Here is a 110,466-nt window from a genome sequence, read left to right as displayed (position 1 = left end):
AGTACTCAAATCATGTTGGGACATTCTTAATGCAAAAATTGGCAATAGATATATTTATCAATTTTTTGCAAAATCCACCTAATCATTTTTTGCTAGAAAAACTTAAAAAAGAAGAATTCTGGCAAAATTGGTTTTTAAAAAATAATAGCAAATTACAATGCACCGCTTTAAAGCTTTTATCATCTTCAAACGAAGATGATAAATTAATAGCAAGTGATTTTACATCTTTGTTTTTAAGTGATGTTGATTATGTAAAAGCACCGCCTTTTGCTTCTTTTTATCTTGATGAAAATAAAGAAATTTATTCAGATAATTCTGATAAAGTTAAGCAAATTTTTGCGCAAAATAACTTTTTTTCTTTTTTTAATGAAGAACCTGCAGATAGCTTGATAAATGAATTATTATTTATTAGTTTTTTAATCAAAAAACAAGATGATATAACTTTGCAAAAATTCTTAAAAGAAGAATTTTTTATTTGGTTTAACATGTGGAGTTTTGATGTTATCAATAAAGCTAAAACACATTTTTATAAAGCATTAACAATGTTAATGCAAGATTTTTTCAATCAACTAAATACAAAATTTTAACACAAGTCAATTTTTTTCTCCTTTTTAAGATATAAAATATCTCTTTTACAACAAAAAGGAGAAATTATGACAAAAGAACAAATTCAAATCATCAAAGATTGTGTGCCTATTTTGCAAAAAAATGGAGAGGATTTAACCAATGAGTTTTATAAAATAATGTTTAATGATTATCCTGAGGTAAAACCTATGTTTAATATGGAAAAACAAATTTCAGGAGAACAACCAAAAGCTTTAGCGATGGCGATTTTAATGGCAGCTAAAAATATAGAAAATTTGGAAAATATGAGAAGCTTTGTTGATAAAGTTGCCATAACTCATGTTAATTTAGGGGTTAAAGAAGAGCATTATCCTATAGTTGGAGCTTGCCTTTTAAAGGCTATTAAAAATCTTTTAAATCCTGATGAAGCCACTCTTAAAGCTTGGGAAGTTGCTTATGGAAAAATTGCTGAATTTTATATCGATATAGAAAAAAAGCTCTATGATAAATAATACAAGCCCATTTTGGGCTTTAATCAAATTTTTCTACTAAATTTTTAGCTAATTCCTTTATATTCTCACCCTTTAATTCGCTGATTTCACCATTTTGAGCCAAGAAAATTCTATCAGCACTATCAAAATATGCATCATCATGTGTGATAGCAAAGATTGTTTTACCTTGCTCTTTTAACAAAGGTAAAAGTTTTTTATAAAAAAATCTTCTAAAAACAGGATCTTGATCAGCCGCCCATTCATCAAGCACTAAAATATCCCTTTCTTCAAGCAAGGCTATAAGCATAGCTAAACGCTTTTTTTGCCCTGTAGAAAGTTTGGTTAAGGTCAGTTCATTATCTTTGACACTTGTTTTATCTTTAAGTTCTAAAAACTCCAACCAAAAAGCAATTTTTTCTTCGCTTGCAAAATTTTCTTTATTTAAGGTTTTAGTAAAAAGATGAAAATCGCTAAAAACAGCAGAAATAAGAGATCTATACTCATCTAAATTTTTATCATCTATAAGCGTATCATCAACATAAATTCCGCCTTTGCTTGGCTTAAAAAGTCCTGTCAAAAGCATACAAAAAGTGGATTTACCACTTCCATTTTTACCTATTAAAAATACCAATTCACCTTTTTTAAGTTCTATATTTACAGGATTTAAGTGAAAATTTTCTTCATAAGCAAATTGAGTATTTCTAAAAGAAATTTTTTTCCATTCACTAATATAATGTGTTTTTTTAAAACCTTCTATATAATCATCTAATTCCAATTTTGCGATCTTATCCAAAGCGATTTTTGCCAAAAGCAAAGTAGGAAAAGATCCTATCATAGATACTAAAGGGGTTCGTAAAAACAAAATAGAAAGAGCTATAGTTGTAGCATCTGCAACACTTGCCCATTCAAATTTTAAAGCTAAGTAAAACTCTACACCCACTAAAGCCAAAAGAGTTACATTTGTCCAGTTGTTTGAGAGATTGTTAAAAAGATTGCCTAAAGTACTATTTTTCTTTTTCAATCTTGCATTATTTTCAAATTCATCTTCATAGTAAAGCTTGGCTCTATCACGATTGATCAAAAGTTCTTTATGTCCATCTAGTATATTTTGGTAATTATTTTGCAAAGCATCGTCATTTTCCCTTGCCTTTCGAAAATACTGATATACTTTCATCATCAAAAAATTATTAGTAATAAAAATAACCATAATCCATACCACACACAAAGCAAAAATTTGTGGTGAAAGATAACATAAATAAACACTAGTGCATAAAATCAATATACTTGATTGTAAAAAATCAGGCAATCTTAAAAGCCCAAAAGATATATTTCTCACATCACTTCCCAAAGAAGCTAAAATTCTAGCCTTACCTACTTTAGCTACTCTTAATAAAGGGGTGTCTAAGATCTGCTTTACTACGCGTCTTTGCATTTTAAAAATAAAATTTTGTCCAAAAATACTAAGTCCAAGTTCAACTATGGTAGAACTTATAAAAAATATCAAAAGCAAAACAATAAAATAAAAAATAGGAATGTTTTGTGCATTTTTAAGCAAATAATCATTGATAAAAACAAGAGTTAAAACTCCAACAGCACTTGTAATAAAAGAAAAAAGCAAAAAAGAAATCAACTTTAATTTATTTTGCTTAAGTAATTCGATAATAAAAGGCATTTATAAACTCCAAAATATAATTTTAATTATAACATTTTAAGAGTGATTATCAAAATTTTATTTTATCTTTTACTATAAAAACAGCACAAATAGCCAATAATGCTAAAAAAATCATATATATACTCATACCATATAAAAATGGATTTTCATTTTTACTCGCGAGTGTATTAAGCCAAAAAACGAGTTGCGGAGTAATACCGCCTGAAATTGCATAAGCAATATTATAAGAAAAAGAAATTCCTGAAAATCTTATTTTAGCTCTAAAAACTTCACTCATTAAAATAGGTGCAAACACATTAATCCCACCTAAAAAACAAACAATCGAATACAAAATACACACCAAAACCAAATTTTTAAGCTCGTATAAAGCATAAAAATATAAAAAAGAAAAAAATACAAAAGTTAAAGAAAAGAAAATGCAAATTTTAAATAAACCAAATTTATCTACAAGATAACCCATAAAAGCCCCGCCTAAAGCTATTCCCAAAATTCCTAATACCTGTAAATAACTTCCTTCAACCCCACTTAAATTTAAAATACTAGGCATAAATTTAGGCATTAATAAAACAAGCACAATAACACAACCTGTTAAAACCCAAGTCATCATCATTGATGAAAATAAATTTTTTACAATATCCTTTTCTTTAAATAAATCTCTAAGTGGAAAAGAACTAAGTGATGATTCTTTTTTCATTTGTTTAAAAACAGGAGTTTCTTGCAAAAATCTACGCAAATAAATAGAAATAATCCCAAAAATTCCACCTACAAAAAAAGCAATACGCCATGCATAAGCAGCAATTTCTTCTATACTAAAAAAAGCATTAATGATTAAAAATACTATACTTCCTAACAAAATTCCTAAAGCCATAGCTGAATTTAAACAGCTTAAAAAGAAAGCTTTTTGTTTTTCTTGACAATGTTCTCTTACAAAAACCCAAGCTCCAGGCAATTCTCCACCTATAGCTATGCCTTGAAAAATTCTTATAAGTATCAATAAAACAGGAGCTAAAAACCCAAGAGTTTCATAACCTGGAATAAAAGCTAAGACAAAGGTAGGAAGAACCATTAGTAAAATACTTAGCATAAACATATTGTTACGCCCAAATTTATCTCCAAAATGTGCCATAACTATACCACCTAAAGGACGTGCTAAATATCCAGCTGCAAATGCTCCATAAGTATTTAATAAAGCCCAAAATTCACTCATATCTTTAGGAAAAAATACATTAGCTATATATTCAGCAAAAAAGACAAAAATAATAAAATCATAAAATTCTAAAGTTCCTCCTAGTGAAGAAAGTCCTAAGATCTTAATTTCCTTTGTTCCAAATTTTGATTTTCTCATTGATTAATTACCTTAAATTTTAAAAACATTGTTTTTATTATACTATAATCATTTCCAAAATATTATCTAAAAAATTTAAGGATAAATATGTTTAATTTTATAACCACTCTTTTAAAAACCAATCTTTATTTTTTAGAAGAAAAAACCACAAGCAAAAGTTCAAATCAAACCCATATAATCTCACTTAAACAATCTGATGATGAATTTTTAAATTTATTATTTTCTTTTTTAGTGCCACAAAGCGATGAAGATAAGAATTTTATAGGAAAAACTCGCACAAAAATCAAAAGAAATGAGCATAATATTGCTCTGATAAAAAATCCAAATTTTAATGCTTTAATAGGCACAGGGTTTTTAGATACTATTGATACATTAAAAGAAAAATTACATATCCACAAAACCGATTTTAAAGATATCACTCATATTATCTTAACACACGCGCATCCTGATCATATAGGAGCTTTAATGAGCGAAGAAAATCTTTTTCCAAAAGCTCAAATTTTAATCGATAAAAAAGAATATGATTTTTGGATCAAAAGCGATAGACAAGAAATTAAAAACACCTTGCTTAAACTTAAAAATATAGAATTTATTAACCACTCTAAAGATTTGATCTTTCAAAATTCAGGCATTAAAGCCATACCTGCTTATGGACATACCCCAGGTCAAAATGCTATCATAATTGATGATAAAATAGTCTTTTGGGGAGATTTACTTCATCTTTATGATATACAAATCCCAAAACCTAAAATCGCTATAAAATTTGATATAGATCAAAATGAGGCTATACAAACAAGGGAAAAACTACTTAAACAATTTAAAGAAAGAAAACTCAAAGTTATAGGGACTCATGTGCCTTTTATTGAGCCTAAATTTTTAGATTAATTACTTAAAAATTACTAAAAATTAAGTAAAAATTTTAATAATTTTTGCTAAAATTATAGCCTTTTTATTTCATGAAAGGAGAAAATTTTGGCAAAAGATGATGTAATCGAAATTGATGGCACCGTACTTGAAGCATTGCCTAATGCAAATTTCAAGGTTGAACTTGACAACAAACATGTAATTTTATGTCATATTGCAGGAAAAATGCGTATGCATTATATAAGAATAATGCCAGGTGATAAAGTAAAAGTAGAACTTACACCTTATAGCCTTGATAAAGGGCGTATAACTTTTAGATATAAATAATCTAAGTTATTTAAAAGCTAATTTTAGATAAAATTAGAGTTTTTGCGACAAATTACATCGAACTATATGAAGAAGTATTTTTAAAATCCACCACTTATTTTGAAAATAGTTGGTTATTCATAAAACCTGATGTAGTCGTAAATCAAGTGGAATTCATTCAAGGAGACGCTCATGAAAGTGAGACCATCGGTTAAAAAGATGTGCGACAAGTGCAAAGTAGTTCGCCGTAAAGGCGTGGTTCGCATTATTTGCGAAAATCCAAAACATAAACAAAGACAAGGATAAACATGGCTCGTATTGCAGGTGTGGATTTACCAAAGAAAAAAAGAATTGAGTATGGACTAACCTATATTTATGGTATAGGACTTTTCACTTCAAGAAAAATTCTAGATAAAGTAGGAATTTCTTATAATAAAAGAGTTCATGAGTTAAGTGAAGATGAAGCAGCAGCTATCCGTAAAGAAATTCAAGAAAACTATATGGTTGAAGGGGACTTGAGAAAACAAGTTGCTATGGATATTAAAGCACTTATGGATTTAGGAAGCTTTAGAGGCTTAAGACACAGAAAAGGCTTACCAGTTCGCGGACAAAAAACAAAGACAAACGCAAGAACTAGAAAAGGTAAGAGAAAAACTGTTGGTGCAAAATCATAAGGATAAATCATGGCAAAAAGAAAAATCGTAAAGAAAAAAGTAGTTAAAAAAAATATAGCAAAAGGTATTGTTTATATCAGTGCGACTTTTAACAATACTATGGTTACAGTGACTGATGAAATGGGAAATGCTATCGCTTGGAGTAGTGCAGGTGGTTTAGGATTTAAAGGTTCTAAAAAATCAACTCCTTATGCGGCACAACAAGCAGTAGAAGACGCTTTAAATAAAGCAAAAGAACACGGAATTAAAGAAGTAGGCATTAAAGTACAAGGACCAGGAAGCGGTAGAGAAACTGCTGTTAAGAGTGTAGGTGCTATGGAAGGAATCAAAGTAACTTTCTTAAAAGATATCACTCCATTAGCTCACAATGGTTGCAGACCGCCTAAGCGTCGTCGTGTCTAAGATATAAGAAAAATTTAGGAGAATATTATGGCAAGATATAGAGGACCAGTAGAAAAATTAGAAAGACGCTTTGGTGTTAGCTTAGCATTAAAAGGAGAAAGAAGACTAGCTGGCAAAAGTGCACTAGATAAACGCCCTTATGCACCAGGACAACACGGAGCAAGAAAAGGTAAAATTAGTGAGTATGGGCTTCAATTAAGAGAAAAACAAAAAGCTAAATTTATGTATGGAGTAAGCGAAAAGCAATTCCGTCGTTTATTTGCTGAAGCAGCAAGAAGAGAAGGAAATACAGGGGTATTACTTATCCAACTTTTAGAACAAAGATTAGACAATGTAGTATATAGAATGGGTTTTGCTACAACACGTCGTTTTGCAAGACAACTTGTAACACATGGACATGTTTTAGTAAATGGTAAAAGAGTGGATATTCCTAGCTTTAGAGTAGAAGCAGGTGCTAAAATCGAAATTATCGAAAAAAGCAAAAACAATCCACAAATAACAAGAGCTATCGAACTTACAGCACAAACTGGAATCGTTGCTTGGGTTGATGTTGAAAAAGATAAGAGATTTGGAATTTTCACAAGAAAACCTGAGAGAGAAGAAGTTGTCATTCCGGTTGAGGAAAGATTTATCGTTGAGCTTTACTCTAAGTAATAGGGGCTAAATATGAGAAATATTACAACATCTGCTTATACGCCAACAGAATTTACAATAGAAAACATTAGTGATACTGTGGCTAAAATCAGTGCTTGGCCTTTTGAGATCGGCTATGGAATCACCCTAGCCCATCCTTTACGCCGTTTGCTTTACACTAGCACCATAGGATATGCTCCAACTGCGATCCATATTGATGGCGTAGCTCATGAATTTGATAGCATGCGTGGTATGCTTGAAGATGTAGCACTTTTTATCATTAATCTAAAAAAACTACGCTTTAAAATTAAAGGCGAATCAAATAAAGAAATAGTAGAATTTAGCTTTAAAGGCTCAAAAGAAATTTACGGCAAAGATCTAAATAATGATCAAGTAGAAGTAGTAAATAAAGACGCCTATCTAGCAACTATCAACGAAGATGCTGAACTCAAATTCACATTGATCGTTGAAAAAGGTATTGGCTATGTACCAAGCGAAGAAATTAAAGAGCTTATAAATGATCCTAAATTTATAGCTTTAGATGCTTTCTTTACACCTGTAAGAGAAGCAACCTATGATATTGAAAAAGTTTTATTTGAAGATAATCCTGATTATGAAAAAGTGGTTTTAACCGTAACAACTGATGGACAAATCACTCCAAATGAAGCTTTTCAAAATGCTCTAGAAGCTATGTATAAACAATTATCAGTATTTGATAAAATCACCAATGTTAGAAGCGTAATTAAAAATCAAGCAACAAGCAATGAACTAGAAAATACTAAATTATTGCAAAACATTACAGATTTAAATTTAAGTGCTAGAAGTTATAATTGTCTTGAAAAAGCAGGAGTGGTTTACATAGGCGAGCTTGCTTTGATGAGTGTAAGTGAACTTGCAGGGCTTAAAAATTTAGGTAAAAAATCTCTTGATGAAATTAAAAACATCATGGAAAGCATAGGTTTTCCTGTGGGAACTTCTAAGCTTAGCGATAATAAAGAAATACTTAAAAATAAAATCGCAGAATTAAAAGCACAAAACGAAGGATAAAGAATGAGACATAAACATGGATATAGAAAACTTGGCAGAACTTCATCTCATCGTGCTGCCTTATTAAAAAATTTAACTATAGCTTTAGTAAATAGCGGAAAAATTGAAACTACTCTACCAAAAGCTAAAGAATTAAGAGGTTATGTAGAAAGATTGATTACTAGAGCAAGACTTGGAGATTTTAACGCTCATAGAGCAGTTTTTGCTTCATTACAAGATAAAAACGCTACTAATAAATTAGTGACTGAAATTGCTCCAAAATTCAAAGATCGCAATGGTGGATATACAAGAATCATCAAAACAAGAATTCGCCGTGGTGATGCTGCTGAAATGGCTTTCATCGAATTTGTAGCTTAATCAAATCCTAGCTTTTGCTAGGATTAATACTTCAATTAAATACCCTAAAAATAAAAAGTTTTAAATAATTATTTTAAATAAAATTAAATTTATTTATTTTTCAAAACCCTTGCTAAAAATTCAACTACTTATGCTAATATAAGTTTTTAATTTTTAATTTCAAGGATATGTTATGCAAGAAAACACTCGTTTACGCATTGCGATACAAAAATCAGGTAGACTTTCAAAAGAATCCATAGAGCTTCTTTCAGAATGTGGTGTTAAAATGCATATCCATGAACAAAGTTTGATCGCTTTTTCTACAAATTTACCTATAGATATTTTACGCGTTAGAGATGATGATATCCCTGGGCTTATTTTTGATGGTGTTGTAGATTTAGGTATTATAGGGGAAAATGTTTTAGAAGAAAATGAACTTGAACGCCAGTCTTTAGGAGAAAATCCAAGTTATAAGCTTTTAAAAAAGCTAGATTTTGGATATTGCCGTCTTTCTCTTGCCTTACCTCAAGAAAAAAAATTTCAAAATTTGAAAGATTTTGAAGGCTTAAGGATAGCTACTTCTTATCCACAACTTTTAAAGCGTTTTATGAAAGAAAATGGGATTAATTATAAAAATTGTATGCTTACAGGTTCTGTTGAAGTAGCCCCTAGGGCAAATTTAGCCGATGCAATTTGCGATCTTGTTTCAAGCGGGGCAACTTTACAAGCAAATAATCTTAAAGAAGTTAAAGTCATTTATGAATCTCGTGCTTGTTTAATTCAAAAAGAAAATGCTTTAAGTAAAGAAAAACAAACTTTAGTGGATAAAATTATGTTGCGTGTAGCAGGAGTAATGCAAGCAAGAGAATCTAAATACATTATGCTTCATGCTCCAAAAGAAAAGCTTGATAAAATTCAAGCCCTACTTCCAGGAGTTGAAAGACCGACTATCTTACCTTTAGCACACGATGAAAAAAATGTAGCTTTACATATGGTAAGTAAAGAAAATCTTTTTTGGGAAACTATGGAGGCTTTAAAAGAAGAAGGTGCGAGTTCGATTTTGGTTCTGCCTATAGAAAAAATGTTAAAGTGAGTAAAAAATGCAAATTTTAGTATATGATAATTTAGATGAAAAACAAAAAGAAGAAGCGTTAAAACGCCCTGCTATAAGTGCGAAAGATGAAATTTCAAAAATAGTAAGCTCCATCGTTAAAGAAGTGCAAGAAAAAGGTGATGAAGCTTTGATAGAACAAGCTTTAAAATTTGATAAGGCTGAAATTTCTAATATTAAAATCACTCAAGAAGAAATCACTCAAGCAAGCAATCGTTTGGATAAAGATTTACAAGATGCTATTTTAGTAGCTTATGAAAATATCAAAAAATTTCACGAAGCCCAAATCCCGCATGAAATCGCTCTTGAAACTACAAAAGGCGTTAAATGCGAGGTTTTAACACGCCCTATAGAAAAAGTAGGACTTTACATACCAGGGGGTTTAGCACCTTTGTTTTCAACGGTTTTAATGTTAGCTATCCCTGCAAAAATTGCAGGTTGTGAAAAAATCGTTTTAGCAAGTCCTGCAAAAATCAATGATGCTGTGCTTTTTTGTGCTAAGCTTTGCGGCGTGGATGAAATTTATCAAATGGGTGGTGCAGGAGCCATAGCGGCTTTGGCTTACGGTACGCAAAGTGTTTTAAAGGTGGATAAAATTTTTGGCCCAGGAAATGCCTTTGTAACCGAAGCAAAACGTCAAGTAAGTAGCGATATAAACGGAGCGACTATTGATATGCAAGCAGGACCTAGTGAAGTTTTAGTAATAGCTGATGATTTGGCTAATGAAAAATTTGTAGCTAGTGATTTGCTTTCACAAGCTGAACATGGTGCAGATTCTCAAGTGATTTTAGTGTGTTTAAGTCAAGATTTTGCTCAAAAAGCAAGTAATGAAGTCCAAAGTCAATTAGAACTTTTACCTCGTAAAAAACTTGCAAGCAAAAGCATTGCTAATTCACGCATTATCATAGCTAAAGATTTAAATCAAGCCTTGGAAATTTCAAATCTTTATGCCCCTGAACATTTGATCATACAAACTCAAAATCCACGAGAGCTTTTAAAAGGTGTAAAACACGCAGGATCGGTATTTTTAGGAGCTTATTCTCCGGAGTCTATGGGTGATTATGCAAGCGGGACAAATCATGTTTTACCTACTTATGGACTTACTAAAACGCATTCTAGTTTAGGTTTGGCAGATTTTAGTAAAAGAATGACCGTTCAAGAATTAAGTAAAGAAGGCTTTTTAGCTTTGGGTAAAAGTGTTGAAATTTTAGCGCAAAATGAGCATTTAGACGCACACAAAAATGCAGTAACTTTTCGTTTAGAGAGCTTAAAATGAGTCAAAAAATCCTTTTTATAGATAGAGATGGCACTTTAATAGAGGAGCCAAAAAGCGATTTTCAAATCGATACTCTTGAAAAATTGCGTTTTGAAAAAGATGCTATTCCTACTCTTTTAAAACTAAAAAATTTTGGATTTAAATTTGTCATGGTAAGCAATCAAGATGGTCTTGGAACGCCAAGTTTTCCAAAGGAAAATTTTGAAATTGCTCATGAAAAAATGCTTGATATTTTAAAAAGTTGCGGTATAGAATTTCAAGACATTTTTATTTGTCCGCATTTTGAAAATGAAAATTGTGCTTGTAGAAAACCTAAAACCGCTATGTTAGAAGAGTATATCAAACACGAACTTTATGATAAGGAGCAAAGTTTTGTTATAGGAGATCGTGAGAGTGATATGATCTTAGCTTCAAATTTAGGTGTGCGTGGTTTAAGATATGGCGAACTTTCTTGGAAAGAAATAGAAAATGAAATTTTAAGTTCTTTTAGAAGTGCGAGTTATCAAAGAACTACTAAAGAAACAGATATAAAAGTAAAAGTGTGCTTAAATGGGGGTAAGATTAGCATTAAAACAGGCATTGATTTTTTTGATCACATGTTAGAGCAAATCGCTGTACATGGAGGTATAGGGCTTGAAATTTCTTGCAAAGGGGATTTAGAAATCGATGAGCATCATAGCGTTGAAGATGTAGCCTTAGCACTTGGAGCTTGTATCAAAAAAGCCTTAGGGGATAAAATCGGCATTGCAAGATATGGTTTTGCTTTACCTATGGATGAGTGTTTGGCAAGTTGTGCGATGGATTTTTGCAATCGTCCTCATTTAGTCTATAAAGCCAAATTTAAAAAATCTCATTTAGGAGCTTTAAGCACAGAAATGATCGAACACTTTTTTTATTCTTTAAGTTATGCTATGGGTGTGAGTTTGCATTTAAAAGTTAAAGGCAAAAACGATCATCATAAAGCCGAAGGGCTTTTTAAAGCCTTTGCTAAAGCTTTGAAAATGGCAGTAAAAATAGAAAGTGAAAATTTAGCCAGCTCTAAAGGAGTGATATGAAAATCATCATCATCGATACAGCCTGTGCGAATTTGGCATCTTTGAAATTTTGTCTGGATAGATTAGGTTTTAATGCAACTATCAGTAGGGATTTAAAAGAACTTGAAAGTGCGGATAAACTTTTTTTACCTGGAGTGGGTACTGCAAAAGAAGCGATGAAAAATTTAGAACAATTTAATCTTATTGATTTTATTCAAAATACCAAAAAACCTTTGCTTGGTATTTGTTTAGGTATGCAAATTTTAGGAAATTTTTCTGAAGAATTAAATCAAGAAACTTTAAAACTCATAGATTTTACAACTCAAAAATTTAAAGCTAAAGAAGGCTTTACTTTTCCACATATGGGATGGAATCAAGTTCATAGCTCTCATGCTTTGTTTAAAGGCTTAGAAGGGGCTTATTTTTATTTTGTGCATAGTTATTGTGCAGGACTTGGGGAATACACTATAGCAGATTGTGAGTATTCGCAAAAATTTAGCGCAAGTGTAATGAAAGATAATTTTTACGGGGTGCAATTTCACCCTGAAAGAAGCAGTGAAGCGGGGGAAAATTTAATTTCAAATTTTATTAAGGATATAGGATGACTCAAATCATACCCGCACTCGATCTTATAGATGGCGAAGTGGTGCGTCTTGTAAAAGGGGATTACGAACAAAAAAAAGTATATAAATACAATCCCTTGGAAAAATTCAAAGAATACGAAAAAGCAGGAGCGAAAGAACTTCATCTTGTAGATCTTACAGGTGCAAAAGATCCTAGCAAAAGACAACTTGCTTTGATAGAAAAATTAGCTAAAGAAGTCAGTGTCAATTTACAAGTAGGTGGAGGCATACGCTCTAAAGAAGAAGTTAAAGCTTTGCTTGATTGTGGAGTAAAAAGAGTAGTTATAGGATCTATGGCGATTAAAAATGCGACTTTATGTCTTGAAATTTTAAAAGAATTTGGTAGTGAAGCTATAGTTTTAGCCTTAGATACGATTTTAAAAGAAGATTATGTTGTGGCTGTAAATGCTTGGCAAGAAGCAAGTGATAAAAAGCTTATGGAAGTTTTAGATTTTTATAGCAATAAAGGCTTAAAACACATACTTTGCACAGATATTTCAAAAGATGGCACCATGCAAGGAGTAAATGTAAGACTTTACAAACTTATCCATGAAATTTTTCCTAATATTTGCATTCAGGCAAGTGGTGGAGTAGCGAGCTTAAAAGACCTTGAAAACTTAAAAGGAATTTGTAGTGGGGTTATCGTAGGAAAAGCTTTATTAGACGGAGTTTTTAGCATAGAAGAAGGGATAAGATGTCTAGCAAATTAAGCTACAAAGAACTTACTTTAGAAATTTTAAAACAAAGTGACAGACCTTTAAGTGTTAATGAAATTTGGCAAAAAGCTCTTGAACAAGGCTTAGATAAAAAGCTTTCTAGCATACGACAAACTCCAATTGCTACTTTAGGGGCTAGGATATATGTTGATATAAAAGAATTGCAACACAATTCTTTATTTATCAAAGCTTCTCAAAAACCTACAACTTTTTGGCTAAAAGAAAGAGAAAATGAACTTTTAAAGCTTGATAATAAAAATGAAATTACTAACGAAAAACAAGAAAAAAATAAATTTCATGAAAGAGATTTACACCCCTTGCTTGTAAAATTTTTATATGAAAATTTAGATTTTAATTTAAATTGCAAAACAATTTATCACGAACAAAGCAAAAAGGGTAAAGGTGGGGAAGATAAGTGGAATTATCCTGATATTGTAGGGGTTTATTTTCCTTATGATGATTATGAAAAAGAAACCATAACACTTTTAGAAAATATCAAACAAAACAGCTATAAACTTTTTTCTTTTGAACTTAAAATTGCTTTAAATTTTTCAAATTTAAAAGAATGCTATTTTCAAGCTCTAAGTAATTCTAGCTGGGCAAATGAGGGCTATTTGGTTGTTTTACAAGAAATTGATAGCGAGGTTTTAAGTGAGTTAAGACGCTTAAATCAAAGTTTTGGCATAGGAGTGATAAAACTTGATATTCAAACACTAAATATGCTGATTAATAAAAATCCAAATTTTAAAGAATTTATTGATGATATAAACAAACAAATTAAAGTGGGCAAAGAAGCAAAAATTCAAGCTAATTTTGATGAAATTAAAAGCGATGAAGAAATGGAAAAATATCTTAAAGAAAAATGTATTTTGGAGAAATAAATGCTTACAAAACGCATAATTGCATGTTTAGATGTCAAAGATGGCAGAGTAGTAAAAGGAACACAATTTAAAAACCATAAAGATATGGGAGATATCATAGAGCTTGCTAGGTATTATTCTCAAAATGGTATTGATGAGCTTGTTTTTTATGATATTGCTGCAAGTGCTAGAAAAGAACGCATATCAAGAGAATGGGTAAGTGAAGTAGCAAAAAATATCAATATTCCTTTTTGTGTTGCAGGGGGTATTAAAAGCGAAGAAGATGCAGCTGAACTTTTAGCTAATGGGGCAGATAAAATTTCTATCAATTCTCCTGCTTTAAATGATCCAAGCCTAATCACACGCCTTGCTAAAAGCTTTGGCGTGCAATGCGTAGTAGTAGGGATTGATAGCTTCAAAGATGAAAATGGAAATTTAAAAGTATTTCAATACACAGGCGATGAAAAAACAAGCAAGTATAGTGGAAAAAGCACTTTAGAATGGGTTAAAGAAGTGCAAGATCTAGGTGCAGGCGAAATTGTTTTAAATATGATGAATCAAGATGGCGTTAAAAATGGCTATGATTTAGAACAATTAGAAGCTGTATATAAAATTTGTAAAGTACCTTTGATCGCAAGTGGGGGAGCGGGAAAAATGGAGCATTTTTTAGAAGCTTTTAAACTGGGTATAGATGGGGCTTTAGCTGCTTCTGTTTTTCATCAAAAACTTATAGACATTAAAGAATTAAAAATTTATCTTAAAAATCAAGGTTTAAGTATAAGGATATAATATGCAAAATTTCAAAGAACTTAATGAAAAAATTGCTTGGCAAAAAGTGGATCATCTTTTACCTGTCATCATCCAAGATGCAAAAACTTGTGAAGTTTTAATGCTAGGCTTTATGAATAATGAAGCCTTAGAAAAAAGCTTAGAAAGTGGCAAAGTAGTCTTTTTTTCACGCACAAAACAGCGTCTTTGGATGAAGGGTGAAGAAAGTGGAAATTTCTTAAATATCGTAGATTTAAGCTTAGATTGTGATAATGACACGCTTTTAATTTTAGCAAATCCTGTAGGACCTACTTGTCATACGGGCGATATTTCTTGTTTTGAAAAAATTTCTAAAAATGCGGATTTTGTTTTTCTAGCCAGACTTGAAAAGCTTATCAATGCACGCAAAAATGCCGATGAAAATACTTCTTATACAGCAAAACTTTTCAAAAGTGGCACAAAACGCATCGCACAAAAAGTTGGTGAAGAAGGCGTAGAAACAGCTTTAGCAGCGACAGTAAAAGATAAAGAAGAGCTTATTTGTGAAGCAGCGGATTTAATGTATCATTTAAGTGTTTTACTTGCAGATGCAAATCTTAGTTTCTCAGATGTGATTTCAAAGTTGAAAGAAAGGCATAAAGCTTAAAGCTTTATGTAAATGAATTTATATCAATGCAAGGCTTCGTTAAGTTTGACTGCTTTTTTATTTAAAGCTACTATCATAGCACCACTTATAGAATCTTGACGGAAATGTAGCCCATTTAAACCTTTAAGCTCTAAGCCTTTGTAAATTTCTTTATCAAAATTAAAATAAGGATTAAGTTTAGCAAGTTCTTCGGCATCTTTGAGTAAAAATTTCGTTCCTTCTAACACCGCAATACCTGCATCAACTATACAATTATCCCCTAAAGGAATTCCTGTAACTGAATTAGCTCCTAAAAGACAAGCCTTACCTACACTTATAGCATTGCCACTTGTTCCACTTAAAACACCTAAAATCGAAGCTCCACCACCTACATCAGAACCTTCTCCTACTATAGCACTTGAGCTAATACGCCCTTCAACCATACAAGCTCCTGTTGTGCCTGCATTAAAATTCACATAACTTGCCCCTGGCATGATGGTTGTTCCTGCTGCTAAAGATGCACCCATTCTTACTTTGGAACTTTCTAAAATTCTTGTATTATCCTCAGGGATAATATGCGATAAAAATCTTGGGAATTTATCAACAAAATCGATTTTTGGATATTGATTGCTCATTTTTAAACGCATTTCATTTGCTCTTAAATACTCAAGCTCGATAGGCTTATCATCACTCCAAGCTACATTGCTTAAAAGTCCAAAAGCTCCATTTAGATTGATACTTCTTAAAGGTACTTTTTTAGTAGAAAGCAAATAAAGTTTTAGATAAACACTTTCTACACTTAAAGGTTCTTTATCTTCAAAAAGACAAACAAAAGCAAACTCATCGTCTTTAAATTTATCTTTGATAATCTTTAATAAATCAATATTTTGATGCCCTTCTTCTTCTAAAAAAGGTTTAAAACAAGAAAGTGCAAAATCAATATCTTCTAATTTTAAAGTTTGCACAAACTCACTCGCATTAAAATCAATCTCCACGCCCCTTTGCATAAAAGCTTCAAGCATGATTGCTGCTGAGCCAAAATTTTGCTCGTAATTAATCAAAGCAAAACTTGCTTGCAAGATTTTATTTTTATTTAGCTGTCCTCTATCAAGCCTTGCTATACCAAAAGCTTTAGGTTTTTTATAACCACTTTTTTGCTCGATTTGTTTGATTAAAAGTAAAAAATCTTCTTTAGTATTAATCATTTTCTTTTCCTTATCCACTTAATTTTTAATGCGAACACGCACTTTTTCCATTCATCACAGGTTGTATAGCAGAATTATCCGCACCACCTTCATTGTTAATCTTTTCTATAAAACTCCAAATTTTTTCGGCCGCCATTAAATAACGCCTTGAACTCACACTTTCAGGGTGATAAAAACTCACAGGCTTGCCTTCATCTCCACCTTCTCTTACTATCATTTCTATAGGAATTTGTGCTAAAACTTCACTTTTATAGGCTTTTGCCATATCTTCAGCTGTTCCTTTACCAAAAATATCATACTCTTTACCATTATCAGGACATAAAAATCCACTCATATTTTCAATCACACCCGCTATAGGAATATGAAGTTTATTAAACATATCTAAAGCTCTTTTGCTATCGTCTAAAGATACGGTTTGAGGCGTGCTTACACAAACTCCTGCAGTAATAGGAATACTTTGCGCAGAAGTAATTTGTGCATCGCCTGTTCCTGGAGGCATATCTAAAAACAATACATCAAGTTCAGGCCAAATCACATCAGCTAAAAGTTGCTCGATTGCTTTCATAATCATAGCTCCACGCCACATAAGACCTTGACCCTCTTCGATCAAAACCCCCATACTCATCATATAAACACCATGAGTTAAAATAGGCTTTAATCTCTGCCCTACTACTTCAGGCTGAGTTTTGGTTTCTCCTAGCATTCTTGGAATATTTGGCCCATAAATATCCGCGTCTAAAATCCCTACTCTTTTTCCCATTTTAGCCATGGAAATTGCTAAATTTACTGTAGTTGTAGATTTACCCACACCACCTTTTCCACTTGAAACCATGATGAAATTTTTTACTTGTGGAGCGATATTTTTTCCACTTCTTGAATTACTTTTTTCTTCAGGAATTTTTGGAGTGATGATATTAAGTTCGATATTTTTTAAAGCCAAACTCGATAAAGCTTCAGTAGCATTTTTACGAATTTCATTAGCTACTTCAGGATTTGCTGAAACGATTTCTATATCAATGAATACACCATCATCTTGAATTTTAATATCTTTTACAAAGTTAAAACTCACTATATCCTTTTCAAAACCAGGATATTTTACAGTTTTTAATTTCTCTAAAATTTGTTCTTTCATATTTTTTCCTTGTCTTTTAAAAAAATCAATTTTACTAATAAAATGATAAAATTTAGCTTTTTATAAGTGTATAATATGGTAACATTATAAAAACCAACAATATTAAAAAGAGGAATAAAAAAATGAGTGAAATTAGCCTCATTATGTTAGCAGCTGGAAATTCTACTCGTTTTAACACAAAGGTAAAAAAACAATTTTTACGACTTGGAAATGACCCTCTTTGGCTTTATGCAACAAAAAATTTAAGCTCTTTTTATCCTTTTAAAAAAATAGTTGTTACCTCTAGTAATATTTCTTATATGAAAAAATTTACTAAAAACTATGAATTCATAGAAGGTGGTGATACCAGAGCAGAATCCTTAAAAAAAGCCTTAGAGCTCATAGATAGCGAATTTGTTATGGTAAGTGATGTAGCAAGGGTATTGGTGAGTAAAAATTTGTTTGATCGTTTGATTGAAAATTTAGATAAAGCAGATTGTATTACCCCTGCTTTAAAAGTTGCAGATACAACACTTTTTGACAATGAAGCCTTGCAAAGAGAAAAAATCAAACTCATTCAAACCCCGCAAATTTCTAAAACCAAATTGCTTAAAAAAGCCTTGGATCAAAACCTAGAATTTACAGATGATAGCACAGCTATAGCTGCAATGGGTGGAAAAATTTGGTTTGTTGAAGGTGAAGAAAATGCAAGAAAACTAACCTTTAAAGAAGATCTTAAAAAGCTTGATTTGCCTACACCTAGCTTTGAAATTTTTACTGGCAATGGTTTTGATGTGCATGAATTTGGAGAGAATCGCCCTTTGCTTTTAGCAGGAGTGCAAATTCATCCTACTATGGGGCTTAAAGCACACAGCGATGGAGATGTTTTAGCTCACTCTTTAACTGATGCGATTTTAGGTGCTGCAGGACTTGGAGATATAGGAGAGCTTTATCCTGATACTGATATGAAATTTAAAAATGCCAACTCCATGGAGCTTTTAAAACAGGCTTATGATAAAGTCAGAGAAGTAGGTTTTGAACTCATTAATATAGACATTTGCGTCATGGCACAAAGCCCTAAACTTAAAGACTTTAAACAAGCTATGCAAAGCAATATAGCTCATACTTTAGATTTAGATGAATTTAGAATCAATGTTAAAGCCACAACAACGGAAAAATTGGGTTTTATTGGAAGAAAAGAAGGTATGGCAGTGCTTAGTAGTGTAAATTTAAAATATTTTGATTGGACAAGATTATGAAAGTTTTAATTATTGAAAATGAAATTTATCTAGCGCAAAGCATTAGCATTAAACTAAGTGATGCTGGATATAGCTGTGAAATTATCAACTCGTTTAATGAATACAATGGTGAAAAATACTATGATATTGTACTGCTTTCTACAAATACTAATAATTTTTTAAAGGCCGTAGGTCAGTTTAAACATAGTATTATTATTTTGCTTATTTCTTATATAAGTACAGATACAGTCTCAAATCCTTTGAAATTAGGTGCTAGTGATTATATTCAAAAACCCTTTATGATAGAAGAGCTGATTAGAAAAATAAAGCATTATCAGGATTTTAGAAAACTTTCAATCCTTAATAAAGCTTATCAAAGCTATATCAAATCAAGATTAGAAACAATAAAAATTCCAGAGTATAATTATAAAAAATTAAAACTTCCATTGATATTAAAATCCAACAAGCAAAGCAGTGCTGATGCTTTTGTTTTTAATTATGCAAATGAATGTGACATTACTCTTTCTTTTATTGATTTAACATCTACAAATTCAGTTGAAAAAGTTATGAAACTTCCCGCAGAAAACAATCTCTTATTTTTGAGTAATTTTCAAGCATTAAAAGCAGCAGAAAAGGAAAAACTCCTAGATTTTATACAAAACAAAAATGTTATTTTGCATACCAATTCAAATACAGATGATTTAAAAATAAACTGCATTAATTTAAATGATAATGAAAAAAATATCGATAGCAATGAAATTTTAACCATAGATGAGTATGTAAAATATGTTATTATAAATTACCAAAATATATTTCCTGATACTGATCTTTCAAAAAAATTAGGCATTTCACGTAAATCTTTATGGGAAAAAAGGAAGAAATATGAAATCAGCAAGAAAAAATAAAAACATTACCATAGATCAAAATGAATTTGGCATCTTATCACTTATTAAAGAAGGTTTGCTAGGCACTTGCACTCATTTAATGAATGAAAAAGAAGTCAATGAAATCATTAAATCAGGAAAATTTAAAGGAGAAAGCTTTCCCTATCCCTTAAGCTTTGCACCAAAAAATGCCGAAGAAGCACTAAATGATATAAAATCTGGCGATAGAATCGATCTCATGCTAGATGAAAAAGTAGTAGGACATATAGATTTTAAAAGCCAATTTAAAAATAATAAAAATTTTTCTGATATTTTCAGTCCTAACACTTGCTCTTTAGAAGACATGGGAACAACTTGCATAAGTGGAAAAATAGAAATTTATAATTCTCAAATTGAAAAAATAAAAGAAAATTTTCAACAAATCAAAAACAATCTTAATGCACAAAAAATTACTGCTATAGTTTCAAGTTTTGATCCTTTGCATCGTGCCCATGAAAGAATGTTTCGTTGGACTATTGATAAAGCAGATTTAGTTGTAATTTTTCTTGTAGAATCTTTTGATGTAAATGGGTTTGAATTCGAACTTAAAGAAGCATATTTGAAAAAATTTATTCAAAACTATCTTCCACCGGATAGAATTTTCATTTTTCCATTAAAAAATATTAATATTTTTCACGCTCATTTAAATCCTGGCTTAGAAAGCATTATCGCAAAAAGTTTAGGTTGTACCAAACTAGTAGTAGGACAAAATCATACAGGACTTGGAATGTTTTATGATGATAATCAACCAAAAACCATACTTGATGATTTTTCCAAGGATTATGGCATAGAAGTGATTGTTTTGCCTGAATTTGTATTTTGCGATCAATGTCGCATGATTGTTAGCACAAGATCTTGCCCTCATGGTTGTCATCACCATTTGCACTATAATTCTCAGTCTTTAAAAGATTTACTAAGAGCGGGTATCATTCCTCCAGCAATTTTCATGCGCAAGGAAGTATCTAGTGTTATCTTAACTTCTCTTTTTCCAAATAGATTAAAAAATATGCAAAAAATTTATAATGAGCTTTTTCCAACTGATGGAATTTTAGAATACAAAAATGATGAAGAATTTTATCAAAAACTTTTAGAAATTTATCAAATGTCTTATATGGTGTAACAAAATGCAAAAATTATTTTTAACTTTTTTTTATTCAGGTTCTATAAAAAAGGCAAGTGGGACTTTTGGTACTATCGCTGCTTTAATACCTGCTTTTTTTATACTTAAATATCTTGGGATTAATACTTTGTTTTTACTAAGCATTTTAATTTTTGTTGCAAGTATTCGTGTTATAGATGATTATGAAAAAAAAACAGGAATTCACGATGACAAACACATAGTTATCGATGAAGTTGCTGGGGTTTTTCTTGCTTGTGCTATTGCAGCAAGTGTTGAAAACTCGATAGTCAATTTTGTTTTGGCTTTTGTTTTATTTAGATTCTTTGACATTACAAAACCTTCTATTATTGGCAAGATAGATAAAAAAGTCAAAGGCGGACTAGGTGTAATGCTTGATGATATGCTAGCAGGATTGTTTGCTGGACTTTTAAGTGCGGTAATTTATGGATTTTTACTTAAATTTAATTTAGTTTTTTGGGATATAAATTTAAAAGATTTATTTTGAAATTTTGCTTAAATTAATTAAATTTTAAATTTTATTCTTATATAATTTAGTCTTTAATTTCAAAAAAGGAAAATATAAATGGCAAACCATAAATCTGCTGAAAAAAGAGCAAGACAAACTATTAAAAAAACAGAAAGAAATAGATTCTATAGAACAAGACTTAAAAATATAACTAAAGCCGTAAGAGAAGCTGCAGCAAATGGAGATAAAAATGCTGCTAATGAAGCTTTAAAAGTAGCTAATAAAAGCATTCATGCTATGGTAAGTCGCGGTTTCATTAAAAAACAAACTGCTTCTCGCCGTGTAAGCCGCTTAGCCCTTTTAGTAAATAAAATCGCATAATTTTCTATATAGTTTTTAATGTTAGCTAGCAAACTAGATCCTTTTTTAAAACGCTTTGAAGAGTTAAATTCTCTTCTTAGCAGTTCTGATATAATCAACGATATCAGTAAAATGACTACACTCTCTAAAGAACAAAAAAATTTAGAACCTATCGTTTTAAAAGCTAAAGAGTATTTAAAAACTTTAGACAATATAGAAGAAAATAAAGCTTTGCTAAACGATCCAGAACTTGGGGAACTTGCGAAAGAAGAACTAAAAACTTTAGAAGAATTAAAACCAAAGCTTGAAGAAGAGATTAAAATTTTACTTCTTCCTAAGGATCCCAATGATGAAAGAAATATTTTTCTTGAAATTCGTGCAGGCACAGGTGGCGATGAGGCATCTTTATTTGTAGGAGATCTTGTAAAAGCTTATGCAAGATATGCTGAAAATCGTGGCTATAAACTTGAGATTGTAAGTTCTAGTGAAGGAAGTGTAGGTGGATTTAAAGAAATCATCATGCTTGTTAAAGGAACAGGAGCTTATTCAAGACTTAAATATGAAGGTGGAACGCACCGTGTTCAAAGAGTTCCTCAAACAGAATCCCAAGGACGCGTGCATACTTCTGCTATCACCGTGGCAGTAATGCCAGAAGTTGATGATATAGAAATCGAAATCAATCCAAACGATCTTAAAGTTGATGTTATGCGATCTTCAGGACATGGTGGACAAAGTGTAAATACTACTGATTCAGCTGTTCGTATCACTCATATCCCTACAGGTATAGTTGTAGTCAATCAAGATGGAAAAAGCCAACACAAAAATAAAGAAAGTGCGATGAAAGTCCTAAAAGCAAGGCTTTATGAAATGCAAGAGAGTGAAAGACTGGCAAAAGAAAGTGAAGCAAGAAAATCACAAGTAGGAAGCGGAGATAGAAGTGAACGCATTCGCACTTACAATTTTCCACAAAATCGTATCAGCGATCATAGAATAAATCTTACTTTATATCGCTTAGATGCCATTATGCAAGATGGGCTTTTTGATGAAATCATAGAACCTTTAATCACTCATCATCAAGCCCAAGCTTTACAAGAACAAAATTTATAAGATTTTATATAAATTAATGCTTATGTAGGAATTTATGTGGATTTCCACTAGCACCTACATGTGTAACATTTCCATTTTCTATATCATAAGCTTGACCAAAACCTTTTACAAAGCGTCCTTTTTTAAATTCAAGCTTTACTAGATGAAAATCAAGCATCTTGCGTATAGTTTTAATGCCTCCTTCTCCTCCGGTTTGTTTTTCAAACTCATCATAAATTTGATCAAATCTTTCACCTCTCTCTAAAAAGCTTGCATTTACTCTATAGCGCAATCTTTTGCGAAGTATCGCAGAAGCGGCTTTACTCTCATCCTCTAAAAACATTATTTCTATATTGTTTGGATTTACTTTGATGTTGTTAAAATGTTCGCTTACTTCACTTATATAAATATAATTTCCCCATTGTGTGCTTACAAAAGGTGCATACGAGCAAACAACTTCTCCATTTGCATTTAAAGTTGCCAAAGCTACAGAATTAAAACTTAGCATAAATTCATTTAATTCTTTTTCTACGCCACTAAAATTTTGCTCGCTCTTTGCACTCATGCAAAGGGATATTATAGCATCTTTAATCGTGTTTTCATCGGCTTTTTTAGGAAATTCCACTCGTAAATTTTCTTTATCATTGTAAACAAGATCTAAGCCATTAAAATCAACACTTTTTAGAAAAACATCTTGTACTTGCTCAATACCACCAAATTTTTTACAAAGATCGACTAAATTTGATTTATGATGATCATTCATATGAGAAATAATGCTTTCAAAATTCATTTTTATCCTTTCTTGATTTTAAAATAAAATATTAAAAAAAATGGTATCAATTATCAAATTAAAAAGCGCTTAAAATATATAAATTATCTATTTTAACAAAAATTTATACTAGATTAAGTTAATAAAGGATAAATTTATTTCTAAATTATTATGATATAAATTATCATTATTTATTTTATTTAAGGAGTAAAATTTGCACCCAAATAAAAAAGCTTTTAAATTATCTTTATTTGCATTATTGCTAATAACTAATTTAAATGCACAAGAATCAAATGAAGCTATCAATCTACAAAAAGTTGTTGTTAGTACAACAGGTTTTGAACAAGATGCGGATTCAAATTTACGCAATGTAATCAGCATAGAAGGCAAAGATCTACAAAATAAAGGTTATGTTTCCTTAGAGCAAGCCTTAGAAAGAATTTCAGGCATTAGTTTTGTAAATTTTGGACTTGGACGCAATATAGATATGCGTGGACAAGGAAATAAATCCAATATAGCTGTAAAAGTTATGATTGATGGGCATGCTATTAATGTTCTTGATAATTCCCATGGTGTAACCCCACTAGATAGTATCAATTTAGATAATGTAGAACGCATAGAAATCATACCTGGGGGTGGATCTGTGCTTTATGGAAGTGGTACTAGAGGTGGCGTGATTAATATCATTACAAAAAAACAAAAATCAGATGCTTTTGCTATAAATTTAAAAAGCAGTGCTTATGATCATGGTGGACTAGGTGGAAATTTAGGTATCAATGGTGCCAAACAAATAAATGAAAATTTAGCTTTTAGCTTTGATATACAAAGTTTTAACCTTGATGGATATCAAGAAGGTTATAATGAAAAAGGTTATTTTATCAACACAAAAACCTATATTGATATTAATGATAATAGCGATTTAACTTTGGGTTATAATTATTTTAAAAGCAAAAATACCAGCAGTGGCTATCTAACAAAAGCACAAGCTCAAAGCGATCCAACCCAAAAAGGCAATAGTGACAATATCACACAAATCAATCGCCCTGAAATTTCTTTGGATTATCATTACTATTTTGATGATATATGGGAATTTAACCTAGAAGCTTTTTGGCAAAATCAAAAGATCAATTATCTAAAAGATGAAATTTCTATGAAGGGAACTACAGCTTATCAAAATGGAAGTGGCTTTGAAGACACACTTACAGGGATAAGTTTAAAAAATAAGCTAAATTATGCAAATAATTCTTATTTTATTTTTGGTTATGAATTTGCAAACCATGATGCAAAAAGAAAGAGTTTGGTGTATTATAGTGCTGCACCTATTATAAACTATCATAGGATGACAACTTTAATGGATATGACTAAACAAAGCCATTCTATTTTCGCTCTTGATTCTCATGAATTTAATGATATTTTTAGTATTTCAGGTGGAGCAAGATATGAATTTAGCACTTATAATACCAATAGATCTTATAGAAATGAAATGAGTATGAACGGAAAACCGCCATCATCAAATCCTATGATCACAGACTCAACAACCCTTTTTGATACCGATAAAAACACCAATAATTTTGCTTTTGAAATCACCCCTAACTTTAAATACTCTGACACAGGAAAGCTTTATATCAAATACGAAAGAGGTTTTGTCTCTCCAAGTCCAGCACAATTTGTCAATAAGGATCAAAAAACTCAAAAGTATTATTCTGCAAATTTAAATCCTGAGATCTTTGATACCTTTGAACTAGGAATTGATGATTTTTGGTGGGATTTTTACGGCTTTAATCTAACTTTATTTTACACCCTAAGCAAAGATGAAATTTCTTATCTTGGAAACCCTCATTCTACTAGTGGATCTTGGTGGAAATATTATAATATAGATCAAACTCGCCGTTTAGGAGTAGAATTAAGCCTGAGTCAAAATTTTTTAGATGATGATTTAATCTTTAGAGAAAGTCTAACTTATCTTGATGCTAAAATTTCTAAAGGTGTTAATGACGGCATGAGAATTCCTTATGTTTCAAAAATCAAAGCCACAGCTGGGCTTGAATACGCTTGGAATAAAAATTTCTCAAATTTTATTGATTTAACCTATTTTTCTAGAGCAAAAGATGGTGGCACTATAGATGAAAATACAGGAAAAATGTCTAAAAATTCTTGGATAAGGGATTATTTTTTAACAGATATTGGCATGAAATATAATTATAAAAAATTACAAATTTTAGCAGGAATTCGCAATCTTTTCGATAAAAGATACTACACCTATCAAGACAGTATAAATGATCAATACCTAGTTGGGAATGGCAGAAACTACTATGTTGAATTTAAATACGCATTCTAAAATTTTAGTGATTATAGGGCTTTTGGTAGCTTATATAATCGCTTCTTTTACGGCACTTTGCTTAGGAGATGAGAATTTAAACCCAAAAGAGCTTTTTTCATATATCTTTAGCCAAGATGAAATTTTAAGACAAATAATCATAGATGGACGCTTACCACGGATTATAATGGCGATTTTAATCGGTATGCTTTTAGCTAGTAGTGGGGCTATCACTCAAAATGTATTTTCAAATCCTATAGCTGATCCTTATATCATAGGTATAGCTTCTGCGGCAACCTTTGGAGCGGTTTTGGCGTATTTGTTAAAATTAAATGATTATTATTATGGAATTTTAGGTTTTGTTTGCTCTGCCTTTTTTGCCCTAGGAGTTTTTAAAATTTCTTCTAAAGCTTCTATAGCAACTTTACTCATTATCGGCATAGCAGCTTCATCTTTTTTAGGAGCTTTTACTTCTTTTTTCACTTATCTTATAGGCGAGGATTCTTTTAAAATAGTCGCTTGGCTTATGGGAAATATAGGCAATGCTTCTTGGTTTCGTGTGGGAATTTTAATCTTGCCTTTAATTTTTTGTTTGTTTTATTTTTACGCTCATAAAAACGAATTAAACATACTTTTAAGCGGAGATGATGAAGCTAGAAATCTAGGGGTAAATGCTCAAAAATTAAAGATAAATTTACTCATTGTCTCATCCTTGGCTGTATCTTTTGCGGTTGCTTTTAGCGGACTTATAGGCTTTGTTGGACTCATCATTCCTCATACTATAAGACTTTTGCTTAAAAATTATAATAATGCCTTAGTTATCCCTTTATGTACAGCATTTGGAGGATTATTTTTACTTATTTGTGATACTTTAGCAAGAACTCTTTTAGCTCCTGTGCAAATTCCGATTGGAATTTTAACTGCATTTTTTGGAGCTCCTATTTTTTTATACTTGGCTTTAAGTGCTAGGAGATTTTTATAATGCTAAAAATACAAGATTTAAACTTTGCTTATCACCAAAAAGATTTACTAAAAAACATTCATTTAGAACTTAAAAATCAGGCTTTTATAGGAATTTTAGGGCCAAATGGCTCAGGTAAAAGCACTCTTTTAAAACTTATACTTAAAAATTTAAACCCAAATAAAGGAGAAATAAGTCTTTTTAACACAAATATCAAGGATTTTTCTCTTAAGGAATTTGCCAAAATTTGCGGCTTTGTGCCTCAAAAATCAGAATTAAACACCCCCTTAAAAGTCATCGATGTGCTTTTAATGAGTAAATATGCGAATTTAAAACACGCTTTTAGTTCTTATTCTAAAGAAGATATTTTAGAAATTAAAAAATTTGCTAAAGATTTAAGACTTGAAAATTTTCTAGAAAGAAGCATACTTTCTTTAAGCGGGGGTGAATTTCAAAGAATGCTTTTAGCAAGAGCTTTGCTTAAAAAGCCAAAAATTCTTTTTTTAGACGAACCCACTTCAGCCCTTGATTTAAACTATGCTATAGAGCTTTTAAGTCTTTGCGAAAAACTAGTTAAAGAAAAAAATATAGCCGTTGTTGCTATCTTGCATGATTTAAATTTAGCTTCTATGTTCTGCGATAAAATCCTTTTTTTAAAAGAAGGGGAAATAAAGTATTTTGGAACGAGCAAAGAGCTTTTTACTCAAGAAATTTTAAAAGAAATTTATGATTTAAACTGCGAGATTATTTATAAAAATTCTAAACCTTATATTTTAGCTTTAAAGGAGAAAAAATGAAAAAAATTTTAATTATTATGAGTTTGTTTTTAATCACACTAAATGCAAAAGAACGCCTTGTAGTGCTTGATCCTGCAAGCATAGAAACCCTTTTTATGCTTAAGGCTGAAGATCAAATCGTAGGCATTGCCACTTTACAACACTCAAATATCTATCCTAAAGATCAAACCTCAAAACTTACAAGTGTAGGCACTTTTTCAAATCCTTCACTTGAAAAAATAGTAGCATTAAAACCAAGTTTGGTGATTTTAAGCTCTTATTCTTTAAATTTAGAAGAAGGACTTAAAAATTTTGGTATCAAAAGTATCAATTTAAAAGCCGAGCGTTTAGAAGATATAACAAAAAATATCACAACCTTAGGCCAAATCACCAAAAAAGAAAAAGAAGCAGAGCTTTTAAAACAAGAATTTACCCAAAATTTAAAAAAATTAAGCGATAAACCCCTAAATAAAAGTGTGATTTATCTTTATTCTAGCAACCCTTTAATGGCCTTTAATGACAATTCTTTAATAGCTGATATTTTAAGACTTATAGGGATTAAAAATTTAAGTCCGCAAAGTCAAATTTCAAGACCTGTTATATCAGCAGAATATATACTGAAACAAAATCCAGACATACTCATTCTTGGAATTAATGCTAAAAACAACCTTTTAGATACAAATGCTTTATTGAAAAATACCAAAGCAGTTAAAACAGGAAGTATTTATTTTAACAAAGATACACCTATATTATTACGTCTTAGTCCTAAGATAATAGATAGAATTCAAGAATTTAAAACAAAGCTAGAAAATAACAATTTTTAATCACCCAATCTTGCTTTAAAAAATTCGCAAGTTTGACAAAGTTTTTCTATGCGTTTATCTTCTTCAAAAGCTTTTTTCATCATCTTTATACGCGGTGATTTAAAAAGCTTATCAAAGTTATTTTCAAAAACATTTCCTAAGTTAATATCTGCTTTAGTATCCAAACAGCAAGGCACCAAACTTCCATCACTTAAAATCCCAATTTGCTCTTTTAAAGCATGACATTTTCCTTTTTTATAAAGGGGTTCATCTTTTAAATTTGGCCATTTAAAAAGTTTATTTTGATGAAGCAAAATATGTCTTTGCAAGCGATTTTTACTTAAGTTTGTATCAATCTTAACTTCAAATTCTTTGGCTAAAAACTCATAAATTTTTAAATTTGACTTAGGTGCTTTAAAATTAGCATCTAAATTCCAAAGTCTTAGATTGATAAAAGAAAGGCTTTTTTGCTCTAAATGCTTTTTGCAAAGTTCTAAAATAGGCTTAAAATACTGTTCTAAAGAAATTTTGCTTTGACTTAAAAAAGACATTAAAGAAATATTGATTTGATGGATATTCTCATACCCTAACAATAAAGCTTGATTTTTAGAATTTAAATAAAAGCCACTTGTAGTGATTTCAAGCTTCATAGCTTCACTTTTTGCGATTTTTAGATAATTTTCCAAATTAGGTAAAAGCAAAGGATCGCCCAAAAGATGAAAGGTAAAAAGCTCAGCCTTATTAGAAATTTCATGAGCTAAGTTTTGAAATTTTTCTTCACTCATTACCCCGCGAATTCCTTTTCGAGAAGGACAAAAATCGCATTTTAAACCACAAATATCACTTAATTCTATATATATTTTTTTAAATTTCATTATATTTCCTAGAGTAAACATTTTACCAAAATTTATGAAATTTATTAAAATATGTAACATTTTTATCGATATTTTTATCTTTTTTATTTCTCTTCTTTATTTTTAAATATATTAAACAAAAATCACACTATACTTAAATAAAAATCTAAAATTAAGGAAGGGTTTATGCAAGAGCTTACTCGCACGAAAAAAATTCGCTCTATTATTGCTGCAAGTAGCGGAAATTTAGTAGAGTGGTTTGACTTTTATATCTACGCTTTTACAGCAACTTATTTTGCTCATACTTTTTCAACTTCAGATAATCCTGTTATCCAGCAAATCAATGCCTTTGGGGTTTTTGCAGCAGGGTTTTTTATGCGTCCTATAGGCTCTTGGCTTTTTGGCTCTTTAGCTGATAAAGTAGGTCGTAAAAAATCTATGGTTATATCAGTGGTTTTAATGGCTTTGGGCTCTTTTATGATAGCAGCCTTGCCAAGCAAAGATACAGTGGGAGATCTTGCTATTATCTTACTTTTAATAGCAAGACTCATTCAAGGTCTTAGTGTAGGCGGGGAGTATGGCATAGCAGCTACTTATCTTTCAGAACTTGCTACAGAAGGAAAACGCGGTTTTTACTCATCTTTTCAGTATGTAACCCTAATAGGTGGTCAACTTTTGGCCGTTGCAAGCATTAGTATAATGTTTTTATTTTTTAGCATTGATGATATGAAAGATTATGCTTGGAGAATACTTTTTGTAATAGGCGGAATTTTAGCACTAGGCTCGCTTTTTGTAAGAAAAATGATGAATGAAAGTGCTACAAAACTTCACCAGCATGAAGATCGTGGTACTTTAAAGGCATTATGCAAATCTTGGAAACCTTTTTTAATGGTACTTGGGGTTACCTCTGGAGGTTCTTTAGCTTTTTACACCATTACAACTTATACTAAAACTTTTATGGAAAATACGGGTATGGATAAAATGCTTGTTAATAATCTTTTCTTAGGTGCTTTATTTATACTAATGATCATTCAACCTCTTTTTGGATATATAGGAGATAAAATAGGTCACAAACGATCTTTAATTGTATTTTGTATTTTGGCATTGGTAGGAATTTATCCTATTTTTTCACTTATAGCCAATAACGCACAAAATAATCCTTCTTTGACATTTATGTTGGTGGTATTATTGTTTGTTATTTTAAGTTTTTATACTTCAGTTGCTGGGATTTTTAAAGCAAAACTTTTTCCTGAATATGTAAGAGCTTTAGGGACAGGTTTGGGTTATGCTATTTCAAATGCTGTTTTTGGAGGATCTGCTCCTTGGGTTGCTTTACAATTTAAAAATGCAGGTATAGAAAATGGCTTTTTTATATATATAGCTATTTTTACAATCATCATGCTTATAGCTACTTTATGTTTGCCTAAAAAATCAGAGCTTAATTAATTTTAACGCTTTTAAAGAAAGTGCCGAAAGTGCGGTACTTTCTAACTCTTTTAAGGTTTTAAATTCATAATTTTTATTTTCATTGTTTAAAATTTGATGATAAACCTTGATATTAAGTTTATACTTAGTATAGCTGTGCTTAAACTCCCCTACAAAACCCATATCTTTAGAAAGTTTATACTCTCCTTCTTTAAAAAAAGGAAAATTATACATACCCTTATAAAGCTTATCTTGGCTTTGCCCTATGGCAAATTTTTTATTAAATTCAAACAAAAAAAGATTTAAATTTACACTCTCATAAAGTATTTTTTTAGCTCTTGGATAAAGCTCTGTATGAAATTTGCCTTGACAAAAATCATACAAAGGACAAATCCCACACTTTGCATTTTTACTCACACAAACCAAAGCCCCTATATCAAGCAAGGCTTGGTTATGATCAAAAGCATGATTTAAATTTAAAAGCTCTTTAGCTCTTTTTTCAAGTTCTTTCATGCTAGGATTTTCTAAAGCAAAAAGACGAGAAAGCACACGGCGTATATTACCATCAACAAAAGAAACCTTTTGATCATAACCAAAACAAGCTATAGCACCTGCTGTATAAGCTCCTATACCGCTTAATTTTTTTAGATCCTCAACTTCTTTGGGTAATTTAGCTTCAAACTTATCCACACATTCTAAAGCTGCCTTTTTTAAATTTCTAGCACGAGTGTAATAACCAAGTCCTTGCCAAGCCTTTAAAAGCTCATCTTCATTAGCATTAGCCAAACTTTCTAAAGTAGGAAATTTTTGCAAAAAGGGGAAATAAAACCTTTCCAAAACTGATTTAACTTGAGTTTGCTGAAGCATAATTTCGCTGATATAAACTCCATAAGCTCTATCAATATGCTTTAAACTTTCATCACAATTTTGACTTTGTAAATTACGCCAAGGTAAAGTTTTGCGTCCATTTTTTTCATACCAAAGAAGTAAATTTTCTTGTAGTTTTTCAAGCTCTTTTTTTTGCATAAATGAGAGTATAACAAAAAATTTTAAAATTTTTTGCTAAAATTAGCTCAAATTAAATTATTAAGGATATCCATGTTAGCTTTTTTTAAAGGTTTAGGTATAGGTTTTTTATGTTTATTACTTTTTGTTGCAGGAGTAGTTTTTAATGTAGAATTTTTAGGCAAAAAAGACTCTAATCATGATTTATATTTTTCAAGAAATATAGAAGTAAGCAATACACTAAAACCCGATATTTTATATGCAAATATTAATTTTTGGGCAAATGAAAATTTAAGCTCAAAAATCACATTAGACAATAGTGAAAAAGCCGAAATCACAAATACTTTCAATCAAATTTTAGAACGCTCAAAAAAAGAAAATTTTTGTAGCGGAGGAAGTTTTTCTTTAGAACCTAATTTTTCCTATAAAGATGGTATACAAACTCCAAAAGGTCAAAGATTTGATGCGAATTTAGAATGTGAATTTAAAGAAAACCAACTTGCAGATTTTAACAAGCTTTTAAATGACATCAATTCTATCATAGCTAAAAATAATTTCATCAGCGTTTCAACACCAGCCATACAAACAAAATTTTCAAAAGATACACTAAACAACAACAAAGAAAATCTCTACAAAGAGCTTTTAAAAACATCATACGAATATGAAAAAACTTACTCTTTAGATCTTAATAAAACTTGTGTATTGAAAAATTTACAAGTAAATACAAATGCCAATATCACACCTAGAATGTTAAATGCAAAATCTGACAATATAGAACTTTCATCTCCAATTATCAGCGAAAAAGAACAAATTTTAAGCGCGAAAGCTTTATTTATTTGCAAATAACTTAAGGCAAAATAAACTCCTTTTAAGTTTATTTTGCTATACTTTTATCTTCAATTCTTTCAGAAATTTATGCGGGAATAGCTCAGGGGTAGAGCACAACCTTGCCAAGGTTGGGGTCGCGAGTTCGAATCTCGTTTCCCGCTCCATAATCACCCGCCCGGGTGGTGGAATTGGTAGACACAAGGGACTTAAAATCCCTCGGAATTTTTCTTCCGTGCCGGTTCAAGTCCGGCCTCGGGCACCACTTTTTCAACATTATCAGGGCGACATAGCCAAGCGGTAAGGCATGGGCCTGCAAAGCCTTGATCTCCGGTTCGAATCCGGATGTCGCCTCCAAAAGGCAAAACTTTACTTTATCGGGAGATGGCTGAGTGGTCGAAAGCGGCGGTCTTGAAAACCGTTGAGGGTCACACCTCCAGGGGTTCGAATCCCTTTCTCCCGGCCACCAAGACTTTCTAGTTTATCAATTATATCATTCCTGAAATTATAAAGGATACTACAAATGAAAAATAATACTTCAGTCTTACTATTTTTGTTATATCCTAAAAAACTTAGAAAAACTATAACTAATATAACTAAAAATAAGAAATACAAATGGAAAATTTAGAATTTATTATCTTAAAACAAAAATATAAAATTTTAAAAATATGTCAAATTTTAAAATACAAGGTAGGCAAATGAAAGAATTTTATATGAATTTAGCCTTAAATGAGGCTTGGAAATATCAGTTTTTAACCTATCCAAATCCGGCTGTAGGCTGTGTAATCTTAGATAAAAATGGAAAAATTTTAGCCATAAAAGCTCATGAAAAAGCTGGATTAGCTCATGCAGAACTTAATGCCATAACTCATGCTTTTAAAAGCTTAAGACCTGAAATTTCATTGCCTAAAGAAGCAAACGCCTTGCATGAGTTTATTTGCAAAAACCATCAAGGTGTATTTAAAGATAGCATAGCTTTTGTCACACTTGAGCCTTGCTCTCATCAAGGAAAAACGCCTCCTTGTGCAAAACTCTTTAGCGAGCTAGGTTTTAAAAAAATTTTCATCAGCGTTAAAGATGGAAATAAAATCGCAAGTGGTGGGGCTGAATTTTTAAAAAAACAAGGCATAGAGGTTGAATTTGACATACTTAAAGAAGAAGGAAAAAAACTTTTAAAACCTTTTTTAAAATGGCAAAAAGGGCAATTTAAACTTTTTAAATTAGCCCTTTCTATGAATGGCTCGCCTTTTGGCAAAATCGTAAGCAATGAGCTAAGTCGCACTTATGCACATAAAATTAGAGCGGTGATTGATTTGCTTGTAGTCGGTGGAGAAACCATAAGAAAAGATCATCCTATACTAGATGCTAGGCTTTGCAAAGCAAAAGCGCCTAATCTTTGTATCTTAAGCCGTCAAAATATAGATAATTTTGATAAAAATATCCCTTTATTTAAAGTTCCAAACCGCCAAATTTATACCCAAATTCCAAGTGAAGCAAAATTTTTAATGTATGAGGGTGGAGAAAATTTTCTCAAAACCTTTAAAGATGGAATAGATATGTTTTTGATTTTCCAAAGTTCAAGTTTAAATGATGAAAAAAATGTTACAATACCTTTAAATTTCAAGCCACTTTATAGGAATTTTTTAGGGAGTGATACTTATGGCATTTATGAACTTTAGTGGATTTTTTTATGCGAGAAATGATTTAAGATTATTTAAAATAGAAAAGAAAAATGAATTAAAATCCTTTTTTTACAAAGACTACACCTTATCAAGCTACAAAGATGCTTTAAATTTAAACAATGAAATCTTTTTTTATCAAAGTTTAAAAGAAGGCTTATTTAAAGAAAATGATGAAATTTTAGTTTCAAATTTGGGTAAAAAGATCATACTTTTTAGAAATTTCACTCAAAATTGTGATAATTTTAATGAGGCAAAATTAAAACAAATATTGCTTTTATTTTTTTTATTATTAGCGAGTGTATTTTTTGCAAGTTTGGCTATGATTAATGAATTTGGAGCCATAGATCTTGTTTTTTTAATGATTTGCTTATTGCTTTTAGTGATGGGAGCAATCAATCTTGGCTTGCTTTTTAAGCAAATTCGTATTCTTAAAAGTTTTTCCAAAGAAGAAATGAAAGAATTTTTAAGTCAAAGGATGAAAAAATACACTAAAGTGTAAAAACACTTTAGCATACTGTTTTTAAATTTGTAGCAAGACCACCTAAAGAAGTTTCTTTGTATTTATAATTCATATCTTTTCCTGTTTCATACATGGTTTCTATAACCTCATCAAGGCTTACCATAGGAGTAGATTTACGTGTCATTGCCATTCTAGCAGCACTTATAGCCTTAATAGCTCCAAAGGCATTTCTTTCTATGCAAGGAATTTGCACAAGTCCTGCAACTGGATCGCAAGTTAAACCTAGATGATGTTCCATTGCCATTTCAGCAGCGTTGCATGCTTTAAAAGCATTAGCCCCTAAAACTGTTGCCATAGCCGCAGCTGCCATCGAACTAGCACTACCAATTTCTGCTTGACAACCTGCTTCTGCTCCGCTAATACTTGCATTTTTCTTATAAAAAGAACCTATAAGCATTGCTGTTAATAAAAACTCTATAGCCTTTTCATCGCTAAAACCTATAGTATGATTTTTAAGATAAAGCATAACAGCAGGGATAACAGCACATGCTCCATTTGTTGGCGCGGTTACAACTTTTGCTCCGCTAGCATTTTCTTCAGCAATCGCAATAGCATATAAAGAAATAAAATCTATAATGCCCATAGGATCAGCTGTCATCGCCACTCTTTCTTTAAGTCCTTTGGCTCTACGCTTTAAATGAAGTTTTCCAGGCAAATAATCTTCATTTGGATGCGTACCATTATAATACACTTCTTGCATTACTTCCCAAATTTCAAGACAATAAGCACGAATTTCCTCTTTAGTGTGAAATTGCAATTCATAACGATAAGAAAGCTCTGCTAAATCCCAATCTCTTTTATCGCAAAGCTCTAAAGCTTCTTTTGCATTGTTAAGCTCTATATCTAGTTTTTTCTTTTTATTTTGATTGGAATTTTTACCTTTTTTTTCTAATTGTGCAGCTGTTAAAACAAAGCCTCCACCTACAGAATAATAAGTTTCTTCATCAACTAACCCACCTTTACAATCATAAGCTTTAATCTTCATACCATTCTCATGTAAAGGTAAAAAATCTTTGGAAAATATCAAATCTTTTTCATAATTAAAACAAAGTTTTTTCTCACCACAAAAATCAATTTGAGCATTTTCAATAGCATTTTTATTTACTTCATCTTGTATTGCTGCGCTTAAATTTTTAGCTTCTAGGCCATTTAACCCCCAAATTACAGCCTTATCACTCAAGTGTCCTTTACCTGTTAATGACAAAGAACCATAAAGAGTAACCTCAACTCTATCAATTTCATCAAGCTTTTTAGCGACTTTTTTACAAAATAAATTTCCAGCAAGCATAGGCCCTAAAGTATGAGAAGAAGAAGGACCAACACCTATTTTAAAAATGCTTAAATTACTCATTTTTTATCCTTAATTTATAAAAGATCATGAATTGCAGCAGAAATTGCAACTATCCCCATTACCAAAATAAAAAGATCTAAAAATTTATTACGAAATCTTGCCAAAATATCAAAACGATAAATACAATAAAGCGGCATTAAGAAAAGCAAAATAGCCAAAACAGGACCACCAATAGCCTCGATAATTCCTATAACACTTGGATTTTTATACGCAACAAGCCAAGCGATAGCAAAGGTAATGATCGCTGTTAAAGTTTGAGCGAATTTACCTTGAATTTTACCATTACTTGCTTTATATAAAATGCCATTTAAGCCTTCTTGAGAACCAAGATAATGTCCTAAGAAACTTTTACTAATAGCCACAAGTGCAACAATAGGCCCAACATAAGCTAGTAAAGAAACTTCAGGAAATTTATTTGCTATAAAAGTAAGAATATTGATATTTTGATCTTTTGCTGATGCAAAATCTTCTGGTGTAAAGGTTAAAGCACAAGAAAAAACAAAAAACATTACAACAAAAACCATAAGAATAATTGCCAAAGAAATAATTTTTCTAGCGCGAGGTTCAGCATAATCACCATATTCTTTTTTACAATAACAAGCAAGTGAAGAAATAATAGGAGAGTGATTAAAACTAAATACCATCACAGGAATAACAAGCCATAAAGTAACCCAAAAATTACTTGTTGAAATTACGGAAAAATCAACATTTGTAAATAATGATGAATTCCATTGTGGAATTAAAAGCAATGAAAAAATAAATAAAAATATAATAAAAGGAAAAACAAGAAAACTCATTGCTTTTGTTACAACATTTTCACCAAGAATAGAAATCAAAACCAAAACTCCAACAATCAAAAAACTCACCCACCAACGAGCAGCATGAGTAAGATCTGCATTGAAATTAAACTGATTGATTAAGAACTCAAGCAAAGTTGTTGTAAGATTAGCACTATAAACCAATAAAATAGGTAAAATAGCAAAAAAATACAAAAGTGTAATTAAAAATCCACCGCCCTTGCCAAAATAACTTTCTGCAACAAAAGTAATATCATCTTTTGGATTAGAACTTGAAAGCACAAAGCGACATAAATTTCTATGAGCTAAGTAAGTCATAGGAAAAGCTAAAACAAGTATAACTAACAAAGGTATCAATCCACCAAGCCCAGCACTAATAGGTAACAAAAGTACGCCGGCTCCAATAGCTGTTCCAAAAAGAGATAAAACCCACCTTGTATCGTGACTAGTCCATTTAGGAGTATTCATTATTCTTCCTTAAATTTAAGATTACATCTCTTTTATTTTAGCAAAATATTTATAAATAATTATTTTTTAAAAAAAATATTTTAAATCTTATGTAACATTTTGTAAATTTAATTTTATAAAAAAACAATCACTTGTATCAATAAAGTATTATTTTAAAACTAAATATATTTTGGGTTTTGCAATCAAAAAAGAAAAAATTTGGAAGACTATGCTTCCAAATTTTTGCATCAAATTTTCTAAGGGAGTTAAATTTTCAAAAATTAATCTAATTTTTGACCTAGGACATTTCCTTGCATATCCGTATAAACTTTCATGTTATTATTAAACTTAAATTTATAACCATTAATTTCTTTATCTATTTCAAGAATTTGAGCATTTGGTTGAGTTGCACTTACTTTTTTCATAACACTAGGTAAAATAGTATGTGGTAAAGCCTTGTATTTTCCATCAACTTCTTTCCAATCTCCATTGATCATAAAATCAATTTCAGTTCCATCATTTAAAATTACATCATAAGAATCTATATCTTTTTTCACCAAACCAATTTGAGCGGTTTTAAAATTTTTAGAAATAAATTCTTTGGCATTATTTGGAAGTTCGCTAGCAGGAACAACCATATCTTTAGCTAAAAGCACCGTAGCACCCAACAAAGCAAGTAAAGTTAATTTTGCTTTCATAGTTTCTCCTTTTTTGTCTTGGTTGGCGAAAGTTTAACTCAAAACTGTGAAGTGAATGTGAAACTTAAAAAATAATTTTCAAGCTTTCATTCTCAACACTTATACCTTGACTTTTTATAAATTTTATTTCTTTTCCATCTTCAAATTTTAAAATATCTTTATCTTTTAGATTAATATCATAAGTTAAAATATGCAAAACAATATCATAAATACAAAAGAAAAGTTCTTTTTCTTCTATGTTTAAATCACAAACTTCAAGTTCTAATTTATCAAAATTTCTAAGCCCATAAGTATAAGCATTAACTCCATTTTCACTAGGATAAACACTAACATATATCCAATTATATACCGGCAAGCGATTATCATCTAACATTTTTGCATTTTCTATATAAAAACTGGGCTCTAAAACAACTGCACCTGTATAAAAACCTAAAGCATGTTTATTATCCAAACATAAAGCTGCAATTTTCGTAAACATTTTAGCTTGTTCTAATTTGCTTTGATCTTGACTTAGCACCGCTATAAGAAGATGAGCTTTATGTTTTTTAGTTTGCTCTAAGGCATCTTTCCACATAAAATTAAAATTTGCATAGTATTCTGCTTCGTGATTAGGTATAGGATTTTTAATCAAATTTAGAGTAATCAACATATTTTCATATGAAAAAATCACTCCCTCTTTGGTAAAATTTTCATCAGTTATTTTTATATTAAATTTATCTTCTAAAATGCTTTTTAACTCCAAAAAATCAAAATCAACTTCGTCAAGAAGAACAAAAGAGGTAAAATTGTGATTTAAATCTATAGTCATGTTAAACCCTATTAAATTTTTATAAATTATAACCTAATAAAAATAAAAACTATAAACAAGAAATTCTTAAAAATTATGATAATTGATATTAATTATAAATTTATTTTTTATATAGTATAATCTTCTAAAATCTATAAGTATATTTTTGGAGAAAAATGTGGAATTTTTAAAAGATTACATCGACTTAATTATCTTTTTAATTCTAGGAATTATGGCATTTATAGCTTTTTGGTGTGTCATAGAAAGAATGCTATTTTTTAGAAAAATTAACTTTAAAAATTATGAGAATCAAGAGCAATTTGATGATGCAATTAGTGAAAATTTAACCACTATATATATCATTTATTCTAATGCCCCTTATATAGGACTTTTAGGCACTGTAATAGGCATAATGGTTACATTTTACGAAATGGGCTTGGCGGGCAATATAGATGTCAAATCTATAGTTGTAGGACTTTCTTTGGCTCTTAAAGCTACAGCTTTGGGACTTTTGGTTGCTATTCCTGCTTTAATGGCTTATAATGCCTTACTTAGAAAAGTTTCTCTATTAAGCAATGCTTATAAGGCAAATAAAAATGCTTAAACTACCAAAAAATGAAGGTTTAAATATAGTTCCATTTATAGACATTATGCTTGTTTTGCTTGCTATAGTACTTAGCATTTCAACCTTTATTGCGTATGGAAAAATTCAAATCTCACTTCCTTCAAGTGAAAATGCTACCAATATAAGCAATAATAAAAAAAAACTTCTTATAACCATAGACGAAAAAAATACTTTTTATTTAAATGATAAATTAGCTGATTTAAATGAAGTTAAAAATGCTATTTTTTCACTTGATAAAAAAACCATAGTAGAACTAAAAAGCGATAAAAATGCCAAATTTGAAAGCTTTGTAAAAATTATAGATTTTTTAAAAGCCAAAGAACATGAAAATTTTCAGATTCTTACTGAGAAAAACAAATGAAAACTTTATTTTTAAATCATAAATACCAAGCTTCTTATATAACTTTTATAGTCTTTATACCTTTGCTTTTTGTCATTTTTCACTCAAATGACTTTTTTAAAATGGAAATTAAAAATGAAGATTCTTTTTCTTTAGCAATAAAACAATTTACCCAAACTAATCCAACAAATGAGACTAAACCAACAGAATCCATTATAGAACCTATCAAACCAAAACCTCAGCCAAAAGTTATTAAAAAAACTCCTGAAAAAATTCAAAAAAAGGTAAAAAAAATACCTCCACACCCAATACCAAATAAAACCCCAATAGCACCAACTCAAGAAGTTAAAACTTTTGCAAAAACAACTGATACAAATGTCAAACCTAAGATCACTCAATTAACACAAGGAAAAGATAATCACCCTGTATTAAAAGAAATCCAAAAAGCTATACAACAAGCACAATTTTATCCAAGGCAAGCAAAAAAAATGCGTATGCAAGGAACTGTAAAAGTAGAATTTTTATGGAAAGAAAACAAAACTTTAGCAGATTTAAAAATCATCGAAAGCTCGGGATATGATTTGTTAGATAAAAGTGCTTTAGAAAGCATAAGAAAAGCTTCTTTAAATTTTCCACACTATAACGGAGATTTAAGAATTACACTACCTATTATATATGATTTTAAAATCTTAAGAGGATGAAATTATAATTTTATAAAAACTACACTCTCTTATCTACAATTTGCGCTTCTTGATTTTCAATTTTATCTTTAAAATCTTTACTTAAATTCTGACTTAATTCTTGCAAAGATTTTTGCTTCAGTTTTTCAAATTCTTCAGGATTACTAGCCTCAAGCTTTGCCTGCTCATCAGCACTTAAAGCACTTAAACCTTTTTCTTGAGCTTTTTGAAGCAAATCTTCGTCTTCTTTTTCTTTGATATTATTTTCCCTATCATCTTTTTTATTGATTTTTTGCGGATCTATGGTTTTCATAGCATTAGCTCCACCACCTGATGCTTCTTTAATGTCGCTTAAAATTTCTCTCATGGTAGGTTCTTTAACATCACTATCATCAACTTTACCATCTTTATTTACATCTTTATCAATAAAAAAATTTAATTTTTCTTCTATATTTGCATCATCAGATATTTTTTCATCGCTTGTTTTAAAGCCTAAATTTTGCATACTTTGTTGAAGAGTACTTGTATTAAAATTTAATTTTACACTTTGTTGTTTATTATTTAAATTTGAATTTAAAGAACCAAAATTATCTTTTACACTTTCAAACCAATTTGAAACAAATTGGTTTGCTTCGCCATTAAGCCTTATACTACCATCATTTCTAGCAACATAATTCGTATAAGAACTGAAATTTTTTTGTAAACTACTATAATTCTCATTGCTTAAATTTAAAGCTATAAGTTCACCTTGCTTATTTTCAAAAACAACCTTAACACTATCGCTATTTAAACTCGAAAGATCTTGCACGGGAATTTTATCTTGATCTTCTTTTTTTAATACGCTAAGCTCTTTTTTATCAACATTATTAGTTAAAGAATGAGTTAAACTAGTAGAAGTATCGATTTTCATTATTCATCCTTTTTTACATTTTGCAAATAAACCTAAACGACACATTTTTCTCTCATGTGAATTTTTTAAAGAATTACACTTTTTAAGTTCTTGCTCGTAGTTAGCACAAGAATTTGCAAAAGCAAAAGAACTCAAAATGCTTAAAACCAAAATTATTTTTAACACTTTCCAATCCTTATTTTAAAGATTTTTTAGTTAAAATTATACCTTTTATAATCGACAAAATCTTAAAAAACTTTATAATCTCAGAAAGGAATCAATGAAAGCATTAGCTCTTTTTAGCGGTGGGCTTGATAGTATGCTTGCAATGAAACTCATCACTGCACAAGGCATAGAAGTTAAAGCTCTAAATATCAACATAGGTTTTGGAAGCACAAGTGATAAAAGCGAAATCATGAAAAAGCGTGCGGCAATGGTAGGTGCGGATTTTGAAATGATAGATGTAAGAAATTCCTATCTTCAAGAAGTGCTTTTTAATCCACAATATGGCTATGGCAAACATTTTAATCCTTGTATAGATTGTCATGCTTTTATGTTTAAAACTGCTCTTGCTATGTTAAAAGAAGAAAATGCAAGTTTTATCATCACAGGAGAAGTTTTAGGACAACGCCCTATGAGTCAAAGAAGTGATGCGATGGCAAAGGTTAAAAAACTTGCTCTTGATGAAGAAGATTTAATCTTGCGTCCTATGTGCGCAAAAAACCTACCTCTAACCAAACCTGAAAGAGAAGGCTGGGTAGATAGAGAAAAACTCGAAGGTATTAGTGGAAGAAGTCGTAAAAGACAACTTGAACTTGCAGTTAAATTTGGCTTAGAAGACTTTGAAAGCCCAGGCGGTGGTTGTTTGCTAACTCTTGATAGTTTTGCTAAAAAAATTCGAGATTTCATAGAATTTGACAAAGATATGCAGGTTAATGACGCACAACTTTTAAAATATGGTCGTCATTTAAGATTACCCAATGGAGCTAAAATGATCATAGGTAGAAATGAACTTGAAAATACTCTTTTAAAAGGTTTAAAAACTCCTAAATATGAAGTAATAGAACTTGGGGATTTAATCGGAGCTTACTCTTTGGTAGATGAAAAAATTTCAGAAAAAGACTTAGAACTTGCCTTAAAAATAGCCCTTACCTATACTAAACACGAAGTAGGAAAAAGCTATGAACTTAAATTTAAAAATCAAGCTTATACAAGTATAGCTTTTGAAAATAAGGCTGATATTAATCAATTTTTTATTAGTTAAAGTATAAAGTATTTAGTAAAACAAGCGATATAGTATTTGAATCTTTTCAAAATATTGCAATCAAGCCCACGAAAATGGGCTTTTTTTTATTTTAATCCATAAGCATTTTTTAAATTGTTTAAATTCGCGCTCGCATTCAAAAGCAAACAATCAGCCAAAACTAAACGTACCATAGCATTAGCTACAACACTTCCTCTAACACCTACACAAGGATCATGCCTACCTTTGAGTTCAAATTCCAAATTATTGCCAAATTTATCTATACTTTCTTGCTTGGCAAAAATAGAAGGAGTAGGTTTAAAATAAGTTTTTAAAATAAGATTTTCTCCATTTGAAATTCCTCCTAAAATTCCTCCGCTATGATTGCTTAAAAACTTGCCATCTTTTAAAGCATCATTATTACACGATCCGCGCATTTTGCTTGCATTAATACCTTCGCCTATTTCAACTGCTTTAACGGCATTAACTCCCATTAAAGCATGAGCTAATTTAGAGTCTAACTTATCATAAAGAACTTCTCCAAGTCCCACAAGCATACCACTAACTTTTGTAAAAACAGCAGCGCCTACACTATCTTTCGAATTTCTAGCATTTAAAATTTCATTTTTAAAGTCACTTTCTAGTTTTGGATCAAGGCAAAAAATTTCACTTTTCTTAGCAAATTCAAAATCAAATTCTTCTTCTTTCAAATTTGATACAAAAGTTCCTATTCCAAAAACACCACTTTGAACACAAATGCCAAATTCACACAAAAGCATCGCTGCAACTGCACCACCAGCCACTCTAGCAACACTTTCCCTAGCACTTGATCTACCCCCACCCCTATGATCTCTTATGCCATATTTATAAAAATAAGTAAAATCCGCATGAGCAGGACGAAATAGATCTTTTAAATTATCATAATCTTTAGAATGAGCATTTTCATTAAAAACTACTATAGCTATGGGATGACCCGTTGTATATCCTTCAAAAACCCCACTTAAAACCTGAGCTTTATCGCTTTCTTTTCTTGGTGTTGCAAATTTACTTCCGCCTTTGCGTTTATCAAGCTCATTTTGTAAAAATTCTTCATCAAATTTAACTCCAGCAGGCATTCCATCAATAATACATCCAACAGCCACACCATGAGACTCACCAAAACTTGTAAATTTCAATCTCGTACCAAAGGTATTCACTATAAAGCTCCTAATTTCTCAAGTGCAATTTTTGCTGCCATTTGCTGTGCTTCTTTTTTGCTTCCCGCAATAGCTCTTGCAAGTTCTTTACCATCAAGCATTAAAGCGATTTCAAATTGCTTTAAATGATCAGGACCAAAAGCACGCACTGTTTCATACTGCGGAGTTTGTCCTATTTTTCCCTGTGTAATCTCTTGTAATTTTGTTTTATAATCTTTTATAAGAATTTTTGCATCAATTTGAGGGAAATTTTTTTCTATAAGTCTTAAAGCAATAGTTTTTGCAAACTCAAATCCAGCTTCTAAATGTATAGCACCTATAATGGCTTCTAACGCATCTGAAAGTATAGAAGGCTTTTCTTTTCCTCCATTGTTTTCCTCAGCAACACTCATAAAAATAAAATCGCCCAAATTTAAACTATTTGCAATTTTTGCAAAAGACTTTTCATTCACTAAAGCCGCTCTAAGCTTAGATAAATCTCCTTCGGCATCTTTAGCGAATTTATGAAAAAGGTATTCACCCACAACTAAATCAAGCACAGCATCACCTAAAAATTCCAAGCGTTCGTTGTTGTAAGATTTTTTAAAACTTTTATGGGTTAAAGCATGTATGAGAAGATTTTTATCTTTAAATTCATAAGTTAAACTCCGCTCTAGTTTTTCAATGTTTTTCATCATTTTCCCTTGCAATTTTCAAAGCAGCTTCACGCGCCAATGTATCACACCTTTCATTTTCCAAATGTCCATTATGTGCTTTTACCCAAAAAGCCTTAATCTTATGAGATTTTGCCACTTTAATATATTCCTTCCATAAATCTATATTTTTTTTACCTTTAAAATCCTTTTTTATCCATCCTTCTAGCCATTCATTAATACTTTGAACCATTAGGTTAGAATCTGTAAAAAGCGAAATTTCACAAGGCTCTTTTAAAGCCTTCAAAGATTCAATAATTGCCATTAGCTCCATTCTATTGTTAGTGGTATTAGCCTCAGCTCCAAAACCTTCCTTTTGATACTCCTTATAACGCAAAATATAAGCCCATCCGCCAAAACCTGGATTATTAAGACATGAACCATCTGTATAAATTTCAATGTGTTTCATTGTTTTTCACTTCATAAATAATTTTACAAGTATTAAACTCATAACAAACAGGACAGTGATAAAAAAACAAAGGCATAACATTTTTACACTCAGAACAACGGTATGAAAATTCCAACCCCGCATTAAAAGAATTATCTTTTAAAATTTTTAACATTTTAAAATTAGAATTTTTAAAAACAAACTGATGCGTATCATCATGCTTTGAAATTTTACCCAAAGCATAAAAGAATTCTAAAAAATCTTGATTTTCTAAATTAAACGCTTCATTTTCCCTATAAAGCAAATCACAAATATCAAAAAAATTTTGCCCTAAAAACATATGATATTTTTCAAAAACTAAACGCCCCAACATAGGATTATCTTCTATTTTAAATTCTAAAAGTTTTTTCTTTTTTTCTTCATCAGTGATATTAAAAGTACAAAGTTCTAAAGCTTTGATAAAATCATGCTCTTTTTGCACATCTTCATTAAGCTCAAAAAGACATTCTAAAAGTTCTAAATTTTCTTTATAAGAACGAAGTTTTAAATAAACAATTTTTAAAAGTTTTAAGGCTTGTATATTTCTTGGACGCAGTTTTAAAGCTTGTAATAAAACTTCTTTTGCACGCTCTAAAAATCCTGCTTTAAAATAAACTTTTGCCAAAGAAAGGAAAATAAATTCTCTTTCTTGTTTATCTTTACATTTTTCAAGAGCAATCAAATAAATTTGAGTTGCTTTTTCAAATTCCCCGCTTTTAGTAAAAATTTCAGCCAAAAAACTTAAATTTCCAAAACTCAAGCTACTATTTCTTAACAACTCTTTATGAGCATTATCCATTTCAAATTTTTTTATAAATTTTTCAAGCTTTTGTTCTTCATCTTTGCTAGCAAATATTTTCCAAATATAATTTGCAACAGCTACAACAAATACTAAAATGGTTAAAATTATAAGCCCTACTAAAGGGTCTCTGTATTCTACAAAGAAAAAATCCATAGTCTCGCTCTAAAAATTTTATGCCAAATTATAGCCAAATCTTTGTATAATTTTAACAAGGTTTGTAAAATGATAACTAAAGAAAGTATAGAAAATTTATCCCAAAGACTTAATATTGTTGATATTATAGAAAATTATATTGAAGTAAAAAAACAAGGCTCTAGTTTTGTATGTATCTGTCCTTTTCATGCAGATAAAAACCCGTCTATGCATATCAATCCTACCAAAGGTTTTTATCATTGTTTTGCTTGCAAAGCTGGTGGAGATGCTTTTAAATTTGTAATGGATTATGAAAAATTAAGTTTTGCTGATGCAGTTGAAAAAGTTGCAAGCCTTAGTAATTTTACTTTAAGTTATACAAAAGAAAAACAAGAAAATAAAAAAGAGCTAAAGTCTATACTACCAAGCTTAAATGCGTATTTTAAAGATAATCTCAAACACCACAAAGAAGTCTTAACCTATCTTTACCAAAGAGCTTTAAATGACAAAGATATAGCCAAATTCGAATTAGGTTTTGCAGGAGCAAGTGAAGATAGTATAAGATTATTGCGAAATCAAAAAATTCCTTTAGAAGATGCTATGAGTGTTGGAGCTTTAAAAAAAGATGAAAATAATGAATTTTACGCAAGTTTTATATGGCGTATCACCTTTCCAATCTACGATCATAAAGACTTATTAGTAGGGTTTGGAGGGCGTACTTTAAATCCTAATGTACCGGCAAAGTATGTAAATTCACCCCAAAATATACTTTTTGATAAAAGTAGAATTTTTTATGCTTTTAACATCGCTAAAGAAAATATAGCCAAAAAAAAAGAAATAATAGTATGTGAAGGCTACATGGATGCAATAGCTTTTCACAAAGCAGGGTTTAACAATGCTGTAGCAGTTCTTGGAACAGCATTAACCGAACATCATCTACCCTTAATCCGCCGTTATGATGCAAAAGTGATTTTATGTTTTGACAATGATGAAGCAGGATTAAAAGCTGCGACACGATCTGCATTTTTATTGAGCACAAACAAAATAGACGGTAAAGTGGCAATTTTGCAAGGCGGAAAAGATCCTGCTGAGCTCGTAGCAAAAAATGAAAGCACAAAACTTCATGATATACTCGATGAAGGAATAGAGCTTGGTGAATTTTATATCAGACGCTTAATATCCACTCATTCCATAATTTCTGCTCTTGATAAACAAAAAGCTTTAGAAACTATACAAAAATTCACCTTTAATCTTGAACCTTTAGTGGCAAATTCTTACACTAGTCTAGTTTCAAATTTATTAAAAGTGGATGAAAAATTTATTGTCTTATCGCAAAATTCAAAAAAAACCATACATACCCCTTTAATTTCTCAAAATAAATACAATTTTCCTAAAGAAAAAATTCACATTGCAGAATTAGAACTTATAGCTTTTTTAAAACAGCATCCAGATATATGTAACGATTTTAAGCAAATTAGTGATAGTGTTTGTTTTAAGCATAAGATTTTATTGGATAAAATTTTAGAAAAAAAAGGTTATGAAGATAGTGATATTAGAGAATTTGAAAATAAAAATATTCGAAAAAATTTAAACTATAGCGAATTCTTGTTAGGTATTTGCAAGGTTAATTTAGCTTTTTTAAACAATGTAAAAATTAAAAATTCTACACTCGCATTAAAAAAACAACTTTTTACGCTTATTGATAAAAATTTAAATCTTCTAATTAAAAATTTAAATACCGAAGAATTAAATAATTTTTTAAAAGAATATTTAAGCTTCTTAAAATATGAAAAAAACGAAGAAATTCTGCAACAATCATTTAGAAACTTAAATGGAATTTTTAGTAACAAAAACTTTACAGCTTATGATTTAGGATTTAGCACACAAGATAATGATGAACCTTTTTAATTTATTTAAATTTCAAGCCTTAATTTACCTTTTTTTAAACACAATCACGCTAAAGTATATAAAAATTTTTAAGGATAAATTATGATGCCTTTTAGCGATGAAGAGCTTATAAATCCTGTTAAAGCGAGTTTAGAAAAGAGCTTGCCTATGCTTGAACGTGATGGCGGAGGGCTTGAATTTTTAGGAATTAAAAATGGGATTGTTTATGTCCATTTAATAGGAGCTTGTAAAGGCTGTGCATCGAGTGGAACAACGCTAAAATATGGCCTTGAAAGGCAACTTAAGATTGATATTCATCCAGAAATCACTATAATCAATTTAAACGGCGGAGCAGACGAATTTGCAAAATTATAAAAAACTTGGAATTGAACATTTTTACAAGAAAGATTTTAAAACTGCAAAAATGTATTTTTCTATGGCTTATGAAAAACGCAAAAATAAACGCTTGCTAAATTTTATCTGCCTTTGTGATCTTGCTTTAAAATCTCCTAAAGAAGCTTCTTTACTTTTTGATTTTTATATAGAACATTACAAAATCTCTAGCATTGATAAAGACTTAGAAGAAATTTTAAGTACAATTGAATTTAAAAAACAAGAAAACAAACAGGAAAATGAATTTGAAGATGGGCATGCGTTAAATTATCAAGATTTTTTAAAAAGCGAAGAAGAACTTGGCTTTCAAAAAAGTTTTGAAAATATCATTAATAGCACTAAATTAGTTATTGATAATCGTGATGATTTTTTAGATTTTTTGGAAAAATTACTTGATAATGGCTATAAAGATATGACTTTAAATTATATAGAAAATGTTATGCCTCATTTTTGGGCAAATGATAGATTTATCAAACTCCAAGAAAAACTCATAGGATTTAAAAGTGAAATTAAAACTTGAAAATTCATTCATTACAGATAGTACCTTAGAGTGTGAAAAAGAATGCTTTTTTTTACAAACCACACAAAATGCTAAATTTCACGCTCGAGCCTTAGAAAAAGGTGCAAAAATCATTGATGTAAATGAGTGTAAAAAACTTTTAAAAATCGATGAAAAGATTCAAATCATAGGAATCACAGGAACCAATGGCAAAACCACAACCGCAGCAGCGATTTACTCTATCTTATTGGATTTAGGTTATAAATGCGGGCTTTGCGGGACAAGAGGAGCTTTTATCAACGATGAACAAATTGATGAAAAATCCTTAACCACCTCCCCTATTCTTAAAACCTTAGAGTACCTACAAATAGCTACTCAAAAAAAATGTGATTTTTTCATCATGGAAGTAAGCTCACACGCACTCGTTCAAAACCGTATCGAAGGCTTAAATTTTGTTGCTAAAATTTTTACCAATATCACTCAAGATCATTTAGATTTTCACGGTACTTTTGAAAATTACAAAAAAGCAAAAGAACTTTTTTTTACAGATGAGAGTTTAAAATTTATCAACAAAGATGCTTTGGCTATTAAATTTAATGTGCGTAATGCTTTTACTTATGGCATAGAAAATCCTGCCTTATATCAAATCAAAGCTTATTCTTTAGAAGAAGGCATTAGTGCTATTGTAACAAATAAAAATCAAACTTTTCACATAGACTCCCCCTTACTAGGACTTTTTAATCTTTATAATCTTTTAGTTGCTAGTGCTTGTGTGAATGAACTCATAAAGCCTGATTTAAAAGACTTGGAAAAAGCTATCAGTGGATTTGGCGGAGTTTGTGGTAGAGTAGAACAAGTAGCAAAAGGTGTGATTGTGGATTTTGCTCATACGCCTGATGGCATTGAAAAAGTACTTGACACTCTTAAAAATAAACAACTCATCGTTGTTTTTGGAGCAGGTGGAGATAGAGATAAAACCAAACGCCCTTTAATGGGAAAAATCGTCGAACATTTTGCAAAAATTGCTATCATTACAAGTGATAATCCACGTAGCGAAGAACCAAAAACCATCATGGAAGAAATTTTATCAGGCTTTGCTAAAAAAGAAAAAGTTTTAATGATAGAAGATAGAAAAGAAGCTATAAAAAAAGCTTTAGAACTAAAAGAAAATGACGATTTGGTCGTTATTTTAGGCAAAGGTGATGAAACTACTCAAGAAATTAAAGGGATAAAATATCCTTTTAGTGATAAAGTAGTTGTTAATGAAATTTTAAAAAATCAAGGATAATCAATGTTTGAAAATATGGATTTTTCTAAAATGGGTGAACTTTTAAATCAAGTTCAAGAAAAAGCAAAAAATATAGAACTAGAACTTGCAAATCGTGAATTTAGCGCCAAAAGTGGAGCAGGACTTGTTAAAGTAAGCGCTAATGGAAAAGGCGAGATTATCGATGTTAGCATTGATGATTCTTTACTTGAAGATAAAGAGTCCTTGCAAATTTTACTTATTTCTGCAATTAATGATGTTTTGGCTATGGTTGCGCAAAATCGCTCAAGTATGGCGAATGATGTTTTAGGCGGTTTTGGAGGTATGAAATTATGAAAAAAATTTTAATTATTTGCATGCTTTTTACTTTGTCTTTTGGTATAGAAAGACCTAAATTTGAAGATTTTTTAGCAGGTTATGAAAGAAATAAGGCAAGCATGCTTAACTATGAAGGAATGCCAGCTTTTGCACTCAGTGAAAATTTACTTGCTGTGTTAAAACAGCCTAATACTAAGCTTAACAAATATGTAAAATACGATCCATTTTTAAATTTATATCTTGTAAGAACTGACTTTAGCCTAATCCCTACTCCTATGGGCGATGAAGAAAAACTTACTCGCAATGATTGGGTTGGAATTTGGGATCCTAATAAACCTTATATAGGGCATATTAAGTATTTAGCTCAAAATATTGATGAAAAAGATCAACTTGATTTTAATTCTAAAATAGGACTTTTAGGGACTCCATGCTGTGAAATGATGGGGATTGCTTTAAATAATAGCTCTTTTATAGGCAATCGCTATTTAAAACATTTTATGAAATATAACGATGTTTATTGGGGGGATATTGGCGTTGATTTTGTTGTTCGAGAAAATAAAATTTATGTTAACAATGTAAGAAAAAATCCACAATTTTTAATCAACGATCAAGTTATAAGTGTTGATGGCTTACCCGCCAATGATTTAAGAAAACTCAATGAAAAAATTCTTTTTGCAGATCGCGGAAGCACTCTTTATTTTCAAGTGTTGCGTGATAATATGGATTTAAATATTTCTACTGAAGTTTTTGCAAAAGATTTGAGCAAATTTAATCTTCCTGATTCTAAACCAAAACCAAAAATTACAAATTTCACAAGCAATCTTGGTTTAACGGTTAATACTAGTCTTGTTGTAACCAAAATAGATCCAAAATCAAAAGCATCAAATGCAGGATTTATGGTAGGAGATAAAATTTTACGCGTTAATAATATTATTTTAAATAATTTTAAAGAATTACAAAATATTTTAAGCGCTGGTAATGACTTTAGCATCTTAATTGAACGCAAAAGTACTAAATTACCTTTATCAAATTTCAACAATGAACTAGGCGGAAATGCCAACTCAGGTGGCGACGGTAAATTTCAATTTTTCATAAGGCTTACTAAGTGAATTTAAAAGAACTTTTTATCCATCACTTAGAAAAAAATCTACCTAAAGTCGAAAGCTTTCATCCTTTTTTTAATGAAGCTTTAGCTCTTATGCTAAAAGCAGGAGGAAAGCATTTTCGTGCACAATTGCTTTTAAGCGTAGTACAAAGCAATAAACCTGAACTTTTAAATCAAGCTTTAGATGTGGCTTTAGCTTTGGAATTTATCCATACTTATTCACTCATACACGATGATTTACCCGCTATGGATAATGCGGATTTTAGACGAGGAATTCCAACCTTACACAAAAGCTACGATGAAACTACAGCCATCTTAGTGGGCGATGCTTTAAATACTGAAGCTTTTTTAGTTCTAAGCCATGCTCATTTAAAAGATGAAATCAAAATCAAACTCATCAAAACCCTTGCCTTTAATGCAGGACTTAATGGAATGGTCATAGGACAAGCTATTGATTGTTTTTTTGAAGACAAAAAACTGAGTTTAAATGAACTTGAGTTTTTACACACACATAAAACCGCAAGATTAATCGCTGCAGCTTTAAAAATGGGTTGTGAAATTTGCGAACTTAACAACGAAGAAAGCAATCAAATTTACAAACTTGGTTTGAAATTAGGACTGATTTTTCAAATCAATGATGATATTATCGATGTAACCACAAGTCAAGAACAAAGCGGAAAGCCTACTAATAACGATATTCATAAAAATTCTTTTGTCAATTTGCTTGGACTTGAACAAGCTATAAAAACAAAAGAAAATCTTCTTAGTGAATGCGAACAAGATTTAGAAAAACTCAATAAAAAACTCGCACAAATGATACAAAATTTAATAATTCAATACTTATAAAGGTAAAAAATGGACATTCAAATTTTACAAGAACAGGCAAATACTCTAAGATTTTTAAGTGCCGATATGGTGCAAAAAGCAAACTCAGGACACCCAGGTGCACCTTTGGGCTTAGCAGATATTTTAAGTGTTTTAAGTTATCATTTAAAACACAATCCTAAAAATCCCACTTGGCTAAACCGTGATAGACTTGTATTTTCAGGCGGACATGCAAGTGCTTTGCTTTATAGTTTTTTACATTTAAGTGGCTATGATTTAAGCTTAGAAGATCTTAAAAATTTCCGCCAACTTCATTCTAAAACCCCAGGACACCCTGAAATTTCAACTCTTGGAGTAGAAATCGCTACAGGTCCTTTAGGACAAGGCGTTGCCAATGCTGTAGGCTTTGCTATGGCGGCAAAAAAAGCGCAAAATTTGCTAGGTAGTGATTTAATCGATCATAAAATTTATTGTCTTTGCGGAGATGGGGATTTACAAGAAGGCATTTCTTATGAAGCTTGTTCTTTAGCAGGACTTCACAAACTTGATAATTTCATACTTATTTATGATAGCAACAATATCTCCATAGAAGGCGATGTAGGTTTAGCCTTTAACGAAAATGTAAAAATGCGTTTTGAAGCACAAGGATTTGAAGTTTTAAGTATAAATGGACACGATTATGAAGAAATTAATAAAGCCTTAGAACAAGCTAAAAAATCCACAAAACCTTGTCTTATCATCGCAAAAACAACTATAGCAAAGGGTGCAGGAGAGCTTGAAGGCAGTCATAAAAGCCATGGCGCACCTTTGGGCGAAGAAGTGATTAAAAAAGCCAAAGAACAAGCAGGTTTTGATCCAAATATCAGTTTTCATATCCCACAAGCAAGCAAAATCCGCTTTGAAAGCGCTGTAGAACTTGGGGATTTAGAAGAAGCAAAATGGAAAGATAAACTTGAAAAAAGTGGTAAAAAAGAACTTTTAGAAAGGCTATTAAACCCTGATTTTAGCAAGATAGCTTATCCTGATTTTAAAGGAAAAGATTTTGCTACAAGAGATAGTAATGGTGAAATTTTAAATGTTTTAGCTAAAAATTTAGAAGGATTTTTAGGTGGAAGTGCGGATTTAGGCCCTTCAAACAAAACAGAACTTCACGGCATGGGAGACTTTATAGAAGGTAAAAATATCCATTTTGGTATCAGAGAACACGCTATGGCAGCGATTAACAATGCTTTTGCAAGATATGGAATTTTCTTACCATTTTCGGCAACTTTTTTCATCTTTAGCGAGTACTTAAAACCTGCCGCAAGAATAGCAGCCCTAATGAAAATCAAACATTTTTTTATTTTCACGCATGATAGCATAGGCGTGGGCGAAGATGGCCCAACACACCAGCCTATAGAACAACTTAGCACTTTTAGAGCTATGCCAAATTTTTTAACCTTTAGGCCTGCTGATGGGGTAGAAAATGTCAAAGCTTGGCAAATAGCCCTAAATGCTGATATTCCAAGTACTTTTGTGCTTTCACGCCAAAAACTCAAAGCTCTAAATGAACCTATTTTTGGAGATGTAAAAAACGGAGCGTATTTACTCAAAGAAAGCAAAGACGCTAAATTTACACTTCTAGCAAGTGGAAGTGAAGTTTGGCTTTGTCTAGAAAGTGCAAACGAACTTGAAAAACAAGGTTTTGCTTGTAATGTTGTTTCTATGCCTTGTTTTGAACTTTTTGAAAAACAAGATAAAGCTTATCAAGAAAGATTGTTAAAAGGTGAAGTTATAGGCGTTGAAGCAGCGCATTCTAATGAACTTTATAAATTTTGCCACAAAGTGTATGGCGTCGAAAGTTTTGGAGAAAGTGGCAAAGACAAAGATGTGTTTGAACACTTTGGATTTAGCGTTTCAAAGCTTGTAAATTTTATCCTTAGCAAATAAAATGAATGCAAATTTCAAATTTCAAAATAACACTCTTTTTATCTTTGGAATTTGGGATAAAACAAGTATTTATAAGTTAAAAATAAAAGATTTTTTAGCTTTGATCCAAAGCAAGGAAGTGATTTTTGATTTTAAAGATCTAAAAGCAATCGATACCGCTGGAGTGAGATTTTTCCTTGCTTTGGAAAATGACCTTAAAGATAAAAATATTAAAATCACCAAAGAAGGCTTAAATTCAAGCTTTCAAACCCTTTTTGAACTTTGTGAAAAAAACTACCAAAGACTAAGCAAAACAAAAAAATCACATAAAAATTTCAGTGAATACTTTATCGATCTTGGAAAATTAAGTTTAGAACTTTTAAAAATTTTAAGAAAATTCATCAATTTCACAGGAGCTTTTTTCACAAGTCTTTTTTTATGCCTTAAAAATCCTAAAAATTTTCGCTTTATTGCTTTTTTATATCATATAGAAAATTCTGCTTTTAAAGCCTTGCCTATAGTTATTTTAACTGCTCTTTTAGTAGGAGTGGTTTTAGCCTATCAGGCTGCTTATCAACTCGCACAATTTGGAGCCAATATTTTCATAGTGGATTTGATGGGAATTTCAGCCACTAGAGAACTTGCACCTTTAATCGCTGCCATAGTGATCGCAGGAAGAAGTGCAAGCTCTTATACCGCACAAATTGGAGTGATGAAAATTACTGATGAAATTGCAGCTATGAATACTATGGGTTTTCGTTCTTTTGAATTTATTATTATTCCGCGTGTCATGGCTTTGGTAGTGGCTATGCCTTTAATCGTTGCCATTAGCGATGCGATCAGTATTATAGGTGGAATGATGGTTGCAAAATTAAATCTTGATATTTCTTTTGCCGAATTTTTAAGACGCTTTAGAGAAGCTGTAGATATAAAACATATCTTTATAGGACTTGCAAAAGCACCTATTTTTGGATTTTTAATAGGACTTATTGCTTGTTTTCGTGGTTTTGAGGTAAAAAACACTACACAAAGCATAGGAATTTATACAACAAAAAGCGTTGTAAATGCTATTTTTTGGGTGATAGCTTTTGATGCTTTATTCTCCGTTATTTTAACTTCTGCAGGAATTTAAATGGTTATTAAAGCACAAAATATCATTACAAAATTTGGAGAAAAAATCGTCCATGATGGCGTAAGTTTTGAAATCAAAAAAAACGAAATTTTTGGTATTTTAGGAGGTAGTGGAAGTGGAAAATCCGTCCTTTTAAAACAAATGCTTATGCTTGAACATTTTGATGGTGGAGAATATGAAATTTTAGGCTATAAACTTAAAAATATCAACGAAGAAGATGCACTTACTTTGCGTAAAAAATGGGGTGTGGTTTTTCAGTTTGCTGCACTTTTTAGCTTTTTTAATGTTTATGAAAATATCGCTATTCCTTTAAAAGAATACACTCATTTAGATGAAGATAGCATACAAGAACTGGTTTTAATGAAGCTAAAAATGGTAGGCTTAAACGAAAGTGTTTTAAAACAATTTCCAAGCGAACTTAGTGGCGGTATGCAAAAAAGAGTGGCAATTGCTAGAGCTTTAGCACTTGATAGTAAATTGCTTTTTTTAGATGAACCTACTTCAGGACTTGACCCTTATAGTAGTCGTGAATTTGACGATTTGGTTTTAGAGTTAAAAAAAAGTTTTGATCTAAATATCATTTTGGTTACACATGATAAAGAAAGTATGAAAAATTTACTCGATCATTTTATCATTTTAGAAAATAAAAAAGTTGGATTTTGCGGCACTTATGAAGAATTACGCTTGCAAAATGAACGACTTTTTAAAAGATTTATGGAGTAAAAGTGGAAAATAGAGCAAATTATTTTTTTGTAGGACTTTTTGTTTTTGGAGTATTTTTTGCAAGCCTTGGTTTCATACTTTGGCTTGGTGGATACTCTAAAGAAGAAAGTTTTAAGTATTATGAAATTCACACACAAGAATCCGTTGCAGGACTTGGCATAAAAGCGCCCGTAAGGCTTTTGGGCGTGGAAGTTGGTAGCGTAGAAGAAATCAGCATTTACAATCAAGATGAACTCGGCGTTAACATACGCATCAAGGTCAAAAACAATACCCCTATAAAAGAAGATACTTTTGCTACTTTGCAACTTCAAGGTATCACAGGACTTAAATTTGTCCAACTTCAAGGCGGAAGTAAAAATAGCAAAGATCTAGTATCTATACAGGGAAAACTTCCAGTCATTCCTTTTAAAGAAAGTTTTTTAGCAACCATAGACAGACAAAGTGAACATATTTTTTCTTTGGTTAAAACGGCCGATGATAAATCAAAAGAACTTTTAAGCGAAAAAAATCTTAAAAATCTAGAAATCCTTTTGCAAAATCTAGCAGAATTAAGTGCAAATTTAAACGCTAATTCTAAAAATTTAAGCCTTAATCTTTCAAACGCAAGTTTAAAAATAGGAAAAATGGCTAATAATATAAGCCTTAGTGCGCAAAATTTCAACTCCAGTCTTAAAGACATAAAAGAAAGTACGATGATTTTAAAAAAATTCATAAAAAAAGCTGATGAAAAATTAAACACTTATGATGATATTAAAGCATCTTTGATGCAAAATTTAGAGCTTTTTAAACGAGTTTTAATTGAAAGCAATATTCTAATAGAAAATTTACAAAACAGCCCTGCTGATTTGATTTTTAAAGAAACCAAACCTAAACTAGGACCAGGAGAAAAATAATGCTAAAGCAATTATTCTATATTTTGACTTTTATTTTTATGTTATGCGGATGCTCTTTAAGACACGAAACCATCAACAAAAATGAAAATATCATATTAAAAGATGAAGGAATAGACTCAAATATTTTTTTTAAAAAAACCGGTAAAATTCTTAAAATTCGCAATGCAAATGCACCTTTGTATTTAAACTCGCGAGCTATTGTTTATATAGATAATGGTTTTAGCAACAAATACGCACATTATTTCTGGGGAGATTTACCAAGCAATCTTTATTCTTTTTTAATTTTATCAAAATTTGAACAAAGCAATATTTTTACAACCCTACTTTCTTCAACAAGCTCTTTAAATGCGGATTATGCTCTTGAAAGCAGGATTAACTCTTTTGAGCAAATTCTTAATAACAATGAAAACTACGCTCAAATTTCTATAAGCGTAAATTTCATAAATCTTGAAAACAATCAAATAATAGCTCATAAAATTTTCAATACTAAAGAAAAAATAGAAAAAAAAGATATCCGCTCTACTTATAATGCTTTTCAAAAAGCCTTGAATAAAATTGGCAATGAGATTGTTTTTTGGGTAAATTCTAACTTATCCTAATTTAGGAACACTTTTTGCTTTTTAAATATTTAGCAATATTTTTGAAAGGTAAACAATGAAAAGTGATTTAGATATATTTAAAAAACACTTAGGTGAAATTCAGGGCGTGAATGAATTTAAAGCAAATCAAATTTGCTCTCAAATCAATGATGCAAATGATTTTATAGGAGCACTTCAAGTGCTTGATATGTCTTTAAAAAAAATAGAAAAAAGCATTCTAGAAAGAATAGATGAAAATTCAGATGATATGCAAAAAAGAACTCTTGATGCCACAGCATCACAACTTATACAAAACTGCTCTTTCATGGGAACAGCTCTTTTTGGAAATATTTTCAATGTTTATGTTGGTAAAAAACTTTTTGAATTTGAAATTGCTAATCCACTTTTAATTCTTCAAACAAGTAATTACGAAGGTGTATTGGCCTACATACAAGACAAAAGAGATGAAATAAAAATCATTCTATCAGAGTTAGCAACCGCAATTACCATGGGCGAAACTATGGATAATGCTGGAATTTATAACTCTACAATGGATTTTAAAAATTTATTTAAATAAGAATAGTAATCGTTTGTTCTCTTTAAGCAAATATAATATATTTTAGCTTAAAGAGATTTTCCAAACTCTTAAAAGAGAGTTAGGCTACGAATAAAAAGGGGGAGGGAAATAGCCTAACCCAAACGAGATCTTAAAAGATCTCTTTAAACTAAAATAAATATTTAGATAATTTAACAATTTTTATTAAATTATCTAAACCATATTTATGTTTTAGTTTAATACGATGTGACATTTTATTCTAAAAACACTTAATCTACTATAAAAATATCATTTAGTAACTTAAATTATTAAAGAATATTACTACAATATTATTTAAAAAATTTTAAATTTTTAGGATTTTAAGAAAAAAATATTATTTTTATAATTTAATATCATATCATAGAAAGAATTTCAGCACGCCCATTAATCACGGCAACACAATGTTCATAATGAGCCGCATTCAGCCCATCAATACTTCCAGCATCCCATTTTCCATTATAATGCTTTGGTGTTCCATCTTTTTGGCATATCATAGGCTCTATGCAAAACACCATTCCATTTTTAATTTTAGGGCCACTTTTTGCACTCGCACCTTTTTCTAAATAGTTTAAAATTTCAGGCTCTCCATGGGGCTTTCGTCCTATACCATGCCCGCAATATCCACGAAGCGGGACAAAACCTCTTGCATGGATAAATTCGCCTAAAGCAGCTGAAAGTTCCTTAAAACGCATTCCATCACGAATAATATCTATAGCATGATATAACGCGTCTTTAGCACAAGAGATTAAAGCTTTATCAGTGGGTGAAACTTCTCCTATAGCAATAGTTCTTGCTGCATCCCCATAATACCCATCAATCAAACTTCCCACATCAAGACCTAAAATATCACCCTCTTTGATAATTTTATCATCTGGAATTCCATGGATACAAACTTGATTTAAAGATGTGCAAATGGCACCTGGAAAACCATAAAGCCCCTTAAATGATGGCTTGGCGCCAAGGCTTAAAATATAATCTTCTGCCATTTTATCAATTTGTTTTAAGCTCATTCCTATTTTAATTTCATTCTCTAAAAAATTTAAAGTTTTTGCTACAATTTGATTTGCTATTCTTAATTTTTCTATTTCATCTGGTTTTTTCAATTCTATCATTTTATTTCCTTATAAATTTAGCCAAATTTTAGCAGTATTTTTTAAAGATTCAACATCGCTTGAAGCATAAAAATGTAATCTTGCTTTATGATTTTTCAAATCTATATTTTCTCTTTCTTTAAGAAATTCAACTATGGCATCTCCTGAATGAATTAATTTTGTTTTATCGCCAAAATACTTACTTAAAGAACAACCTAGTAAAGGGAAATGAGTGCAAGCGAGTATCAAAGCATCTGGAGTTGTGATATTTTTAAAATAATACTCCATAGCACTTTGCAAAAAATCTCCTTCAAAAATACCTTCTTCAACCATAGGCACAAAAAGCCCTGTAGCTAAAGCATTTATATTTGTATATCCTTGGGATAATAAACGCTTTTGGTATTCTTCTGATTTAATGGTTGCTTTTGTTGCAATGACTAAAATTTCTTTATTTTTATCATGCAAAGCTTTTATCGTTGCTTCAACCCCTGCATCAATTACACCATATACTGGAAAATGTGCTTTTGTCCTTAAAGCATCTAAAGCATAAGCACTAGCAGTATTACATGCAATGATAAGCATATCAATTTGAAATTGTTCAAAAAATTCCAATGCTTCAAGACAGAACTTTATAATAGTATCTTTATCTTTTACTCCATAAGGAACTCTTGCGGTATCTCCATAATAGATAATTTCATCAAAAAGTCTAGCTTCATAAAGAGATTTTAAAACGCTAAGCCCCCCTACCCCGCTATCAAATACACCTATTTTCACTTTAATACCTTCTTGCTCCTATATAACGAGCCTTCCAATAAGAACTATTTAGCTCGACTTCTTTTACTCCACCTTTAGTAGATAAATGTATAAATTTTCCCTTGCTCATATAAATACCAACATGCATACCATTTGGCCCTCTACCTGTCTTAAAAAATACCAAATCTCCTGTTTGCAATTTTGATTTAGAAACTTTTCTCCCAGAACCTAATTGAGTTTTTGTGGTGCGAGGTATGCGTATATTAAGCTGAGCTAATGCACTCTGTGTAAATCCTGAACAATCAGCACCTTTTTTAGTAGTTCCACCTAAAACATAAGGAGTTTTTTTCCATTCATTTGCAATAGTCTTAAGTTTTGTTTCTTTATTTGTATTATAAATCGGACGAGTATAGTTTAAATTCTGATAAAAACTACATCCGCTTATAAAGAATATAATCGCGATGATGAAAAAAATATGCCTCATCAATCCCCTTAAGATCGAGTAGCAAAGAATTTAAGATAAATAAAACCCCAAATCCCAGAACAAAATGAAGCTATGAGAATAGCTAAATTATCTGCATAATTAAAAATATCACTGACTTCATACGCCAAGCCATCGATAAACAAACTCATTGTAAAACCAATTCCTGTAAGTATACAAACCCCATAAAGTTGTTTCAAATTTGAACCTTGGGGCAAGGCTGCAAATTTAAAGCGGATTGCCAAATAAGAAAACAAAAATACACCCGCTTGTTTACCCACAAAAAGCCCCAAGAAAATACCTACACTTACACCTGAAAAAATTGCTCCTATATCGATATTGGATAAATTTACCCCAGCGTTAGCAAAAGCAAATAAAGGCAATATAACGAAAGCGAGCCAAAATTTTAGACTTTCATAGATTTCTTCTAAAAATGCTTCTCCATTTTTAGTTTGCATCGGTATAAAAAATGCTGTTATGATTCCAGCTAAAGTTGCATGCACACCACTTTTTAAAACACTAATCCAAAGAATAACTGAGCAAATAAAATAAAAAGACTTTCTTGTTATTCCTAAAATATTTAAAACAAGCATTGCCAAAATAGCAATTCCTGCAACGACAAAAGCAACTATTGATAATTTTGTCGTATAAAAAATAGCTATAATTAAAATAGCACCCACATCATCAAAAATAGCCAAAGAAAGTAAGAAAATTTTTAAACTTGATGGAATATGCTTGCCACACATCATTAAAATCGCTAAGGCAAACGCTGTATCTGTGGCTGTAGGTATAGCCCAACCTTTTAAAGTATAAGCATCTCCTATATTTACCAAAACAAACAACATCGCAGGTATAAGTATACCCCCTAAAGCAGCCATAAAAGGTAAAACAATATTTTTAGGATTTTTAAAATCCCCGTGCAAAAATTCCTTCTTAAGCTCAAGCCCTATAGCAAAGAAAAATATAGATATAAGCCCATCATTTATCCAAAGTAAAAAAGGCTTGTTAAGCTCAAATTCGCCTACGCTAAATCCGACTTTTAAATTTAGAAATTCTCGATAATGTTCGCTAAAAGACCCGTTTTGCACAAGCAAAGCAAGCAAAGTACAAACTATAAGTAAAACACCACCAAAAGCCTCGTTTAAAACTAAAGTTTTTAATTTATGTACTATATTATTCATTTAACAATCTTAAGATAAATAAAACCAACAATGGCACTTAAAAAACTTGCTATTAAAATAGCAAGTTTATCCGCATGTTCAAAAATATCACTATTTTTATAGGCCAAACCATCAATAAACAAACTCATCGTAAAACCAATGCCTGTTAAAATACATATACCATAAAATTTTCCATATTTAATATTTTCAGGTAGTTTTGCAAGCTTAAGTTTGATAGCAATAAAACAAAAAGTAAAAACACCTAGTTGCTTTCCTAAAAATAATCCTAGAATAATTCCAAGGCTTACAGGCGAAAATACCGAACCAAGATGCATATCTCTGATATCAATCCCAGCATTAGCAAAAGCAAATAAAGGCAAGATAAAATAAACCACCCAAGGATTTAAATCCTTAAGAACTTCATGCAAATAAGGTTTTTTATTTTTTGTATCAAGTGGTATAAATAAAGAAATAATCACACCAGCCAAAGTCGCATGTACTCCACTTTTAAGCATAGCTATCCACAATACAACACCTACTAACACATACAAAGAAAGATGGGTGATGTGATAATAATTTAACAAAAGCAGAGCAAATATACAAAACAAACAAATAATAATCGCCAAAGCTGAAAGCTGATCTGTATAAAATAAAGCAATAATAACAATAGCGCCCAAATCATCAAAAATAGCTAAAGAAAGTAAAAAAAGCTTTAAACTTGTAGGAATTTTATTTCCTAAAAGCATCAAAATACCCACTGCAAAAGCTATATCGGTTGCTGTAGGTATTGCCCAACCTTTCATAGCAAAATCATGGGAATAATTAATAGCAGCAAAAATTAAAGCAGGAGTAATCATACCCCCCAAAGCTCCAAATATAGGTAAAGATACAGCTCTTATATTTTTAAGCTGTCCGCGTAAAATTTCATATTTTAACTCAAGCCCTATACATAGAAAAAATATAGCTATCAAACCATCATTTATCCATAAATCCAACGACTTTGAAATTTGAAAATGATCAAATCCTACTGTAAAATTAGCATGAAAAAAATCTGTATAAATAACACTTAAAGAAGAATTTTTACATAATAAGGCTAAAAATGTAAAAAATATAAGCAAAATACCAGGGAAAGTTTCACTTAAAACCATCTTCTTTATCATTTGCATCCTTGCTCCTAAATAAATATTATAAAAATTTAATACGATAAATAAAATGGCAAAATTATAACGAAAAAATACTAAAGAAATAATTATTTAAAAAAACAGGCTCAAGATACCAACAAGTTCTTAAGCTTGTTCTTAAGATATTTAAGCGTAAATATCCAAACCACTAGAGCTAGAAACTTGTGGAGCGGAGGCTTGAGAGACACCTTCCATACCTTCGATGAGTTCATTCATCAATGCCTCGTTTGTGTCCATAGATTTTTTCAAAACTGAAGTATTAACAGCAGTCATTAAATTAGCATTACCCATAGAAACATCTGAAACCATATCGTCCTCCTTTTAGATTGAGTCTTAAGACTTTATTTAAATCGGATGATATTTTCAAAACTTAATATTTTTTACTAAAACTTTTTAAAATTTTTCAAGGGAACCAATATCTGAAATTAAAAATCATAAATTTTTTAAGAAAAATCCTATTTTAAAAATTTTTACACTATGAAACAATAAGCAAAATATAAATGGTTGATACTTTTAGAAGCAAATTAAATAGATAAAAATTTTACTTCAATAAATTTAAGTTTTATCTTATTTATACGATTTATAATATAATCAAAAATTACAACTTAAGAAAAAAATGAAAAAAATATCTTAAGTTTAGTAAACATTGTAAACTAAGAGGTTAATGAAATGATACTGGTAACACCTTGTGGCGTTATGGATACCACAAATTTTGGCAAAAGTGAAGTAAATAAGCGAACTATAGACTTTTCTTTAAAATTTCAAGAAAAAAAAGAAAAAGTAGAAGCTAAAGCTGAGAAAGAAGAAGCAAATAAAGACAATAGCAATTCTACAAATACAGATACCAACAAAAAAGATAAACTTTTGGATATATCTGCTTAATCTAAAATATGCTATAACCATCTCCTTGAAGAATACACAATAAATGATTTTTTGATTTTTATTAAGCTTTTAAAACATCAAAAAAGGAAAAATTAAAAATACAAAAACAATATCCCAAAGTGCATAGCTTAGAAGAAAACCTTGCGATACTTAAAAACAACCCATATTAAATCACAAAAATAAGATATATTTAAAAATTTATTAAAATATATCTTAAATATAATTAATAAAAAATATTATCGATACAAAAGCTTATTTTTTAGTTCTATTTAAGATTTTTAATATTATACTAGCCATTATTTATTTTGATAATAAATATTATTTTTATCAAAAACTAAGGATAATGATAATGAAAATTTTTAAAATTATATTTTTAATTATAAGTATTTTTTTATCAAGCTCAGCTTTTGCTAGAGTAGATGATTATATTAATGAGGCAAATCTTATCAAAGACATGCTAAAACAAAGCATAGAAACTTACAAAAAGGGCGATAATCTAGGTGCTAAAAAGCTTAGCGAAGATGCGTATTTTCAACATTTTGAAAATATGGAAGGCCCTATAGGAAGAAACATAGGAAGAAAAGCCATCACCATGGAGCGTAAATTTGTAAATTTGCGTCGCATGTATAAAGATGAAGCCCCTTTGACACAAATTAATGCTTTAATTGATAGTCTTTATTATGATCTTGATGAAGTAGCCCCTATTTTACAAAATGGATATCGTTTAAAAGCAGAAGCAAGCGATACAAACTATGATAAGGCTAAAGCTGAAAAATCAAGCCTAGAAGCCAATGCCAAACGCGAAGCTGATGCAGAAGCTTTAATCGCACAAATGATGGGCGTGGATAAAAAAGATTTAGCACAAAGTTCTTTAACCACCCAAGCTTCTACACCTGCAAACAACGACACAAGCAAACTTACAGATGATAATGCAGGCACTGATTTACAAGCTGCTGCTGCAATGGACGCAAGATTGCAATTTATACTAGATAATATCTCTACCAAATTTTCACAGGCAGCTAATGCTTTTAAAGAAAAAAACTACCAAGCTAGTAAAGATTTTTTAAATGATGCCTTATTTAGTGATTATCGCAATACCAAAGTAGAAATTTTAGTAAATAAATTTACCAAAGCAGGAAACGATCAAAAAATTCAACAAGCCATACGCACCCTTATACGCCAAATCAACGATGCAAAAATAGATGAAAAAGGCTTAAGAGATGGCTTAGATAACATAGAAGAACAAATTTTTGATGTTTTCTTACAAATTCCAAATTCAGAACTTTCAAGTTTGCAAATTTCAGGCTTTAATGATGAAACAAAAGGCAAAGATTACGCCAAAGTTTCTAATGATATCAAACTTGCTTTAGATGGAATTTTAAAAAATTATGATGGCTTTAGTGCTTCTATAGTAGATGATTTACAAGGAATTTATCTAGATATTTTTGAAGCAAGCGGTATGGAAAATAAAATCGGTGCTGTAGATAGCGGCTTAAAACTTAAAATAGAAAGTTTATTTTCCAAAGGTGTGGCACTGATTAAAGCAAGTGCAGATAAAAAAGAGCTTGAAGCTACTTTTAATGACTTAGAACAACTCATAGCAAGCAGTGTGGATAAAATTCAAGATTCTACTCCTTATTCGCTGTTTATATGGGCTTTAAGTATTATTTTGCGTGAAGGCTTGGAAGCTTTGATTATCGTTGTAGCCATTGTTTCTTATCTTGTACAAAGTGGCAACAAAAATCGTTTAAATATCGCCTATAGTGCTCTTTTTACAGGAGTGATTTTAAGTTTTGTTACCGCTTTTGGAGTTTCTTGGCTATTTAAAGAAAATGCAGGACAAAGTAGAGAGCTTATAGAGGGTATTGCCATGCTTATAGCCGTATTACTACTCTTTTATGTGGGCTTTTGGCTACTTTCAAACGCACAAAATAAAAAATGGACAAGCTTTATCAAACAAGGTGCTATAGATGCTATATCAAACAATAGTGCAAAAACCCTTTGGATCACCGTATTTTTAGCTGTTTATAGAGAAGGTGCAGAAACTGTGCTTTTTTATCAAGCCTTGCTTTTTGATGCTAAAACAAGCACTGATTTTGGTGCTGTTTTTGGCGGGCTTGGACTTGGAATTTTAATACTTATTGTTTTATATTTTCTTTTAAAAGCAGGAGCCATTCGCATACCTGTAAAACAATTTTTCTATATCACTTCTTACATTATTTTTTACATGGTTTTTGTTTTTACAGGCAAAGGCATAGCTGAACTCATAGAAGGAAAAGTCATTATTCCTAGTCTTATACCTATGAATTTTGAACCGATTTTATGGCTTGGAATTTATCCTTACTATGAAACTTTAATCCCCCAATTTATAGTTTTGACAATGCTAATTATTGGCATTTTGATAACAAAACAAATTTCAAAAAAAGGAGTAAAATCATGATAAAAAAAGTTTTATCAGTAGTTGCTGCAGCTGCGGTTATTAGTACAAATTTATTTGCAGGCGAAGTGCCAATTGGCGATCCAAAAGAACTTAATGGTATGGAAATAGCCGCTGTTTATTTACAACCTATTGAAATGGAGCCAAGAGGTATTGATCTAGCTGCGTCTTTAGCAGATATTCATCTAGAAGCTGACATTCACGCACTTAAAAACAATCCAAATGGTTTTCCAGAAGGTTTTTGGATGCCTTATTTAACTATAGCTTATGAACTTAAAAATACCGACACAGGTGCAATTAAACGCGGAACTTTGATGCCTATGGTGGCTGATGATGGTCCTCACTATGGTGCAAATATTGCTATGGAAAAAGATAAAAAAGGTGGCTTTGGCGTAGGAAATTATGAACTTACTTTTTATATCTCAAATCCAGAAAAACAAGGTTTTGGACGCCATGTTGATGAAGAAACAGGCGTGGGTAAGTGGTTTGAACCTTTTAAAGTAGATTATAAATTCAAATACACAGGCACGCCAAAATGATTTTACACTCGGATTTTCCGAGTGTTTAAATATTTTTATTTTTATTTGAAAAATTAAAATAACAATGTTTAAAGAGTAAATTATGAGTATATATTTTGTGCATTTTCTTATCAGTGTTTTACCACTAAGTATTTTAATGGCCTTTATCGCTTCTGATAAAAAATATATTTTTAAAAGTTTTTTAGTAGTTTTTTTAGGCTTTTTATTTGGATATTTTGCTTTTTTTATCGCAGCACAATTTTTAAAAACCGAAAATTTAATCTTTAATTTTGATTTTGTTTTTATAGGTTTATTGCTAGTAAGCTTTATATTTTATTTTTGGAAAAAAATTGAAATTTTAAATTTTATTTTATTGGGAATTTTAAGTTTTTGCACCGCTTTGCATTATTATTTTTTAAGTCAAGATTTCCCTATTTTTACTAGCTCTTTAATCGATAGCGAAGGTATAAGTTCTTTAGGTTTTATTGCTTTAGCCTTGCTTGTTTGTATTTTAATTTTCTTCTTTTTAAAATGGCAAAAAAATTTTAATCAAAAAACAAGCTTTATGCTGTTTTTACTGCTTATCCTTATAGAAAGCGATAAAGCTCTAGCCAATATCTTGCTTACTTTAATGCGAAATTCCATCATAGAAACTCATACTTTTTTGGTGAGTTTTGTAGGAAAAAGTAATTATTTTGGCGTTTTTGGAATTTATATTTATTTAATTTTCATCGCTTTTTTAGCATTCTTAAGCTTAAAAATTCGCAAAAAAAATATAAGCAAAAAACAAATTTTAGATATAAATTATCGCAAAAACGAAGCTAAAACAAGTCTTATTAATCGTTATTTTTCCAGCGTTTTTATCTCCTGTGTTATAAGTTTTTGCATTATTTTATACTTTTTTATGGTAAGCTCTAAGCCTTTAACCATAGATGAGCCTAAAGAAATTTTACCCGATAAGAATGGCAAATTTATCTTTGATATAGCTCTTTTAAGGGACAACAAACTCCACCGCTTTGCTTATATCAGTGCTGAAGGCAAAGTGATAAGGTTTTTTCTTATCAACAAAAGAGAAGATAGGGATTCCCCTGTAGCTGTTTTTGATGCTTGTATGATTTGTGGAGATATGGGCTATATCAAAAAAGATGGACAACTTATTTGCATTTCTTGCAATGTGCGTATTTTCTTGCCTAGTGTAGGCAAAAGCGGAGGTTGCAATCCTATCCCACTCAAATACGAATACGATGGTAAAAAAATCACCATAGATGTTAAAGATGTAATAGCAGGATCTAATTATTTTAGTCAAATCAAAGAAATTGAAGTGCAAGATCCTGTATCAAAAACAAAGGTTATAAACACCCAAGCTCCTTTTTCTTATAGCTATAAAGGGATTACTTATTATTTTTCAAATCAAAACAACTATGAAGAATTTAAAAAAGATCCTACAAAATATGTAGAAGAAAACGAAGCCCAATTTTTAATCCAAAGGAGAAATGATGTTGGCTAAAATGATTTTTAACTCTATATTTAAAAACAAAATTCAAAAATTTTTAGCCTTTCTTACTTGTTTTTTAGCCACGCTTTTGCTCTCTACTATGCTAAATATTACCCTAAGTATAGGCGATGAAGTAACTAAACAACTCAAAAGTTATGGCTCTAATATCCTTGTTTTACCCAAAGGCTCAAGTCTTAGTATAGAAATAGGTAATGAACTTTATGAACCCTTAAAAAACAAAAACTACCTAGAAGAAAAAAATTTATATATGATTAAAGACATTTATTGGCGTAACAACATCACCGCACTTGCTCCTTTTTTAGAAGGTAAAATCACAATTGAAAACTCCCAGCAAAAAGCACTTATTTATGGCACTTATTTTCAAAAAGCCATAAAAATTAAAGATGATGATGATTTTATCACAGGTATAAAAAGTCTTTATCCTTATTTAGCAGTCCAAGGAGAATGGGCAAAAGATGATAGCAATGAAATCATGCTAGGCGAAGACTTTGCTAAAAACAATAAATTAAAATTAGGAGATACTATCAAACTCATAGGAGAAAACAATCAAAGCAAAGAAGCAAAAATCGTAGGTATTTTGCTTCATGCCAATCCTAAAATGTCAAATAAAATCATCGCTCCTTTAAATTTAGCTCAAGATTTACTCAACAAACAAGGACTTTACTCAAGTGCAGAAGTAAGAGCTTTTACCATACCTGAATCAGCCCTTTCTGAAAAAGTGCGTCGCATGGGCGAAGAAAAATTAGATCAATTAGAATATGACAAATGGTATTGCTCAGCCTATGTAGGCTCAATCGCTAGTCAAATTAGCGATGGCTTACCAGGTGCTGATGCAAAAGCTCTAAATGCTATAAGTGATGCTCAAAGCTTGGTGGTTAAAAAGATCCAATCCTTAATGGGCATTACTTGCATTATTTGTCTTATTGTTGCAAGTATTGCGATTTCAAGTCTAATGAGTTCTGAAATTCATCGTAGAAAAAAAGAAATAGGACTTTTAAAAGTACTTGGTGCTAATACTTTTCAAATTTATCTCATCTTTGCTGGTGAAAATTTAATCGTAGCTTTATTTGCTGCTTTATTTGGATTTATTTTTGGCACAGCATTTTCTCAAATCATCAGCCTTAGTATTTTTGGATATTTTATTGATATAGCCTTTATAGCTTTACCTTTAAGCTTTATTTTTGCAGGACTTATTGCCTTACTAGGTTGCTTGCTTCCTATAAAAAATATCACACAACTTTCAGCTGCAGGAGTGCTTTATGGTAGATAAGTTTTTCCTTAATGAACTTTTTAAAAGCATTAGCTTTTCTTATCAAAGACTTTTTATTATAGTTTTAAGTGTTTTTATAGGAGCACTTACTTGCTCAGCTTTTTTAAATATTTATTTTGATATTGACACCAAACTTTCTAAAGAATTAAAAGCTTATGGAGCAAATGTAATGATAAGTCCTAAGCGGGATGAAAATTTTATCTCCAATGCTGAGTATGAAAAAATAAAAGAAATTTTAAAGGCTAGAGCTTTAACTCCTTTTTTGTATGATTTTTTAAATTTAGGCAGTACAAGCGGAGTAGTTTTAGGCACTGATTTTAGGGCTTTAAAAATCACTAAACCTTTTTTAGAAGTTAAAGAAGGAAGCTTTTCTCTAAATGATTTTGATGAAAATTCAGCCTTTTTAGGAGTTAATTTAGCCAAGCAACTAGGCCTAAAAACAGGCAATGAACTTCAAATTTACAATCCAAACAATGGAAAAAGCATAAAACTTACCATAAAAGGCATACTTTCAAGCAATGATGAATTTGATAGCATTGTTTTAGCCCCTTTAAGCGTGGTGCAAAATTTAAGCGATAGAGCCGGTATTAACTATGCTAATGCTGTAGTTTATGGAAATTTTGATGAAGTTAAAGCCAAAACACAAGCAATCAACAATGAATTCATCGATGCAAAACCTATATCTTCAGTATCCTTAAGTGAAGGTTTAGTACTTGGAAAAATCAAAGCTTTAATGTTTTTAATCATACTTGTAGTATTGATCATAGTCACTACTAGCGTTAATACAACTTTAAGCTCTATTATATTTTCTCGCAAAAAAGAAATCGCACTGCGTTTAGCCTTGGGTGCGAAAAAAAGTGAAATTTTTAAACTTTTTGCTAGTGAATGCTTTATAGTAAGTTTTTTTGCTAGTTTAATCGGAGCTTTTTGTGGGATATTTTTAGCCAATGTCTTTGGTTATTTGATTTTTAATTCTAGTATTGATTTTAGATTTATAGCTGTTTTTATAGCCTTAATCATTTCTTTGATTTTTGCCTTTTTGGCTGCATTTTTTCCTATAAAAAGAGCATTAAAAATCAATGTGTGTGAAAATTTGAAAGGTGAATGATGAAAAAAGAACTTATTAAAATAAACAACTTAAATAAAGAATTTGGCAAAGTTAAAGCCTTAAACAATATCAACTTAAGCGTCTATGAAGGAGAATGGCTTGCCATCATGGGTCCATCAGGAAGTGGAAAATCAACGCTTTTAAACATACTATCACTCATGGATACTCCAAGCTCTGGGGAGTATATCTTGGATAATGAAAACCTAGAGCAAATGGATGAGGAGCAAAAAATCACCTTGCGTCGTGAAAAAATAGGACTTGTCTTTCAACAATTTCATCTTATCCCCTATCTTAACGCCTTAGAAAATGTTATGCTTTCTCAGTATTATCACTCAAGCGTAGATGAAGAAGATGCTAAAATGGTTCTTGAAAAAGTAGGACTTTCGCATAGACTCACTCATTTACCTAGCCAATTAAGTGGCGGAGAGCAACAAAGAGTTTGCATAGCAAGAGCTTTGATTAATAACCCAGAGCTTTTACTCGCAGATGAACCCACAGGAAATTTAGATGAAGCCAATGAACAAATCGTTCTTCAAACCTTGCAAAAATTAAAAAATGAAGGCAAAACCATAGTTTTAATCACACACAATCCTGATTTAGCCAAATTCGCAGATCGAACCCTTATCTTACAACATGGGGTGTTAAAATGAAAAAAAACCTTTTAATCTTAAGCATTTTGTTCTTGCTCAATGCTTGTTCTTTTGAAAATTCAAAAGATACTGGAAAAGTTGGAGAAAAAAGCGCTGAAATTTCAGCTAAAGATACCTTAGGAAAAGCTGTAAAACTTGCTGATGATAATACAAGTTTAAAAGTCTTAGTCTTTTTTCAAAATGGTTGCCCTTCTTGCTTAAAAGAACTCCCTTCTTTAGATGAATTCATACAAAATCACCCCAATAAAATCAGTGTTTATGCTATAAATTCCATCGATAATGCCAATGTGGTTAAAGTTTTAGCCGAACAATTTGACTTTAAAAATGTAAAAGTTTTAAAAGACGATCTTAAAATCACCAATGATCGTTACGCTGTGTTTGCAACCCCTACTACCATCATCATTAAAGATGGGATGATAAAAGATAGAATTTTAGGAGAAAAACCATGGGAATTTTTCGAATCCAAGCTTATTTCTTTGCTTTAATCATAGCTTTATTTTTTGTAGCTTGTGATAGTGGAGAAAATTTTAAAGCTTTAAATAGTGATAAAACCTATAATTTTGCCTACAATGGTTTTGAAAAAAGCCTAAAACTAAATGATAAAGCACAAAATTTTGCCTTAATATTTTTCACAAAAGATTGTGGAGTTTGTAAAGAACAAATTCCTATTTTACAGAATTTGGCTAAAAATTATGATTTTAATATCTTTGTGGTTTTAGGTGATGCAAATGATGCAAATGATGCAAAAGCTTGGGCTGATGAAAAAGGTTTATCTAATTTAGCAATGTTTTATGAAAAAAGAGCAGCTAAATACCTTTCAAGTGCCATTGGGGAAATATATGGAGTGCCTGTGCTTAGTTTTTTCAAAGAAGGAAAAATGGATGAAAAATTCATAGGCTTAACTCCTTATAGCATACTTGAAAAAGAAATCAAAAAAGTAAAAAGCTAAGAATTTACTTTAAAGCTTTTTATCTCCTATAAAATATCCATAAAGCTCATAGCTTCCATCTTTTTTCATCAAAATTACAGGATATTTTTCACTATAACCTTGTTCCATTCCTGGGCTTCCTTGCGGCATGCCAGGAGCTGAAATTCCTATAACATCTTTAGGTTTGTTTTCAAGCAACCATGCTATAGCACTTTCAGGAACATGCCCTTCAATAGCATAGCCTTCGATCACACCCGTATGGCAACTTTGATACTCATCTTTTATACCCATTTTTTCTTTGATTTTAAGAAAATCATTGGTTTTGTGAACACTAACCTCATAACCCTTAGCTTTCATATAATCAGCCCAAAGATCACAACAGCCACAAGTAGGACTTTCATAAACTTGTATTTCCTTAGCTTGCGTAAGAGTGAGTAAAAAAAGAATGGTTAAAATTATTTTTTTCATAATTGCTATCCTAAGTAAAAAATATATAATAATACTTTTATAAAGTTAATACCATCACATTTTTAACACTAAAAATGAATTTACAAAAATTTAATCAAGAAAAAGATTTTTAATGAGTGCTGATTTTGTCTTTACAGTAAAGATATAAAAGATAAAACGATTTAAAAAACTAGAAATTTTTAACTTAAAAAGCTTAAAATTTAGATATACTTTATACTTACTATGTTTTTTCATAGTATGTTCTAATAGTGAATTTCCACTAAGAGTGAAAACTCAAGGCGGATTTTTATTTGCAATATTTACTTAATAGAATAATTATGATCGCTTGTTCCTCCACATAAATACCCCTTCTTATCAAAACTTGCAATTTCGCAAGAAAGAGTAGAGAGCTTAGCTCTTTTACCATCACTAGTTAATATAAGAACTGTCTTATAATAAACATATTTGCTTTTATCTAAATATTCTTTTTATATTATAGCTTGGGTTGAATTATATTCTTTTGGATCAACTTTTGCAACAATATCTGCTTCATAAAAAGTTGCCTTTTTAAAAAGTGGCTGATCTATAATTGGTTTGATACTCTCTTGGAAATATTTGTTTTGCATTTCGCTTGCTGAAACTGGAACTAAATTTTTTTATTAATAACTATCAAATCTGCAAATGCTGACACATTTAAAGCAACTAAAGCTGCTAAAGCTGAAGCTAATTTTTTCATTTTAATCTCCTTGAATTGAATTTTGTATATTTTAATTATTTTTCAAATCTTTTGCAAGATAATTTTTAAATTTATCTAAATTAAATTTGCATTTTATCTAACAATCATAAGAAATTTTAAAATGAAATAAAAATTTATGAGAAATCAACTCTTGTTTGAAAATGATAAAAGTAAGTGGTGCGGATGAAAGGACTTGAACCTTCACGCATTGCTGCACCAGATCCTAAGTCTGGCGTGTCTGCCAATTTCACCACATCCGCTAAAGTGGTACGCCCAAGAGGATTCGAACCTCTGACCTACGGCTTAGAAGGCCGTTGCTCTATCCAGCTGAGCTATGAACGCATATAAAATCTTGGTGGTGCGCCCGATAGGAATCGAACCCATAACCTACAGATCCGAAGTCTGTCGCTCTATCCAGTTGAGCTACGAGCGCTTAGTGGGGTGAGTGATGGGAATTGAACCCACGACCCTCAGGACCACAATCTGATGCTCTAACCGACTGAGCTACACTCACCATTTTGTATAAATTTATAAAAAATGGTCGGGGTGAAAGGATTCGAACCTTCGGCCCCTTGGTCCCAAACCAAGTGCGCTAACCAGACTGCGCTACACCCCGAATAAATAAAAGGAAATATTTTATCACAAAATAATTTTAAAGTCAAGGATTTTCATCCCTTATTCTTAAAAAAACTGGAAAGCGAGGTAAGGAATTTTTGGTCAATCCATTAAATTTATAAGTTATAATACTACCAATTTTTGGAGGATTTTTTCTATCTTTATCTTTTAAACCACTGCCTATTTTAATGATTTGTCCATTAGGCATTTTACAAAGCAGAGCACCTACTTGATTTTCAAATTTACCCTTGCCCTTGCGAAATCCTACTAACTCACACTCTGCATCATCATAGGGTTTTAATTTCATAGCATTTTTACTTCTGCCTTTTTCATAAGGACTTAAATTTTTGCGTATGACAATACCTTCACCTTGATTTTTTATAATGCTTTCGTAAAATTGATTTAAATTATTTTGATTTTCAACTGGAATTTGAGGAATAATTTTTATATAGGCACTAGGATATTTTTGCAAATACTCTTCTAAAACAGCCAAACGATTTTTAAGGGTGCAAGTAGAAATTTTAAATTCTTCGCAAGCATTTGGCACATCAAAAATATTATAAGTTACTTCCTTCCATAAGGTCAAATTGCTATCGCCACTACGAATTAAAGCTGAAATTTCATCAAATTTATTTCTTGCTATCCAAAGCTCACCATCAATAGTAAAAGGAGGGAAATTTTTTGTAAAAAAGTCAGGAGTTTTTATTTTGTAATTTTGGCGAGTTTTTAGATATTTTCCATCCCAAATTCCACGCACCCCATCGAGTTTTTCGCTCATCAAATAAGTATTAAAATCTTTAGAGTTAAAATCTTGCTTATCGAATTTGCTAAGAAGTAAAATTTCATTAGCAAAAACTAAACAAGCACAACATATTAAAAAAACAAACCTCATCAAAGCAGATTAATCATATATCCAGTTGCATCTTTTTGAATATTATAATTATAAGTTCCATCAAGATATATTACAAGTCGATAATATCCTTTATGAGATCCAAAGTCTATGCGTTTAAAAATAGAATTGCTAAGGCGTATGTTTTTTGTAGGGCTAATCAAATTAGATCTAAAATCTATAACGATTTTGCTTGGATTTCCTACTGAAAAATCTGTGATCATTTCATCACTAGTGTTAAGTTTTATTTTGTTTTTATAAACCGCGTAAGAAATAAAATCATAAATCTTTGCAACCTGTAAAGGTATTTCAACATTAGCTGTTGAGTTTGATTCTTGTTTAGAGCTATTTTTTTCAGGTATAGTAACTGAAATATCAAGTACTTTTGAAGGATCAGGGCTTTTAAATCTTGATATAGTATAAGTATCGTGCCAATCAATACTTTTATTGACATCTAAATCGATCTTATCTTCACTTCCGTCTAAATTGATATAATTAAAAGTGATGCTTTTTAAAATTCTTGCACTAGAATTAAATTTAACTTCCTCTTTTTGAAATTCAGGTGGAGCAACCAAGGTTATATTTTGATCTGTCTTGAAAGGATTTTCATCAGCATATAAAAGAGAGGTAAAAATAAAAAATATTGCCAAAATTCTAGTTTTCATTTGGGTATAATCCTTTTAATTCAAAATAATCTTTTTGTGCTTTAGCATTTTGTTCTTTGAGCAAAATAATCTTTTTATTAAGCTCTTCTTTGGTATTTTCTAAGCTTAATAAAGCATCTAAAGAATACTGCCCAAAAAACATATTGCCAAAATAAATCGCTCCAATTACAACAAGAAAAGCCCAAAAAATCATTTTTATAACATGGGTATAAAAACTTTTTTTTCTTGTGCTTTCGTCGTATTCTTTAAGTAAATCACTCAGAGCTTTTCTCCTAAGTATTCATCGCTTTCAAGTTCAATTTCAAGTAAGCGATTGTATTTTGCGGTTCTTTCACCTCTTGCTAGGGCTCCTGTTTTGATTTGTCCTGTATTTAAAGCTACAGCAAAATCTGCTATAAAAGCATCTTCACTTTCGCCACTTCTATGACTCATCACACATTTATAGTTATTTCTTTGCGCTAAACGCACAGTTCTCATAGTTTGGGTAATAGTTCCGATTTGATTTGGTTTAATAAGCACAGCATTTGCCATTTTTTTGATGATGCCTTCTCTTAAAATATCTTCATTAGTTACAAATAAATCATCGCCTACAAGCTGAATTTTATTGCCCAATTTTTCAGTAAGCTTGATCCAACCTTCAAAGTCATTTTCAGCTAAGCCATCTTCGATACTGCAAATTGGATATTTTGCACAAAGTTCTACATAGCGTTCGATCAAATCCTCGCTTGAAAAAGCCTTGCCTTCCATGTGATATTTGCCATCTTTGAAAAATTCTGTACTTGCCACATCAAGAGCGATTTTTACACGATTTTCATAACCTGCTTTTTTGATACAAGTCATTAAAAGATCGATAGGTTCTGTGTTGTTAGCTAAATTTGGAGCAAAACCGCCTTCATCGCCTAAAGCCGTAGAATGTCCAGAATTTGCGAGTTCTTTTTTTAATATCGCATAAATTTCACAAACTGAACGCAAAGCTTCTTTAAAACTAGTAAAACCAAAAGGCATGATCATAAATTCTTGAAAATCTACATTGTTGTTTGCATGAGCACCGCCATTTATGATATTACACATTGGCACGGGTAAAATGCTCGCATTTGCACCACCTAAGTAGCGATATAAAGGCATTCCCAAAGCAGCTGCAGCCGCACGAGCTGTTGCCATAGATACGCCTAAAGTCGCATTTGCACCTAAATTTGAGTAATTATTTGTTCCATCAAGCTCACGCAAAGTATCATCAAGTTGAGTTTGATTAAAAGCATCTAGTCCTAAAATTTCATCTGCAATGGTCTCATTGACATTTGCAACAGCTTTTAAAACGCCTTTTCCGCCAAATCTTTCATCATTATCACGCAATTCTAAGGCTTCTTTTGAACCTGTACTTGCACCACTTGGAACTATGGCCGCACCTACACTTCCATCGCTTAGCGTAACTTCGGCTTTTACGGTTGGATTTCCTCTACTATCAAGAACTTCATAGGCTCTAACATCTTCAATTACTAACATTATTCTTCTCCTTCGTCATCTTCGCTACCGCTGATCATACCTTCTATTCCCATAGAATTTTGAATTGCTTTTGTGATTTCATCTGCAATTTCAGGGTTTTCTTTTAAGAAAGCTTTTGAATTTTCTCTACCTTGTCCAAGTTTTTTATCTTTATAAGAAAACCACGCACCACTTTTATCTACGATATCAAGTTTTACACCATAATCGATCAATTCACCTTCACGGCTTAAACCCTCTCCAAACATCACATCAAATTCAGCTTGTCTGAATGGAGGAGCAACTTTATTTTTAACTACTTTTACTTTAACGCGGTTTCCTATAGGTTCTTCGTTTTGTTTTAAGGTTGCTACTTTTCTAACATCTAAACGCACAGAAGCATAGAATTTTAATGCATTTCCACCTGTTGTAGTTTCAGGAGTGCCATAACCCATAGCACCGATTTTCATACGAATTTGGTTGATAAAAATTACTGTGGTATTCATTTTATGAACTATACCTGTAAGTTTTCTTAGAGCTTGAGACATAAGTCTTGCTTGAAGTCCTACATGTTGATCGCCCATATCGCCTTCAATTTCTGCTTTTGGAGTAAGTGCTGCAACGCTATCTACTACGATAAGATCTACTGCGCCACTTCTTGCTATAGTTTCTACAATTTCTAAGGCTTGTTCTCCAAAATCAGGCTGAGAAACATACAAATCATCTGTACTTACACCCAAATTTTTAGCATATTTTACATCAAGCGCATGTTCTGCATCGATAAAAGCACAAACTCCACCTGCTTTTTGGCATTCTGCGATAATATGTAAAGTTAGAGTGGTTTTACCTGAACTTTCAGGTCCATAAATTTCTATAATTCTTCCTTTTGGAACACCGCCTATACCTAAAGCAAGATCAAGCCCAACTGAACCTGTGCCTATGCTATCGATTTGCTCAACTTCTTTATCCCCTAGTCTTAAAATAGTGCCTTTTCCAAAGGTTTTATCTAAACTTTTTAGGGCAGCGTCTAGAGATTTTCTTTTATTATCATCCATAACTTTCCTTAAAAATTCTAAATTTTTAGCTAGAATTCTAACAAAATAAAATTAAATAATGATTTATTTTGCTAGAATTAAAGCAAAGATTTACAAGGAAGCATAGATGAAAAAAATTACTATTGCACATTCTCCTGATGCTGATGATATTTTTATGTATATGGCTATTAAATTTGGGTGGATAGGGAATGATTTTGCTTATGAAAATACAGCTTTAGATATACAAACTTTAAATGAATTTGCCTTGAAAAATGAATTTGATGCTACGGCTATTTCTTTTGGGCTTTATCCTTTAATCGCTTCTGAGTATGCGCTTTTACGCACAGCAGTGAGTTTTGGTGAAGGTTATGGGCCAAAACTCATCAAGAAAAAAGACACACATTTAAAAAGAAATTTTAAAGTCGCTTTGAGTGGAGCAAATACCACCAATGCTTTGATTTTTCGTATGAAATACCCTGAAGCAAGAATTATTTATAAGAATTTTTTAGACATTGAAAATGTAGTTTTAAGTGGCGAAGTAGATGCAGGAGTTTTGATCCATGAAAGCATTTTAGAATTTGATCAAAGTCTTTGCGTGGAAGCAGAACTTTGGGATATATGGCTTGAATTTGCTAAAGAAAATTTGCCTTTGCCTTTAGGTGGAATGGCTTTGCGTCGTTCTTTGCCTTTAAGCGATGCGATTAAGATCGAAAGAGATTTAACCAATGCTGTAAAAATTGCCGATGCAAATCGTAAAATTTTAGCCCCTATGCTTATGGAAAGAAAACTTATCCGTGTTGATGAAGAAAAACTTGATACTTATCTTAATTTATATGCCAATAAAAACTCTATTAGCATGAATCAAACTCAACTTTTAGCTGTAGATACGCTTTTTAAACTAGGATATGATTATAAATTTTATGATAAAATCATACATGTAAATGATTATCTTATCCCTAGCGAATACGAAGAAGCTAGAAATTCTTAAAAAGGATAAAAATGGACGAAAGTACCTTAGTTGCTCTTGGAGTGCAAACCTTTAAAATCACACTTTTACTTTCCTTGCCTATGCTTTTGGCAGGACTTATTGCAGGGCTTGTGATCAGTATTTTTCAAGCAACTACACAGATTAATGAAATGACACTTTCTTTTGTTCCTAAAATCATCTTGGTTGTGGTTATTTTAATCTTTTTAATGCCTTGGATGACTACAACTATGATTGATTTTACTGAGAATATACTAAATCAAATTCCAACTTTTATCAAATGATCATTGATTTTAAAAAATACTCTTCTGTGCGTATAGGAAACGAATTTGAAGTTTTAGTTTTGGATCAAATTTGTGATTTTGATGGTTTTTTAATAGGTGGTGCAAATAACCTTTTAATTAGCCCAAAACCTAAAAATATAGGAATTTTAGGAGATGGTTTTGATTTTATACAAATTTTAGATCAAAATAAAGATTTTATACATCTTCGCATAGGCTGCAAAACAAAATCAAGTAAAATATATCGCTTTACTAAAGAAAATAATCTTAAGGGTTTTGAGTATTTAAGCAAAATTCCTGGCACACTTGGTGGGCTTTTGAAAATGAATGCAGGGCTTAAAGGAGAGTGTATCAGTCAAAATTTAATCAAAATTGCTACTTCTCAAGGCGAAATTCTAAGAGAAAATATAAATTTTGATTATCGTTTTTGTCCTTTAAATATGCCTTTTTTTTGGGCTGAATTTAAATTAAATTTTGGCTTTGATACCCTTAAAGATGAAGCTTTAAAAAATGCAAGAAGCAACCAACCTAGTGGAGCAAGCTTTGGCTCTATCTTTAAAAATCCAAAAAACGACTTTGCAGGACGTTTAATCGAAGCTGTAGGACTTAAAGGATTTAGCAAGGGAGATGCTATGTTAAGCGATAAACACGCAAATTTTTTAATCAATAAAAAAAATGCAAGTTTTGAAGATGCGTTTTTTCTTATCGAATTGGCTAGAAAAAAAGTCTTTGAGGAATTTGGCATAAACTTAGAAAATGAAGTGATTATTATCTAAAAATTTTCAATATATCTTTAAATTAATTGATAGTTAATTTTAATTTTTTTATTTCATTATCTATAACACTAGCTAACATTTTTGGCATTTGATTTACAATATCTTGATAATTTTGTTTTGCATCTTGATTTTTTAATGTCAAATTTAATTCTGCATTTTTTGCTACAAGAATTTTTCCATTGCTTGTAGAAATAATTTTAAAATTAACATTAGCTACACCCTCTTTACTAGTTGTGATAAAATAATTTGTAATATTTACATAAAAATCTTGCAAATTTACCACCACAACATAATCTGTAAATTTAGCATACATTTTAGCCTTATCTTTTTCTTGTGTTAAAAAAGGACTTACATTTATAAGTTTTGCATCATTAGGGCTAAAATATGACAAAGTTTTAGGACTTTGATAAATACCATTTGCAGCAGAATTAACCCAATTAAGCTTTAAACTTTGAATCAAATTTTTAGCAAATAATGTAGAAAATTCCTTATCACTCACCCTAAAACCATCTAAAAAATAACCGAAATTTTTCCTAGAAGTTAATACAATAGCAAAATCAATATCCTTATCTTTAGTGATTTGCGATTTTTTTTCAATTAAAGTAGAACTATCAAACAATGCTTTTTGTTGATTTAAATTTGGATTTGCAACATTTTGATTTAGATCTATTACTTCAAAGCTATCTGCACTTTTTTCAATTTTAATAACTTTTTTCTGAGAAAAATTATTTGCTAAAAGATTAGAACTTAAAACTAAACTTAAAAACAAAATGAAACAATACCTCATCTTCATCCTTATAAACTATTTAAATATAAAATTATACTCTTTATTTTATAAAAAATCTTGTAAAAAATTCCTAGATGAAACACAAATAAAAGGACTGGATTTATAATTTAAAGGGTTATATAAAATGTATTTTTTAGAAAAATCCCCCATAAATCCTCCATTTTGATTAATCAAAAAATCTCCTGCTACAATATCCCAAATATTAAGCTTTTCAAATCTTTTATAAACTCCTGCCCTAGCCTCTAAAATAGCACAAAATTTCAATCCAGAGCCTATATTAATAGCTTCTAATTGATGCTCTTTTGCAAAGTCTTCATCTTCTTTGCTAAGATGATTAACACTCAATAAGGCTTTATATTTATTTTTCTCGTATTCTTGCTGGTCAATTTGCAAAGGTTTATCGTTTTTATAAACCTTGGTTTTTGCATGAGCATAGAATATATCACCTTTTAATGGGTTTTGTATAAGCGATAAAACAGGGCGATTGTCATGAACCAAACTTATCATAATGCAAAATTCATCACTGCCTTTTAAAAAACCACTTGTTCCATCAAGAGGATCGATAAGCCAAAAAGTTTTTAATTCTTCACACTCTTCTTTGCTGAGTAATTTTTCTTCTGATAAAATTTTAATATCCGTAGAACCTAAAATATCATTTAGAATTTTATTAGAAACAAGATCTGCTGATGTAAGCGGGCTTTTATCTTCTTTTTCCCAAGTTTTGAAATTTTTTCTCTCTTCTAAAATAGCTTTAGAAGCTTGATTGCTAGCATTTATAGCAATTTCTAAAAATTTATCAAGATTAAGCATGATTATAAGACTTTCTATAAGATTTTTTAAAATTATACAAGAAGATTTTGTGGAATTTTTAATTTCCACAAAAATTTTAATTAAATTTTACTAGTTTCACCCAAATAAAGTTGTCTTGGACGGACTATTTTAAGACTTTCTTGCTCTTTTTGTTCTATCCACTGAGCTATCCATCCTGGGGTGCGTCCTATAACAAATAAAGTAGCAAACATTTCATTTGGAATACCTAAGGCTTTTAAAATAAGTCCACTATGAAAATCAACATTCGGATATAGCCCTCTTTGAACAAAATAATCATCGCTTAAAGCAATCTCTTCTATACGCGTTGCTACTTTAATAAGATTGGTATCAATACCCAACTCATCAATAAGTTGATCACGAAGCTTTTTCAGTACTTTTGCTCTAGGATCAAAATTTTTATAAACCCTATGCCCAAAGCCCATCAAGCGGAAAGGATCGTTTTTATCCTTAGCTCTTTTGATGAATTCATCTACCCTATCAACACTACCTATTTGCTCAAGCATTCTAATAACACCTTCATTAGCTCCACCATGTGCATGACCCCAAAGCGCACCAATACCTGCTGCTATACAGGCATAAGGATGAGCATGAGTTGAACCCACAGCACGAACTGTTGAAGTTGAAGCATTTTGCTCATGATCTGCATGAAGCATAAAAACCGTATCAAGTGCTTTTACTTCTATAGGTTTAAGCTCTACATGATCGTAAGGATAAGTTCTTAACATATATAAGAAATTTTCTGTAAAACCACGATCTAAATTTGGATAAGCCATAGGAAAGCCGTGTTTATATCTATAAGCGGTGGCCGCTATAGTAGGGATTTTAGCTACTATTCTAGCTGCCATTTCCATATATTCTTCTTTTACATTCATGTTTAAATGATCAGGATAAAAAGCACTAAGCGATGAAACAGCACCTTGTAAAACTGCCATAGGATGAGCATTATCAGGGAAAGAATCAAAAAGACGATGCATACCTTCATGGATAAAAGAACGTTTTTTCATTTCATAACGAAATGCTTCAAGACGCGTAGCATCAGGCAATTCTTTATAAAGTAAAAGATGAACCACATCTAAATAAAGTTTGTTTTCAGCAAGCCACTCTATAGGATAGCCACGGTGCATTAAAATTCCGTTTTCTCCATCAATATAAGTGATTTTTGATTTACAAGTAGCTGTAGAAGTCAAGCCCTCATCATAAGAAAACATTCCTGTTTGTTTATAAAAACTTGACATATCTACAACGCTTGGCCCAGTTGTACCGTCATATATAGGAAATTCATAGCTTTTTCCATTTCTATTATCGGTTATAGTAACGGAATTTGACATTTTCGCTCCTTTTATTGTTACTTTTATTAATTCTAACAAAAAAGGACGATTATGAGTTTTTTTATTATTAAATTTTTAAGATTTTATTTGCTTTTTTGAGTAAAAAAGTAACTTTCATTTTTTAGAATTAGAAAGAAATTTAATCATGCTCATAACAATAACAGCCTCAAATAACGCTGTTAAAATAAGTGCTGAATAAAGCTTCTCATCAATAACCTTGCCCGAATAACCCAGAGTAGCTGTTGCTATAAGCAAGGTTAAAGGCATAGAATGACTAAGACCAAATAAAATCATATTTTTAAAACCAATTCTTTTTAAAAAAACACTTGCACATAAAATTCTTAAACCCACCATAACAAACATAAGTAAAAATGCTTGTAAAACGATTTTATAATCTAAAATCATTTTAAGATCAAAGGTTGAACCTATATGGATAAAAAAAATAGGGATTAAAAACCCGTGTCCAAAAGTAGAAAGCTTGTGCTCAAGATCTTTTTTATGATCAAAAAAAGTAGCTATAAATGAACCTGCTATAAAAGAACCAAGAACGATTTCAAGTTTTGTAATAACCATAGCAACAATGATCAGTATAAAAATGGCCATACAAAATCTTATATCTTTTTCATTTTTATCTTCCCATGGCATAAGCACAACTTTAAGCTGAGGATACCACCAAAAAAGCACACCAAGCATTTTAAATCCAAGCAAACAAAGCCCCAAAAAGATATTAAGATATAAAATACTTTGCGCTACATCAATAATACCTGTTCCTTCGCGCAAAAAAGCTCCCGCTATAGTCAAAAGCACAATAGAAATCACCTCAGCTAAAGTAGCTACTATCATAGCAATATTTAGCCAATAACACTCTTTTCCAAAATCCTTAAAAAGTAAAGATAAAAGCCCTACACTCATCACAGGTATAATGATAACAAATACTAAAGAAAGTCCAAAAATCCATACTATAAAAGAAGATAAAGTATAAAGTAAAAAAATATAAAAAAAACTTTTTTTGGCGACTTCTTTATCCATATTAAAAAAGGCTCTTAAATTTACCTCCATACCCGCTATAAACATTAGATAATAAAAACCTACATTGGCTAAAAGTGCAAAATTTTCACTTTTTCCTATGAAACCAAAATACGCTATTATTGCCCCTAAAATAATTTCAGTAGCTGAAAGAGGCAAGCGTAAAATTCTCGCAATATGCGGAGAAAAAAGTAAGCATAAAGCTATAACAATAAGAATTTTTAGATCAATTAAACCTTGTGGATCAATGACACTCTGATGCAAAAGTAAATCCCATTTCTTTTAATTTTATTATATCTTGACTTGGTTTTTCACCTTTAGTGGTTAAATAATCCCCTATAACAATAGCCCCAGCACCTGCTTGAAAAATTTCATACTGCCTTTCTCGCAACACCACTTCACGCCCACCTGCTACCATTACCACGCTTTGCGGTAAAGCCTCTTTGGTATCACGAACAATTTTTAAGGCTTCATCAGCATTAAGTCTTGGAACTTGTAGTTTTAAATTTTCATTGGCTATAAAAAAATTAATAGGCGTTGAAAAAGGCTGTAATTCTTGCAAAGATTTTCTAAAACTTAGTCTATCTTCTTCACTCTCACCCATACCATAAATTCCACCACAACAAAGCATAAGTCCTGCTTCTTTAGCGTTTAAATTGGTTTGAAATCTACTTTCCCAAGTATGAGTGGTGCAAATTTGTGGAAAAAATTCCTTAGAAGTTTCAAGATTGTGATTATAAGAAAAAATTCCTGCTTTTTTAAGTTCTTTGAGTTGTTCCACGCTTGCCATACCATTACAGGCAATTAAAAGCAAATTAGGCACTTCTTTTTGCACAGCCTTAGCAGCCTCACAAACATACTCAAGCTTTTCATCATCAAGCCCAAGTCCTGCTGTAACCAAACAAAAACCCAAGGCTTCATTTTTCTTTGCCATTTTCGCTTCTAAAACGATTTGTGAAAGTTCTTTACGACGATATTTTTGAATATCTGTTTTTACATGAGCACTTTGGGTGCAGTATTTACAGTCTTCTGAACAATTTCCACTCGCTATATTTGAAATAGCACAAAGCATGATTTGCATTCTAATCCTTCATTTCTTTTTTGATTTTGCACTTTAAGCATTCTAAGAATATACCTTTTTTAAGCTCTTTTATCACTAAAGTTTCGCCACACTCTTCGCATTTTTCTTCACTTGGTTTGTATTTGCTTATAAAATTGCATTTTGGATAAGCACTACAACCATAAAATTTACCGCGTTTTGAAAAGCGTTCTACGATTTCACCTTTTTGACAACTTGGACAAGTAATACCTGTACCATTAGCTTTAGCTTTTGCAGCAGTATTTTCGCTTTCATTTTTACTTTCACTTTTTAAATTTCTTGAATACTTACATTTTGGGAAATTTAAACACGCTACAAATTCTCCAAAACGCCCTTTTCTAATAGCAAGCTCCCCGCCACAATCAGGACAACTTTCGCCTAGCTTTGTGACAGTTTTTTGACTAGCTATTTTTGTTTTTCCTTCTTCGATTTTTCTCATAAAAGGATAGTAAAATTCTTTTAAAGTTTCTTGCCAATCTGCCTTATCTTCTGCGATTTCATCTAAGGTATTTTCAAGGTTTGAAGTAAATTTACTATCTACTATATCGCTAAAATTTTTTTCAAGCACTTCGGTTACATTAAAAGCAACATCGCTAGGAATGAGTTGTTTTTTATCTATTTTTACATAATCACGGCTTGTAAGTATAGAAATGGTTGGCGCATAGGTAGAAGGGCGACCTATGCCTAAACTTTCAAGTTTTTTTACAAGTCCTGCTTCTGAATACCTTGAAGGTGGTTCGGTAAAATGTGAGTTCATTTCTAAATTTTGTATTTTTAAATTTTCACCTATTTTAAAATTTGGTAAAATTTTATCCTTATCCATATCACCATAAACTTTATAATATCCATCAAAAAGGATTTTTCTACCGCTTATTTTAAAAACTGCTCTATCATTTTTTACAAATACATTTTGAGTTTGAGAGATAGCAGGATTCATCTGACAGGCTAAAAAGCGATTGTAAATAAGTGTGTAAAGTTTTAACTCATCTTTGTCTAAAAATTTGGCCGCAATTTCTGGAGTAAAACTTAAATTTGTAGGACGTATAGCTTCATGAGCTTCTTGAGCACCTTTGGCTTTTGTAGTGTATACATTTGCTTTACTTGGAAGATAGTCTTTGCCAAAATTTGCTTGTATGAATTTTCTTGCATTCTCTATAGCTTCTTTGGCCAAATTTAAACTATCGGTTCTCATGTAGGTAATAACCCCCATCACGCCTTCATGGGTATTTACTCCCTCATAGAGTTTTTGAGCTATCATCATGGTTTTTTTAGGGTTAAAACCAAGGCGATTGCTAGCACTTTGCTGCAAGGTTGAAGTCATAAAAGGAGGCGGTGGAGCGATTTTTCTTTCTTTACTTTCAATGTCGCTTATAGTATAAGCTTCATTTTTACAAGCCTCTAGTATGAGTTTAGCACGATCTTTGTTAGCAATGGTAAGTTTTTCTATCTTGGCTTTATCAAACTCAACTAGTTCTGCATCTAAATCTTTTTGAAAAATCATATCTATGCTAAAGTATTCTAGGGGTACAAAGGCACGAATTTCTTTTTCACGATCGACTATGATCTTTAAAGCTGCACTTTGAACACGCCCAGCACTAAGTCCTCTTTGAATTTTTTGTCCCAATAAAGGGCTGAGCTTATACCCTACAATGCGATCTAAAAGGCGTCTAGTTTGCTGAGCATTTACAGAGTGCATATCTAATTTTCTTGGATTTTTTAAAGCATTTTCTATAGCGTTTTTAGTGATTTCATGAAAAACAATACGTGGTAAGGTGTTTTCATCTTTTCCTATAGCTTTTGCAATATGATAGGCTATAGCCTCTCCTTCTCTATCCTCATCCGTTGCAAGATAGACTTCTTTGGCATCTTTGGCTTTGCTTTTAAGTTCTTTAACTAAGGCGCTATGATCACTTGTGATTCTATACTCAGGGATAAATTCATCATCTTCTATTTTAATCCCAAAGCTTGATTTAGGCAAATCTCTAATATGTCCTTTGGAAGCGATAACTTCATAATCTTTTCCCAAAAAATTTCCTATGGTTTTAGCTTTTGCAGGAGATTCTACTATGATTAAATTTTTCTTCATTTTGCACCCTTGTTAAATAAAAAGCTGAATTTAGCTAAAAATATTTAAAATTCTACTTATAAAATATATTTTAATCAAGCTAAAATATTTTAAAAACAAAACTATCATAACAAAATAAATAAAATATAATTTTAAGTAATTTTAAATACAAACCATAATTTTTAGAGTATAATAAAACAAAAAAGGCAAAAATTATGAATGGCAAAACTTATAAATTTCATCCAAATGACACGAAAATGGATAAAAAAATAATTCAAATTACTGAAAAGTCCGGATTTAAAGCGGCTGTGTTTTCTATGGCCGCTATGACTATGCTAGGAAGCGTGGTCATTTCATCTGCTCTGCCTGCTATCAACAGACATTTTGAAGAACTTTTAACCCAAAGTGGCGCTACTCTTGCTTCAAGTTTCACATTAGCTCATCTTGATATACTTGTTCGCTTAGTTTTAACCATCCCTGCTATTTTTGTTGTCATTTTATCTCCATTTGCTGGTATTTTAATGGATAAATTTGGCAAATTAAAATTCATTCTTCCAGCTATGGTGGTTTGGACTATTTCTGGAGTAAGTGGCTTTTTCTTAAATGATATTTATGCTATACTGACTTCAAGAGCTATTTTTGGTATGGCAACTGCTTTTATAATGACAGGCGCTTCGGCTTTACTTGGAGATTATTATAGTCGTGGTGGCTTTAATCGCAGAGAAAATGCTTTAAGTCTTCAAGGATTTTTTTGTGCGGTAGGGGGTGCTGTTTTTATTTCTATTGCAGGATTTGTTTCGAGTTATTCTTGGCGTTATCCTTTTTTAGTATATGGACTTGGAATTTTAATTACCTTAATGGCTATCATTTATCTTTTTGAACCTAGAAAATTTAAATTCTATAATCATACAAAAATAGAAGCAAAAACAAATTATTGGCAATTTTTCCCTATCTATTTTATAGGTTTTTTTATCATGGTAGTTTATTATATTTCGCCAACTCAACTTCCTTACTATATAGAAGAACATTTAGGATTGGATCCTAAATATATAGGTATTTCGATGTCTGTATCTGCACTATGTTATGGTTTTTTCTCTCTAAGCTATAGATATATTATAAAATTCTTAAGTATTAAAACTATCTATGTTTTAACTCTTTTTATCGTATCTTGTTCTTTTTTGCTGCTTTTTTTAGTAGATAGCTTTTTTACAGTTTTAATCGCCTTAGCTTTGCTTGGAATGGGCGGAGGTATTATGCTTGTAAATAATACGGCTTATCTTTTTTCAATCTGTCCTGAAAATGCTCGCGCTAGGGCTTATGGAATTTTAGCAAGTTGTATATTTTTAGGACAATTTTTAAGTCCTATTATCTCTCAACCTATCGTTAGACAAATGGGTCTTGTAGATGCTTTTTTAATATGGTCAATAGTAATTTTTATAATGTGCATTGTGTTTTTATTTTTAAAGCAAAAACCTAGGATAAATTAATTCAATTAATTATATTCTTCATAATTTTTAATTAAACCTGATAAATTTAGGTTTAATTATCTAGGATTTACAAACTCTTTCGTAGAGTTTTATAATTATAATTTTTATCAAAGACAAGTTTTTCATTTTCCTTAACCTGCATTTTACCCTTGATATAAAAATACTCCTTATCACTGGTTTGAGTAAGAATAATATCAGCATCCATCATGCAATTTTCCCTACCAATTTTCATCTTTTGAGTGATAGTGTGTTTAGCACTTAGAGGATCTTCATTTTGAAGGACTAGCTCTCTTTTAAGATTGTGTTCTACTAAAACATCAATCTCATCAAATCTATAAATACCTTCGCCAAAAACTCCACCCACTCCATCGGTTATACAAGCGTAAGTATCGCTTAAAATATCATAAGTTATACTCCTATCTACCCTACCTTCTTTAAGCAAAGTAAGAGGAGTTAAAGGAGCACTTTGAGCTTCTAAATTCACTTTATTGCTATCCTTGCCACTAAAAACAGGTAAAGCAAAATCGCATTCATTTAAATCCAAAGTCAAGGTCACATTTTCAGGCATAAGCCAAAACATAGGCCAAAAGGTTGTAGCCAAAGAAAGTCTTATCTTAGATCCCTTAGCAAAACGATATCCACAACAATCAAGCCTTAGCTCTCTTTGGATCCATTCATTTTTTATCAAGGGTGTAAATTCACTTCTTTCTTTATTTAAGGCTAAATTTAAAACCCCATAGCTCACCCTTTGTACAAAGCCATCTTCCCTTACTTCACTAAGTTGTGCAAAAAGCATAGCTTTAGGCTTATCGCTATTTAATTTCACTTTTAACAAGGGATAACCTAAAACATCAAACTCATCTTGCAAAATTTCACTTTCAAAAACCACAGCTAAACCATCATCTAATCTTTGATCTGCAGGACTTTCTCCCAAAACGACTGCTCCCATCCACTCTCCAGCTAAAAGTCCATGATTTTGTGGGGTATTAATCTTAATGCTTTGCTTGCTTTTTTCTTGAGTGAGTCTATAAGGATTTAAAAAATAGGTATGATAATTTATATCCTTACTAGGATAACTTTCTAATCCCACAAAACGCCCTTTAACCTCACTCACTTTAGAACTAGGTTTTAAAGGATCTTCTATATAAGCTTGTATCATAGGACAATCAAGAACATCATTATCTTCATCTTTTAGCCATTTATCCCACCATTTTAAAGCTTCTTGTAAAAATCCCATAGCAGGAGCTGGAAAACCATCGTGCGGATAAACATGAGCCCAAGGGCCTATAATGGCTTTTCTTGGAACCTTTAAACCTTGCATGAGAGTAAAAACAGGATTGGTATAAGAATCAGCCCATCCATCTAAAGCAAAAACAGGTACTTGTATATCCTCATAATTTTCACTCACCGAGCCATGTTTCCAATACTTATCCTTTAAATTATGTTCCATCCATAAAGCAGGCCATAAAGGCATATTTTCAAGTCTATGAAGCCATTTCTCTCTTCCATTTGGATCAATTTTTGGATCTACAAAACGGGCTTGATAAGCAAGCATGATATTGCCCCACCAAAAATTATCATTGAGCAAACACCCGCCTTTATAATGTATATCTTCATTGTATCTATCATCGGTAAAACCCACCACTATAATGGCTTTTAAATTCTTAGGTCTTCTAGCAGCCACTTGCAAAGAATTAAAACCACCCCAAGACTTACCCATCATGCCTACTTTACCATTGCACCATTCTTGTTTGGCTATCCATTCTATAAGCTCTAAGGCATCATCTTGTTCTTGCTTTAAATACTCATCTTTTAAGAGCCCATCAGATTCCCCACTGCCTCTCATATCCACTCTTACAACAACATAACCATTGCCTGCAAAATAGCCATGCATAGGTTCATCTCTTGTTCTTGTACCATCATTTTTTCTATAAGGAATGTATTCTAAAATAGCAGGAAGTTTCTCATCGGTTTGTGGAAACCAAATTCTAGAAGAAAGCCTTGTGCCATCCTTTAAAGTAATCCAAATATTTTCTATCACTTTCACTTTAAATTTAAAATCTTTAATTATTTTCTTCATATTTTTTTCCTTTTTTTATTGTATTTTTTTATCCAAAACAAACAAAAATTAGCACCCATAATAGCCATAGCAATCATGATACTAAAATAGATATGAAAACCCTTTACTCCTTGATATTTATCAAGCAAATCTCCGGCTAAAACAGGTGCAAAAACTTCAGGCAAATATCCAAAAGTAGAAACTATACCTATGGCCATACCAGCTAAATGTACAGGAATTTTACCCTCGCTTAATAAAGAATAATAAATACTAAAATTAGAATACATAGCCACATAAACAATCACACAAGCTAAGGTTAAAGCCACCATTTGTATAAAACACCCCAATAAGCACTAAACATTAAAAGCACCACTCCAAGTCCCATGGTTACAAAACCCACTAACATAACCTTAGCCTTTCCAAAACCATCAGCTACAAAACCACCTACTATAGAAACAATGGGGCGTATATAAGAGGTTAAAACCGCTAAAATAGCTGCAAATACAGCAGAAGTACCTATAACATTACTCGCATAAGGGGTAAAATAATAAAAACTCATATTGAAAAAATAAGTACAAAAAGTGATGGCCACCACAAGCCATAAAGCAGGATTTTTAATAAGAGATAAAAAATCACTCCATTTTAAATTTTCACTTTTTTCATGCTTACTCTCTTTTAAAAGAAACAAAATCACTGCACTAATTATAGAGCTAAAGAATAAAAAATGATAATCATCTCTATACCCTTAGAAGCTAAAGCCTTGGTTTGAAAATAGCCAAAAATAGCCGTAGCAATAGCTAAATATATAGTGCTAACCACACCACGACCCCCTTCAAAGACCCCATAAGCTCTTGCTTGCTCTTGCTTGCTGGCTAAAGTGCGTATGATTTTCATCAAAGAAGGCCAAAAAGTAAGAAGCGAAGTAATACCCCAAAGCCCATAAATAATCATAAGAGCCTTAAGCGAAGTAAAATAAAGATGAAGCAAACCCCCACATCCTGTAGCACCAAAGAAAAGATCAAAAGCTTCTTAGGAGCAAAACGATCTGCTAAATATCCACCCAAAGCATAAGAAAAAAGTCCTAACAAACCATAAGCACTACCTAATAAACCCATTTGAAAATTATCTAAATGATACAAAGCCATATAATCATCATAATAATACTTTCTAAAATAAGGCAAACCATAAATAATAGAACCACAAAAAGAAAGCAAAATCAAAGTGAAAAAATTCTTTTTTAAAAGTATTCTTCATGGCTTCTCCTAAACAAATCTAATTTTAGTATTACATATTTTTAGTATTTTTTTAAAAAAATTAGAAAAATTTTAAAAGCTAATTTAAATTTTTGTAGATTATTTACACATTTGACAAAAATAAAACATACAAGAAAAAGAATAAAATAAAAAAATTATTTCAACAAGGAAAATTACCCTTGTTGAAATATATTACAAACCTACCGCACTTAAAGTTTGGTATTTACTCATATAAATTTGAGCTTCAATTTTTCTCATCGTATCAAGTGCTACTTGAACTACAATAAGTACGGAAGTACCGCCAAAATGAAAAGGCACACCCATAAATTTCACCAAAACCCAAGGCAAGGTTGCAACAAGTCCTAAATAAATAGAACCTGATAAAGTTAAACGAGAAGCCACTTCGTTAAGATAATTTGAAGTTCCCTCACCTGGACGAATTCCAGGGATAAAACCGCCTTGTTTTTTCAAATTTTCTGCTATATCTTTAGCGTTAAATACAATAGAAGCATAAAAATAAGCAAAGAAAATTACAAACAAGAAAGTTAAAACATGAAACAAATAACCATTTGGATTTAAAAAGTCATTAATGGCTTGTAGATAAGGATTTGTACTAGTTTGTAAAATTGTTGTTGGAAACATCAAAATCGCACTAGCAAAAATCGGTGGAATAACCCCACTAAGATTGAGTTTAATAGGAATATAATTCATAATGCGTTTGTTTTGATTTTGCATTACAACTTTACGAGAATAAGAAATAGGAATTCTTCTTTCTCCAAGTTCTACATAAATAATCACGCCTATAGTGATTAAAATCAAAGCAAAAATTGCAAAAGCGGTCAAGAAATTCATCTCGCCTGAATTGATTTGCCCTACAGTTCCTGAAATCGCTCTTGGAATACCTGAAACAATACCTGCAAAAATGATTAAAGAAATACCATTTCCTATACCTCTTTGTGTGATTTGTTCGCCAAGCCACATTAAAAGCATAGTTCCTGCAAGCATAGAAATAGCACAAAGTGCGATAAACATATTTAAATCTTCTACCATTATAGCCCCTGCACCACCACGACCGTGCAAGCTTTGCAAACCTATAGCAACGCCTATACTTTGAACCAAAGTAATCACAATAGTCGCATAACGGATAATTTGCATATATTTTTGCATACTATCACGCTCTTTTTTCATCTTACCAATATTTGGAAAAGTTGCTGCAAGAAGCTCCATAATAATAGAAGCAGTGATATAAGGCATAATACCTAAAGAAATGATAGAAAAGCGTTCAGCCGCTCCACCACTAAAAACATTAAATAAACCCAAAGCATTGTTTTGATTGTTATTAAAAAATTCCGCAATCACATCAGCATTGACGCCAGGAACTGGCACATAAGCCAGAACCCTATAAGCAAATAAAAATGCTAAGGTGATTAAAATCTTATTCGTCAATGCTCTATTCATTATTTTGATCCGGTGACGCTAATATTCTCGTCTTTGATTTTTGATACTAAGTCTTTTGCACTTGCACCAATTAATTTGATTTTATTCACAGATTTTGAAATTTTGTGAACACTTTTAATGCTCTCAAATGTAATTTCACTAAGCTCTTTTACAGCTGTGATTTTTTCAACATTGATCACATAAGGTTTTTGAATTTTAGAAGTAAAACCTACTTTTGGTAGTCTTCTTTGAAGTGGTTGTTGACCCCCTTCAAAACCTCTTTTTTCATTATAACCTTTTCTAGCAGTTTGACCTTTACCCCCTTTAGTAGCAGTCTTACCCATGCCAGAACCTTGACCACGGCCAATTCTTTTAGTTTTATGCGTTGAACCCGCTGCTTTTGTTAAATTCATCTTCTTATCCTTTTAACATTGTTAAAGCTTTGATTGTAGCACGAACCACATTAGCTGAATTATTTGAACCCAAAGACTTGGTTAAGATGTCTTTAATACCTGCAAGTTCCACGATAGGGCGTGTAGAACCACCTGCAATAACTCCTGTACCTTCACTAGCTGGTTTAAGTAAAATTCTACTTGCGTTATATTTTACCTCTACATCGTGAGCGATAGTTGAGCCTTTAGTTTTAACTTCAACGATATTTTTAAACGCATCGTCAACAGCTTTACGGATGGCATCTGGAACTTCCTTAGCTTTACCATAACCAACACCTACTAAACCTTTGCGGTTTCCAACGATAACTAAAGCAGTAAATCTAAATCTTCTACCACCTTTAACAACCTTAGTAACTCTGCCGATATCGACGATTACTTCTTCAAATTCTTCTCTATTATATTTTTCCATCGATTTACCCCTTATAGCCTAATGCCATTTTCTCTTAAAGATTCAGCCAATGCTGCGATAACACCATGATATACATAACCATTTCTATCAAAAACAGCTTGTTCTATCTTTTTAGCTTTTAAAGTTTTAGCAAATTCAGCAGCGATTTTTTTAGCACCTTCTTTATTTGCTTTAACGCCAAGTTTGCGTCCATCAACTGCTGCTAAAGTTACAGCTTTTACATCATCAATCGCTTGGATATATAGAGTTCTGTTTGATTTAAATACAGAAATTCTTGGAAAATTTTCACAACCTGAAATTTTCGCTCTAATTCTTTTTTTTCTTTTGATTCTTAAAGTTAGTTTTCTTTTTAATACATTTGCTCTCATATTCTACCCTTACTTCTTAGATGTCTTACCAGCTTTGCGGATAATGCGTTCATCAGAATACTTAACGCCTTTTCCTTTATATGGCTCTGGTGGTCTAAATTCACGAATTTGAGCAGCAACTTGACCTACAACTTGTTTATCACTTCCTTTAACTGCAATAGTATTTTTATCCACTACAATTTCAATTCCTTCTGGAATATCATAATTAATAGGATGAGAAAAACCAAGGCTTAGTTCTAAAACTTTACCTTTTAAAGCTGCTTTATAACCAACTCCATTGATTTCAAGAGTTTTTGAAAAACCTTGAGTTAAACCTACAACGATATTGTAAGCTAAAGCTCTGTAAGTTCCCCAATAAGCTCTACTTTGTCTGTCTTCACCTTTTGGAGAAAAAAGAATATTATTATCTTTAATCTCAACATTTACATTTGCTTTAGTATCAAGTTCTTTTGCTAAATTTCCTTTTTTAAATTTAAGCAAATTTCCTTCTAATTTTACTTCTACTCCTGCTGGAATAGCAATCGGTTGTTTACCTATACGAGACATATTTTTCCTTTTTATTTGTCTAGGATATTTCTACTTTTTTAAAAGAATGGATACCCAATGCCATAAAAAGCAGATTTTTTACCAAATGGTACATAAAATTTCGCCGCCAACACCTGCTTTATAAGCTTCATCATTAGCTAAAACGCCATGACTTGTGCTAACTACGATAGTACCATAACCATTTTTAAAACGCTTGATTTCATCTTTACCTTTATAAACACGACGACCAGGCTTAGAAATTCTTTTAAGCTCATTGATAACACTCTTACCTTTTTCATCGTATTTTAAAACTACATTGATAAATTTCTTTTTATCTTCTTCAATAACATTAAAACTCTCAATATAGCCCTTAGCTTGAAAAATTCCAACTAAAGCTTCTACAACTTTAGAATGTAAAAGCTTGGTTGTTTCAAGCTTTCTCATTCCTGCATTTCTGATACGAGTGAGTGAATCTGAAATAATATCATTTATCATATTTTATCCTTACCAACTTGCTTTCTTAAGACCTGGAATCAAACCTTCGTTGCCCATTTTTCTTAAGCAAACTCTGCAAATTCCAAAATCTCTATAAACCGAATGCGGACGCCCACAAATTTGGCATCTTGTATAAGCTCTAACTTTAAATTTAGGCTTGCGTGCCGCTTTTGCAATCATTGATTTTTTAGCCATCTTACTTTCCTTTTGTAAATGGCACACCGATAAGTTCTAATAACTTTTGTGCCTGTTTGTCATTTTGTGCTGTTGTAACTATAGAAATGTTCATACCATGAGTTCTTAAAATTTTATCATACTCCACTTCTGGGAACATCAACTGCTCATCAAGACCGAAGTTATAGTTTCCGCGTCCATCAAAACCATCTCTACTTAAACCTCTAAAGTCTTTCACCCTTGGCAAAGCAATAGAAATTAATTTATCAAGAAAAGCATACATATTTTCTTTTCTTAAAGTTACCATTACACCCACAGGAAAACCTTCGCGAACTTTAAATCCTGCAACTGATTTTTTAGCTTTAGTAATCACAGCCTTTTGTCCTGCAATTAAAGAAATAGTATCTGCAACATTTTGCAATACTTTTTGATCTTTAGCCAACTCACCAGCACCTACGCTGATAACTACTTTTTCGATCACAGGGATAAGCATAGGATTTTTAATATCAAATTCTTTAACCAATGCAGGTTTAATGCTTTGATTATATTTTTCTTTTAATCTCATCATCGCTTACTCCTGAACTTTTGCCACATTGGAAATATCCATTGGCATTTCTTTATTGATAAAACCACCATTTGGGTTTTTCTCACTCGGCTTAATAGCTTTTTTAGCGATTTTACATCCTTCAACTACCACTTTAAGTGTTTTTGGATATACCGCTAAAACTTTACCTGTTTTACCTTTATCATCGCCTGTGATAACCTTAACGCTATCACCTTTTTTGATTTTTAATTTAACCGCCATTATAATACCTCCGGTGCTAGTGAAACGATTTTCATAAAGCCACCATATCTAACTTCTCTGCCCACTGGCCCAAAGATACGAGTTCCGATAGGCTCTCTTTTGTTGTCAAGAATAACCGCAGCATTTTCATCAAAACGAATCAAAGAACCATTATCTCTATGAATTTCTTTTTTAGTTCTAACGATAACCGCTTTTACCACTTGACCTTTTTTAACTTTTCCATTTGGTAAAGCTTTTTTAACAGATGCAACGATTACATCACCTACGGTAGCGTATCTTCTTTTGCTACCCCCTAAAACCTTGATACACATTAATTCTTTTGCACCGCTATTATCAGCAACTGCAAGTCTTGTAAAACTTTGAATCATTACTCAACTCCTGTAGCTAATACAGATTTTAAGCGAAATGATTTTCTTTTTGAAAGTGGTCTGCATTCTACTGCAACAACAGTATCACCCACTTTAACTTCATTTCTCTCATCATGAATTAGATATTTTTTAAAGCGTTTAACAATTTTTCTATATCTTGGATGAACCACTTTTCTTTCAACCAAAACACTTGCGGTTTTTTCACCAGCGATTTTAACAACAACGCCTTGAATTTCTCTTTTAAATGCCATTTTCTATCCTTATCTTAAAGCGTTAATTGCTGTATTTATTCTAGCAATGTCTTTTTTTACTTGGCTAATCTCTTTTGGATTAGTAAGTTGCATTGTTTTTAGCTTTTGTTTTAAAGTGAATAAAAGCACCTTTTTTTCTTTTAGCATTGTTGCAAGCTCAGCTGCTGTTTTATCTTTAATCTCAGTATATTTCATTTTGGCTCTCTCTTGTAACAAACTTAGTTTTAAATGGAAGTTTATGCATAGCTAAAGTCAATGCTTCTCTTGCCATTTCTTCGCTTACTCCTGCCATTTCATAAATAATACGACCTGGCTTGATATTCATTACCCATTCTTCAACAGCACCTTTACCTTTACCCATACGAGTTTCTAAAGGTTTTTTTGTCAAAGGCTTATCTGGGAAAACTCTAATCCAAGTTTTTCCTTGTCTTTTAACAAAACGAGTTAAAGCGATACGCGCTGCTTCGATTTGGCGTGAGTTAATGCGTCCTGCTTCAGTTGCTTTTAATGCAAATTCACCAAAAGTAAATTCTGTTCCACGATTAGCATAACCTCTGTTACGCCCTTTCATCATTTTGCGATATTTAGTTCTTTTTGGCATTAACATGATTATTTACCCCTTCTTGTGCGTCTTGGCTTTTTAGCTGGAGCACTTTCTTCAGTTTTTTCAGGTTGCATACCTTTGTGCAATACTTCACCTTTAAAGATCCATACTTTAACCCCTATGTTTCCATAAGTAGTTCTAGCTTCTGCAAAACCATAATCAATTTTTGCTCTTAAAGTATGAAGTGGAACGCGTCCTTCAAGATACCATTCTGTTCTTGCCATTTCAGCACCGCCTAAACGACCAGAAACTGAAACTTTAATCCCTTTAGCACCTGCTTTTTGCGCACCTTGAATTACTTTTTTCATCGCTCTTCTAAAAGCAATTCTTTTTTCAAGTTGAGTTGCAACACTTTCAGCAGCAAGTTGAGCTGAAGCTCCTGCTTTTCTTTCTTCTTTGATATTGATATTTACATCTTTACCGATTAAATCTTGCAATTCTTTTCTTAAATTATCAACATCACTACCTTTTTTACCGATGATGATACCTGGTCTTGCGGCAACTACAGTAACGCGAAGTTTTTTAGCAGTTCTTTCTACTAAAATTTGACTGATTCCTGCGTAATAAAGTTTTCTTTTTAAGAAAGCTCTGATTTTGTAATCTTCACCGATATTTTCTACTAAATTTGCTTTAGTCGGAAACCATCTTGATTCCCAATTTCTATTGATTCCTAGTCTTAGACCAATTGGATTAACTTTTTGTCCCATTAGCTTTCCTTTTTCGCTGTTGCTTTTTTAGTGCTTGTTGTTTTTTTAGCTGGAGCTTTTGTTGTAGTAGTCTTTTTAGCTGCTGGAGCTTTTTTAGCTACTGTTTTTTTCTCTTCAGCTTTCACTTCTGCTTTTGCCACTTCTACTAAAATATGTGAAGTTGGTTTTCTAATACGACTTGCACTTCCTCTAGCTCTTGGTCTAAATCTTTTTAATACCGCAGCTGCGTCAACACGACAACTTTTTACAACCACTTCGTTTGCTTCAAAGCCACCATTTGCTACTGCACTTGAAATTGCATTTGCGATGTATTTTGCACCTTTATTTGGCATAAATTTTAAACTAGCCATAGCTAATTCTGCATTCATCCCCTGAACTTCTCTAGCAATCAATCTTGCTTTAGTTGGAGATAATCTTATGAATTTAATTAATGCTTTACTCATATCTTATCCCTTACTTACCAATTTTCTTTTGCACAGAGCCTTTATGCCCTTTGAATGTGCGTGTTGGAGCAAATTCACCAAGTTTATAACCGATGTGATTTTCAGTAATATAAACCGGAATGAAGCTTTTACCATTATGAACATTAAATGTAAGTCCTATCATATCAGGAGTAATTGTGCTTCTTCTTGACCAAGTTTTAATTGGTTTATTATCATTAGCCTTTTTAGCAGCGATGACTTTTTTCATTACATGATCATCAACAAAAGGACCTTTTTTTAGTGATCTAGCCATCTTACTTTCCTTTTCTTCTTGAAATTATTAGCTTATCGCTAGCTTTTTTACGACGAGTTTTCGCACCTTTAGTTGGTTTACCCCATGGAGTTACTGGATGACGGCCTGAATTTTTCTTACCTTCACCCCCACCGTGCGGGTGATCTACTGGGTTCATTGCAGAACCACGAGTTTGCGGGCGGATACCTCTATGGCGATTTCTACCTGCTTTACCGATAGTTACATTAGCCCATTCTTCGTTACCTACTTCGCCGATACTTGCCATACATTCAGCTAAAACTTGTCTCATTTCGCCGCTTGCAAGTCTTAAAATAACATATTTTTCTTCTTTACCCATAAGTTGTGCGTAAGCACCCGCAGAACGAATCATTTGACCGCCTTTACCTGGCTTTAACTCAACATTATGAACAATAGTACCCACAGGAATGTTTTTAAGTTTCATTGCGTTACCTGGTTTAATATCAAGTCCGCTTTCAGCAGCTGCAACGATATCGCCAACGCTTAATCCACGTGGTTGAAGAATATATCTTTTTTCCCCATCTTTATAAGCAATCAAAGCAATTCTACAATTTCTATATGGATCATACTCGATTGCTTCTACTTTGCCTTCTATACCGAATTTACGACGTTTAAAATCAATAATTCTGTAAAGTTTTTTAGCACCCGCTTCTTTATGACGACTTGTAATTCTTCCATAGCTATTACGACCTGCGTGCACTGGAAGTTTAACAAGTAGTGAGCGCACACTTGGTTTAGCTGTAATATCTTCAGAACTTAAACCTGTGATATATCTTCTACTTGGAGTATATGGTTTATAAGTTTTAATTGCCATCTTAAGCCTCCGTATTTTCTAAGCTAACACCTTCAGGTAGCTTAACATAGAATTTTTTGTAATCGTTTCTTTGACCTAAACGACCTCTAAAACGCTTAACTTTTCCATCCATTCTTAATGAATTGATGCTTTTTGGAGTTACACCAAAATACTCTTTTAAAACCGCTTTTAAGCCTGTTTTAGTCATCTTTGGTGAAGTTTGAATAACTACGACACCTTGCTCTTGCAAATTCAAACTTTTTTCTGTGTAAAGTATAGTCTTTATATCAGTAATATCTGCCATAATTATCCCTCTTTTGTAATAGATTCTAACGCTGATTTTTCTATGATAACAGCATTAAATACAGATACTAAATAAGCATTTACTTCAGTTACATCAACTACATAGCAATTTGCTAAATTTCTGTAAGCTAAAAGTGTTTTTTCATCTAGTAAATCTTTAACGATTAAAGCATCTTTGACGCCAAGTTTTTTAATCACAGCGTTTGCATCTTTTGTTTTACCACTTTCAATAGCCAAAGAATCAGCAGTAAATAATGCTCCCTTAGCTGCTTTATCTGCTAAAGCTCTTTCAAGCGCCAATCTTTTTTGTTTTTTATTTACTTTTTGGAAGTAGTTTCTTTCATTTGTTGGACCAAAAGCAACCGCACCGCCTACCCAAACGTTAGTTCTTGTTGAACCCGCTCTAGCACCGCCACGACCTTTTTGTCTCCAAGGTTTTTTACCACCACCACTTACATCACTTCTACCTTTAGTATGAGCTGTATTTGCTCTTAAACTTGCAAGGTAAGATTTTACATATAAGTAAAGATTGTGTGGATTTACTTCCGCATATTTTGAAGGTAAATCAAGTTCACCTGCTTTTTCTAATTTATCATTTAAAACAACTACTTTACTCATTTTGCAATCCTTATTTTACCCATAGCACCATTATAACCTGGTACTGCACCTTTAACTACTAAAATTTTGTTTTCAGCATCATAAGATACAACTTCGTTTTTAACGGTCACTTTAGTATTTCCATAGTGTCCTGCCATTTTCATACCTGGTTGAACACGACCTGGCCATTCTCTATTGCCAATAGATCCGTGGCGTCTGTGAAATCTAGAACCGTGACTTGCTGGACCCCCTGCGAAGTTATGTCTTTTCATAACACCGCTATAACCTCTACCTTTAGTGTTAAAGCTTACTTTTAAAATTTTTGCTTCATTTAATGGAGTTTCATCTAAATCTCCTGCTTCAGTATTTGCTACTTCTAAAGTCGCAAATCTATTGTATTCTGCAGAAAGATTATACTTTTTTTGTTGTCCTGCGACACATTTATTACTTGCTTTACCTTTTGGATATGCTACTAAAGCCTTTCCGCCTTCAACTTCACATACTTTTGCATTTACAACTCTTAGTAAAGTTACAGCGATACTTGGATTAGTAATTGTTCTGCTCATTCCGATTTTTTCTACAATATATTCCATATCTTATCCTTACTTACCCATAGCTCTTACTTCAACGCTTACTTCTGGCGCTAAATCAAGCTTAGTTAAAGAATCAACTGTATCTGGAGTCGCTGCTACTATATCTAGCATACGTGCGTGAATTCTTATTTCAAACTGCTCACGAGAATCTTTGTTAATGTGTGGAGATTTTAAAACTGTATAGCGTTTGATTTTAGTAGGCATTGGTATCGGACCTCTGATATCCGCACCTGTTCTTTTAACAGCTTCTACGATTGCTGCAACTGTTCTGTCTAGTACTCGATGGTCATAAGCTTTTAGCTTAAGCCTAATTCTTTCCATAATATTTCCTTTAAAAAGAACTCGTTAGTTAAAAACTAACCAATTTATAAAAATTGAAATGAGAGTATATAAAATCTTGTTTTCAAAGTCAAGGAATTTGATGAAATTTTTCTATTATTTTCCTTTTAAAAAGGATAAAAATAGAATTTTTAGAATTTAAAAATTATCATTATTTTTTAAATTTTTGCATATAATGGTCAATATCTTATTTCATTAAATTTCAAAAAATCTCTTAATTTTTCATATTCTCCATTTTCCAAATAGCGATGTTTTCCCGCCTTTAACATACCAAGATCTAAAGCCCCAAAAGCAACACGCTTAAGATCCATGACTTCAAGATCAAAATGTCCAAAAAAGCGTCTAAGCTCTCTATTTTTACCTTCATTTATAACCACTCTAAGCTTAGTATAACCTCCACTTGATCCAAAAATTTCAAAGTCTATAAAAGGAGCAAAACTCATAGAGGTGATTTTGGTTTTTGCGTGTGCGCCTTTTTTTTCATTTTTAATCTCAAGCCCATTTTGCATGGCTTCGATGACTTGTTTGCTCACCGTACCTTTAACTTTAAGGTAGTATTCTCTTTCTAAATCGCTATGCATTAAAGCATTAGCAATCACAGGAGAATCTGTAAGCAAAAGCAAGCCCTCGCTTGCATAATCCAGCCTACCTACGCTAAGCCAAGTACTAAATTGTCTTGGCAAGGTATCGTATATAGTTTTTCTTCCACGATCGTCTTTTTTACTGACAATTTCACCTTTTTGTTTATGGTAGATTATCACGCTAAATTGCGTTCTTTTTTGCACTCTTTTGCCCTTAACAAAGACTTTATCATCAAATTTAACTTCATCGCTTAAAAGGGCAATTTTGTTGTTTATTTTTACTAAGCCTTGTTTGATAAGTTCATCAGCTTCACGGCGTGAATAACGAGTGTTATGGGATATAAATTTATTAATTCTCATTTGATCTTCCTTAAAAGGGCGTTTTTGCCCTTTTTTACATTACAAAAATAGTTGGAACTATGGTTGGGTATTTTTTAATCTTTCTAAAGATATGTTTTCTTAAGACTTGGCGGATTTGATTTTCTAAAAATCTTGGATCATTGAGTACTTCATCTTTAACATTGATGAAAAATTGTCCTAAAACTTCAGCCATATCTTTGCTAAAAGCATGATCGTGTTTGTCAGCTACTAACCCATAGCTAAATACTCTTGGTTTATTGATCAGTGTTTTTGTGGCTTTGTCAATTTGTGCGATAATAACCACTATGCCACTATCTGCAAGTTTTTGGCGATCTATAACTACATCATCGGCGATTTGTTTGTTGATTTGATTATCTACAAAAACTTTACCTGTTTTTACGGTTTTTATGCGTTTGACATATTTTTGGCAAAGTTCTACTTGATCGCCATCGCTCATAAGATAAATATTTCTTTCAGGGATACCGCACTTCATCGCTGTTTCTTTGTGTTTAGTGATGTGATTGTATTCTCCATGAACCGGTAAGAAAAATTTAGGTTTGGTAAGGGTTAGCATAAGTTTTTGCTCTTCTATACTAGCGTGTCCGCTTACATGAATTTCACTAAATTCTTGATACGCTACTTTAGCTCCTGCTTTTAAAAGATAGTCAAGCACCGCAGAAACACTTGCTTCATTTCCTGGTATGGCTTTAGCTGAAATAATCACTTGATCTGTAGGTTTGATTTTTATAAATTTATGCTCATCAGTTGCCATTCTATAAAGCGCACTCATGGTTTCGCCTTGACTTCCTGTAGTTACGATAAGCACTTCATTGTCTTTATATTTGCTTACTTCATCAGCATCGATGAAAATTTTTCTATCAAGTTTGATGTAGCCTAATTCCATAGTGGTATAAAGATTTCTTTCCATAGAACGACCGATCACACAAACTTTTCTGCCGTATTTTAAACCATAAGTGATAGCCTGATAAACACGGTGGATATTAGAACTAAAAGTACTCATGATCACCCTGCCTTTGGTACGTGCAAAAATTTGATCAAAAGTTGGCCCTACAGAGCTTTCACTTTTTGTATAACCTTCTTTGTACGAATTTGTACTATCGCTTAAAAGACATAAAACCCCTTCTTCTCCATAATGTGCCAAACGTCCTAAGTCTGTTGGATAGCCATCGATTGGGGTTTGATCAATTTTAAAATCACCTGTGTGGATAATAGTTCCTGCTTTTGTTTTGATCGCAAGTGCTGAAGCATCAATGATAGAATGTGTGATATGAATCCACTCTATATCAAATTCGCCTATCTCATAAACACGGCGTTTTTCTACAGGGCGAAACCATTTGCGTTCTGCTTTTAAGCCATGTTCTTCAAATTTGTTTGAAATCATTCCTAAAGCCAAAGGTGTAGCGTAGATAGGAAATTGGAATTCTTTAAAGAAATAAGGCACTGCACCGATATGATCTTCGTGTGCATGAGTGATCACTATACCACGAATTTTATCTTTAATTTTTCTTACATAGTCAAAATCAGGGATGATAATATCTACCCCATGCATAGTTCCATCAGGAAAACTCATACCTATATCTACTATAATTGCGTCTTTATTGGTTTCAAAAACACTGATATTTCCACCAATTTCTCCTAAACCTCCTAAAGGAGTGATGCGGATTTTATGCTCGCTAGAATTATTATATTTTAAAGGGTGTAAGCGGTTTTCATGTGAAACACGGTTAGCTTCTATACATTCTGCAAGAGCGATTTGCCAATCTTCATTACCTGTGAGTTTTGAAGGAAGATTGCGATTTTTCTTCTTTTTTTTCTCAGTTTTATTTTCTGAGTTTTCAGAATTTTCCTTGTTGGAATTTTGATCAATTTTTGGAGTATCATTTTCATTTTGCAAAGAATCAGCTAATTTTTTTCTACGATTTTTATATTTATAGCGTTTATTGTTTTTTGAATTTGAGTTCGGATTTTGTTCGTTTTTATTTATCTCTTTGTTTTCGTCCATATTTATCCTTTAATTTGTCATAAATTTTAAGGTATGAATCAACGCAAATTTCATGTGGTCTGATGTTTTCTTTTAAGCCAAGGGTGCTTAAAACTTCTAAAACTTTTGCTTTATATGTTTTTAAATTTCCTAAGAGTTGTTTTCTAGGAGCTTTAAAACAGTCTTTTAGAAAATTTTTGAAATTTTCTATTTCGCAAAGTTCATTAAAATCCTTAGTTTTAATCAAACTCATTACCGCTGATATAACTTTTGGCGGCGGATTAAAACATTGTGGATCAACATCAAAAAGTATTTTTCTTTCGCAAATCATTGCACTTAAAACACCTAAGGAAGAAAACTCACTATTTCCTTCTTTAGCGCAGAATTTTTCAGCCATTTCTTTTTGCACCATTACAATAAGCCCTAGACAATTTTTATCTTCTAAAGCTTTTAATATAATGTGACTTGCAACATAATAAGGCAAATTTGCAACCAAAAAATATGGTTTTTCATCAAGACTAGGATTAAAAGCTTCGCTTGCGTCTTGATGGATCAAGTTAAATTTTCCACATTCAAGTTCTTTTTGAAATTTCTTTTTTAAAATAGGTATAAGATCATTATCGATTTCATAAGCTTTTACTTGAGAAATTTTTAAAAGTTCTTGCGTTAAATCACCTAAGCCAGGCCCAATCTCAATGATATTGTTCATCTCTTTGGGTATGGCTTGGATGATTTTTGCTAATACGCTTTTATCGATTAAAAAATTTTGTCCGTATTGTTTTTTTGCTTTAACCATAAGGAATAATTTTATCTAAAAATTCTTAATTAAGTCTTTTTAGGTAGAATTATTTTTGTAAAATTTCATAAGGATCAAAATGATTGTTTGTGCGGGTGGAAATGAAAATTTTTCTTTTGCAAAAGCTATAGGTATAGGTTTGGTTGAATCAGCTTTTCATTTGGGTCAACTTTGCTTCAAAGAAAAACCATCAAAACTTATATTTATAGGAACTTGTGGGCTTTATGATAAAGGAGAAATTTTAGAAATTTATAGAAGTTCATATGCTTTTAATGTAGAATTTTCTAAAATTTCACACGCTTTTTATACTCCTGCAAAATATGAAATTTGTTTAGAAAAAGAAAATGTTTCTCGTGAAACAATCAAGATCAATTCTTCAAATTATATTTGTCAAAATTCAAAAGCAGCAAAAGAATTTTCGAAATTAGGTTTTTTTGCAGAAAATATGGAAGCCTTTTCTGTTTTGAGCGTAGCTAAAAATTTAAATATTGATGCAGAGTGTATTTTGTGTGCAACAAATTTTTGCAATGAAAATGCTCACGAAGATTTTATAAAAAATCATCAAAAGGCAAAAGAAAAATTAGAAGAATACTTAAAAAAATATCATTATATTTAAAAATTCAAAAAGGAAAATAATTTTGAAAGAGCTTGTTAATATTTTAGATTTTTTACCTGAAGAATTAGAAGAAAAAATCAAACCGATGTTTCGCGTGAAACAAATTTATCAATGGATTTATCAAAAATACGCCAATAATTTTTCTGATATGTCAAGTTTACCAAAAGATCTACGTTTAGAACTTGCGCAAAATTTTCATTTCTCTCCTGTAAAATGTGTTAAAAATGAGCAAAGTAAAGATGGAAGTATAAAATATCTTTTTGAACTTATCGATGGTTTAAGGGTAGAAAGCGTGCTTTTACCTATGAAAAAAGAAAAAATAAACACAGAAGGCAAAAGAATTTCTCATGCGAGATACACTATCTGTGTTTCTTCTCAAGTGGGTTGTAAAAGTGGCTGTAGTTTTTGTCTTACCGCTAAAGGTGGCTTGAAAAGAAATTTAAGCACAGGAGAGATAGTTGGACAAATTTTATGGATCAAAAAACAAAACAATATCCCTTACGAACGCCGTGTAAATATAGTATATATGGGTATGGGCGAGCCTTTGGATAATCTTAAAAATGTTTCTAAAGCGGTAAAAATTTTAGCACAAAATGATGGGCTTGCCATAAGTCCTCGCCGTCAAACCATCAGTACTAGCGGTTTGGCAAAACAAATCAAAGAATTAGGTCAAATGAATTTAGGTGTTTTACTTGCTATATCATTGCATGCAGTTAATGATGAGCTTCGAACCGAACTTATGCCTATCAATAAAGCTTATAATATCGCTGCGATTATGGATGCGGTGCGTGAATTTCCTATAGATCAAAGAAAAAGGGTAATGTTTGAATATCTTTTAATTGATGGTATCAATGATAAGCTTGAACACGCTAAAGAATTAGTCAAGCTTTTAAATGGCATTAAAGCTAAAGTGAATTTAATACTCTTTAATCCGCATGAAGGAAGCTTATATAAACGCCCTAGTTTAGAAAACGCGATTAAATTTCAAGATTTACTCAGCAATAAAGGTGTAACTTGTACTATAAGAGAAAGTAAAGGGCTTGATATCTCAGCTGCTTGTGGACAGCTTAAAGAAAGGGCAAAAGAACAATGACAATGCTAGATATTTTTGAAATCGTTTTTATAACAGCTGTTGTGATTATAGGTTTTGGTGGAATTGTTTTTGTAGTAACAAAAGAAAAAAAATAATTATTACATTTAATGGTGTCAAGGGGGAGACTTGAACTCCCGACCTCCGGCTTATGAGACCAGCGCTCTAACCAGCTGAGCTACCCTGACTAAAAATAAAAATATAATTATACTACTTTTTACTAAAAATTTTCTGATTTTTTTAAAAAATAATTTTATTTTCAATATTTAAAAAATTTCTTTATTTTTAAAGCTTTTATAGATATAATGAAAGCTTTATTTCATAGACAGGTGTCCGAGCGGTTGAAGGAGCACGCCTGGAACGCGTGTAAAGTGCAAGCTTTCGAGGGTTCGAATCCCTTCCTGTCTGCCATTCTTATTTTTAATATTTAAAATATTATTGTTTTGTCAAAAGTTATTTTATTGTTTATAAATTCTTAAATTTTTGATAAAATATTAAAAATTTTATTTATTAGGTTTTTTATAATGCTACAATCAAGACTTTTAATGAATTTAAAAGGAATAGGAATATCTTTTATACCAAGATATTTTTCAAATAAATTTAGATAAAATTTTTAATGATATTTTAAAATACAATATTAAAGACTTAGAAGAAATACAAACTCGAGTTAAATATTATAATCAAATAAATGAATTTTTTACACCTACAGCAAAGGAAAAAATAGGAAAATTTCCTTTTAAAAGCACCTCTTATGCTTTTGATGCTTATGAAATCAGTAAATACTTTAAAGATGAATTTTTATGGAATAAAGAATTTGGCGATGTAAGACATACTTTTAAAGAAGCAACTATTTGCAAATCGAGATCTTTGGAAAATAATATAAATAATATTTTATTAAAACTTGATAAAAATAGGCACTTTTGCTTTTTAAAAGATAACATAAACTATGAAAATAAAAAGGATATAGCGATATTTAGAGGAGCAGTATATCAAAAACATCGAAAAGAATTTTTTGATTCTTATTTTGGTAGAACTTTTTGCGATATAGGAGATACTTCAAAACAACCTAGCCAATGGAAAAAAAACTTTTTAAACAAAAAAGAACAAATGAAATATAAATTTATAATTTCTTTAGAGGGTAACGATGTAGCAAGCAACTTAAAATGGGCTATGAATTCTAATTCTTTAGTTTTAGCTCCAAAAATAACTTGCGAAACTTGGTTTATGGAAGGAACTTTAAAACAAAATTATCACTTTGCTTTGATTGATAATGAGAATTTGTCAGCAGTAATTGAATATTTTAAAAGTCGCCCAAAAGATGCATTGGAAATTATTAATAATGCTCATCAATATATTAAGAAATTTTTAGACAAGAAAAAAGAATTCCATATAGGAATTTTGGTTTTGACCAAATATTTTTATTACTCTAGACAACTTGAACTTAACAAAAAAAGAGATATTTTAGAATTAATCAAATAGTAAATTACTCTCATTAATTCTCTAATTTTTCATAAAAAATAAATCTTTTTATACATATATTACATCATAAATTAAAAATTTGATTTTAGTTTTCAGCCAAAAACAAGTAATATTGCGATAAAATCTCAGACTTATAAAGGGGCATTAGCTCAGCTGGGAGAGCACAACGCTGGCAGCGTTGTGGTCAGCGGTTCGAACCCGCTATGCTCCACCATATGGTTCCGTAGCTCAGCTGGTAGAGCACTACCTTGACATGGTAGTGGCCGTTGGTTCAAGTCCAATCGGAGCCACCATCACCCTTCCTTATACAAAGGATTATCATGCAAAACACTATCATACAAAAAGCCATCCATAAAGATTTAAATTCTATACTTGAAATCACAAAAGATGCTTTAAATGCTATGAAAACTATGAATTTTCACCAATGGGATGAGAATTATCCCAATGAAATAGTTTTTCAAGAAGATATACAAGCACAAGAACTTTATGTGTTTAAAGAAAATGATGAAATTTTAGGCTTTATCTGTATCAATGAAAAATTTGAACCTGAATTTTACAAACAAGTTATTTTTAACAAAAATTATGATGATAAAGCCTTTTATCTACACCGTTTAGCCGTCAAACAAAATGCAAAAGGCAAAGGCGTGGCACAAAAACTTTTAAATTTTTGCGAAAATTTTGCCTTGGAAAATCACAAGGCAAGTTTAAGAGCAGATACTCATAGTAAAAATTTTCCTATGAATTCGCTTTTTAAAAAGCTTGATTTTAATTTTTGTGGAAACTTTGACATACCTAATTACCAAGATCCTTTTTTAGCTTATGAAAAAATTCTAAACCAAAAAGCTTTTTGAGTTTTTTTCATAGGCTTTGATTTGTGCTTCATGTTTTAAAGTTAAAGCTATATTATCAAGTCCTTCCAAAAGACAAATTCTGTGAAAATCATCTAAATCAAAAGAAAAAATCTTATCTTTAAAAAATACTCTTTTTTCCAACAAAGAAATTTCTATATTTTTATCTTGGGATTTTTTTAACTCATCAACTATTCCCAAAACCTCATCTTTAGCAAGTTCTATGGTAAGCAAACCATTTCCTAAGGCATTGTTTTTAAAAATATCCGCAAAAGAAGGTGCGATAATAGCTCTAATACCATAATCAACCAAAGCCCAAGGCGCATGCTCTCTTGAAGAGCCACTACCAAAATTTTCAAAACTTACCAAAATAGAGCTATTTTGATATTCTTTTTTATTGAGATTAAAATCCATATTTAAAACACTTTCTTTATCATCTAAATAACGCAAATCATGAAACAAATGCTTACCAAAACCTTGCTTAGACACTGCAAGTAAAAATTGCTTAGGTATAATTTGATCTGTGTCTATATTGGCATATTCTAAAGGACAAGCTATACCTTTATGTATAATAAATTTTTGCATATTAAACTCCTAAATACTTTCTATTATCACAAATAACACCTTCTATGGCACAAGCTGCCGCACTTGCAGGACTCATCAAATGAGTGATAGAACCTTTACCTTGTCTGCCTACAAAGTTACGATTTGAAGTTGAAGCAACTCTTTGACCTGAATTTGCTTTGTCATCATTCATACCAAGACACATAGAACACCCTGCATATCTCCACTCACACCCTGCCTCGATAAAAATCTTATCAAGTCCTAAATTTTCAGCTTCTTTTCTTACTTGCATTGAACCAGGCACGATTAAAGCTTTAA

General features: G+C 31.3%; 134 protein-coding genes, 13 tRNA genes and 1 pseudogene (2 of these 148 running past the window's edge). 75 read left to right on the top strand and 73 right to left on the bottom strand.

What is annotated here, in order from left to right:
• The 3 genes from AJN56_RS04515 to cgb all read left to right on the top strand — a co-directional run.
• Positions 1 to 30, top strand: the 3' end of a protein-coding gene (locus AJN56_RS04515) for a dimethyl sulfoxide reductase anchor subunit family protein (RefSeq protein WP_002869225.1). It extends 837 nt beyond the left edge of the window; 30 of the gene's 867 nt are visible here — the last part of the coding sequence; its start codon lies off the left edge, out of view; its stop codon occupies positions 28 to 30.
• Complete coding sequence (locus AJN56_RS04510; protein ID WP_002855909.1) at positions 30 to 587, top strand: molecular chaperone; 558 nt, start codon at positions 30 to 32, stop codon at positions 585 to 587. The genes AJN56_RS04515 and AJN56_RS04510 overlap by 1 nt, the downstream gene beginning before the upstream one ends.
• Positions 588 to 653: 66 nt before the next feature.
• The gene (cgb, locus tag AJN56_RS04505; protein ID WP_002862237.1) at positions 654 to 1,076 is read left to right on the top strand and encodes a single-domain globin Cgb; all 423 of its coding nucleotides are present in this window, start codon (positions 654 to 656) and stop codon (positions 1,074 to 1,076) included.
• Positions 1,077 to 1,095: 19 nt separating this feature from the next.
• On the opposite strand, the gene AJN56_RS04500 is transcribed toward cgb, so the two are convergent.
• Positions 1,096 to 2,727, bottom strand: a complete 1,632-nt coding sequence (locus AJN56_RS04500; protein WP_002855865.1) for a multidrug ABC transporter permease/ATP-binding protein — start codon at positions 2,725 to 2,727, stop codon at positions 1,096 to 1,098.
• Between the two features lie 49 nt (positions 2,728 to 2,776).
• Positions 2,777 to 4,072, bottom strand: a complete 1,296-nt coding sequence (locus AJN56_RS04495; protein ID WP_009883066.1) for an MFS transporter — start codon at positions 4,070 to 4,072, stop codon at positions 2,777 to 2,779.
• Positions 4,073 to 4,159: 87 nt separating this feature from the next.
• Here AJN56_RS04495 and AJN56_RS04490 point away from each other — a divergent pair, with 87 nt between their 5' ends.
• The 16 genes from AJN56_RS04490 (at position 4,160) to hisIE (ending at position 15,368) form a co-directional block, all read left to right on the top strand.
• Positions 4,160 to 4,957, top strand: a complete 798-nt coding sequence (locus AJN56_RS04490; RefSeq protein ID WP_070246150.1) for an MBL fold metallo-hydrolase — start codon at positions 4,160 to 4,162, stop codon at positions 4,955 to 4,957.
• A gap of 87 nt (positions 4,958 to 5,044) precedes the next feature.
• Positions 5,045 to 5,263 (top strand): translation initiation factor IF-1, encoded by a 219-nt coding sequence (gene infA, locus AJN56_RS04485; RefSeq protein WP_002781436.1) that lies wholly within the window; start codon positions 5,045 to 5,047, stop codon positions 5,261 to 5,263.
• Between the two features lie 171 nt (positions 5,264 to 5,434).
• Entirely contained in the window at positions 5,435 to 5,548 is a 114-nt protein-coding gene (gene rpmJ, locus AJN56_RS04480; RefSeq protein ID WP_002781429.1) for a 50S ribosomal protein L36, read from the top strand.
• Positions 5,549 to 5,550: 2 nt separating this feature from the next.
• Positions 5,551 to 5,916, top strand: a complete 366-nt coding sequence (gene rpsM / locus AJN56_RS04475; protein WP_002856177.1) for a 30S ribosomal protein S13 — start codon at positions 5,551 to 5,553, stop codon at positions 5,914 to 5,916.
• A 9-nt stretch (positions 5,917 to 5,925) separates the two neighbouring features.
• Entirely contained in the window at positions 5,926 to 6,318 is a 393-nt protein-coding gene (gene rpsK / locus AJN56_RS04470; RefSeq protein WP_002779544.1) for a 30S ribosomal protein S11, read from the top strand.
• Between the two features lie 27 nt (positions 6,319 to 6,345).
• Positions 6,346 to 6,972 (top strand): 30S ribosomal protein S4, encoded by a 627-nt coding sequence (gene rpsD / locus AJN56_RS04465; protein ID WP_002856574.1) that lies wholly within the window; start codon positions 6,346 to 6,348, stop codon positions 6,970 to 6,972.
• Between the two features lie 12 nt (positions 6,973 to 6,984).
• Positions 6,985 to 7,998, top strand: a complete 1,014-nt coding sequence (locus AJN56_RS04460) for a DNA-directed RNA polymerase subunit alpha (RefSeq protein ID WP_002855748.1) — start codon at positions 6,985 to 6,987, stop codon at positions 7,996 to 7,998.
• A gap of 3 nt (positions 7,999 to 8,001) precedes the next feature.
• On the top strand, positions 8,002 to 8,355 hold the full coding sequence (rplQ, locus tag AJN56_RS04455) for a 50S ribosomal protein L17 (RefSeq protein ID WP_002851332.1): 354 nt from the start codon (positions 8,002 to 8,004) through the stop codon (positions 8,353 to 8,355).
• A 172-nt stretch (positions 8,356 to 8,527) separates the two neighbouring features.
• Positions 8,528 to 9,427 carry an ATP phosphoribosyltransferase gene (gene hisG / locus AJN56_RS04450; protein WP_002868826.1) on the top strand — a complete coding sequence of 300 codons (900 nt, stop codon included), beginning with the start codon at positions 8,528 to 8,530 and terminating at the stop codon, positions 9,425 to 9,427.
• A gap of 7 nt (positions 9,428 to 9,434) precedes the next feature.
• Positions 9,435 to 10,721: a histidinol dehydrogenase gene (hisD, locus tag AJN56_RS04445; RefSeq protein WP_002855985.1), complete on the top strand. Its 1,287-nt coding sequence runs from the start codon at positions 9,435 to 9,437 to the stop codon at positions 10,719 to 10,721.
• Positions 10,718 to 11,776, top strand: a complete 1,059-nt coding sequence (gene hisB / locus AJN56_RS04440) for a bifunctional histidinol-phosphatase/imidazoleglycerol-phosphate dehydratase HisB (protein WP_002855951.1) — start codon at positions 10,718 to 10,720, stop codon at positions 11,774 to 11,776. The genes hisD and hisB overlap by 4 nt, the downstream gene beginning before the upstream one ends.
• On the top strand, positions 11,773 to 12,360 hold the full coding sequence (gene hisH, locus AJN56_RS04435) for an imidazole glycerol phosphate synthase subunit HisH (protein ID WP_002868827.1): 588 nt from the start codon (positions 11,773 to 11,775) through the stop codon (positions 12,358 to 12,360). The genes hisB and hisH overlap by 4 nt, the downstream gene beginning before the upstream one ends.
• A complete protein-coding gene (gene hisA, locus AJN56_RS04430; RefSeq protein ID WP_002868828.1) occupies positions 12,357 to 13,088 on the top strand; it encodes a 1-(5-phosphoribosyl)-5-[(5-phosphoribosylamino)methylideneamino]imidazole-4-carboxamide isomerase in 732 nt (243 codons plus the stop codon). Before hisH ends, hisA begins: the two co-directional genes overlap by 4 nt.
• Positions 13,073 to 13,975 (top strand): HTH domain-containing protein, encoded by a 903-nt coding sequence (locus tag AJN56_RS04425; protein ID WP_002856179.1) that lies wholly within the window; start codon positions 13,073 to 13,075, stop codon positions 13,973 to 13,975. Before hisA ends, AJN56_RS04425 begins: the two co-directional genes overlap by 16 nt.
• Positions 13,976 to 14,743, top strand: coding sequence for an imidazole glycerol phosphate synthase subunit HisF (gene hisF, locus AJN56_RS04420; RefSeq protein WP_002856484.1), 768 nt, complete (start codon positions 13,976 to 13,978; stop codon positions 14,741 to 14,743).
• Between the two features lies 1 nt (position 14,744).
• The gene (gene hisIE, locus AJN56_RS04415) at positions 14,745 to 15,368 is read left to right on the top strand and encodes a bifunctional phosphoribosyl-AMP cyclohydrolase/phosphoribosyl-ATP diphosphatase HisIE (protein ID WP_002868829.1); all 624 of its coding nucleotides are present in this window, start codon (positions 14,745 to 14,747) and stop codon (positions 15,366 to 15,368) included.
• Positions 15,369 to 15,391: 23 nt separating this feature from the next.
• Here the strand turns inward: hisIE and AJN56_RS04410 are convergent, their stop codons facing one another.
• Positions 15,392 to 16,552, bottom strand: coding sequence for a tetrahydrodipicolinate N-succinyltransferase N-terminal domain-containing protein (locus tag AJN56_RS04410; protein ID WP_002868830.1), 1,161 nt, complete (start codon positions 16,550 to 16,552; stop codon positions 15,392 to 15,394).
• Positions 16,553 to 16,577: 25 nt separating this feature from the next.
• Positions 16,578 to 17,684, bottom strand: a complete 1,107-nt coding sequence (locus AJN56_RS04405) for an Mrp/NBP35 family ATP-binding protein (RefSeq protein ID WP_002868831.1) — start codon at positions 17,682 to 17,684, stop codon at positions 16,578 to 16,580.
• A 122-nt stretch (positions 17,685 to 17,806) separates the two neighbouring features.
• Here AJN56_RS04405 and AJN56_RS04400 point away from each other — a divergent pair, with 122 nt between their 5' ends.
• From AJN56_RS04400 to prfA, 6 genes are all read left to right on the top strand, one after another.
• Positions 17,807 to 18,922 (top strand): bifunctional 2-C-methyl-D-erythritol 4-phosphate cytidylyltransferase/2-C-methyl-D-erythritol 2,4-cyclodiphosphate synthase, encoded by a 1,116-nt coding sequence (locus AJN56_RS04400; protein ID WP_002856129.1) that lies wholly within the window; start codon positions 17,807 to 17,809, stop codon positions 18,920 to 18,922.
• The gene (locus AJN56_RS04395) at positions 18,919 to 19,806 is read left to right on the top strand and encodes a response regulator (RefSeq protein WP_070246153.1); all 888 of its coding nucleotides are present in this window, start codon (positions 18,919 to 18,921) and stop codon (positions 19,804 to 19,806) included. The genes AJN56_RS04400 and AJN56_RS04395 overlap by 4 nt, the downstream gene beginning before the upstream one ends.
• Positions 19,784 to 20,944: a sulfate adenylyltransferase gene (locus tag AJN56_RS04390; protein ID WP_002868832.1), complete on the top strand. Its 1,161-nt coding sequence runs from the start codon at positions 19,784 to 19,786 to the stop codon at positions 20,942 to 20,944. Before AJN56_RS04395 ends, AJN56_RS04390 begins: the two co-directional genes overlap by 23 nt.
• 4 nt (positions 20,945 to 20,948) lie before the next feature.
• Positions 20,949 to 21,449, top strand: coding sequence for a phosphatidylglycerophosphatase A (locus tag AJN56_RS04385; RefSeq protein ID WP_002868833.1), 501 nt, complete (start codon positions 20,949 to 20,951; stop codon positions 21,447 to 21,449).
• 78 nt (positions 21,450 to 21,527) lie between these two features.
• On the top strand, positions 21,528 to 21,791 hold the full coding sequence (rpsT, locus tag AJN56_RS04380; RefSeq protein ID WP_002856547.1) for a 30S ribosomal protein S20: 264 nt from the start codon (positions 21,528 to 21,530) through the stop codon (positions 21,789 to 21,791).
• An 18-nt stretch (positions 21,792 to 21,809) separates the two neighbouring features.
• Positions 21,810 to 22,877 carry a peptide chain release factor 1 gene (prfA, locus tag AJN56_RS04375; protein WP_002914364.1) on the top strand — a complete coding sequence of 356 codons (1,068 nt, stop codon included), beginning with the start codon at positions 21,810 to 21,812 and terminating at the stop codon, positions 22,875 to 22,877.
• A 13-nt stretch (positions 22,878 to 22,890) separates the two neighbouring features.
• Here the strand turns inward: prfA and AJN56_RS04370 are convergent, their stop codons facing one another.
• The gene (locus tag AJN56_RS04370) at positions 22,891 to 23,646 is read right to left on the bottom strand and encodes a HugZ family heme oxygenase (RefSeq protein ID WP_070246155.1); all 756 of its coding nucleotides are present in this window, start codon (positions 23,644 to 23,646) and stop codon (positions 22,891 to 22,893) included.
• Between the two features lie 193 nt (positions 23,647 to 23,839).
• Here AJN56_RS04370 and AJN56_RS04365 point away from each other — a divergent pair, with 193 nt between their 5' ends.
• The 4 genes from AJN56_RS04365 to AJN56_RS04350 are packed head-to-tail and all read left to right on the top strand — an operon-like array spanning position 23,840 to position 28,503.
• Entirely contained in the window at positions 23,840 to 25,963 is a 2,124-nt protein-coding gene (locus AJN56_RS04365) for a TonB-dependent receptor (protein WP_052775633.1), read from the top strand.
• A complete protein-coding gene (locus AJN56_RS04360) occupies positions 25,938 to 26,924 on the top strand; it encodes a FecCD family ABC transporter permease (protein WP_002851460.1) in 987 nt (328 codons plus the stop codon). Before AJN56_RS04365 ends, AJN56_RS04360 begins: the two co-directional genes overlap by 26 nt.
• Positions 26,924 to 27,700: an ABC transporter ATP-binding protein gene (locus AJN56_RS04355; RefSeq protein WP_070246158.1), complete on the top strand. Its 777-nt coding sequence runs from the start codon at positions 26,924 to 26,926 to the stop codon at positions 27,698 to 27,700. Before AJN56_RS04360 ends, AJN56_RS04355 begins: the two co-directional genes overlap by 1 nt.
• Positions 27,697 to 28,503, top strand: coding sequence for an ABC transporter substrate-binding protein (locus tag AJN56_RS04350; RefSeq protein WP_070246161.1), 807 nt, complete (start codon positions 27,697 to 27,699; stop codon positions 28,501 to 28,503). Before AJN56_RS04355 ends, AJN56_RS04350 begins: the two co-directional genes overlap by 4 nt.
• Here the strand turns inward: AJN56_RS04350 and AJN56_RS04345 are convergent.
• A complete protein-coding gene (locus AJN56_RS04345) occupies positions 28,500 to 29,357 on the bottom strand; it encodes a radical SAM/SPASM domain-containing protein (RefSeq protein ID WP_002855782.1) in 858 nt (285 codons plus the stop codon). The genes AJN56_RS04350 and AJN56_RS04345 overlap by 4 nt on opposite strands.
• Positions 29,358 to 29,522: 165 nt before the next feature.
• Here AJN56_RS04345 and AJN56_RS04340 point away from each other — a divergent pair, with 165 nt between their 5' ends.
• Positions 29,523 to 30,782, top strand: a complete 1,260-nt coding sequence (locus AJN56_RS04340; RefSeq protein WP_070246163.1) for an MFS transporter — start codon at positions 29,523 to 29,525, stop codon at positions 30,780 to 30,782.
• Here the strand turns inward: AJN56_RS04340 and mutY are convergent.
• The gene (gene mutY / locus AJN56_RS04335) at positions 30,768 to 31,787 is read right to left on the bottom strand and encodes an A/G-specific adenine glycosylase (RefSeq protein ID WP_002868837.1); all 1,020 of its coding nucleotides are present in this window, start codon (positions 31,785 to 31,787) and stop codon (positions 30,768 to 30,770) included. The genes AJN56_RS04340 and mutY overlap by 15 nt on opposite strands.
• 72 nt (positions 31,788 to 31,859) lie before the next feature.
• Here mutY and AJN56_RS04330 point away from each other — a divergent pair, with 72 nt between their 5' ends.
• From AJN56_RS04330 to AJN56_RS04300, 7 genes are all read left to right on the top strand, one after another.
• Positions 31,860 to 32,612, top strand: coding sequence for a hypothetical protein (locus AJN56_RS04330; RefSeq protein ID WP_002856158.1), 753 nt, complete (start codon positions 31,860 to 31,862; stop codon positions 32,610 to 32,612).
• A gap of 71 nt (positions 32,613 to 32,683) precedes the next feature.
• Positions 32,684 to 32,758: transfer RNA gene (locus AJN56_RS04325), tRNA-Gly, on the top strand.
• A gap of 9 nt (positions 32,759 to 32,767) precedes the next feature.
• Positions 32,768 to 32,856 (top strand) — tRNA-Leu (locus tag AJN56_RS04320).
• Positions 32,857 to 32,874: 18 nt separating this feature from the next.
• A tRNA-Cys gene (locus AJN56_RS04315) sits at positions 32,875 to 32,948 on the top strand.
• Positions 32,949 to 32,969: 21 nt separating this feature from the next.
• Positions 32,970 to 33,057, top strand: a tRNA-Ser gene (locus tag AJN56_RS04310).
• Positions 33,058 to 33,259: 202 nt separating this feature from the next.
• Positions 33,260 to 34,270, top strand: coding sequence for a bifunctional diaminohydroxyphosphoribosylaminopyrimidine deaminase/5-amino-6-(5-phosphoribosylamino)uracil reductase RibD (gene ribD, locus AJN56_RS04305; protein ID WP_011812810.1), 1,011 nt, complete (start codon positions 33,260 to 33,262; stop codon positions 34,268 to 34,270).
• Positions 34,251 to 34,772, top strand: a complete 522-nt coding sequence (locus AJN56_RS04300) for a hypothetical protein (protein ID WP_002934257.1) — start codon at positions 34,251 to 34,253, stop codon at positions 34,770 to 34,772. Before ribD ends, AJN56_RS04300 begins: the two co-directional genes overlap by 20 nt.
• A 7-nt stretch (positions 34,773 to 34,779) precedes the next feature.
• On the opposite strand, the gene AJN56_RS04295 is transcribed toward AJN56_RS04300, so the two are convergent.
• The 4 genes from AJN56_RS04295 to AJN56_RS04280 all read right to left on the bottom strand — a co-directional run bounded on the left by AJN56_RS04295 (position 34,780) and on the right by AJN56_RS04280 (position 38,894).
• On the bottom strand, positions 34,780 to 36,144 hold the full coding sequence (locus AJN56_RS04295; RefSeq protein WP_002855898.1) for an L-serine ammonia-lyase: 1,365 nt from the start codon (positions 36,142 to 36,144) through the stop codon (positions 34,780 to 34,782).
• Positions 36,145 to 36,158: 14 nt separating this feature from the next.
• A complete protein-coding gene (locus AJN56_RS04290; RefSeq protein WP_002856631.1) occupies positions 36,159 to 37,409 on the bottom strand; it encodes an aromatic amino acid transport family protein in 1,251 nt (416 codons plus the stop codon).
• A gap of 260 nt (positions 37,410 to 37,669) precedes the next feature.
• Complete coding sequence (locus AJN56_RS04285) at positions 37,670 to 38,086, bottom strand: PepSY-like domain-containing protein (RefSeq protein ID WP_002856602.1); 417 nt, start codon at positions 38,084 to 38,086, stop codon at positions 37,670 to 37,672.
• A 64-nt stretch (positions 38,087 to 38,150) separates the two neighbouring features.
• A complete protein-coding gene (locus tag AJN56_RS04280; protein WP_002856273.1) occupies positions 38,151 to 38,894 on the bottom strand; it encodes a DUF4261 domain-containing protein in 744 nt (247 codons plus the stop codon).
• A 157-nt stretch (positions 38,895 to 39,051) separates the two neighbouring features.
• On the opposite strand from AJN56_RS04280, the gene exbB reads away from it, so the two are divergent.
• The 3 genes from exbB to AJN56_RS04265 are packed head-to-tail and all read left to right on the top strand — an operon-like array spanning position 39,052 to position 40,539.
• Complete coding sequence (gene exbB / locus AJN56_RS04275; protein WP_002868890.1) at positions 39,052 to 39,477, top strand: TonB-system energizer ExbB; 426 nt, start codon at positions 39,052 to 39,054, stop codon at positions 39,475 to 39,477.
• The gene (exbD, locus tag AJN56_RS04270; RefSeq protein ID WP_002856059.1) at positions 39,470 to 39,859 is read left to right on the top strand and encodes a TonB system transport protein ExbD; all 390 of its coding nucleotides are present in this window, start codon (positions 39,470 to 39,472) and stop codon (positions 39,857 to 39,859) included. Before exbB ends, exbD begins: the two co-directional genes overlap by 8 nt.
• Positions 39,856 to 40,539, top strand: coding sequence for an energy transducer TonB (locus AJN56_RS04265; RefSeq protein WP_002856357.1), 684 nt, complete (start codon positions 39,856 to 39,858; stop codon positions 40,537 to 40,539). Before exbD ends, AJN56_RS04265 begins: the two co-directional genes overlap by 4 nt.
• A gap of 19 nt (positions 40,540 to 40,558) precedes the next feature.
• Here the strand turns inward: AJN56_RS04265 and AJN56_RS04260 are convergent, their stop codons facing one another.
• Together AJN56_RS04260 and AJN56_RS04255 are read right to left on the bottom strand one after the other, a co-directional pair.
• Positions 40,559 to 41,428: a hypothetical protein gene (locus AJN56_RS04260; protein ID WP_002868889.1), complete on the bottom strand. Its 870-nt coding sequence runs from the start codon at positions 41,426 to 41,428 to the stop codon at positions 40,559 to 40,561.
• Positions 41,429 to 41,431: 3 nt separating this feature from the next.
• Positions 41,432 to 41,593: a hypothetical protein gene (locus AJN56_RS04255; RefSeq protein ID WP_002778908.1), complete on the bottom strand. Its 162-nt coding sequence runs from the start codon at positions 41,591 to 41,593 to the stop codon at positions 41,432 to 41,434.
• 94 nt (positions 41,594 to 41,687) lie between these two features.
• Between AJN56_RS04255 and AJN56_RS04250 the strand changes: the two genes are divergently transcribed.
• Positions 41,688 to 42,671 (top strand): MnmA/TRMU family protein, encoded by a 984-nt coding sequence (locus AJN56_RS04250; RefSeq protein ID WP_002856209.1) that lies wholly within the window; start codon positions 41,688 to 41,690, stop codon positions 42,669 to 42,671.
• Positions 42,672 to 42,757: 86 nt separating this feature from the next.
• Here AJN56_RS04250 and aroC read toward each other — a convergent pair whose 3' ends face one another.
• The 4 genes from aroC to AJN56_RS04230 are packed head-to-tail and all read right to left on the bottom strand — an operon-like array spanning position 42,758 to position 45,920.
• Positions 42,758 to 43,846 (bottom strand): chorismate synthase, encoded by a 1,089-nt coding sequence (gene aroC, locus AJN56_RS04245; RefSeq protein ID WP_002856130.1) that lies wholly within the window; start codon positions 43,844 to 43,846, stop codon positions 42,758 to 42,760.
• On the bottom strand, positions 43,846 to 44,520 hold the full coding sequence (gene rnc / locus AJN56_RS04240; RefSeq protein ID WP_002856336.1) for a ribonuclease III: 675 nt from the start codon (positions 44,518 to 44,520) through the stop codon (positions 43,846 to 43,848). Before rnc ends, aroC begins: the two co-directional genes overlap by 1 nt.
• Positions 44,507 to 44,947, bottom strand: coding sequence for a ribonuclease HI (gene rnhA / locus AJN56_RS04235; protein WP_002851277.1), 441 nt, complete (start codon positions 44,945 to 44,947; stop codon positions 44,507 to 44,509). The genes rnc and rnhA overlap by 14 nt, the downstream gene beginning before the upstream one ends.
• The gene (locus AJN56_RS04230; RefSeq protein ID WP_002868888.1) at positions 44,934 to 45,920 is read right to left on the bottom strand and encodes a CDC27 family protein; all 987 of its coding nucleotides are present in this window, start codon (positions 45,918 to 45,920) and stop codon (positions 44,934 to 44,936) included. Before AJN56_RS04230 ends, rnhA begins: the two co-directional genes overlap by 14 nt.
• A 69-nt stretch (positions 45,921 to 45,989) precedes the next feature.
• Here AJN56_RS04230 and dnaG point away from each other — a divergent pair, with 69 nt between their 5' ends.
• From dnaG to AJN56_RS04165, 13 genes are all read left to right on the top strand, one after another.
• Complete coding sequence (dnaG, locus tag AJN56_RS04225) at positions 45,990 to 47,807, top strand: DNA primase (protein ID WP_002868887.1); 1,818 nt, start codon at positions 45,990 to 45,992, stop codon at positions 47,805 to 47,807.
• 81 nt (positions 47,808 to 47,888) lie between these two features.
• Complete coding sequence (locus AJN56_RS04220; RefSeq protein WP_002858971.1) at positions 47,889 to 48,161, top strand: NifU family protein; 273 nt, start codon at positions 47,889 to 47,891, stop codon at positions 48,159 to 48,161.
• Complete coding sequence (locus tag AJN56_RS04215) at positions 48,148 to 48,699, top strand: hypothetical protein (protein WP_002855727.1); 552 nt, start codon at positions 48,148 to 48,150, stop codon at positions 48,697 to 48,699. The genes AJN56_RS04220 and AJN56_RS04215 overlap by 14 nt, the downstream gene beginning before the upstream one ends.
• A complete protein-coding gene (locus tag AJN56_RS04210) occupies positions 48,683 to 49,966 on the top strand; it encodes a UDP-N-acetylmuramoyl-L-alanyl-D-glutamate--2,6-diaminopimelate ligase (protein ID WP_002868886.1) in 1,284 nt (427 codons plus the stop codon). The genes AJN56_RS04215 and AJN56_RS04210 overlap by 17 nt, the downstream gene beginning before the upstream one ends.
• 3 nt (positions 49,967 to 49,969) lie before the next feature.
• On the top strand, positions 49,970 to 50,281 hold the full coding sequence (locus tag AJN56_RS04205) for a YbaB/EbfC family nucleoid-associated protein (RefSeq protein WP_002851172.1): 312 nt from the start codon (positions 49,970 to 49,972) through the stop codon (positions 50,279 to 50,281).
• Positions 50,278 to 51,372: a PDZ domain-containing protein gene (locus AJN56_RS04200; RefSeq protein ID WP_002862279.1), complete on the top strand. Its 1,095-nt coding sequence runs from the start codon at positions 50,278 to 50,280 to the stop codon at positions 51,370 to 51,372. Before AJN56_RS04205 ends, AJN56_RS04200 begins: the two co-directional genes overlap by 4 nt.
• Positions 51,369 to 52,214, top strand: coding sequence for a polyprenyl synthetase family protein (locus tag AJN56_RS04195; RefSeq protein WP_002868885.1), 846 nt, complete (start codon positions 51,369 to 51,371; stop codon positions 52,212 to 52,214). The genes AJN56_RS04200 and AJN56_RS04195 overlap by 4 nt, the downstream gene beginning before the upstream one ends.
• A 9-nt stretch (positions 52,215 to 52,223) precedes the next feature.
• Complete coding sequence (gene tkt, locus AJN56_RS04190) at positions 52,224 to 54,122, top strand: transketolase (protein WP_002868884.1); 1,899 nt, start codon at positions 52,224 to 52,226, stop codon at positions 54,120 to 54,122.
• A 1-nt stretch (position 54,123) separates the two neighbouring features.
• A complete protein-coding gene (locus tag AJN56_RS04185; RefSeq protein ID WP_002868883.1) occupies positions 54,124 to 55,233 on the top strand; it encodes an ABC transporter permease in 1,110 nt (369 codons plus the stop codon).
• Positions 55,234 to 55,956, top strand: a complete 723-nt coding sequence (locus AJN56_RS04180) for an ABC transporter ATP-binding protein (RefSeq protein ID WP_070246165.1) — start codon at positions 55,234 to 55,236, stop codon at positions 55,954 to 55,956. It abuts the gene before it with no gap.
• Between the two features lie 2 nt (positions 55,957 to 55,958).
• On the top strand, positions 55,959 to 56,849 hold the full coding sequence (locus AJN56_RS04175; RefSeq protein WP_002868881.1) for an MlaD family protein: 891 nt from the start codon (positions 55,959 to 55,961) through the stop codon (positions 56,847 to 56,849).
• On the top strand, positions 56,849 to 57,448 hold the full coding sequence (locus AJN56_RS04170; RefSeq protein ID WP_002868880.1) for an ABC-type transport auxiliary lipoprotein family protein: 600 nt from the start codon (positions 56,849 to 56,851) through the stop codon (positions 57,446 to 57,448). Before AJN56_RS04175 ends, AJN56_RS04170 begins: the two co-directional genes overlap by 1 nt.
• A 55-nt stretch (positions 57,449 to 57,503) precedes the next feature.
• Positions 57,504 to 58,004 carry a flagellar FLiS export co-chaperone gene (locus tag AJN56_RS04165; RefSeq protein WP_002868879.1) on the top strand — a complete coding sequence of 167 codons (501 nt, stop codon included), beginning with the start codon at positions 57,504 to 57,506 and terminating at the stop codon, positions 58,002 to 58,004.
• A 371-nt stretch (positions 58,005 to 58,375) separates the two neighbouring features.
• Here AJN56_RS04165 and map read toward each other — a convergent pair whose 3' ends face one another.
• The 6 genes from map to AJN56_RS04135 all read right to left on the bottom strand — a co-directional run bounded on the left by map (position 58,376) and on the right by AJN56_RS04135 (position 62,997).
• Complete coding sequence (gene map / locus AJN56_RS04160) at positions 58,376 to 59,134, bottom strand: type I methionyl aminopeptidase (protein ID WP_002868878.1); 759 nt, start codon at positions 59,132 to 59,134, stop codon at positions 58,376 to 58,378.
• Positions 59,135 to 59,143: 9 nt separating this feature from the next.
• Positions 59,144 to 59,887 (bottom strand): glutamate racemase, encoded by a 744-nt coding sequence (gene murI, locus AJN56_RS04155; RefSeq protein WP_002868877.1) that lies wholly within the window; start codon positions 59,885 to 59,887, stop codon positions 59,144 to 59,146.
• 1 nt (position 59,888) lies between these two features.
• Positions 59,889 to 60,350: a C40 family peptidase gene (locus AJN56_RS04150; RefSeq protein ID WP_002868876.1), complete on the bottom strand. Its 462-nt coding sequence runs from the start codon at positions 60,348 to 60,350 to the stop codon at positions 59,889 to 59,891.
• Between the two features lie 8 nt (positions 60,351 to 60,358).
• Positions 60,359 to 61,528, bottom strand: coding sequence for a Na+/H+ antiporter NhaA (gene nhaA / locus AJN56_RS04145; RefSeq protein ID WP_002868875.1), 1,170 nt, complete (start codon positions 61,526 to 61,528; stop codon positions 60,359 to 60,361).
• Positions 61,525 to 62,673 (bottom strand): Na+/H+ antiporter NhaA, encoded by a 1,149-nt coding sequence (nhaA, locus tag AJN56_RS04140; RefSeq protein WP_002855944.1) that lies wholly within the window; start codon positions 62,671 to 62,673, stop codon positions 61,525 to 61,527. Before nhaA (AJN56_RS04140) ends, nhaA (AJN56_RS04145) begins: the two co-directional genes overlap by 4 nt.
• Positions 62,674 to 62,814: 141 nt before the next feature.
• Positions 62,815 to 62,997: a YjfB family protein gene (locus tag AJN56_RS04135; protein ID WP_002856010.1), complete on the bottom strand. Its 183-nt coding sequence runs from the start codon at positions 62,995 to 62,997 to the stop codon at positions 62,815 to 62,817.
• 360 nt (positions 62,998 to 63,357) lie between these two features.
• Here AJN56_RS04135 and AJN56_RS04130 point away from each other — a divergent pair, with 360 nt between their 5' ends.
• The 9 genes from AJN56_RS04130 (at position 63,358) to AJN56_RS04090 (ending at position 72,018) form a co-directional block, all read left to right on the top strand.
• Positions 63,358 to 63,570: a hypothetical protein gene (locus tag AJN56_RS04130; RefSeq protein ID WP_002868874.1), complete on the top strand. Its 213-nt coding sequence runs from the start codon at positions 63,358 to 63,360 to the stop codon at positions 63,568 to 63,570.
• A 349-nt stretch (positions 63,571 to 63,919) separates the two neighbouring features.
• Positions 63,920 to 66,010 (top strand): FTR1 family protein, encoded by a 2,091-nt coding sequence (locus AJN56_RS04125; RefSeq protein ID WP_002868873.1) that lies wholly within the window; start codon positions 63,920 to 63,922, stop codon positions 66,008 to 66,010.
• Positions 66,007 to 66,546, top strand: a complete 540-nt coding sequence (locus AJN56_RS04120; protein ID WP_002778842.1) for an iron transporter — start codon at positions 66,007 to 66,009, stop codon at positions 66,544 to 66,546. The genes AJN56_RS04125 and AJN56_RS04120 overlap by 4 nt, the downstream gene beginning before the upstream one ends.
• 82 nt (positions 66,547 to 66,628) lie before the next feature.
• Positions 66,629 to 68,032 (top strand): Fe-S-containing protein, encoded by a 1,404-nt coding sequence (locus AJN56_RS04115; protein WP_002868872.1) that lies wholly within the window; start codon positions 66,629 to 66,631, stop codon positions 68,030 to 68,032.
• Entirely contained in the window at positions 68,019 to 69,311 is a 1,293-nt protein-coding gene (locus AJN56_RS04110; protein ID WP_079254197.1) for an ABC transporter permease, read from the top strand. The genes AJN56_RS04115 and AJN56_RS04110 overlap by 14 nt, the downstream gene beginning before the upstream one ends.
• Positions 69,301 to 70,419, top strand: a complete 1,119-nt coding sequence (locus AJN56_RS04105; RefSeq protein ID WP_002868870.1) for an ABC transporter permease — start codon at positions 69,301 to 69,303, stop codon at positions 70,417 to 70,419. Before AJN56_RS04110 ends, AJN56_RS04105 begins: the two co-directional genes overlap by 11 nt.
• Positions 70,416 to 71,069: an ABC transporter ATP-binding protein gene (locus AJN56_RS04100; RefSeq protein WP_002860103.1), complete on the top strand. Its 654-nt coding sequence runs from the start codon at positions 70,416 to 70,418 to the stop codon at positions 71,067 to 71,069. Before AJN56_RS04105 ends, AJN56_RS04100 begins: the two co-directional genes overlap by 4 nt.
• On the top strand, positions 71,066 to 71,554 hold the full coding sequence (locus AJN56_RS04095) for a TlpA family protein disulfide reductase (RefSeq protein WP_002868869.1): 489 nt from the start codon (positions 71,066 to 71,068) through the stop codon (positions 71,552 to 71,554). Before AJN56_RS04100 ends, AJN56_RS04095 begins: the two co-directional genes overlap by 4 nt.
• The gene (locus AJN56_RS04090) at positions 71,515 to 72,018 is read left to right on the top strand and encodes a TlpA family protein disulfide reductase (protein WP_002867533.1); all 504 of its coding nucleotides are present in this window, start codon (positions 71,515 to 71,517) and stop codon (positions 72,016 to 72,018) included. Before AJN56_RS04095 ends, AJN56_RS04090 begins: the two co-directional genes overlap by 40 nt.
• 9 nt (positions 72,019 to 72,027) lie before the next feature.
• Here the strand turns inward: AJN56_RS04090 and AJN56_RS04085 are convergent, their stop codons facing one another.
• The 12 genes and pseudogenes from AJN56_RS04085 to recA all read right to left on the bottom strand — a co-directional run bounded on the left by AJN56_RS04085 (position 72,028) and on the right by recA (position 77,883).
• Positions 72,028 to 72,465: a DUF411 domain-containing protein gene (locus AJN56_RS04085; RefSeq protein ID WP_002868868.1), complete on the bottom strand. Its 438-nt coding sequence runs from the start codon at positions 72,463 to 72,465 to the stop codon at positions 72,028 to 72,030.
• A 299-nt stretch (positions 72,466 to 72,764) separates the two neighbouring features.
• Positions 72,765 to 73,180 (bottom strand): annotated as a pseudogene (locus AJN56_RS08755) (hypothetical protein).
• Positions 73,181 to 73,355: 175 nt separating this feature from the next.
• Positions 73,356 to 73,440: transfer RNA gene (locus AJN56_RS04075), tRNA-Leu, on the bottom strand.
• 5 nt (positions 73,441 to 73,445) lie between these two features.
• Positions 73,446 to 73,522: transfer RNA gene (locus tag AJN56_RS04070), tRNA-Arg, on the bottom strand.
• A gap of 14 nt (positions 73,523 to 73,536) precedes the next feature.
• Positions 73,537 to 73,613, bottom strand: a tRNA-Arg gene (locus tag AJN56_RS04065).
• Positions 73,614 to 73,617: 4 nt separating this feature from the next.
• A tRNA-His gene (locus tag AJN56_RS04060) sits at positions 73,618 to 73,694 on the bottom strand.
• Positions 73,695 to 73,718: 24 nt separating this feature from the next.
• Positions 73,719 to 73,796: transfer RNA gene (locus AJN56_RS04055), tRNA-Pro, on the bottom strand.
• 42 nt (positions 73,797 to 73,838) lie between these two features.
• Complete coding sequence (locus AJN56_RS04050; RefSeq protein ID WP_002869274.1) at positions 73,839 to 74,687, bottom strand: DNA ligase; 849 nt, start codon at positions 74,685 to 74,687, stop codon at positions 73,839 to 73,841.
• Entirely contained in the window at positions 74,687 to 75,349 is a 663-nt protein-coding gene (cgpA, locus tag AJN56_RS04045; protein WP_002869275.1) for a glycoprotein CgpA, read from the bottom strand. Before cgpA ends, AJN56_RS04050 begins: the two co-directional genes overlap by 1 nt.
• On the bottom strand, positions 75,339 to 75,542 hold the full coding sequence (locus AJN56_RS04040; RefSeq protein WP_002869278.1) for a hypothetical protein: 204 nt from the start codon (positions 75,540 to 75,542) through the stop codon (positions 75,339 to 75,341). Before AJN56_RS04040 ends, cgpA begins: the two co-directional genes overlap by 11 nt.
• Positions 75,543 to 75,607: 65 nt before the next feature.
• Positions 75,608 to 76,852, bottom strand: coding sequence for a phosphopyruvate hydratase (gene eno / locus AJN56_RS04035; RefSeq protein WP_002856489.1), 1,245 nt, complete (start codon positions 76,850 to 76,852; stop codon positions 75,608 to 75,610).
• Positions 76,852 to 77,883: a recombinase RecA gene (gene recA, locus AJN56_RS04030; protein WP_070246167.1), complete on the bottom strand. Its 1,032-nt coding sequence runs from the start codon at positions 77,881 to 77,883 to the stop codon at positions 76,852 to 76,854. The genes eno and recA overlap by 1 nt, the downstream gene beginning before the upstream one ends.
• A gap of 106 nt (positions 77,884 to 77,989) precedes the next feature.
• Here recA and AJN56_RS04025 point away from each other — a divergent pair, with 106 nt between their 5' ends.
• Genes AJN56_RS04025 through AJN56_RS04015 form a run of 3 tightly spaced genes read left to right on the top strand, consistent with a single transcriptional unit; the run spans position 77,990 to position 79,904 of the window.
• Positions 77,990 to 78,850, top strand: a complete 861-nt coding sequence (locus AJN56_RS04025) for a menaquinone biosynthesis family protein (RefSeq protein WP_002860117.1) — start codon at positions 77,990 to 77,992, stop codon at positions 78,848 to 78,850.
• Between the two features lie 11 nt (positions 78,851 to 78,861).
• A complete protein-coding gene (fliQ, locus tag AJN56_RS04020; RefSeq protein WP_002851290.1) occupies positions 78,862 to 79,131 on the top strand; it encodes a flagellar biosynthesis protein FliQ in 270 nt (89 codons plus the stop codon).
• A complete protein-coding gene (locus AJN56_RS04015) occupies positions 79,128 to 79,904 on the top strand; it encodes a UDP-N-acetylmuramate dehydrogenase (RefSeq protein WP_002856370.1) in 777 nt (258 codons plus the stop codon). Before fliQ ends, AJN56_RS04015 begins: the two co-directional genes overlap by 4 nt.
• A gap of 22 nt (positions 79,905 to 79,926) precedes the next feature.
• On the opposite strand, the gene AJN56_RS04010 is transcribed toward AJN56_RS04015, so the two are convergent.
• The 6 genes from AJN56_RS04010 to topA form a co-directional block, all read right to left on the bottom strand.
• Positions 79,927 to 80,697 carry a hypothetical protein gene (locus AJN56_RS04010; RefSeq protein WP_079254198.1) on the bottom strand — a complete coding sequence of 257 codons (771 nt, stop codon included), beginning with the start codon at positions 80,695 to 80,697 and terminating at the stop codon, positions 79,927 to 79,929.
• Positions 80,698 to 80,736: 39 nt separating this feature from the next.
• Entirely contained in the window at positions 80,737 to 81,501 is a 765-nt protein-coding gene (locus AJN56_RS04005) for a 3'(2'),5'-bisphosphate nucleotidase CysQ (protein ID WP_070246169.1), read from the bottom strand.
• Between the two features lie 80 nt (positions 81,502 to 81,581).
• Complete coding sequence (locus AJN56_RS04000; RefSeq protein WP_002869285.1) at positions 81,582 to 82,850, bottom strand: citrate synthase; 1,269 nt, start codon at positions 82,848 to 82,850, stop codon at positions 81,582 to 81,584.
• A gap of 114 nt (positions 82,851 to 82,964) precedes the next feature.
• The gene (locus AJN56_RS03995; protein ID WP_002869286.1) at positions 82,965 to 84,140 is read right to left on the bottom strand and encodes a cation:proton antiporter; all 1,176 of its coding nucleotides are present in this window, start codon (positions 84,138 to 84,140) and stop codon (positions 82,965 to 82,967) included.
• Entirely contained in the window at positions 84,121 to 84,957 is an 837-nt protein-coding gene (locus tag AJN56_RS03990) for a biotin synthase (protein ID WP_070246171.1), read from the bottom strand. Before AJN56_RS03990 ends, AJN56_RS03995 begins: the two co-directional genes overlap by 20 nt.
• 1 nt (position 84,958) lies before the next feature.
• The gene (topA, locus tag AJN56_RS03985; protein ID WP_002869288.1) at positions 84,959 to 87,061 is read right to left on the bottom strand and encodes a type I DNA topoisomerase; all 2,103 of its coding nucleotides are present in this window, start codon (positions 87,059 to 87,061) and stop codon (positions 84,959 to 84,961) included.
• Between the two features lie 194 nt (positions 87,062 to 87,255).
• Here topA and AJN56_RS03980 point away from each other — a divergent pair, with 194 nt between their 5' ends.
• Positions 87,256 to 88,527 (top strand): MFS transporter, encoded by a 1,272-nt coding sequence (locus tag AJN56_RS03980; protein WP_002869289.1) that lies wholly within the window; start codon positions 87,256 to 87,258, stop codon positions 88,525 to 88,527.
• 67 nt (positions 88,528 to 88,594) lie between these two features.
• Here AJN56_RS03980 and AJN56_RS03975 read toward each other — a convergent pair whose 3' ends face one another.
• The 29 genes from AJN56_RS03975 to rsmA form a co-directional block, all read right to left on the bottom strand.
• Positions 88,595 to 90,607, bottom strand: a complete 2,013-nt coding sequence (locus tag AJN56_RS03975; protein ID WP_002869290.1) for a CocE/NonD family hydrolase — start codon at positions 90,605 to 90,607, stop codon at positions 88,595 to 88,597.
• Positions 90,604 to 90,915, bottom strand: a complete 312-nt coding sequence (locus AJN56_RS08885) for a hypothetical protein (protein WP_011812816.1) — start codon at positions 90,913 to 90,915, stop codon at positions 90,604 to 90,606. The genes AJN56_RS03975 and AJN56_RS08885 overlap by 4 nt, the downstream gene beginning before the upstream one ends.
• Entirely contained in the window at positions 90,903 to 91,274 is a 372-nt protein-coding gene (locus AJN56_RS08880; protein ID WP_011812817.1) for an MFS transporter, read from the bottom strand. The genes AJN56_RS08885 and AJN56_RS08880 overlap by 13 nt, the downstream gene beginning before the upstream one ends.
• 14 nt (positions 91,275 to 91,288) lie before the next feature.
• Positions 91,289 to 91,537: a hypothetical protein gene (locus AJN56_RS08875; protein WP_009883140.1), complete on the bottom strand. Its 249-nt coding sequence runs from the start codon at positions 91,535 to 91,537 to the stop codon at positions 91,289 to 91,291.
• Positions 91,534 to 91,806, bottom strand: a complete 273-nt coding sequence (locus AJN56_RS03965; RefSeq protein WP_002882243.1) for a hypothetical protein — start codon at positions 91,804 to 91,806, stop codon at positions 91,534 to 91,536. Before AJN56_RS03965 ends, AJN56_RS08875 begins: the two co-directional genes overlap by 4 nt.
• A 225-nt stretch (positions 91,807 to 92,031) precedes the next feature.
• The gene (gene secY / locus AJN56_RS03960) at positions 92,032 to 93,297 is read right to left on the bottom strand and encodes a preprotein translocase subunit SecY (protein WP_002860827.1); all 1,266 of its coding nucleotides are present in this window, start codon (positions 93,295 to 93,297) and stop codon (positions 92,032 to 92,034) included.
• Positions 93,297 to 93,689: a 50S ribosomal protein L15 gene (gene rplO / locus AJN56_RS03955; protein ID WP_002851292.1), complete on the bottom strand. Its 393-nt coding sequence runs from the start codon at positions 93,687 to 93,689 to the stop codon at positions 93,297 to 93,299. The genes secY and rplO overlap by 1 nt, the downstream gene beginning before the upstream one ends.
• Before the next feature lie 4 nt (positions 93,690 to 93,693).
• Complete coding sequence (gene rpsE, locus AJN56_RS03950; RefSeq protein WP_002779428.1) at positions 93,694 to 94,137, bottom strand: 30S ribosomal protein S5; 444 nt, start codon at positions 94,135 to 94,137, stop codon at positions 93,694 to 93,696.
• A gap of 11 nt (positions 94,138 to 94,148) precedes the next feature.
• Positions 94,149 to 94,505, bottom strand: a complete 357-nt coding sequence (gene rplR / locus AJN56_RS03945) for a 50S ribosomal protein L18 (RefSeq protein WP_002785535.1) — start codon at positions 94,503 to 94,505, stop codon at positions 94,149 to 94,151.
• Positions 94,506 to 94,514: 9 nt separating this feature from the next.
• Entirely contained in the window at positions 94,515 to 95,051 is a 537-nt protein-coding gene (gene rplF / locus AJN56_RS03940; RefSeq protein WP_002851302.1) for a 50S ribosomal protein L6, read from the bottom strand.
• Positions 95,052 to 95,129: 78 nt separating this feature from the next.
• Positions 95,130 to 95,525, bottom strand: coding sequence for a 30S ribosomal protein S8 (gene rpsH / locus AJN56_RS03935; protein ID WP_002851353.1), 396 nt, complete (start codon positions 95,523 to 95,525; stop codon positions 95,130 to 95,132).
• A gap of 9 nt (positions 95,526 to 95,534) precedes the next feature.
• The gene (locus AJN56_RS03930; RefSeq protein ID WP_002851478.1) at positions 95,535 to 95,720 is read right to left on the bottom strand and encodes a type Z 30S ribosomal protein S14; all 186 of its coding nucleotides are present in this window, start codon (positions 95,718 to 95,720) and stop codon (positions 95,535 to 95,537) included.
• 1 nt (position 95,721) lies between these two features.
• Positions 95,722 to 96,267, bottom strand: coding sequence for a 50S ribosomal protein L5 (gene rplE, locus AJN56_RS03925; protein WP_002851453.1), 546 nt, complete (start codon positions 96,265 to 96,267; stop codon positions 95,722 to 95,724).
• Positions 96,268 to 96,270: 3 nt separating this feature from the next.
• Positions 96,271 to 96,504, bottom strand: coding sequence for a 50S ribosomal protein L24 (rplX, locus tag AJN56_RS03920; RefSeq protein ID WP_002779437.1), 234 nt, complete (start codon positions 96,502 to 96,504; stop codon positions 96,271 to 96,273).
• Complete coding sequence (rplN, locus tag AJN56_RS03915) at positions 96,504 to 96,872, bottom strand: 50S ribosomal protein L14 (protein WP_002779438.1); 369 nt, start codon at positions 96,870 to 96,872, stop codon at positions 96,504 to 96,506. Before rplN ends, rplX begins: the two co-directional genes overlap by 1 nt.
• Complete coding sequence (rpsQ, locus tag AJN56_RS03910) at positions 96,872 to 97,123, bottom strand: 30S ribosomal protein S17 (RefSeq protein WP_002851549.1); 252 nt, start codon at positions 97,121 to 97,123, stop codon at positions 96,872 to 96,874. Before rpsQ ends, rplN begins: the two co-directional genes overlap by 1 nt.
• Positions 97,124 to 97,132: 9 nt before the next feature.
• Complete coding sequence (gene rpmC, locus AJN56_RS03905) at positions 97,133 to 97,318, bottom strand: 50S ribosomal protein L29 (protein WP_002851566.1); 186 nt, start codon at positions 97,316 to 97,318, stop codon at positions 97,133 to 97,135.
• Positions 97,305 to 97,730, bottom strand: a complete 426-nt coding sequence (rplP, locus tag AJN56_RS03900; protein ID WP_002779441.1) for a 50S ribosomal protein L16 — start codon at positions 97,728 to 97,730, stop codon at positions 97,305 to 97,307. The genes rpmC and rplP overlap by 14 nt, the downstream gene beginning before the upstream one ends.
• Before the next feature lie 2 nt (positions 97,731 to 97,732).
• Complete coding sequence (gene rpsC / locus AJN56_RS03895) at positions 97,733 to 98,434, bottom strand: 30S ribosomal protein S3 (RefSeq protein WP_002851138.1); 702 nt, start codon at positions 98,432 to 98,434, stop codon at positions 97,733 to 97,735.
• Entirely contained in the window at positions 98,434 to 98,877 is a 444-nt protein-coding gene (gene rplV / locus AJN56_RS03890; RefSeq protein WP_002855723.1) for a 50S ribosomal protein L22, read from the bottom strand. Before rplV ends, rpsC begins: the two co-directional genes overlap by 1 nt.
• 10 nt (positions 98,878 to 98,887) lie before the next feature.
• A complete protein-coding gene (gene rpsS / locus AJN56_RS03885; protein WP_002851509.1) occupies positions 98,888 to 99,169 on the bottom strand; it encodes a 30S ribosomal protein S19 in 282 nt (93 codons plus the stop codon).
• 1 nt (position 99,170) lies between these two features.
• On the bottom strand, positions 99,171 to 100,001 hold the full coding sequence (gene rplB, locus AJN56_RS03880; RefSeq protein WP_002869292.1) for a 50S ribosomal protein L2: 831 nt from the start codon (positions 99,999 to 100,001) through the stop codon (positions 99,171 to 99,173).
• Position 100,002: 1 nt separating this feature from the next.
• Positions 100,003 to 100,284 carry a 50S ribosomal protein L23 gene (locus AJN56_RS03875; RefSeq protein WP_002856384.1) on the bottom strand — a complete coding sequence of 94 codons (282 nt, stop codon included), beginning with the start codon at positions 100,282 to 100,284 and terminating at the stop codon, positions 100,003 to 100,005.
• 2 nt (positions 100,285 to 100,286) lie between these two features.
• Positions 100,287 to 100,901, bottom strand: a complete 615-nt coding sequence (gene rplD / locus AJN56_RS03870; RefSeq protein WP_002791636.1) for a 50S ribosomal protein L4 — start codon at positions 100,899 to 100,901, stop codon at positions 100,287 to 100,289.
• On the bottom strand, positions 100,898 to 101,473 hold the full coding sequence (rplC, locus tag AJN56_RS03865) for a 50S ribosomal protein L3 (RefSeq protein ID WP_002779987.1): 576 nt from the start codon (positions 101,471 to 101,473) through the stop codon (positions 100,898 to 100,900). Before rplC ends, rplD begins: the two co-directional genes overlap by 4 nt.
• Positions 101,474 to 101,482: 9 nt before the next feature.
• Entirely contained in the window at positions 101,483 to 101,794 is a 312-nt protein-coding gene (gene rpsJ / locus AJN56_RS03860) for a 30S ribosomal protein S10 (RefSeq protein ID WP_002779353.1), read from the bottom strand.
• Positions 101,795 to 101,991: 197 nt separating this feature from the next.
• Positions 101,992 to 102,753 (bottom strand): pseudouridine synthase, encoded by a 762-nt coding sequence (locus tag AJN56_RS03855; RefSeq protein ID WP_002869293.1) that lies wholly within the window; start codon positions 102,751 to 102,753, stop codon positions 101,992 to 101,994.
• 34 nt (positions 102,754 to 102,787) lie between these two features.
• Positions 102,788 to 104,782 carry a ribonuclease J gene (locus AJN56_RS03850; protein ID WP_002860132.1) on the bottom strand — a complete coding sequence of 665 codons (1,995 nt, stop codon included), beginning with the start codon at positions 104,780 to 104,782 and terminating at the stop codon, positions 102,788 to 102,790.
• Positions 104,751 to 105,551 carry a 16S rRNA (adenine(1518)-N(6)/adenine(1519)-N(6))-dimethyltransferase RsmA gene (gene rsmA, locus AJN56_RS03845; RefSeq protein WP_002882245.1) on the bottom strand — a complete coding sequence of 267 codons (801 nt, stop codon included), beginning with the start codon at positions 105,549 to 105,551 and terminating at the stop codon, positions 104,751 to 104,753. The genes AJN56_RS03850 and rsmA overlap by 32 nt, the downstream gene beginning before the upstream one ends.
• 79 nt (positions 105,552 to 105,630) lie before the next feature.
• On the opposite strand from rsmA, the gene AJN56_RS03840 reads away from it, so the two are divergent.
• Genes AJN56_RS03840 through AJN56_RS03830 form a run of 3 tightly spaced genes read left to right on the top strand, consistent with a single transcriptional unit; the run spans position 105,631 to position 107,355 of the window.
• Positions 105,631 to 106,167 carry a purine-nucleoside phosphorylase gene (locus AJN56_RS03840; RefSeq protein ID WP_002869296.1) on the top strand — a complete coding sequence of 179 codons (537 nt, stop codon included), beginning with the start codon at positions 105,631 to 105,633 and terminating at the stop codon, positions 106,165 to 106,167.
• A 22-nt stretch (positions 106,168 to 106,189) separates the two neighbouring features.
• Positions 106,190 to 107,260 carry a 23S rRNA (adenine(2503)-C(2))-methyltransferase RlmN gene (gene rlmN / locus AJN56_RS03835; RefSeq protein ID WP_070246173.1) on the top strand — a complete coding sequence of 357 codons (1,071 nt, stop codon included), beginning with the start codon at positions 106,190 to 106,192 and terminating at the stop codon, positions 107,258 to 107,260.
• A complete protein-coding gene (locus tag AJN56_RS03830; protein WP_002869298.1) occupies positions 107,257 to 107,355 on the top strand; it encodes a hypothetical protein in 99 nt (32 codons plus the stop codon). Before rlmN ends, AJN56_RS03830 begins: the two co-directional genes overlap by 4 nt.
• Positions 107,356 to 107,368: 13 nt before the next feature.
• Here the strand turns inward: AJN56_RS03830 and AJN56_RS03825 are convergent.
• A tRNA-Met gene (locus AJN56_RS03825) sits at positions 107,369 to 107,445 on the bottom strand.
• A 135-nt stretch (positions 107,446 to 107,580) separates the two neighbouring features.
• On the opposite strand from AJN56_RS03825, the gene AJN56_RS03820 reads away from it, so the two are divergent.
• The 5 genes from AJN56_RS03820 to AJN56_RS03800 all read left to right on the top strand — a co-directional run bounded on the left by AJN56_RS03820 (position 107,581) and on the right by AJN56_RS03800 (position 109,587).
• A tRNA-Ser gene (locus tag AJN56_RS03820) sits at positions 107,581 to 107,668 on the top strand.
• 456 nt (positions 107,669 to 108,124) lie between these two features.
• Positions 108,125 to 108,736, top strand: a complete 612-nt coding sequence (locus AJN56_RS08870) for a glycosyl transferase family 90 (protein WP_002869299.1) — start codon at positions 108,125 to 108,127, stop codon at positions 108,734 to 108,736.
• Positions 108,737 to 108,874: 138 nt separating this feature from the next.
• Positions 108,875 to 108,950 (top strand) — tRNA-Ala (locus AJN56_RS03810).
• A gap of 3 nt (positions 108,951 to 108,953) precedes the next feature.
• Positions 108,954 to 109,029: transfer RNA gene (locus AJN56_RS03805), tRNA-Val, on the top strand.
• 27 nt (positions 109,030 to 109,056) lie between these two features.
• Positions 109,057 to 109,587, top strand: a complete 531-nt coding sequence (locus AJN56_RS03800) for a GNAT family N-acetyltransferase (RefSeq protein WP_009883153.1) — start codon at positions 109,057 to 109,059, stop codon at positions 109,585 to 109,587.
• Here the strand turns inward: AJN56_RS03800 and leuD are convergent.
• On the bottom strand, positions 109,567 to 110,169 hold the full coding sequence (gene leuD, locus AJN56_RS03795; RefSeq protein WP_002868998.1) for a 3-isopropylmalate dehydratase small subunit: 603 nt from the start codon (positions 110,167 to 110,169) through the stop codon (positions 109,567 to 109,569). The genes AJN56_RS03800 and leuD overlap by 21 nt on opposite strands.
• 1 nt (position 110,170) lies before the next feature.
• A protein-coding gene (leuC, locus tag AJN56_RS03790; RefSeq protein ID WP_079254199.1) for a 3-isopropylmalate dehydratase large subunit crosses the window boundary here: on the bottom strand, positions 110,171 to 110,466 show its 3' portion. 1,117 nt of this gene lie beyond the right edge of the window; the window shows 296 of its 1,413 coding nt (coding positions 1,118–1,413); the start codon falls outside the window, past its right edge; the stop codon is at positions 110,171 to 110,173.

The organism is Campylobacter sp. BCW_4319 (assembly GCF_001764435.1).
Classification (GTDB): Bacteria; Campylobacterota; Campylobacteria; order Campylobacterales; family Campylobacteraceae; genus Campylobacter_D; species Campylobacter_D jejuni.
The sequence above is the reverse complement of the archived record's forward strand: the minus strand, read 5'-3'. Positions and strand labels throughout refer to the sequence as shown.

What these genes read in the sequence shown, in the direction of transcription:
- AJN56_RS04510 (WP_002855909.1), top strand. Translation starts at nt 30, where the DNA reads ATGCAAAAATTGGCAATAGATATATTTATCAATTTTTTGCAAAATCCA.
- cgb (WP_002862237.1), top strand. Translation starts at nt 654, where the DNA reads ATGACAAAAGAACAAATTCAAATCATCAAAGATTGTGTGCCTATTTTG.
- AJN56_RS04500 (WP_002855865.1), bottom strand. Translation starts at nt 2,727, where the DNA reads ATGCCTTTTATTATCGAATTACTTAAGCAAAATAAATTAAAGTTGATT.
- AJN56_RS04495 (WP_009883066.1), bottom strand. Translation starts at nt 4,072, where the DNA reads ATGAGAAAATCAAAATTTGGAACAAAGGAAATTAAGATCTTAGGACTT.
- AJN56_RS04490 (WP_070246150.1), top strand. Translation starts at nt 4,160, where the DNA reads ATGTTTAATTTTATAACCACTCTTTTAAAAACCAATCTTTATTTTTTA.
- rpmJ (WP_002781429.1), top strand. Translation starts at nt 5,435, where the DNA reads ATGAAAGTGAGACCATCGGTTAAAAAGATGTGCGACAAGTGCAAAGTA.
- rpsM (WP_002856177.1), top strand. Translation starts at nt 5,551, where the DNA reads ATGGCTCGTATTGCAGGTGTGGATTTACCAAAGAAAAAAAGAATTGAG.
- rpsK (WP_002779544.1), top strand. Translation starts at nt 5,926, where the DNA reads ATGGCAAAAAGAAAAATCGTAAAGAAAAAAGTAGTTAAAAAAAATATA.
- rpsD (WP_002856574.1), top strand. Translation starts at nt 6,346, where the DNA reads ATGGCAAGATATAGAGGACCAGTAGAAAAATTAGAAAGACGCTTTGGT.
- AJN56_RS04460 (WP_002855748.1), top strand. Translation starts at nt 6,985, where the DNA reads ATGAGAAATATTACAACATCTGCTTATACGCCAACAGAATTTACAATA.
- rplQ (WP_002851332.1), top strand. Translation starts at nt 8,002, where the DNA reads ATGAGACATAAACATGGATATAGAAAACTTGGCAGAACTTCATCTCAT.
- hisG (WP_002868826.1), top strand. Translation starts at nt 8,528, where the DNA reads ATGCAAGAAAACACTCGTTTACGCATTGCGATACAAAAATCAGGTAGA.
- hisD (WP_002855985.1), top strand. Translation starts at nt 9,435, where the DNA reads ATGCAAATTTTAGTATATGATAATTTAGATGAAAAACAAAAAGAAGAA.
- hisB (WP_002855951.1), top strand. Translation starts at nt 10,718, where the DNA reads ATGAGTCAAAAAATCCTTTTTATAGATAGAGATGGCACTTTAATAGAG.
- hisH (WP_002868827.1), top strand. Translation starts at nt 11,773, where the DNA reads ATGAAAATCATCATCATCGATACAGCCTGTGCGAATTTGGCATCTTTG.
- hisA (WP_002868828.1), top strand. Translation starts at nt 12,357, where the DNA reads ATGACTCAAATCATACCCGCACTCGATCTTATAGATGGCGAAGTGGTG.
- AJN56_RS04425 (WP_002856179.1), top strand. Translation starts at nt 13,073, where the DNA reads ATGTCTAGCAAATTAAGCTACAAAGAACTTACTTTAGAAATTTTAAAA.
- hisF (WP_002856484.1), top strand. Translation starts at nt 13,976, where the DNA reads ATGCTTACAAAACGCATAATTGCATGTTTAGATGTCAAAGATGGCAGA.
- hisIE (WP_002868829.1), top strand. Translation starts at nt 14,745, where the DNA reads ATGCAAAATTTCAAAGAACTTAATGAAAAAATTGCTTGGCAAAAAGTG.
- AJN56_RS04410 (WP_002868830.1), bottom strand. Translation starts at nt 16,552, where the DNA reads ATGATTAATACTAAAGAAGATTTTTTACTTTTAATCAAACAAATCGAG.
- AJN56_RS04405 (WP_002868831.1), bottom strand. Translation starts at nt 17,684, where the DNA reads ATGAAAGAACAAATTTTAGAGAAATTAAAAACTGTAAAATATCCTGGT.
- AJN56_RS04400 (WP_002856129.1), top strand. Translation starts at nt 17,807, where the DNA reads ATGAGTGAAATTAGCCTCATTATGTTAGCAGCTGGAAATTCTACTCGT.
- AJN56_RS04395 (WP_070246153.1), top strand. Translation starts at nt 18,919, where the DNA reads ATGAAAGTTTTAATTATTGAAAATGAAATTTATCTAGCGCAAAGCATT.
- AJN56_RS04390 (WP_002868832.1), top strand. Translation starts at nt 19,784, where the DNA reads ATGAAATCAGCAAGAAAAAATAAAAACATTACCATAGATCAAAATGAA.
- AJN56_RS04385 (WP_002868833.1), top strand. Translation starts at nt 20,949, where the DNA reads ATGCAAAAATTATTTTTAACTTTTTTTTATTCAGGTTCTATAAAAAAG.
- rpsT (WP_002856547.1), top strand. Translation starts at nt 21,528, where the DNA reads ATGGCAAACCATAAATCTGCTGAAAAAAGAGCAAGACAAACTATTAAA.
- prfA (WP_002914364.1), top strand. Translation starts at nt 21,810, where the DNA reads ATGTTAGCTAGCAAACTAGATCCTTTTTTAAAACGCTTTGAAGAGTTA.
- AJN56_RS04370 (WP_070246155.1), bottom strand. Translation starts at nt 23,646, where the DNA reads ATGAATTTTGAAAGCATTATTTCTCATATGAATGATCATCATAAATCA.
- AJN56_RS04360 (WP_002851460.1), top strand. Translation starts at nt 25,938, where the DNA reads ATGTTGAATTTAAATACGCATTCTAAAATTTTAGTGATTATAGGGCTT.
- AJN56_RS04355 (WP_070246158.1), top strand. Translation starts at nt 26,924, where the DNA reads ATGCTAAAAATACAAGATTTAAACTTTGCTTATCACCAAAAAGATTTA.
- AJN56_RS04350 (WP_070246161.1), top strand. Translation starts at nt 27,697, where the DNA reads ATGAAAAAAATTTTAATTATTATGAGTTTGTTTTTAATCACACTAAAT.
- AJN56_RS04345 (WP_002855782.1), bottom strand. Translation starts at nt 29,357, where the DNA reads ATGAAATTTAAAAAAATATATATAGAATTAAGTGATATTTGTGGTTTA.
- AJN56_RS04340 (WP_070246163.1), top strand. Translation starts at nt 29,523, where the DNA reads ATGCAAGAGCTTACTCGCACGAAAAAAATTCGCTCTATTATTGCTGCA.
- mutY (WP_002868837.1), bottom strand. Translation starts at nt 31,787, where the DNA reads ATGCAAAAAAAAGAGCTTGAAAAACTACAAGAAAATTTACTTCTTTGG.
- AJN56_RS04330 (WP_002856158.1), top strand. Translation starts at nt 31,860, where the DNA reads ATGTTAGCTTTTTTTAAAGGTTTAGGTATAGGTTTTTTATGTTTATTA.
- ribD (WP_011812810.1), top strand. Translation starts at nt 33,260, where the DNA reads ATGTCAAATTTTAAAATACAAGGTAGGCAAATGAAAGAATTTTATATG.
- AJN56_RS04300 (WP_002934257.1), top strand. Translation starts at nt 34,251, where the DNA reads ATGGCATTTATGAACTTTAGTGGATTTTTTTATGCGAGAAATGATTTA.
- AJN56_RS04295 (WP_002855898.1), bottom strand. Translation starts at nt 36,144, where the DNA reads ATGAGTAATTTAAGCATTTTTAAAATAGGTGTTGGTCCTTCTTCTTCT.
- AJN56_RS04290 (WP_002856631.1), bottom strand. Translation starts at nt 37,409, where the DNA reads ATGAATACTCCTAAATGGACTAGTCACGATACAAGGTGGGTTTTATCT.
- AJN56_RS04285 (WP_002856602.1), bottom strand. Translation starts at nt 38,086, where the DNA reads ATGAAAGCAAAATTAACTTTACTTGCTTTGTTGGGTGCTACGGTGCTT.
- AJN56_RS04280 (WP_002856273.1), bottom strand. Translation starts at nt 38,894, where the DNA reads ATGACTATAGATTTAAATCACAATTTTACCTCTTTTGTTCTTCTTGAC.
- exbD (WP_002856059.1), top strand. Translation starts at nt 39,470, where the DNA reads ATGCTTAAACTACCAAAAAATGAAGGTTTAAATATAGTTCCATTTATA.
- AJN56_RS04265 (WP_002856357.1), top strand. Translation starts at nt 39,856, where the DNA reads ATGAAAACTTTATTTTTAAATCATAAATACCAAGCTTCTTATATAACT.
- AJN56_RS04260 (WP_002868889.1), bottom strand. Translation starts at nt 41,428, where the DNA reads ATGAAAATCGATACTTCTACTAGTTTAACTCATTCTTTAACTAATAAT.
- AJN56_RS04250 (WP_002856209.1), top strand. Translation starts at nt 41,688, where the DNA reads ATGAAAGCATTAGCTCTTTTTAGCGGTGGGCTTGATAGTATGCTTGCA.
- rnc (WP_002856336.1), bottom strand. Translation starts at nt 44,520, where the DNA reads ATGAAAAACATTGAAAAACTAGAGCGGAGTTTAACTTATGAATTTAAA.
- rnhA (WP_002851277.1), bottom strand. Translation starts at nt 44,947, where the DNA reads ATGAAACACATTGAAATTTATACAGATGGTTCATGTCTTAATAATCCA.
- AJN56_RS04230 (WP_002868888.1), bottom strand. Translation starts at nt 45,920, where the DNA reads ATGGATTTTTTCTTTGTAGAATACAGAGACCCTTTAGTAGGGCTTATA.
- dnaG (WP_002868887.1), top strand. Translation starts at nt 45,990, where the DNA reads ATGATAACTAAAGAAAGTATAGAAAATTTATCCCAAAGACTTAATATT.
- AJN56_RS04220 (WP_002858971.1), top strand. Translation starts at nt 47,889, where the DNA reads ATGATGCCTTTTAGCGATGAAGAGCTTATAAATCCTGTTAAAGCGAGT.
- AJN56_RS04205 (WP_002851172.1), top strand. Translation starts at nt 49,970, where the DNA reads ATGTTTGAAAATATGGATTTTTCTAAAATGGGTGAACTTTTAAATCAA.
- AJN56_RS04200 (WP_002862279.1), top strand. Translation starts at nt 50,278, where the DNA reads ATGAAAAAAATTTTAATTATTTGCATGCTTTTTACTTTGTCTTTTGGT.
- tkt (WP_002868884.1), top strand. Translation starts at nt 52,224, where the DNA reads ATGGACATTCAAATTTTACAAGAACAGGCAAATACTCTAAGATTTTTA.
- AJN56_RS04185 (WP_002868883.1), top strand. Translation starts at nt 54,124, where the DNA reads ATGAATGCAAATTTCAAATTTCAAAATAACACTCTTTTTATCTTTGGA.
- AJN56_RS04180 (WP_070246165.1), top strand. Translation starts at nt 55,234, where the DNA reads ATGGTTATTAAAGCACAAAATATCATTACAAAATTTGGAGAAAAAATC.
- AJN56_RS04170 (WP_002868880.1), top strand. Translation starts at nt 56,849, where the DNA reads ATGCTAAAGCAATTATTCTATATTTTGACTTTTATTTTTATGTTATGC.
- AJN56_RS04165 (WP_002868879.1), top strand. Translation starts at nt 57,504, where the DNA reads ATGAAAAGTGATTTAGATATATTTAAAAAACACTTAGGTGAAATTCAG.
- map (WP_002868878.1), bottom strand. Translation starts at nt 59,134, where the DNA reads ATGATAGAATTGAAAAAACCAGATGAAATAGAAAAATTAAGAATAGCA.
- AJN56_RS04150 (WP_002868876.1), bottom strand. Translation starts at nt 60,350, where the DNA reads ATGAGGCATATTTTTTTCATCATCGCGATTATATTCTTTATAAGCGGA.
- nhaA (WP_002868875.1), bottom strand. Translation starts at nt 61,528, where the DNA reads ATGAATAATATAGTACATAAATTAAAAACTTTAGTTTTAAACGAGGCT.
- nhaA (WP_002855944.1), bottom strand. Translation starts at nt 62,673, where the DNA reads ATGCAAATGATAAAGAAGATGGTTTTAAGTGAAACTTTCCCTGGTATT.
- AJN56_RS04135 (WP_002856010.1), bottom strand. Translation starts at nt 62,997, where the DNA reads ATGGTTTCAGATGTTTCTATGGGTAATGCTAATTTAATGACTGCTGTT.
- AJN56_RS04130 (WP_002868874.1), top strand. Translation starts at nt 63,358, where the DNA reads ATGATACTGGTAACACCTTGTGGCGTTATGGATACCACAAATTTTGGC.
- AJN56_RS04125 (WP_002868873.1), top strand. Translation starts at nt 63,920, where the DNA reads ATGAAAATTTTTAAAATTATATTTTTAATTATAAGTATTTTTTTATCA.
- AJN56_RS04120 (WP_002778842.1), top strand. Translation starts at nt 66,007, where the DNA reads ATGATAAAAAAAGTTTTATCAGTAGTTGCTGCAGCTGCGGTTATTAGT.
- AJN56_RS04115 (WP_002868872.1), top strand. Translation starts at nt 66,629, where the DNA reads ATGAGTATATATTTTGTGCATTTTCTTATCAGTGTTTTACCACTAAGT.
- AJN56_RS04110 (WP_079254197.1), top strand. Translation starts at nt 68,019, where the DNA reads ATGATGTTGGCTAAAATGATTTTTAACTCTATATTTAAAAACAAAATT.
- AJN56_RS04105 (WP_002868870.1), top strand. Translation starts at nt 69,301, where the DNA reads ATGGTAGATAAGTTTTTCCTTAATGAACTTTTTAAAAGCATTAGCTTT.
- AJN56_RS04100 (WP_002860103.1), top strand. Translation starts at nt 70,416, where the DNA reads ATGATGAAAAAAGAACTTATTAAAATAAACAACTTAAATAAAGAATTT.
- AJN56_RS04095 (WP_002868869.1), top strand. Translation starts at nt 71,066, where the DNA reads ATGAAAAAAAACCTTTTAATCTTAAGCATTTTGTTCTTGCTCAATGCT.
- AJN56_RS04090 (WP_002867533.1), top strand. Translation starts at nt 71,515, where the DNA reads ATGGGAATTTTTCGAATCCAAGCTTATTTCTTTGCTTTAATCATAGCT.
- AJN56_RS04085 (WP_002868868.1), bottom strand. Translation starts at nt 72,465, where the DNA reads ATGAAAAAAATAATTTTAACCATTCTTTTTTTACTCACTCTTACGCAA.
- AJN56_RS04050 (WP_002869274.1), bottom strand. Translation starts at nt 74,687, where the DNA reads ATGAGGTTTGTTTTTTTAATATGTTGTGCTTGTTTAGTTTTTGCTAAT.
- cgpA (WP_002869275.1), bottom strand. Translation starts at nt 75,349, where the DNA reads ATGAAAACTAGAATTTTGGCAATATTTTTTATTTTTACCTCTCTTTTA.
- AJN56_RS04040 (WP_002869278.1), bottom strand. Translation starts at nt 75,542, where the DNA reads ATGATTTTTTGGGCTTTTCTTGTTGTAATTGGAGCGATTTATTTTGGC.
- eno (WP_002856489.1), bottom strand. Translation starts at nt 76,852, where the DNA reads ATGTTAGTAATTGAAGATGTTAGAGCCTATGAAGTTCTTGATAGTAGA.
- recA (WP_070246167.1), bottom strand. Translation starts at nt 77,883, where the DNA reads ATGGATGATAATAAAAGAAAATCTCTAGACGCTGCCCTAAAAAGTTTA.
- AJN56_RS04025 (WP_002860117.1), top strand. Translation starts at nt 77,990, where the DNA reads ATGAAAAAAATTACTATTGCACATTCTCCTGATGCTGATGATATTTTT.
- fliQ (WP_002851290.1), top strand. Translation starts at nt 78,862, where the DNA reads ATGGACGAAAGTACCTTAGTTGCTCTTGGAGTGCAAACCTTTAAAATC.
- AJN56_RS04015 (WP_002856370.1), top strand. Translation starts at nt 79,128, where the DNA reads ATGATCATTGATTTTAAAAAATACTCTTCTGTGCGTATAGGAAACGAA.
- AJN56_RS04010 (WP_079254198.1), bottom strand. Translation starts at nt 80,697, where the DNA reads ATGAAGATGAGGTATTGTTTCATTTTGTTTTTAAGTTTAGTTTTAAGT.
- AJN56_RS04005 (WP_070246169.1), bottom strand. Translation starts at nt 81,501, where the DNA reads ATGCTTAATCTTGATAAATTTTTAGAAATTGCTATAAATGCTAGCAAT.
- AJN56_RS04000 (WP_002869285.1), bottom strand. Translation starts at nt 82,850, where the DNA reads ATGTCAAATTCCGTTACTATAACCGATAATAGAAATGGAAAAAGCTAT.
- AJN56_RS03990 (WP_070246171.1), bottom strand. Translation starts at nt 84,957, where the DNA reads ATGCAAATCATGCTTTGTGCTATTTCAAATATAGCGAGTGGAAATTGT.
- topA (WP_002869288.1), bottom strand. Translation starts at nt 87,061, where the DNA reads ATGAAGAAAAATTTAATCATAGTAGAATCTCCTGCAAAAGCTAAAACC.
- AJN56_RS03980 (WP_002869289.1), top strand. Translation starts at nt 87,256, where the DNA reads ATGAATGGCAAAACTTATAAATTTCATCCAAATGACACGAAAATGGAT.
- AJN56_RS03975 (WP_002869290.1), bottom strand. Translation starts at nt 90,607, where the DNA reads ATGAAGAAAATAATTAAAGATTTTAAATTTAAAGTGAAAGTGATAGAA.
- AJN56_RS08885 (WP_011812816.1), bottom strand. Translation starts at nt 90,915, where the DNA reads ATGGTGGCTTTAACCTTAGCTTGTGTGATTGTTTATGTGGCTATGTAT.
- AJN56_RS08875 (WP_009883140.1), bottom strand. Translation starts at nt 91,537, where the DNA reads ATGATTATTTATGGGCTTTGGGGTATTACTTCGCTTCTTACTTTTTGG.
- secY (WP_002860827.1), bottom strand. Translation starts at nt 93,297, where the DNA reads ATGAATAGAGCATTGACGAATAAGATTTTAATCACCTTAGCATTTTTA.
- rplO (WP_002851292.1), bottom strand. Translation starts at nt 93,689, where the DNA reads ATGAATTTAACAAAAGCAGCGGGTTCAACGCATAAAACTAAAAGAATT.
- rpsE (WP_002779428.1), bottom strand. Translation starts at nt 94,137, where the DNA reads ATGGAAAAATATAATAGAGAAGAATTTGAAGAAGTAATCGTCGATATC.
- rplR (WP_002785535.1), bottom strand. Translation starts at nt 94,505, where the DNA reads ATGAGAGCAAATGTATTAAAAAGAAAACTAACTTTAAGAATCAAAAGA.
- rplF (WP_002851302.1), bottom strand. Translation starts at nt 95,051, where the DNA reads ATGTCTCGTATAGGTAAACAACCGATTGCTATTCCAGCAGGAGTAGAA.
- rpsH (WP_002851353.1), bottom strand. Translation starts at nt 95,525, where the DNA reads ATGATAAATGATATTATTTCAGATTCACTCACTCGTATCAGAAATGCA.
- AJN56_RS03930 (WP_002851478.1), bottom strand. Translation starts at nt 95,720, where the DNA reads ATGGCTAAAAAATCAATGATTGCAAAAGCGGCACGCAAGCCTAAATTT.
- rplE (WP_002851453.1), bottom strand. Translation starts at nt 96,267, where the DNA reads ATGATGAGATTAAAAGAAAAATATAATCAAAGCATTAAACCTGCATTG.
- rplX (WP_002779437.1), bottom strand. Translation starts at nt 96,504, where the DNA reads ATGGCGGTTAAATTAAAAATCAAAAAAGGTGATAGCGTTAAGGTTATC.
- rplN (WP_002779438.1), bottom strand. Translation starts at nt 96,872, where the DNA reads ATGATTCAAAGTTTTACAAGACTTGCAGTTGCTGATAATAGCGGTGCA.
- rpsQ (WP_002851549.1), bottom strand. Translation starts at nt 97,123, where the DNA reads ATGGCATTTAAAAGAGAAATTCAAGGCGTTGTTGTTAAAATCGCTGGT.
- rpmC (WP_002851566.1), bottom strand. Translation starts at nt 97,318, where the DNA reads ATGAAATATACTGAGATTAAAGATAAAACAGCAGCTGAGCTTGCAACA.
- rplP (WP_002779441.1), bottom strand. Translation starts at nt 97,730, where the DNA reads ATGTTAATGCCAAAAAGAACTAAATATCGCAAAATGATGAAAGGGCGT.
- rpsC (WP_002851138.1), bottom strand. Translation starts at nt 98,434, where the DNA reads ATGGGACAAAAAGTTAATCCAATTGGTCTAAGACTAGGAATCAATAGA.
- rplV (WP_002855723.1), bottom strand. Translation starts at nt 98,877, where the DNA reads ATGAGTAAAGCATTAATTAAATTCATAAGATTATCTCCAACTAAAGCA.
- rpsS (WP_002851509.1), bottom strand. Translation starts at nt 99,169, where the DNA reads ATGGCTAGATCACTAAAAAAAGGTCCTTTTGTTGATGATCATGTAATG.
- rplB (WP_002869292.1), bottom strand. Translation starts at nt 100,001, where the DNA reads ATGGCAATTAAAACTTATAAACCATATACTCCAAGTAGAAGATATATC.
- AJN56_RS03875 (WP_002856384.1), bottom strand. Translation starts at nt 100,284, where the DNA reads ATGGCAGATATTACTGATATAAAGACTATACTTTACACAGAAAAAAGT.
- rplD (WP_002791636.1), bottom strand. Translation starts at nt 100,901, where the DNA reads ATGAGTAAAGTAGTTGTTTTAAATGATAAATTAGAAAAAGCAGGTGAA.
- rplC (WP_002779987.1), bottom strand. Translation starts at nt 101,473, where the DNA reads ATGGAATATATTGTAGAAAAAATCGGAATGAGCAGAACAATTACTAAT.
- rpsJ (WP_002779353.1), bottom strand. Translation starts at nt 101,794, where the DNA reads ATGGAAAGAATTAGGCTTAAGCTAAAAGCTTATGACCATCGAGTACTA.
- AJN56_RS03855 (WP_002869293.1), bottom strand. Translation starts at nt 102,753, where the DNA reads ATGAGAATTAATAAATTTATATCCCATAACACTCGTTATTCACGCCGT.
- rsmA (WP_002882245.1), bottom strand. Translation starts at nt 105,551, where the DNA reads ATGGTTAAAGCAAAAAAACAATACGGACAAAATTTTTTAATCGATAAA.
- AJN56_RS03840 (WP_002869296.1), top strand. Translation starts at nt 105,631, where the DNA reads ATGATTGTTTGTGCGGGTGGAAATGAAAATTTTTCTTTTGCAAAAGCT.
- AJN56_RS03830 (WP_002869298.1), top strand. Translation starts at nt 107,257, where the DNA reads ATGACAATGCTAGATATTTTTGAAATCGTTTTTATAACAGCTGTTGTG.
- AJN56_RS03800 (WP_009883153.1), top strand. Translation starts at nt 109,057, where the DNA reads ATGCAAAACACTATCATACAAAAAGCCATCCATAAAGATTTAAATTCT.
- leuD (WP_002868998.1), bottom strand. Translation starts at nt 110,169, where the DNA reads ATGCAAAAATTTATTATACATAAAGGTATAGCTTGTCCTTTAGAATAT.